Below are 115,343 nucleotides of genomic sequence, written 5' to 3'. Positions count from 1 at the left end.
TGGCCAAGAAACTGTATTTGAGTGCGGTTCATAAGATGTTTTATAGATAGTAGATCAGCTATTGTTTTTAACTTTTTAAAAAAATAATTTTTGATCGAACTTGATTATAAAAATGACTAAATAATTATTAATAAGCAACTTATGGTTGAAGGCTCAGTAGAGTACGTGCTCACATCATTTAGTTACATCAGTCCTTTTAATCCAGCCTTCAATTGTCTTTTTGCCATAAAAACGGATCCGTATCCATTCTCCTTTTTCTTCCAAGACCTCTACTTCGTTGCCTTGAATCAGGTACATTTTTGTGGGCCTAGGAGGATTTATTGAAGAGTAGATGGTTGATTTAGGAGTATATATCTTCTTCAATCCTTTAAATAATGGATTTTCTAGGATTCGCCACTTTACTTGCCATTTATCCAATGGATTATAAGTACCACCATTAATTCTTAGAATATTGCTTTTAATATTCTTTGTTGGAATCTTACAACTGTCAAAGGATACCATTTCGTTTTTTGGAGGAAATAAAATATTTGTTTTTCCATTGTTGCAATCAGAAGCAATGAAATTTTCTACATAAGCATACTTTAAATTTTTTTTAGTCGGGTCGACAAAAAGCACTTCAAGTAAACTGTTGTTTGTTTTTTTATTTGATGGAATTATAATCTTAAAATCATTGCTACCCATAATATTTGCATAGAAAAATCCACTCTTATCTTTATGCCATGTAAATGAACCAATAACTCTTTGTAGATATACATATGTATTATCATAGATTATACATATTAAATCTGATGACAATGCCAATATTGAAAACTCTATCTGAGTTTCCGAATCTAAGTACAGTGGGCATAAAACATCAATCGATAACAATTTTTGAGTCCCTAGTCTTGGATCATAATCACCATCTTCTGGATTAATCTTTATAATTTGTTTTCTATATTTTGGGTTTACAATTAAACTTGGCAGACCAACCGAAAAGGGCAGATAAAGAGAATCAGTAAAACTAACATAGTCTCCATAGCCCAATTCTCCTTGAGACTTTCGAGTCGAAAAGATACTCTTATTAATATATTCCAAAGGTTTAATGAAATTTGATCGTTCTTCCTCTGCTACATAATCTTTGTGTATAATTTTCCAAGATCCGCATAAATCAAATGAATTTACAGTTTCAGGTTGTATTATTTTTTCTCCAATTCTTATTTTGTGTTGAGAAAAACAACACTTACTAAAAAACAAAACAATTGATGCAATTATATATAGCTTAGGTATTATTTTCATCGTATTACTTTAAATATGTACAACCAAAGTATAAATCGGCTTCGTCATTTCTTCTATTGGAACCTGCTTGACCAGAACCGTCGTTAATTAAGAAATCTTTCATTTTTTCAACTTCTCTTGGGTCATCGCTATCGAAGATTCCATTCTTTAAGTATTCTTTCCATAATTTAGAACTTTTAAATCCTTTTTTATTTTCAACACCGATGCCTCGATTAAAAATAATACTAACTAGTGCATCATATTGGCATTGATTTAATTTAGCATCCGGTATATTTTTTATTGCATTTTTTAATAATTCTTCTGCTTTAACTTTAACATCTGTTTTAAGTAACTCTTCTACATCGATATCTGAAATCGGTTGGCTGTTGCACCATTTTTGTAACTCATCTTCGCCAATAATTAGGTGTCCAACCCCAATAGTTGGATAGCCTGTTTTAGTTTTCCCATCCTTAATAACCTGATGTTCAGATTCTGCACAAATAAAACTTCCTTCTTTAATTTCTTTATGTCCTTTATGCTCGTTACAATATCTTGATCTGGCACCCTTGGCATCATTGTATACATAATTCACCTTCCCCTCATGTTTAATCAACTCAGAAAGCCCTTCGCTACTTATTGATAATTGAGCTGAACTTAATTTCTGCTTTATATCAAATCGCGCCTCCTTCCCTCCAAACAACCACTCCTTCAGTTTTATTAAATTAGTAGAATAGGTAGCGCTATCTGTTTTGCCTTTGTAATAGCTCACATAAAAAATCAACTTGTCTCCATCATAAAAATCAAAACCATGTTCGTTCGCTTTGTACTTGGAAGGATCAATAAAAACAGCTTCGCCTTTATTTACAGTTGGTCCAAATCCGCAGGAAAGATTATCATAAGCTATGGAATTAATTTGCCTAACCTGGCCCGAAACTGAACAGTTATTGGAATACGTTACGCTAGCAAGTTTTTTATTGTACGAAGCAGTATGGATTTGTTGAAGTTTTTCCAGGTAATCGCATGCACCAAAGAGGTATTGGCTTAAACGATCTCTGTCATCTCTTTTTTCCAGTAATATTTTAATGAATCTATTCTCCTCAATGTCATTGAATGCTATTCCATAATATACTTCATTTGTAAAAATACCTTGTTTTAAATCTAAATACTCTTCAAATAAGGCTGGGTTATAACTATAGGATGCTTTTTTCGCATACGTTCTGAGTTTAATGTTGGGGTAAGTGTAATTTCCCAATTCAATATTGTGCTGTTCATATTCGTTTTCAACATTTAAATTGTTGGCCTTGAATAAAATGGAGTGCCCGGCAATCCGATTTGAACGTATCATTTCTAAATAAGCTTTAATGTTTTTCAATGAAATAGTCAGCATACCCTCATCATCCTCCTCGAATTCACTTACAACCATCTTCGGGTTATGTATCAAATCCCATTGGTATTTGTAAAGAGCGGCGCCCGTACTCTCTACTTTCGACATTAGATTTTCGCTGTCATTATCAAGATGCTCTAACGCAAACGCTCCGTGACCAAGTTCATGTGCGATGGTGCGACTAACATTAACAGCTATATTGGTAAATACGAACCCGTAATGTTTAGCTTGCGGCATATAACCGCCAACATCAGCGTTTGTGGAACCAGGATTGCCGATTACAAAAATGTAAAAGGAATTAGGGTCATAACCAGTGGTTGTTTTGAGTTGAGCAATCAAAGTCTTCATCTCTTCAGAGTAGCTTGTAAACAAAGCATCGCTGCCTATGTCCAAGGCATGATCTCCCCCTAAGGCCTTATTATCAGCTTTGAAATTGGTCAAGACACTAACCTTCCAATCAACTACTGCTTGTGAGTAAATATCATTCAGGTTGTTTTGCAGCTCCAGAACGTTGGGTATTGCTCCATCTACCGGCACTAACACCAGTTTTAAGCTTTTTCGTGCGTAGCTCACCACGTTCAACTTTCCGATATTGCTTCCCTTAGTGGTGTCGTTGCCATTTTCAGGGTAATACGCATAAAGTTCTTGCCCGTCGTTTGCTGAACTTCCGGCAATGGTTAACGTTTTGTTTTCGACAAAATATTCGATGCCGGTACGGGTAATGAAACGTATTTTCTTCTCATCTAGCTTTACTTTACCATTTATGACGCTAAAACTGACTTTATCACTTTGGCCTGCTTCGGTGGATTTCCAGGCGGCCAGGTAATTTTCACTTACCGTTTCATAATTACCTGCTTTTCTTCCTTCTTGGTAACTGTCAAAGCCGTATTCAAAATGGCTTGCTTTTACAAATTTTACGCTTCCTATTTCAAGATTTAATTTGTTGCCGTTTACGGCGGCTAATGCTCCGGCAGCAGTATTCCCTACTTTCTTAACGGTTCCGGTTTTGTTATCCAGCTCATAAATATCACCACTTTTATCCTGTATAGATGTTGAGGATGCATTAGGGTTTACCTGAACAATATGCGTGCTGTTATCGGTAGCAGTTATAGTTGCGGTTGTTGAACCAGGAACATACACAATGCTTTCCGGCCCAGCAATCTCTATGGGTATTGCAATGTCGAGAGTTGCATTTCCGATTTGAATGGTTCCAGTATTTGAAGCCAACCAATCGTCGGCAATTTGCCGATCCAGCGTCTGAATGCCTTTCTTGTTATTGCCGGCAGGGACATAAAAGAGGCCGCGAACCAGCTGATTGTCTTTGTTAATGTAGATGTTCTCAAAATGAACCGGTAATAATGCAGAAAGGAAAGGGATATAGGCAGTTCCTTCCCCTGAAAAAGTGCCATTTTGGCCTTGAATGCTGGTAATAGTTACATCAAAATCTCCCGATTTCACCTTTTCGCCTGACTGTAGCATGATTTTGGGATCATTGCTGTTGATCTCAATAAATGCAGCAGGATTGCCACACATAAAAGTCCCTTGCTCCGGTAAAACGGTTTTCGCGGTGATGGTTTGCCCATAATATCCGTCTTTACCCATGCAGGAAGATGAAACTGCAATGTCGTATTCTGTTCCCGCTTTTAAACCTTCCAGTACAAACTGGTGAAGAAATGTACTTTCTTCAAACCACGCTGCACCCAGTTTATTATGTTCCTTATAATGAACTTTGTAGCCGTTTATGTCGAAACTTTCCTCCCAGCTTGCTGTAATTGAATGTGAGTTTATTTCTTCAACCTTTACATTGCGAGGCGGCTCACAAGCGGAACCATAACGGAATTGTACCACCTCACTGTAACCTTTGTTCAAAAACATGTCACGGCCTTCAGCATCTAAGGCCTGCACACGAACGGCATAACTCCTGCCCGGCTCTAGTAGAGGTTCAGCTGCGCCATATACAAGAAGTGTTTGGTCGGTAATGGTTTCAAAATAAGGACGAGAAGCGTTAAAAGCATCGTTTGGATTTCTTCCCTCCGGCCATAGCTCCACCAATTGCACCTTGTAATAAATACTAAAAGCGGAGTTAAAGGAAGCTGTTGAGCGAGGTGTCCATTGGATAAGAACGTTTTGAGGCTGGATAACCTTCAGCGTTACTCCATTTTGGGGTTGATTAATAACTGGCGGCTGATTTAAAAATGCAGTAATGAGTGTTGAGCCGTTATTGGACACCAATCTTCCTTGGTAGTAATCAAGCACCTCAAAGCTGAAACGATAAACACCATCGGGCAATTTGCCATTTTGTTGCAGCTGTTGCGCTGCCCCGGAAATAGTTAGGTTGTTCAAATCAAAATATCCGGCAATGTCGGCCCCGGTTAATAGTACCGGAACTCCTCCTTCGATCTTAATCGGTTGCGGTTGATAGGTTGGCTTAGTAACTAGCTGAATAGTGTTGCTGATTCCTTGTATGGTAAGTCGCAAACGAGCATCAAAGTCAGGCTTGTTTAAATCTTTTAGTAAAATGCTTAACTGCAAACGTTCCGCGGAAACACCATAGTCAGCTAAATACAGCGAATAGGGAGGCATAATTACCGGTGTAACTTGTACAGGGTAATTCTGCGCAATGACTCCGGCAGCACTTAACAGCAAGCCCAAAATGATAGCGATGATTCTTTTAGTCACAGTTAACTTTTTAATTATTATGCTGTTATTGCACTTTCACTACTTTTTTGTCTTTGAAAATAATCCAGACATTCCCCTTTTTATCTGTAATCTTTATATCTGATTCATACATGGTTGCATTGGCCGTTATTTTCAAAACATTGCCATCTTGCTCTCTGATTATGATATCTCCTTTCTGATTTATTTTAATCGATTCGATCTCCATGTCGTCATAAGTGGCAATTGCATCATTCTCATTCCATTTGCTTTCCCGCTTATTTATTACTTGTTGAACAATCACTTTCTTCTTAATTTCTGCTACATCTGGCATGTCTAATTTTTTACTACTTAGAGCAGGAATAGGAAATAGGATTGTTTCCCGTTCATGCAAAGCTTTCTTCTTTTCCCTTAATACACTGGTCTTCAGTTTTCTTTTTTCTTCCCGGGCAGCAGCCTCAATCGCCCGCTCTTCTTCTTCCTTCTTTTTCATCATTTCATGTGCATTTACTAGTTTTTCCTTTTCTTTTTTATCCAAATTGAAATTGTAATTATAAGACAGGGTGCTGGTAAATTCAGTGATCGCGGTGCCATTCAAGGCGCGGTTAATCCGGTTTTGAGCTACTATGTTTAAGCTTAGGTTGTGCTGTTTGAGTACGGTATAACTTACCGTACCACGAAGATTTAGAATCCGGCTGACTTGACTTGAATTGGCAAATGCATAGTTAAAAGAAGAATTCAGCGCCGTTTTAAGTGTTTTTTGGAAAAATGTTTTTGAAACTGAAATCGTTGGGCCTAAAGTGGATGACTGCATGGTAGCTGTGTTATTGTAGTTTAGATTAAAAAAGGCCGAAACGTTTATGTTCTTTTTCGGAAAGCCAATGGTATAAGCAGAATTAACATTATAAAAATCGCCTCCTTGATTTATGGCGTTGTTTCCCTGCTTATCGAAAGAGGTTTGATAAACGAAGTTCAGTGATACGTTCTGAGGCTTATTTTTTTTGGTAGACAAGGCATAATTTGTATTCAATGAAGCATTTTTTGAAATCTGCCTGAAGTTTAGGGTATCAAGGTTTTCGTATGGAGTAAGCTGATTGATCCGGTCAAAATCAGACCGAACGTTGGTATACGTTTGAAAATTAGAATAAGCTGCCGTGAAATTAAGCCGATTGTTGGGATTAAAAGTCACGTTCGCTGCCCCTACTAACCGACGCATGGTACTATTTTGTGCTCCGTCCAAATTGTTTCGCTGCACACCTGCATTTGCGCTAATGTTCACTTTACTTTGGAATAATTGAGTAGTAAAACCTCCCGTTATATTTTCAAGATCATTGTTGAAATAATAGGCGCCGAGTGTTCTGTAGCCGGGATCGATACGCTCATAGCCGGCATTGACAGTGTATCTCGTGCCTGTATAGGCAAATGTGGTTTTAAAGGCCTTGTAATAAGAAGTGGTTTTTTTAGCGTGAAATACACCCAGGATTAATCCGTTATATGCAGCATTTGAATTAGCGGTAATAGCCGTCCAGCCCAACTCTCCCGAAATGTTAAATCGCCTGAAAAAACGCTTGCCAACATTGAAAGAAGCTGCAAGGTTTTCCTGAGGTTGCACTTCAAGTTGATCAGATAATACGGGTAATGACCATTTATCATCTTTTGCGGTAAATAATGAGGTCTCTATTTGCGTGCCCTCAACTTGATACCCGGCCTTTAGTCCATAACCCCAACGTTCAAATGCAGGGGTTGCAGAACTGTTAAGGTTGGTGGTATCTGGGAAAACCGCTTTCTGGAGCCGGCCGACCATTGCGCTTAATTTTAATTTCCCCGGAGGATTTAACTCTACACCTACGCCGTTAAACATATGGCCGCTCAAGGTATAGGGAGAAAAACTCATGCTCGCTACTCCCAGATGTGCAGTTACCCATTTGTAGGTGGGATGCAATGAAAATTGATTAAAGGGCTGTTGAAACTGGCGGTTTTGATTAGAAACCGAAAAAGAAAAGGGGGCAGAATACCCAAACAGCGTTAAGGTTAGATTGCCCATGAAATAATAACTAAAGGGATCCCTGCGGGCATTTAGTCCGTTTGCAAAATAGAGAATATTGCTATTCGAGATGCTTCCGGTAATTTTAAGCGGTTTAGCGTCTCCTATGCTCGTAAGATCTTGGGCTTGCCCGGAGGTAATTAATAAACACGAGTCGACACAGCCGATTATAAAAATCTGTAGAAAGCATCTCATTAAACCCATAGAGAGGTCTATAAATGTTTTTCAATAGTTGTTTTCACAGAGAGCAGGTAGAAAAGGCAGATTGTATTAAAAATATAAATACTTTTTAAATAATTAATTAAAAATAAATAATAGTTATTTAATGAAATAATTTGTTGGATTGTAGAGGTCCGATGCGAAAAATTGCATATCGTCTGCGATTTCCTTAAAAAAACTGCCTTGCATTCCGAAGCTTAGACCTCACACAAATTATCGAGATAATTTGTGTGTTTTTGTCTTAATGCTTTTTCTTAATTTTAGTACGGAAAATGCTCCAACTCATGCACACACAATCCATCTCCATAACCGTTTCCCCATCCATTGGTTCAGTATCGGCCGAGTGTATCATTCCGGAGAACAGTACCTGCTTGATGTCACTGGCACATGGAGCAGGCGCAGGTATGAATCATCCTTTTATAGCAACCTTAGCACAATTACTGGGGGAATTGGGTATTGCTACCCTGCGGTTTAATTTCCCTTTTACAGAACATAAAAAAGCAAGACCCGATGTTCCGGCGGTGGCTCACAAAACCATTGAAGCTGTTATCAACAAAGCGCAGGAGTTATTCCCCAGCCTTCCACTGTTTGTTTCAGGCAAATCCTTCGGAGGGCGTATGAGTTCACAGTATTTGGCGTTGCATCCGGAGGTAAAGGTGAAAGGAATCGTTTTTTTCGGCTTTCCGCTGCACGCCATTGGAAAGCCTTCTGTTGATCGTGCCGATCATCTGAAAGAAATTAAGATGCCGATGCTTTTTCTGCAAGGGACCCGAGATGAACTGGCAACTTGGGCATTAATCGAATCGGTTTGTGCATCGCTGCCCTTAGCCACACTCGTTAAACTGGAAGGAGCCAACCATGCTTTTAAAGCCAAAAAAGAAGATAACTTGTTGGTGCTGGCTAGAGCTACGCAAGCTTGGCTGGAGCGCATTATAAACACTTAAAATTTGCTGACGATTATCGCTACTACAAGAAACAAGAAAAGAATAAAATGTTTCTGATTTTTCGATAGGCGTATTGCAAAATAGTTGTTCGGTTATGTTTGGAAGATAACATATTATAACTTTAAAACATCAAAAAACACTATTCTTGATATCTATTTTCTTGCAATGAAAACATCGCCTACATTCCTTTTAATAAGAAATGGTAAATAATTTGACACTTTTGTTGCGTAAAAGAATGCAAAATGGCGACTGAAAGAAAAATTATCGTGTACATAGCCACCAGTTTAGATGGCTATATTGCCAAACCTAATGATGATTTGAGTTTTTTGGACATCGTTCAAAAAGAGGGAGAAGATTATGGCTACGCCGACTTTATCAATTCAGTTGATACGGTAATTCTGGGTAGAAAAACGTATGAATGGGTTTTAACTCAGGTTTCAGAGTTTCCTCACGCCGATAAAACAACATTTGTATTAACACGAACTTCCCAACCGAGCATAGGTAAAACTCATTTCTACACGGGCAGTCTTAAAGAACTTGTAGCCAAACTCAAAAGTGAGGAGGGGAAAAATATTTTTGTAGATGGAGGTGCAGAAGTTGTAAACGCACTTTTGAAAGAGCGTTTAATAGACGAATTTATTATTTCGGTTATTCCCATTTTGGTTGGGAGCGGTATAAAATTGTTCAATGACGGCAGGCCTGAACAAAAACTTAAACTCATAACAGCAAAGTCGTTTGAGAAGGGGCTTGCTCAACTTCATTATCAACTCGACAATAATTAAAACAATGGCAATTTTAACAGTGCTATAATCATGCTATGCGAAACAACTTTATTCTACTAATAGGTGCATTAATTATTCTTCTCGGAATATCCGTGTGTTTTGGCTGGATGCTAGACATTCAGTTGCTTAAAACGGTGTTGCCAGGTTTCAATACGATGAAACTTAACACTGCTCTCTGCTTTATTTTGTCAGGATGCTGTTTGTTTCTTTTAGAGTTGAATGCACAGAAGAAAATTTTTATAGCCTGCTCTACCCTGCTTTTAGTATTTGGCGCAGCCTTAAGTGCTCAAAGCATCTTCAATTTCGATTTAGGCATTGATCAGCTTATCGTTAAAGAAAATATTTCTTATTTGCCGGGGCGGCCTTCTCCGGCTACCTCATTCTTTTTTTTCCTGCTAGGTCTTTGTTTTTTTGCATACAATTTTTCTAATCCAATTTTTAAAACAATAACTCAGTATGGCATTAATTTCATTTCCATATTTTCCTTTATAGCAATTCCTGCCTACATCTACCGAGTCCCTTCCTTCTACAAACTATCGTTTATTGATTCAATGGCCGTACATACAGCCGTTGCATTTTTACTATTATCCATTACTCTTTCATTAAAATCAGAAATTGGAATGGGTAAGTTGTTTACCGGTTCTAGCTTGGGGAGCATAATGGCGCGTCGTCTATTCCCTTCTATTTATTTAGCAGTCTTAACCCTGGGTTTCTTAATAATTGCGAAAGATCATTCAAGTGTTATTTCGGTTGAATTCGCCATTGCATTGAATACCACTTTGTTCATACTCATTATATTGACGATCATTTATTCTACTTCAAAAACACTAAACAGAATAGATAAAAAAAGGAAGGACGCCGAAAACCTCGTCATTCAAACCAACCAAAACCTTGAAAAAATAATCGCCTTTCGCACCGAACAATTTAACAGTTTTGTGGAGGAGCTTAGAAAAAGCAATGCCCGTTTCTTTCAGATTTTTGACAGCAATCCTATAGGAATGGCAATAACCGATAATGAAAATGGGAAGTATATTTATGTTAATGAGTCGCTGCTTGCAAGCTTTGGCTATACAAAAGAAGAAGCCATTGGTAAAACATCAGTAGAGTTAAACTTAGTATCGGAAGAGCATCGTGAAAGAACAAAAGCACTTTACAAACAATATGGTTATGTTAAAGATGCAGAAAACATTGTTCAGCGAAAAAATGGAGAAAAGATCTGGGCGCTTACCTCCATACAACCCATTGAAATCGGCGCCGATAAATTTACGCTTACCTCTTTTCATGATATTACTCATCGTAAGGAGATGGAAAGGCAACTTGAAATTGCTAAAAAGAAGGCAGAGGAATCCAACGCACTAAAAGATGCCTTTCTGGCCAACATGAGCCATGAGATTAGAACTCCAATGAATGCAATTCTTGGATTCTCAAAATTACTTGAGGAAAAGATTGACAAGAAGAACGCGGAAGAAAGAGAATACATTCAAATTATTCGCACTGCCGGAGATAATTTACTAGGCATCATAAATGATATCTTGGACATTTCAAAATTAGAAGCGGGGCAGGTTGTAATTGAAGAGCGCCTTTTAAACATCAGGGAGGTGTTCAATTCTATAAATTCTTTACTGTCGCCAAAAGCAACGGAGAAAAAACTCTTGCTTTCTTTTGATTGTGATCCCCAAATTTCCGCGTACTTGCTTGGTGATCCTTTAAGAATTTCTCAAATTATTATTAACCTGGTTAATAATGCGATAAAATTTACGGCGAAGGGTTCCATTAAGGTGTCAGCTCATTTTTCCAGGCAGCTTAATAACCATGTTTGGGTAGAGTTTATGGTTGTTGATTCCGGAATTGGAATCAGCGAAAGTAAACAACAATTAGTTTTTGATAGATTTCAACAGGCTGAAAATTACATTTCAAGGGAATACGGCGGAACCGGACTCGGACTTAGTATTGTTAAAAAATTAGTGGAACTGATGCAGGGAACCATTGCTTTAGAAAGTGCTCCCCACACAGGATCCTCTTTTTCAATAAGAATTCCTTTTAAAGAATTTGAACGAACAACAGTTGTTTCGACTGTTCCTAAGCCCAACAAAATAAGTGATTTAAGTGCTATTCGTATACTTGTTGCAGAAGACAATGCTATTAATGCCAAATTAATTCAGTCCTTGCTCTCATCCTACAATATCGTTCCTGATTTTGCTGAAAATGGAATAGAAGTCGTTTCAAAAGTTCACAGGGGTCAATATGATATGATTTTAATGGACATTCAAATGCCTTTGATGGATGGATATGAAGCCGCTTCAGTGATTAGGAAAGAATTAAAAATGCAAATCCCAATTATTGCCTTAACTGCTCATGCCCTTGCCGGTGAATCCGAAAAATGCATGTCGTTTGGTATGAATGATTACCTGTCAAAGCCTTTCGATGCAGATGAGCTTGTTGAAAAAATAAAAAATGCTTTAAACGATACCACGCTTTTTGAGTAGATCAATAATGATTTGTGATGAGTGTAGCAATGCTTTTGATCGCCTAAATTATTCTAAAAAATTAAGCGTATTTTAAGGAGAGATTCATCCAGGAAAATCGTGATCAATAAAATCGAATTTAACCCGTTCCCCGGCCTAAGTACAGAACGTTTAGCGTTAAGGCAGCTTAGCCTTGCTGATGAGAAAGAAATACTAAAGCTAAGATCAGACGAACGTGTGAACGAATTTCTCGACCGAGCCAAAGCTGAAACCATCGAAGATGCCCGCAGTTTTATCAATAAGATCATAACAGGTACGAATGAGTGTTTCTATTGGGCAATTACCTTTAAAAACACTCCTCAGTTAATCGGGACCATCTGCTTTTGGAACCTGTCTGAAGATCGTTTTCAGGCCGAAGTAGGGTATGAGTTATTACCCGAATTTCAGGGAAAAGGTATCATGACAGAGGTGCTCCTGGCAGTTATTCAATTTGGATTTGAAACCATGAAACTTAAAACCATTGTAGCTGATCTGCGAGCTGATAATTTAAACTCCAGGAGGTTGTTGGAAAAAACAGGTTTTAAGATCGATGCTAACATGGTGAACACTGAAGACAATATGATTGTTTATTCATTGGCTAATCCCATGAACAAGTAAGCCTAAAATTCCCAAAATGACCCATTCAACTACTAAAGGAGCTGTAAACGCCTTGCTTGGTGAATATGAAAGAGCAATTTCAGAGCTTCGGCAAACAATAAGCGACATTTCTGAGGCCGAACTGAATACTATCGTTGATAACACCACATTGGATCCCAATTGCAAATCCATACAAACCATTTTGGCGCATGTGGTGAGGGCGGCATATTCATATGCCATTTATATACAAAAGCTCAAAGGATCGGACATGGAACGCCCTAGTCTGCTGTTTCGAAAAACCATCGGAGAATTCCAGCAAGACCTGAATGATGCTTTTTATTTTACAACCGAAGTATTTAAAAATATTAATGACGGCGATCTTGAAGAATTTGATGATTCTAAAAAGATACTCAGCCCCTGGGGCCAGCGCTACGACATAGAACAAATGATGGAACATGCGATTGTGCACATTTTACGCCACCGACGCCAAATCAATAAATTTAAGCAGTTGCTGCGGAAGCAATCTCATGAATAAAATTAACTTGAGATCCCTGCAATCGGAATAGTATCAAAAAATATGAAACCTCCCAGCTCTCGAAAGTCTAAAGTTATTGTTTTTTCTAGATGGGATACCTTGACTTACCCCTAAAAGAATCACTCATAGATATTCGTTAACTTAGTGTAAATAAGCAAATCAATGAGGCTTCCTTTTCACGATAAAAAATTCGTTTATCTCTTAACGGCAGTATTTGCGGTAATTCTACTGGAAATTCTTTCCATTTTAGGCATTCACATCCCAATGCCCTACTCCCCACTGGTGTTTGGCGCTTTCATTTTAGCGATTGGCCATAAAGTGCTATGGAATGGTGTAACAGCACTGTCCAAACTAAAATTCAGCAGCATTAATTTGCTTATGCTTATTGCAGTAATGGGTGCTTTTTATTTAGGCGAATATCCTGAAGCTGCTGTTGTCATCGTTTTATATGTTTTGGGAGAACGCCTGGAAGATATTGGTATCGAAAACAGTAAAACCGCTTTAGATGATCTGGTAAGAAAGTCGCCAAAAACAGCAACCTTACGATCAACAGGCGAAACCGTTTTAATTGATAAAATTGCAATCGGTACCATTATTCAGGTAAAACCCGGCGATTTAATTCCAATGGACGGCAAAATTGTTTCAGGAGAAACGATGATCGATGAAGCCGCTATTACAGGCGAGCCGATTTCACAAGACAAACATGTAGGTGATACTGTTTTTGCCGGAACCTTGAACAAAAACGGCTTCATTGAAATGGAAACCACCAAACTCTCAGCCGATACCACCTTTGCGAAAATCATCCGGCTCACGTTTGAAGCTCAGGCTAATAAATCCAATACGCAGAAATTCATTCAAAAGTTCTCAAAATACTATACGCCAGCTATCATATGCTTAGCCCTGTTGCTGTTCATTATCCCTGTTTTTGTTATGAAACAGGATTTGAACCATTGGCTGTTGCAGGCCATTTCATTGTTAGTAATTGCTTGTCCTTGCGCGCTTGTTATTTCTACTCCGGTTGCTATTTATGCGGCCATTGGGAATGCCTCGGCCAAAGGCGCACTGGTTAAAGGCGGTAAATACCTTGAAGCCTTAGCCGGCATTAAAGCAATCGCCTTGGATAAAACGCGCACCATCACCTACGGTAATCCCGTGGTTTCAGATGTGATCACCTTAAACGGAACGAGCCGCGAGGAATTACTGGCTTGTGCCGCTGGTGCCGAAGTGTTTTCAGAGCACCCTCTCGCGCAGGCCATCGTTGGAGCAAGTAAACTAGAGGGGTTTGAACCGCATAAAGCGGAAGCGTTTAAAAGCATCAGCGGGAAGGGCGCGACGGCAAAATGCCTGGTATGTCAGGATGAGATGGTGTATGTAGGCAAGCTGTCGTTTATCGAAGAACATCAGGAGGTAACCCCTGAAGCCCGGCAAATTGTTGAGCAGCTGTCTGCACAAGGTAAAACCAGCGTTGTGGTTAGTTTCGGCGATGGCGTAGCTGGAATTATTGGCCTGATGGATGAAATTAAACCCGAAAGTGCCGCCGCTTTAGCTGAAATTGAAGCTTTGGCCGTAGAACCTATTATGCTCACCGGTGATCATGAACACGCGGGTAAATATGTTGCTTCATTAGTAGGAATAACTAAAATTTATGGAGAACTACTTCCTGAAGATAAAGCAACCCGTATAAAAGATCTTTTAAAGCAATACAAAAACGTGGCTATGGTTGGCGACGGCATAAATGATGCTCCGGCTTTAGCCCAATCGACTGTTGGTATTGCAATGGGAGCCGCGGGCAGCGATACTGCTATTGAAACCGCCAATATTGCTTTAATGAATGATAACCTTACATTAATTCCTTATTTAATCCGCTTAAGTAAAGCGACCTTAAAACGAATTAAGATCAATACCATAGGCGCTATTCTTGTGAAATTGGTTTTTATACTACTGGCCTTCTTAGGTTTCAGTAATTTGGTTTTTGCAATTGCGGCAGATGTTGGGGTGACTTTAGTCGTTATTCTATTAAGTTTAAATCTGATGCGTTTTAGGTAATTCTGTAGGATATTGGTTTCCCGGTTAGTTGCTACAGCTTCTCCATGCTAAAAAAATTAAAACTAACAGCGGAAGAAATATCCACCACCAGTTGAATTTACTTGGTTCAACTACAGCGTCGGGCATTGGAACAGCAACGGGTTCGTCTTTAATGGGGCAGCTTCTTGCAATTTCCTGTTGATTGCCGGCTAAAAGGATTTTAATGCGATTGCCATTAGAGAGCTCTTTTGTAATATAGCGTTCTTTTATCTCCCGATTGGCAATGACTGATTGTATTCCATTATCCCTGCCTGCAATAGATCCATAGCCTTCGCTTCTAAGCATTACCTTTCCATTGGCATCCACCATAGCAAAATAATATTTACCATTGGCCTCAAACGTGGTAAAGTCATTAATTGCAGATCGAGAATGCCCTTCATAAGCGCTGCACGGAAGATAATCATCGATGTCTCTTTTCTTGTCCTGAGGCTTCGTTGCGGCTATTGCTGCTGCTTTTTTGCGGGCACTTGGAAGCATCGCTAAGGCTTGTGCTTCCGTATTAAAAGTAGCTGTTCGTGCAATTTCTTCACCATTGGCGGCTCTTAAAGCCAGGTAATAGCGCCCGTCATCTGTTGATAACATGTAGCGTTCATCAAGACCCCGGTTGTTAACAACAGCATTTATTCCGTTATCCCGAGATGCGATACTGGGATAGCCTTCACTAATTAAAATAACTGAACCATCAACTTCGTCAAGCATACTAAAATAGTACAATCCGTTTCCTTGATCTTGAAATGCGGAAAAACCGGCGATAAAAGAAACCGGTTGATTTTCGTAGCGGGCGAAATTGAGATAGTCCTGTGTATTCATAGCTTAGTTCTTAACTTGACTACAAGATAGCTAATATTCTGAATGACAGCAAGTTGTATGGTTGTTGGGGCAGAAATACATAAAAACCTTAAATACATTAAACAAGGTGCATCGAAGCCGGTTCGCGCAGTACAGCAAAAGGAAGATGAAATTTTACTTGTAATTATAAAGCAAATAAATTAACTTTTGAATTGTATATTGTGTTTAATGAAAAAATATATACTTAGTATTTTGTTTTTTTGTTTTTCATTCGGTGTTTTTGCCGAGGCGGCTTCCTTTTCATCTTCAGATACTACCACCACTATACTTGCAGCTAAAGTCGATTCGCTCGTTAGCAGAGCTGATTGGCTGATGGCCGTATTGCAGGAAACGAACAATTTTACAGAGAATTTAACTCCTGACAATTTAGCAAGTGTACCAATTGGTCTAAAAAGACAAATAGGGGGTAAGAATTACATTTTGGCCATAGAAAATGTTTCGTTTGATACACATGGAGGCTCTTTTACTGCTTTTATGCGATTGCCTGTGCCGGGTACCAATAAAATGGTTTATTTCATGGGACGGAATATCCGGTTCTCGAGCAATGGCGGTATTATGGGTGATGCCCGCCTGCAATTTTTGTATTGTGCACCTATCCCTTTAAGCAGCAAGGCCAGGCTGCTCACCGATCAGCAAAAATGTTTTGTTGATTTTAATTGCAATGGGTTTAAACGCCTGGGATTCGGTGGAAAAGTGGAGTTTTCTCCCGATATGCTCCTGCCTGAAAAACCAGATGGCAAGCCCGATTATAGCGGTACCCACAACGTTACAGGTACTTTTGAAACGGTGGCCAATGACTTTGATGATATGCTGGCTGTCTGCAAAATTGAACCATTCCAGACGCCAAAACTCCCCGGATTCTCATTTCATGTGAGTGATGCTGTTTTCGACTTCAGCGACCTACATAATGCCCCGTCGATGGCTTTCCCTAAAGATTATCCAAACGTTTATGAAGGAAATGATGAATTGTGGCGTGGGGTTTACATTCGTTCAGTTGTTGTAAAAATGCCGCAAGCCTTTAAAAACAAAACCGATGACGGAAAACGTATAGAACTTGGGGCCCAAAATCTGATCATTGACGATCAGGGCTTTAGTGGCTACTTCGATGCGAAAAACCTGCTTACGTTAAAGCAAGGTTCAGTAGGAAAATGGGCCTTCTCCATCAATTCATTAGGCGTGGGTATCATCGCCAATCAATTGAAATATGCTTCTTTTGGAGGAGAAATAATGATTCCAATCACTAAACAAGACGAATCTTTTAGTTATGGCTGTACCATTAGTAGTGATAATGAATATCTATTCGCAATTCAAAACCTGAAAGCAACCTCCTTTGATGTATTCAAAGCAGCAAATGTTCAATTATATCCTTCCTCTTCATTAACCATTAAGTTGGTAGATGATCAATTCAATGCTAAAGCTGTATTGAATGGGAAGATGGATATTACTCCCAGCTTAACTGAAAACCCCGATGAAACCTCTAGTGCTAATAAATTCACGCTCGCTGAAATTGAGTTTGAACACTTAACCGTGCAAACGGAAGCTCCTTTCATAACTTTTGGGGCTTTCGCGCTCACCGGAAATAAAAACGCGCCGCAACTGGCCGGTTTTCCGCTGACTGTTAAAAGTATAAAAGGAGGCTCATTGGGTGATAAATCTTTTATAGGGGTCGATTTAGGACTCAATATAGGTGGTGGAGGAGAAGCTGGTTTTAAGGCAGACACCAGGGTGAATGTATGTAGTAAAATGGTGGAGGTTGATGGCCTGCAGCGTTGGATATATGATAAAACTCAGCTCGAAAAAGTTTTGATCGATGCTGATATGGGAGCAATCGCCCTTAAGGGCTCTTTGGATTTCTTTAAGGAAGCGCCTATATATGGCAGTGGTTTTCATGGTACTATTGACGCAAGGTTTAGCAGTATCGAGGTAAAAGCCCATGCGATGTTTGGTAAAGTAGGAGCGTTGCGTTATTGGAATGCAGATGCTCTAATGACTCTAGAGGATGGTATTCCATTGGCAGGAGCTTTTAAGCTAAACGGTTTCGGAGGAGGCGCTTACAAAGGCATGCTGCAAACCGATGAACCAATAGCCGGCGGTTTGGGAAAAATGCCTTCCGGAATGTATTATGTGCCGGATGAAAAGCTGGGCCTTGGCGTTAGAGCTGCTGTTCAACTGAGTGCAGCCACTAAAGCCGTTTTCAACGGAACGGCTATGTTTGAAATGGCTTTCAATAAAAATGGAGGTTTAAATCGCGAGTTGTTTTTAGGTAATGCCAATTTTATAACCCCGCCAGCGGCTTTTGGAACAGATGAATTAACGAAGCTTGCCGGTAATGTTACTACTGTTGCTAAGCAAAAAAATGTCGGTACAGGATCCAATACAGATAATTCCATCATCAACCTGTTTCGCACAGGAGAAAGAGGGTCATTGTCAGCTGATCTTTCGATCGACGCCAATATTGAAGAAAAGAGCTTTTTTGCAGGATTAAAAACCATTGTGAACGTAGCTGATGTGTTGAAAGGAACTGGTAGGGATAATCTGGCCGGCGATGCTGCCATGTATTTCTCTCCTAGCGAATGGTTCATTAAAATTGGCACTCCGGAGGAACCCATAGGTTTAGAGCTGTTGCATCTCGCCAGGGCCAATGCCTACTTTATGGTGGGAAATAAAATCCCGGGAAGCCCGCCTCCTCCTGCAGAAGTTGCTTCTATTTTAGGCGAAAGCCGAGGGTCGTTAGACTATATGCGCGATTTTAATGCCTTGGGAACCGGGAAGGGAATCGCTTTCGGCGCTAATTTGAAGTTTGACACCGGAGACCTCTCCTTCTTGATGTTTTATGCTCGTTTTCAGGCAGGACTTGGTTTTGATATGATGTTGAAAGATTATGGAGAAGCCAGCTGTGTGGGACGAACAGGGCCGGTGGGAATAAATGGCTGGTATGCCAATGGTCAGGTGTATGGTTATTTTGAAGGAAAGATTGGTATTCGTGTAAATCTTTTCATGTACAAGGGCAATTTTGATATCGTAAATATAGGCGGCGACCTTATTGCAGGCCAAATTACCCAATCCTTTTTGGATGCGTGGAACCGTCGGAGGTCATTACAATATTCTGGGGGGATTAATACGGGGGAATTGCAAATTCAAGTTTACCTTGGGCGAAGAATGTCAATTGCAAGTAGCTAACGAATTGGCTAATGTTAAAGTTATACAAGAACTCACTCCTGCTGATAAAACTTCGGAAATGAATGTGTTTACTAAGCCGCAGGTTGTGTTTAATATACCGGTGGATAAAGAGTTCAAAGTAACCGACCTGAATGATCAAAACCGTAAACTACGCGTTAAATTAGAGTTCTTTAAAGTATACGATGGGGCTACGGAGGTTCCGGGTAGCCTTGAGTGGAACGAAGAGAACGATGTGTTGGCATTTAAATCGCTCGACATACTTCCTGGTAAAAAAGAATTAAAAGCGGCAGTAAGCGTAGCTTATGAAGAGTTTGTTAACGGATCCTGGAAGCCTGTGTTATTTAACGGTGCTCCAGGCAAAGAACAAAAAACCATCGCATTTACTACCGGAGCTGCTCCGGATTATATTCCGCATGAAAATGTAGTTTATAGTTACCCTATTCTAAATCAACTGAATTTTTATAAGGATGAATACAATCAAGGTTATATTAAGCTTGAAAGAGGACAGCCTAATTTGTTTGATCCTGCAGGATTTAAATCGATACTAAGATTCACCGCTGTTTATAACAATGAAAAAGCGGAAGCGCCGGCATCCTATAATTCCGCGGAGCGAATGGTGAACTTTAATATTCCTCCAACTCTTAAAACCGATAAAATCATTGCTTTTGAATTATACAATGTACCGGCAGCCCAAAATAAATCAATTGACCGCAACATCAGTAATGATACAACTACTATAGATCAGGGCGATGGAAATACAATTGCTGTACGAACCCGTGCGGCTGAAGGCACTATTGAAGAAACAACCGAGAAAGCCATTTTTACTGATGCTTATTTTAAAACGAGCAAGTATGCTACGCTGAGTGAGAAAATTGACAACTCAACTATCGCGGGAGGAGCAAGAAGGGTATTGACCGAATATAGGCCGGATGGATCAGCCAATTATATCTGGGGAGTTTATCAAATTGAATCGACTATTTATGGCGAAGAGCGTTTCGATAAGTATGAAATGGAGGGCGTGTTTTCTTCGGGTAGAAGCGACGCGATGATCCAGTTTGAGCCTGATTTGAATGGCAATAAATGGTATGATTACTATGTGAATACTTTAATGAAACCTGCTTATGATCAGTTTGGGCAAGGCTTGAATGCTAAATGGCAAAACCCGGAACAGTTCGCAATGTCTCCAAACAAGGGTATTTACTTATTTCAGTATCCTGAAAATCCAGTACTAAAGCAATCTGATATTGAAGCAGGCCATTTTAAATACAATTTGGCATATAGTGGCCTCGTGTATAATATGGATAAATACTTAAGCAGTGAGTACAATAATTTAAAAGGGGTTGTGGCTAACAAGCTAATTAATTATTCGGGCAGCATGAGTGAATCGATCCGCCAGTTTATACAGACGCCCTATACAGGTTTGAAATATGGTGAATATAAATTAAGGATTAATTACCTGTTGCCAGGCATTAAACTGATTCATCCATCAAAACAAATGAGCATGTGGAATCCAATAACGGATGCCTTATAGATAGGCACTTCGACTCCGCTCAGTGTGACGAATATGATGTAAAGTCTGCCTGAGCGGAGTCGAAGGCTCTAATGACCCTAAGCATGATACCTATGTTGAATTTTTGAAATTATAAGAATGAAACAACTACATGTATTAATTATTGGTTTTTTCTTGATGTTAATAAGTCTTGAAGGGCATGCTCAAACTCAAGATTCAACGCAGTATTCAAAAAAACAGATTGCATTACTTGCCAGGGCACTCCCCGACTCCATTATTTTGAGATGGGCACCTTCCAGCTACGAGGTCTGGCAGCAGGCGAACAAATATGGCTACTCCATATATCGGTACACCTTGATAAAAAATAATCAAATGCAATCAATGCCTGCTCCGGTGGTGCTAGGTTCAGCTTTCAAGCCCCTTCCGCTCCCAGCATGGGAGCCCAATTTGAAAGCCAATAACAAATACGCCGCAATCATGGCCCAGGCTATTTATGGGGAAAGTTTCGAATTAACCGGGGGGAATAGCAATAATCCAATGGTGCAATTGGCCAACGTGGCTAAAGAACAAGAAAACCGTTTTTCATTTGCCATGTTTTGTGCCGATCAATCTCCATTGGCCGCTCAAATGGCGGCGCTTCGCTGGGTTGATAGAGCAATTAAGCGGGATGAAAAATACGTTTATAAGGTGTTTGTAAAGACACCTGAGGGCTCAGCTAAAATAGATACCGGCTTTGTGTTTATAGGAACAGAAGATTATACGCCACTGCCTAAACCTATTGACCTGCGTGCTGAATTTGGAAACAGGTCGGTTTTGTTGAGCTGGAATAAATTTCTCTATGAAGATGTGTATACCTCTTATGTGGTGGAACGCTCTGAAAACGGAACCGATTTTATCGCTATCACCCCCGATCCCTTGATCAATACCTCTACTGGCGACTTGCCTCATGGGCAGTTAATGTACAAGGCCGATAGTCTTTCTGCTAACTATAAAAAGTATTACTACCGTGTCAGGGGGATTTCTCCATTTGGAGAACTTGGCCCTCCGAGTTCAGCTATTGAAGGAGAAGGTCGGGTTCCATTATCCGACAGTCCGGCCATCGAAAAAGCAGAAGAAGTGAATGGGAAAGCCTATTTAGAATGGCATTTTCCCGACACTCTGGCTAAAACGGTAAGCAATTTTGAAATATGGAGATCAGTAAAAATCGGAGGCGTTTATCAGCAAGTAGCAGCTCAACTGCCACAAACTCAGCGAAATTATACCGATGAGCACCCTCTGTCAGTAGCATATTACAAAGTTGTTGCCATTAGCCGGTTTAAGGAACGTGCAGAATCGTTTCCATTTATGGTACAACTCGTGGATAGCATTCCTCCTGATGCTCCAAAGGGATTAATCGGAAAAATAGACACCGCCGGAATCGTGACTTTACGATGGGCGGTAAATGCCGAACCTGATTTATTGGGGTATCGCGTTTTTCAAGGCAATGACATAGATCAGGAGTTTTCACAACTCACTAAATCCGCTATTCTTAAAAATCAATTTAAAGATACTCTTGATCTGCAAACATTAACAAAGAAAATATACTACCGCGTTACAGCCATTGATAAACGCTACAACAGTTCTGTATTCTCTGAAATTTTGGAACTAAAAAGGCCCGATAAAACCCCTCCGGTCCCTCCTTCTCTAAAACAATTAAAGGCCGATGAAAAAGCTGTTTACTTGTCGTGGAATCCCAGTAGTAGTGCTGATGTGGCCAAACATATCGTGTATCGTAAAGGTAAAAACAGCCCGCAATGGGAGAAATTAGCAGTTCTTCCCAAAGGTAAAAATGATTCAAGTTATGCAGACAACAGTGCTGAGGCCGGCATGGCTTATCTGTACAAACTGGCAGCAGTTGATGAAGGTGGACTTGAATCAGTCGAAAATCCGGAGTTTGAAAGTGCCAAGATAACAAGCGCGATTAAACCAACCATTGATCGGATTTATGGAGTTGCCGATCGTAACGCAAAAAAAATCGTATTGCGATGGAATTACAAGGAAAAAGGAATTGAACGCTATATTATTTTCAGGGAAGCTGAGGGAGATAAAATGAGAATATACACTACTGTTGATGCTTCAATAAACGAGTATGAGGATAAAAATCTAACCATTAATACCGCTTATAAATATGCTTTGCAAGCTCTGTTTGCAGATGGCAGGAAGAGTGAGATCGGAAAATCTTTCTCAATTTCTTATTGATAAACTATAAAACTCAAAAGACTGTTCATACCCTCAATCCCTATTTAACATGCAACCAGTAAAGAGGAACCTGAGAATTTGTAAATGGGTTATAGTGATAATTCTATTGCTGGATTTTGCAGAAGGATATTCACAAGTTAACACGTATTATACAGCACCTTGCGCTGACGGCTGTTCATATACAGAGAAATTTCGTCGCAGGCGTTATATTCCGGTTTACAATAATAAGGTATTTGTGAATTATGAAAATAAAGCGGGGGCTTCCTTTACTTTTAAGGATCTTGGGAAATATGATGATCCTGATAATTGTCCCTATTATAGTGTTAATCCCTACTATCTTTATAAGGGAAACATAAGAGACGAAGCTTTTACTTATCCTATTGATGCAGGTGTTTTTGTAAATGGATACGATCGGGTTGATATAGCATTTGATGACAATGGCCGTGAATGTAATGATCATACAACAAGTACAAGCGGCAATCGTTTATATATCATTTGGATAGCGGTTCAAATTCCAAAATGGGTGAATACTGGTGAACTGTTAACGAAAGGTATTTGTAAAAACATAGGGTGTGTTGATCTGTATAAATACCTTCAGGTGAATAATGTGATGGCTAGTCCCTCAGATGCTTTCAGTTTTTATTTACGGGAAGAAGGGAGTCCTTATTTTAACCAAATCGATAATCCTTCCGCATTCAACCCCCAAGCTTTTTCATCAGGAAACTATGATTTATTCGTTAGAAAAAGATATGATAATGAACCCAATTACGAATCAGATCATGTAAAAATTAAAATCACCGATTTTGAAATAGCGCCATTAAATGATAAGTATAGTTATTGCGAAGATGAAGCGGTTCAATTAGGATTTTCTTGTGTTGTCGGGGATTATCTTATGGATAGTGAAGTTTATTGGTACTACAGGATAAACGGTGGAGTCGAAAAATTAATCAGTAATCAAAATGGTTCAACGGTGACCATTCTTAAATCGGATTTGGATGATGAAGTAAGGGAAGGTGATAATATTCAGTTTGCTGCCAAAATTCTAAAAAACAACGAATATTATACGCCGGTTTACCTTATAGATCCCGATACCGGACAACCTGCTATAGATCCGGATACTGGTGAAGAAATTGTGGATTATTATGAATATCATAATGATTCGAAGATGTATAGCAGTAATTTTTCGAATCCGTTTATTTTTTTTCCTCGTCCCAAAATTCCTCAGCCCGAATTTGCACCTCCCCTTTGTGCCGGTGAGCAGGGAGATATCATCCTAAATGATTTGAATGGTGTTTTTACACTTCAACTTACAAATCAGTTGTTCGGGAAGACATATAATTTGGATAACCTCTCAGGGACAGGGATTCATTTAGCTGGTATGCAGGCTGTAAACGGTGAGTACATTGCTATTGTTTCAGGAAAATGGGAGCTGCTTCTTTTTAATAAAATCTTAGGCAACGGCGTTTGTGCGGCGGCCTATGAAGTAACGGTGCCTGAAGTTCCAATCCTAAATAATCTTAACGCCGAATCCATTACAACAACGGATGAAATCTGTCAAACAGATGGAACCATTAATGTTAATGCTTCATTCAACATCATACCTTTTGATAATCGAAAAATTGAATATCGTTATAAACCAGAGAATGGAAATTATTCTGCCTGGTCCGGAAATAATCAATTCACTGGCTTAGGGTCGGGTAAGTATTATGTTGAAGCCAGGGATCAAAACTGTCCTGCGGAAGTGAACGCATTTGGTCCAATACTAGTTGGTGATCAAAGTTTCAGCATTTCACCACCGGTTGTATTAGCGCCCCAATGCTCATCTGAATTGGCAAGTGCCACAGTTTCTGCTTCCGGTACGGGTTCATTTCAATATAAAGTGGACAATGAAGGTTATCAATCAAGCAATCAATTTAATTTTATATCAGGAGGAGAGCATACCTTTTATGTGAAAAACACGGAGAATAACTGTGAGAAGTCGGTAAGGATTGACATTCCTTCGGCGCCCTTACAGCTTCTGTTAACTGCTTCAGCATCTGATGTTAACTGCTACGGACAGAATTCAGGTTCGGTAAGCTTATCTGGTGCAGGCGGAACTGGCCCGTATAGCTACTCTCAGGATAATTTGACATACGGTTCGGCTGATACATTTTCTGCTCTCGCTGCAGGCGCTCATCGTTTTTATGTTCGTGATGCTAACCAATGCACCGCCTTTTTAGATGTAGAAATTTCTCAACCTGCAGCCCCCTTGCAGTTTACCCGCACCGATTTAAATAATCCGGTTTGTTTCGGCACAAGCACGGGGTCAATCACTGTATCGGCATCAGGAGGGAGATCGCCTTATACTTTTTATTGCGATGGAGCAGAACAACAAACAAATCTCCTATCTGCTACTTATACCGGGAAAGCCGCAGGTACTTACACATTGAAAGTGGTCGATAGTAATGGCTGTGAAATGAACTTGAATGAGGTAGTTGTTGAATCTTACCCGCAGATCATTACCCAAATAAGTGCTAAAACAGATGTTTCCTGTTGGGGCGGTAATGATGGTTCTTTTACGGCAACCGTTGAAAGTGGAGGGTCTGCCCCATTTGAATATTCAATTGATAATGTACACTTCTACCCAAATAATCGATTTACAAATCTTTCACCTCAAGAATACAAAGTATTCGTCCGTGATGCGCATGGGTGTACGGACTCTTCATTGATTGTAACCGTAAACGATGGCCAACAACTCCTGGTAAAATCGATTCAAGTAGATTCCGTTAAATGTTCGGGAGAAGACAACGGAAGGGTAATGCTGCAAGTCACAGGCTCCGGGCCGAATAATTTGCGTTACTCTACAGGGGTCGTCGCTCCGCAGGCAAGCCCGCTGTTAACCGGCCTTTCGGCGGGGAATCATACCATTCATATTCAGGATATAAGTACCGGTTGTTCCATTGACACGCTTGTAACGATTTATCAACCCAATCCTCTTCAGTTAAAAAAGGAAAATCAAAAAGATTATGGCTGTTACAATGATCCGGCAAAAGGTTCAATAACAGTATCAGCATCCGGTGGAACTATCCCCTATCGCTTTTCATTGGATAAAGGAGTCTTTTCGAGTTCGCCCCGATTTGATGACCTTGCATCCGGCAAGCATATTATTGAGGTTGTTGACGATAATAATTGCTACGATTCAATTCATGTGGAGATTTTTCAACCTCAGCAATTGGTTTTATCAGCTCCTTTGGTTGTCGGGGATAAGTGTTTCAACGCCAACGAGGCTCAGGTACGTGTAGCAGCTACCGGGGGAACACCTCCTTACACTTTTTTAAAGGACTCGGAGGCTGCATTTGGTTCATCGAATCTGTTTAATAACCTAACGGCCGGAAAATATATTTTTTGGGTGAAAGATGCCAACGATTGCATGGATTCTATTGAGTTGATCCTGCAGCCGGGCTTTAAGTTGAAATCTACAATCTCTACCACTACTGCCGAATGCAGCGGGTATCCGGAAGGAACAATAACGGCCAATGTGCTCAATAGTCAGGGCCCCTTTCGTTACAGCTTAATCAAAGAAGGCATGCAATTGGATCAAAATAACAACGGTGTATTTGCCGGATTAATTTCTGGTTCTTATCAGTTGCAAATAATGGATGAATCTACAGGGTGTTCGATTGTTGATACGGTTTTGGTTCAAGATAAATATCCGCTACTGAGCTTTGATGTTGTTAAAATCCAGCCTTCTTCTTGCAATGCATCAGACGGGCAAGTTTCGCTTAGCAATATACAAGGAGGTGTTCCTCCTTATCAATTCAGTTTTGCTGATCAAAAAAACTTCAGTCAGAATACTCAATTTACTGGCTTGCAAAATGGTATGTATACATTATTTATTAAAGATGGCATGGGCTGTATCAGTGAACACGAAATCAGTTTAGGATCGCCGTTCAGCGTTCATTATATGGTTGAACCGATTAATTGCATCGATAATAAAGCAAAAATTACGGTTGATAAAGTAGAAGGAAGCCCAGGCCTTAACTATGAATATGCTCTAGATAACGCCCCTTTTGGACCTGAAAAAGTATTTAGTCAGCTGGATGTCGGGAATTATGTTTTGAAAATCCGAGATATTCCTTTCACCTGTCAGGCGAAGTATACAATAAATATTACGAATCCTATTCAGTTAACATTGTCAGATGCTTATGTTGAAAACATGTCTTGCAAGGGCAATGAGGATGGTAAAATAGCCTTACGGGTGAAAGGAGGCAAATGGCCCTATCTCTATTCGCTTAATGGTTCCGTTTTTAGAGCCGATAGTGTATTTACAGGTCTTTCTAAAGGCAGTTATTCCTTTATTGTAAAAGATCAAATGGGCTGCGAATTAAAACAAACGGTTTCTGTTGCCGAGCCCGATGCGCTTAGTTTAGTAGCAGATACTATAATAAATCTAAATTGTTATCAGTCGGGAGATGGTTTTGTTAAGCTAAATGCGCAGGGAGGCAATGGACATTATGTATTTGTTCTTGATGGCGGCAATGAGCAAAACGATCCTGTTTTTTCAGGGTTGTCGGCAGGAAATCATACCGCAGTAGTGAGGGATAGTAAAGGCTGTTTTGCTATGCTACAGTTTACACTTATTCAGCCCGATTCTTTGAAAATAATGCTTTCCTCCTCTCAAGCGCCCTTATGTGCCCGGGATCATACGGGTTTAATCACGCTCAGCTCCGAAGGAGGAACAGGACGCAAGCAATACGCGTTGGATGGTATTCACTTTCAGTCAAGTGCTACCTTTGATGGCTTAGCTGCCGGCCAGTATGTGGTAACGGTTAAAGATGAGCGCCGCTGTACCAAAACGCTCGGGATTGATATTACTGCGCCTTTACCATTGGTAGCGCAGCATCAGGTTATTCAGGAGCCGATTTGCCACAATCAATGTGATGGATTGGTTAACGTAATTTGCACTGGAGGGGTTCAACCCTATTCGATTGAATGGGAAAACAGGCCTGATTTACTGAATAACTTTGCTCCGCAGAACCTATGTTCGGGGAGTATCGCTTTCAAGGTAACCGACAAAAATGGTTGTCAGTTCTTCGGGGCCGTGACCCTTAAGAATCCCGATTCCATACTTGTTAATCTTGGTCCGTCGGTTACTTTATGCACGGGGCAAATTCATGAGTTGGATGCCGGTTATCCGGGCAGCAATTACACCTGGTCTTCTGATAATGGTTTTAACAGTCAGGAACGAACGGTACGAATTACAAAGGCTGGGGTTTATCATCTAAAAGTGGTGACTCGAAATGGTTGTGAAGGACAAGCAACATTTTTGCTGAAAACCAATCAGGATCTTTTAAAATCCGACTTCGTGTCGAGCAGTGAAGTGGTGATGGGCGATACGGTTATTGTAGTGGATATCAGTAATCCAAAACCTTCAGGACTTCGTTGGGAAATGGATGGAGATACTTCCGCTATCAAACAATTCAATTCTCCTACTGATCCTGTTCAAAAGTTGGTTTTTGTGAAGCCAGGCTTCTATGGAATTACCCTGTATAGTGCCTTAGGTGAATGCAAATCATCTCTTTCAAAAAGTATAAAAGTGGTAAACCGTAGCGAGGAGATTACAGAACAATTGAAAGCCAGTGACTTGCTTATTGATTCGTATGTGATCTACCCCAATCCCAGTGACGGACTGTTTCAAGCCCAGGTTAAACTAAAACGGAGTGCTGATATTACCCTGCAGCTGATCAATATTGACACAGGTAGCGTGATTGAACAAAAGAATTTGACCGGATCAGCTACCTACTCGGTGCGTTTTGAAAAAAGCGAACTCAAGCAAGGCCTGTACCTATTGTTGTTGAAGGCGGGCAAAGAAAGGAAGAACCTGAGGTTAGTAAGGATTTAGGAATGGATAAAAACTAAAAAGCCCCTGAAAATTGTGTATTCAATGCTCAGGGCTTCTTTTAAGGAGGGTTGTGTAACAGTTATGCGCTGCTAGTCTTTTAGCAATGCGACACCGTTATAGTCTTTTGGTTGAGAATAAATTGTGGCACCCCGCTCTTTTAAGTCTTCCTACAATGACTTAAAAGTTCAAATGATTCCGAAGACTCTGTCTGGCCGAAAGATCAGAGCCTAGGCTATTCAAGCAGTGTTAAGCCTAGTTCTAGGAATTGATAGACTTGGCAAACATAGTTTTTGCATTCAATTAGGATATGTCCAAAAAATCAAATTTAAGCCATCGGCCAGACTCCCACTCTTTTAAGTCTTCCTATATCAAGGAGCTGTTAAGTGTAGCCCTTCATATCCACTACCATTAGTATTGGCATATGATCACTAATTCCTAACCATTTATTTGCAGTGCCAATTTCAAATTGTAATATTCTTGTATGAAATTCTGAACTCGCAAAAAAGTAGTCTATGTGATAGGGTTTAGAAAGGTTTCTTTGAAGGAAAAAAGTTGGATTTTGCTCGCAACCTGGTTGTTCATTGTATTTACTATGATAAACACTACTAATATTTAATTCTTCTAACTCACGAACAACGTCACTGTGATTCCACCATCTGTCCCATTTATCCCAAATCACATTACTATTAAAATCTCCTGCAATTATTGACTTTTCAAGGTTAAATTTATTCAGTTGTAAATATTTCCAAAGTTGACCTATATATCCAAATGTTGGCGAATTGGCTCCATGGCACCATGCCGCCAATAAATTAAACTCATTATTTATTCTGCATGGAATGAAATATTTTGTGTTCCCATTTTCCCAATTTAGTGGTTCAATGTGTATGTTTTGTTTGGCAAAAATACCTAGGCCTTTGTTTTTATTTTCGCCTACCCATAAGTAATTTTTTGCCCAGCTCTTATATTTAATTTCTTTAGCTTCACTTGGATTTTCGCATTCTTGTATTACAATTATATCCGCATCGAATTCTTGAAGAAAATCGAGTTTCTTTCTAAATGCTCCATTGCAATTCCAAGTAACTATTCTCAAGTCTGATTTCAATTCACAAATTTTGAGGTTGTTCCTTAAGATTTACTCTTAACGAGTCGCTAAGTCTAAAGTAGCTATTCTTTTTAAATATCCAGCTGACCCAGAGGGCTGGCTTTTGAGGTCCTTCTTAGGTTGGAGATTCTTCGTTACTCAGCATGACAAACAGAAAGGATGATGCTGGGAAGCGTCCAGCTTTTTGATTTTGGAGGGAAGAAATTCAGCTCAACTCTTAACTTCAAAAGAAGTAAGTACAGGTTTTTTTGTAAGCTACCTTGAAAATGGTTACTCTTACTCCTATAAATATACTAATGCTAATGGCCTATCCTTAGCTCATTTGTTACAAGCATGTCAACCTTAACGGATCACCACTATTCCATTTTTGCGATCAGCGATGCGGCATTAACCATTGATTTTGGAAATGAAATCCATTCAAGCCTCAATCAAAAAGTGATCGCATTAAACCATTGTATATATAGCCATCCTTTTGCCGGATTCATTGAAACGGTGCCGGCTTATTCTTCGCTCACTGTTTTTTATGATGTGTATCTGGTGAAGCAATCCATTAGTACTGAATATACTGCCTTTGAAATTGTAAAAACGTATTTAGAAAAGGCATTGTCGGGAATACAAACTTCAGCAAAGGCCGAATCCCGCCTGGTAAAGATACCTGTTTGTTATGGTGGATCTTTTGGTCCTGATCTTGACTGGCTATGCAATTTTACGGGCTTAAATGCAGCCTCCATTATTGAACTTCATACTTCAGTTACTTATCAGGTTTACATGACAGGATTTTTGCCCGGCTTTCCTTACATGGGTATCGTGAATGAAAACATTGCGGCTCCCCGTAAAAACGAACCCAGTTTGAAAGTTGCGGCTGGAAGTGTGGGCATTGCAGGAAAGCAAACTGGAATTTATCCACTGGACTCTCCCGGTGGCTGGCAGATTTTAGGACGTACTCCATTACGATTGTTCGACCCCGAGCGAAATGAGCCGGTGTTGATCAAAGCCGGAGATCAGGTGCGGTTTTATTCGATTGATGAACATGCTTTCAATAACTGGGAGGGTTAACCATGAGCATTCGAATAATTAAACCCGGACTGTTAAGCACGATACAAGACCTGGGGCGTTTGGGGTTTCGAAATACGGGGATCAATGTGAATGGGGTGATGGATGTTTTTGCAGCTAAATCAGCCAACCTCCTGATCTGCAATGAAGAAAATGAAGCGGTAATTGAAATGCATGCACCGGGTTCAACCTTAAAATTTGAAGAGGACGCACTCATTGCATTGGCCGGAGCTGATTTTGCAGTTACCATTAATGACATACAAATAGATACATGGAGACCCATTTGGGTGAAAAAAGAATCCATTTTAAGGTGCAATGGTGCAATGGTTGGCAAGCGCCTATACCTGGCTGTGCATGGGGGTTTCGATATAAAACAATGGTTGCACAGCAGTAGCACTAATCTGAAGGCCGGCTGTGGAGGTTGGCAAGGCAGGGCATTACAGAAAGAGGATGTTTTACCCTTCAGGAAATCCTGCCGTTTTTATTTCCAAACTGAATCTTCGGTCCATGTATTTCCCTGGAAGGTAAGCGAGAGCGAATTGCCCTTTTATTCCAAACATCCAACGATTCGCTTTATCCCCGGTCATGAATGGGAGGAATTAGCTCCGACTTCAAAATCACTTTTTTTAAACAAAGGTTTTACTGTAAAAAAAGAATCAGATCGTATGGGCTATCGACTGCTGGGGCCTCCTCTGGAAAGACAAAAATCCAGAGAACTCCTTTCTTCAGCAGTGAGTTTTGGCACCGTGCAACTCCTTTCTGACGGGCAGCTTATTGTGCTGATGGCCGATCATCAAACTACAGGCGGTTATCCTCGGGTGGCTCATGTGATTTCCGTTGATCTACCTTTACTGGCTCAACTAAAACCAGGTGATGAATTGAGATTTCTGCCGATCGATCTAAAAACTGCGGAGGAAGCCTTACTTTCACAAGTCAAATTCTTCAGGCAGTTAAAATTGGCCTGTCAATTAAAATTAGAACCGATATTATTATGCTAACGATAGATTTAAATTGTGACATGGGCGAGAGCTTCGGCTCGTACAAAATAGGCAACGATGAACTGATCATGGATTACATTAGTTCCGTAAACATTGCCTGTGGCTATCATGCCGGAGATCCGGCGATTATGCGTGAAACGGTGCAGCTGGCAAAGGCTAAAGCAGTAGCGATTGGAGCGCATCCCGGTTTCCCGGATTTGCAGGGCTTTGGACGAAGAAACATGAACCTTTCCTATCAGGACGTTTACGACATCATGGTCTATCAAATCGGTGCGCTGCTTGGCTTTGTGCAAGCGGCAGGAGCCCAACTGAATCACGTAAAACCGCATGGAGCTTTATATAACATGGCTGCAAAGCAACCACTATTGGCCAAAGCGATAGCTCAGGCTGTATTTGACGTGGATAAAAGCCTGGTTTTGTTTGGACTATCAGGAAGTCATTCAATACTGGAGGCTGAGCATCTCGGTTTAAAAACGGCCAGTGAAGTGTTTGCCGACCGCACCTATCAGGATGACGGTTCATTAACTCCCAGAACCGAACCCAATTCAATGATTCATGACGCTGACCAATGTATACAACACGTGCTTCAAATGGTAAAAGAAGGAACGGTAACAACAGTAACGAAAAAAAACATTCCTATTAAGGCAGACACCATCTGTATTCATGGCGATGGCGAACATGGGCTTTCCTTTGCCCAACTGCTGTGTCAACAGCTAAAAGAAAATCAGATCCAACTTAAACCAATCACTTCTTAATCTTAATGGAGAAAAAAGTTCAATCATCAGCGCTGTTAGGTGCCGCTTTTTTAATGGCAACTTCTGCTATTGGTCCCGGATTCCTTACCCAAACTACTGTTTTCACTCAGCAGATGCTGGCGAGTTTCGGCTTTGTGATTTTAATATCCATCTTACTTGATATTGGGGCCCAGCTAAACATTTGGCGCGTTATTGTAGCCAGCGAACTACGTGCTCAAGACCTGGCGAATATGTTATTGCCCGGTTTGGGTTACCTGTTAACCATACTCATCTTAATTGGAGGGTTAGCTTTTAATATTGGAAACATAGCCGGATGTGGTTTGGGTTTGCAGGTTTTAACAGGATTAGACGTAGCAACAGGAGCCGCAATCAGCTGTGTGGTGGCACTGGCCATTTTTTGGGTGAAAGAAGCCGGTAAATTGATGGACAACTTTGCAAAGTTTCTGGGCTTCATCATGATCGGACTTACTATTTACGTAGTAGTAAGCTCGCACCCTCCTTATGGTGAAGCGCTTGTTAAAACATTCATTCCGGAGAAAATCAATGCCATGTCCATTATTACGCTGGTGGGTGGTACCGTGGGAGGATACATTAGCTTTGCGGGTGCTCATCGTTTAATTGACGCCAATGTTAAAGGAGTGGCCGCTGTGCCTCAGGCGTCCAGAAGCTCTGTTACTGCTATCTTGTTGGCTTCTACAATGCGTATTCTCTTGTTTCTTGCGGCCCTGGGAGTAGTTGTAAAAGGAGTTTCGATTGATCCTTCAAATCCGCCGGCTTCGATATTCAGAATCGCCGCGGGGGATTTGGGATACCGCATCTTTGGAGTAATTATGTGGAGCGCCGCCATCACTTCGGTTGTGGGCTCTGCTTATACCTCTGTATCCTTTCTGAGAACCCTGCATTCCACAATGGAAAAGAATTATCGTTTCCTCATCACGGGTTTTATAGTATTCTCGACCTGTTTTTTTCTGTTCATAGGTAAGCCGGTAAAAGTACTAATCATGGTAGGCACATTAAACGGTTTTATCCTTCCTATAGCATTGACCGTAATTCTGATCGCCGCTACAAAACATAAGTTGGTCAATCATTATAAGCATCCTAAGTGGATGAGTGTGATTGGATGGATGGTGGTTGCTGCAATGCTGTTTGTAGGCGTTAAGAGTTTCTTGTAGGAGACAGTCTTTCTTCGTTTAAAAACAATAAAGTTGACTTCTATCAACCAAACAGCCATTGAAAATTTTCATTCAATGCTCAGTGGCTGTTTGGGTAATGTAACAGTTGACTGCTTTATTTTATTGCTGCGGGTCAGCATTCCAAATGTCAGCAATGCATTTCCAGCTTCCGTCTGCTTGTTTCTTCCAGACTTCATTGTACTTGCCTGTTTCATGGTAATCTTGCCCTTTCGCATCCTTTGAACTCCACTGATACACCCCGGTAGCGTAGCCAAGATCACCGGACTTGGAAACTTCAGCTTTTGTGCTTTGAAACCTGAGCGACATTCCCGGGATGGCAAACATGTTCTTTATGAAAGCTTCCCTGGATGCTTTGTCCATGCACACTTTTGCACCCGGAGGCATCATAATGGCATCATCGGTATAATAGCTTAACCAGCCTTCAGCAGATTTCGCTTCCGAAGCTTTGTCCCAGGCACTATCGGCTTTCATAATTGCAGAGGCCTCAGCAGAATGATCTTCAGTTATTACAGCGTTAAGGCTGTCAACGGTCTTTTGAAGATCAATTGTTTGTTTGGGATTGGAACATGCAGTGAATGAAATTATCGCTGCAACTAATGGGAAGAAATACTTTTTCATAATGTGATATTAAGTCGTATTGCCTACTCTTTTGGGTTTTCGGCATCCCCGGTTTTTGTGCTGCTTTACACTTCTTCTTTGTCAAGTTCGGGCGTTGCTATAACTCTTGACATGAATTGAACAGTCCCTTCCTTTTTCCATGTTTTAGTCGCCCAAATTATTCCTAAAACAAGCGCAATAAGAACAATTGATATTGCTATTATTAGGCCGGATGTGTCATGTTTGTAATGATAAACGATAAAGCTGATTAAAAGTCCGGCAGTTAAAGGAGATGCAACAATTTGCAACCAAGCTATGGCTTCTGGTATAAACTTTAAAAATTTCATTTGATTTTATATTGTTTATGAAACTTTAAAATTACCAATAATTAACATATTGGTAATTTTAAGATGCGATAATTGTATTGTCAACGGAACATTTGTAAACTTTTCTTCATAGATTGGATTGTCTAGCCGGCCGCTGTGAAGCGTACCGGCTTTTTTGCTTAAAATAAACGCTATTCGCTTTCCAGTTCAATTTTGGCCTTTTTCAAAAGTTCTTTTTGCTCATCGGTAACTTTAGGATAGCTAAGATCCATGGCTTCCATCGTTTCAAGCAAAATTTTGCTTACAACCAGTTGCATTAACCATTTTTGGTCAGCAGGTATAACAAACCAGGGAGCGTGTTCACTCGCCGTTTCCGTTATCATCTCGTCATAGGCTTGCTGGTATTGATCCCAACACTTTCTTTCCTGCAAATCAGCATAGCTAAATTTCCAATGTTTCTCAGGATCATCGATGCGTTCGAGAAAACGTTTTTTCTGTTCAGTTTTTGAAACGTTCAGGAAAAATTTTAGCACTACATAACCATTATCAGAAAGGTGTTTTTCATGATTACGTATTGATTCGTATCGATTCTTCCAGAATTTTGCATCAATTTTTTTCAGGGAAGTAACATCAGGTAGTTTTTGATTGAGTATAATTTCCGGATGAACCTTTGTTACGATCACCTCTTCATAGTAAGAACGGTTAAAAATGCCGATTCTTCCACGTTCAGGCAAATGCAGGTTTGTTCTCCACAAAAAATCATGGTCCAGTTCATTTGAACTGGGCACTTTAAAGCTCACCACCTGGCAGCCGGTTGGATTTACGCCGCTCATTACATGTTTAATGGTGCTGTCTTTTCCGGCGGCATCACGAGCCTGAAAAATCATCAATATTGAATGATTATCGCTGGCATACATTTTTTCTTGTAACACCTCTATGCGATCAAGAAAGTCTTGCCGCAGCGTAACCGCTTCTTCTTTATTGATTTTAGCATTGTATTCGCAATCGAAATCGTTAAGATGAAATCCTTTGCCTGAGGTGACCGTTATCTGCTTGTCGATGGTAAGTTTTGACATAAGAAGAAGATTTAGATTAAGTTAACGTTTTTCAAAAAAATAAACCCAATCTTCGGCTCCTTTAATTTGAAATTAATTTACCTGAATTAATTTCCGATGACATGAAAATGAGTACTTTCGTTTGCATAATACAAGTGAAACAGCTTGTTAATAAACAAATGAATGGAAATGCAAAAGGAAGATAATCAGTTTTTAATGCTGATGCACTTAAGTCAATTGGCTAATTATGTTTTTCCGTTTGGAGGAATAATCGTTCCTGCAGTATTATGGCAATGGAAGAAAGATGAAATAATTGGTGTTGAAGACCATGCCAAGGAGATTTTAAATTTTCAAATCAGCTTTTTGATTTATGCGATTATTAGCGGGGTGTTAATTGTTCTTTTGATTGGCATTCCGGCCCTGCTCGTATTGTTATTGATGGCCATCATTTTTCCGGTTATCGCTGCCGTAAATGTGTCGAATGGCAAGGCGTATAAATACCCTTTTACCATCAAATTTTTTAGGTAGCAGCAGAAAAGTAAGGTTTTTACAAAATTGCCGAATACAGGCTTACCTCTTTGATTCCATTTAATTTATACCCCTCCGCTTCTCGAGTAACGGTGTCGTAAATCACATAGGTGGGATCGACGTCTTTTTTCTCCCGGGGAAGATAGCCCATTACACTGCCAGGATTAATGAGTGTTGTTTTGTTATCACTTGAAATATGGAACTGGTGGTTGTGACCGTGGCACACCACATCAAACTTGTTGGAATGGGCTATTTCAAGCGCGATTTCAGGATAATGATTTACACAGAAGAGATTACCGTTAAAGGTTTCTTTCATAATTTCTCCGTGTAAATGAACATGGCTGTAATTTTTTGAAAGACGGGTGATATGAGCCCTGTCTCCATCGTTATTCCCAAATACGGTATGGATCGGTTTGTTGTATCCTTCGCCTATTTTTACCAATACAAAAGGGGAGCACAGGTCACCACAAAAAAGCATTGTGTGGGTATGCTGAATATGCTTGAGTATGACATCCAGGTTCCAAATGTTATCATGAATGTCGGAAAGAATCGCAATTTTCATGGTCGTCCGTATTTGTCAAAGTCGACCCTTACTCCGCTCAGGGTGACCCGGTTCTAGATCTTAAATCAAATTATAATGAGCTGTAGTTTCTGAATGTTCGCTACTCATTAATTGTAGTAAAGTTAAGGGTTCATCGGCTACTTTCATCAATCCGCTTTCATTAAAAAACTGTTCCTCTTCGGCGTGTTTCATGAATGTTAACAAATGATCATAATAACTGTTTATGTTGAGCAAGCCGATTGGTTTTTTATGGAGAGAAAGCTGCTTCCAGGTAAGCACTTCAAAAAGTTCTTCAAACGTTCCTATTCCGCCCGGTAACGCTATAAATCCATCGGAAAGTTCGGCCATTTTTGCTTTGCGCTGATGCATGTTTTTTACAACATGCAATTCGCAGCCATCAACTAAGCCCACTTCTTTCGACATTAAAAAATCAGGAATAATGCCTATTACTTTTCCGCCTAAATCACGAACGGTTCGTGCAAGTTCGCCCATTAAGCCAATAGCGCCTCCTCCATAAACCAGGGTAATATCTTGTTCAACCAATAATTTGGCAAGCTCAATGGCTTTTTCTTTATAAATAGGTTTGGCTCCTGGTTTTGAGCCACAGAATACACAAATGCTCTTCATGATATGTAGGTTTTCTAATCGTAAGAACCTTTTTACTCGAACTTTAAATAGCCCCATTGTTCCGGAACGTGCATATTAATTACTCCTTGTGGTGACCATACCCAATTATATTCGGGTAAAGGCCGGCCGGTTTCAGGGTTAATGCGTTGGTTGTATTTTTTGTTTATTACATCCAACTGCCACTGAACGCGCGAAAAATTTATTCTCCATGTACTGCCCATTTGGGGAGCCTGGTCGTACGTAAAATCTTTCCAGGGAATAGCAATTTCTACAATCCAGCTCGTATCGCGATCTGTTGGATTGTTTAACGTTCCATGTAAGGCAACAGCGGTTTTCATTCCTCTTGCGTTCCAATTGTTATTGGGTTTGCCGCCTTTACTGTATGGCTTATTGAGCATCAAGTCCCAAACGGCATTCAGCGCATTTATTTCTATTTCATAGTAGTTTTTGGTGTCGCCGTCAGGGTCAATAAATACTTCAAAATCATTATTGTGAAAAATAACAGTATCGCGTTGAGTCAACGTTGCCCAGAGGTCGGTTTCTTTCAGTTCAGCGGCAATGTATAGACTTTGGTTGTTCCATAACATTTTGCAACGGGTTTGCTGAAGAGGCAACGGTTTTTTGTTTCCCTCAATGTCGACAAAATTAGTGGTCCAAGGTGCATTTGCCCATTCTTTTTCATCTAGATTGCCATCAATGGTTATTGCGTTTTTAATATGAAGGGCTGTGTATTGTAAAGGTGCCGCTGTTTTTTCTTGAGCCAACATATTTCCGGTCGAAAACAGAACAATGGCAAATGCTAATCGGTGTTTCATGTTTTAAAATTATTCGACGCCCTTAGCAAAAGTTTTATCAAGAGTAAGTAGCTGAAGGTTGGCTTTTACCTGATCGAGCGTAAGCCCTGATTTTAATGCTATGGTTCTCTGTTGCCCGGGAAGCAGGTCAAAGTAATTGTCGCTGAAAAAAGAATCTTTGTCTGTTGGCAATAACAAATAAACGTTCTTTGCCAATACATCTGTACTGATTTTTAACACATAACCCTTCTCTTTCGTTTCAATATTCACTTTAAGAGTTGGTTTAGGGAGTTCGATGTTCTTAATTTTATCGAGGAAAAGAAGGTTGCTTGAAACCAGTTGGCCATCAACATTTAGTTGTGCTGCCAGTACATGCTTTTTCGCATCAAACTTAGATGAAATCGACTTTAGGTCTTCTGAATAATAGACTTTACTTTTATTAGCCTCAACAAGTATGGGCAACTTTTTAGACCATACCGTATTTCCTGAAAAATCTATCAGCCTTAAGCTTAATTCCGCTTTTCTGTCTTTTAACTCATCCGAAATTAGGTAAACTTTTAGATTGCCATTTTCGATGTACGGATTAATAAGCAATGGCGAATAGGCCTTTTTCGCAAAGTATTGCAATGCTTTCCAGCGACCAAAATAGTCAATACTGCTCCATGAGGCTACGGGCCAGCAGTCATTTAATTGCCAGTACAAAGTACCCATGCAATACGGTTTGTTGCGTCGATGCGCTTCTATTGCGGTTTTTATTCCTTCAGCCTGTAATACTTGCCCCAGGTATAAAAATGATTCAAAATCTTTCGGTTCCCTGTAATACATTTCCATGTATTTTTTAATGAGACCGTTGCCTTTATAGCTTTTTTGGTGGGTTTTCATTACCTCAGAACTGATGTTGTAATCCTCTGGTTGAGCAAATTGCTTTACGGTTATAATATCAGGAAAAGACTGGAATCCGTATTCACTCATGAAACGCGGGATATGGGTATTGTATTCTTCAAAAGGCATTTCAGCATGCCAAACTCCCCAAAAATGATTATCACCCTTTTTAAAATCTGCTTTAGAGCCCCAGTTGCTAATTGGTGAAGATGGAAAGTAAAAACGATTGATATCTAAATTTTTAACAGCCTGCGGCAATAGTTCATTAAATACTTTTTTGTAGCCATTAATCAGCTCAAGGCTATCCGTTTGTGAATAATTGTATGATTTTTGCCAACCCCAATTTTTCCAGGCCACTGCTATTTCATTATTTCCGCACCAAAGCGCTAAGCTTGCATGATTGCGTAAACGTTTAATATTGTACTCTGCTTCGCCTTTTACATTCTTTAGAAATGCTTCATTGGATGGGTACATGGTACAGGCAAACATAAAGTCTTGCCAAATCAGAATGCCTTTTTCGTCTGCCAGGTTATAAAAATCATCACTTTCATATACGCCTCCGCCCCATATACGAAGCATATTCATATTCGATGCTTTTACGTCGTTGAGAAGATTTTCTAATTTTTCTTTATTAACCCGCGGTAAAAAGCTGTCGGCAGGAACATAGTTTGCACCTTTCATGAAAACAGGTATGCCATTTACCTTTACATAAAAACTTTCACCAATAGAATCAGGCTCATTTACTACCTGAATGGTTCTCAGGCCAATTCTCTCTTCTTTTTTAGCTGAGCCCTTTGATCCAATTGCTTCCAGTTGTACTGTGTATAATTTTTGATCACCCAAGCCATAAGGCCACCATTTTTTTGGATTTTTTATCGAGAAAGCAACCCGGGCATGCTGGGTTCCGGGTGTTACACGTTGATTAACGTACACATCGGCAAATGCACCTTCGGGGCTTGAAACCTTTATTTTTACGGATTCAGTCCGATCGGCATTGAGTTCAAGATCGGCGTTTAGCTGGGCAACAGCATTCGTTAACCGGAGTTGTTGGATGTATGCGTTTTCGATCTTTACACCATTCCAACCGTGCAATTTTACCGGCTTCCAAATGCCGGAAGTGACCAGCCGCGGGCCCCAGTCCCAGCCAAATGAATAAGGCGCTTTTCTTGTAAAAATGCTCAGTTTAATGTCTGACTGGTCATTATCAGCAGGGTATTTTATTCGTGATGCGTTATAGGTAGGCATCACATAATTAATGGGCGAATGAAATACAATACGCAGTTTGTTATCGCCGGGCTTCAAAAAATGTTTTACCTCCAGAGTATGTCCGACAAACATATTGTCTGAACGAAGAATTAGAGAATCGTTTAAGAAAACATCTGCATAGGTGTCAAGCCCGTCAAAAGAAAGATCAATGTTGTCATAGCGAGCCATCAGGTTATCAGCCTTGAAGGAGGTTTCATAAACCCAGTCTTTTTTCTCTACCCATTGAACTTCTTTTTCATTATTCCTAAAGAAAGGATCAGGTATTTGTTTGTTGGCTAAAAGGTCGGTATGCACCGTGCCGGGCACTGTTGCCGGCAACCATTCTTGTTTATCGACTTGCTTGAATTTCCAAGCGGTGTTAAGGTTAATATCTGCTTGACCTTGCTGAGCAAAAGTATTTAGGCTGAGCAAAGCCAAGGGCGCAATGAGTTTAAGTTTAGGTGATTTCATTCTAATGTCGTGTGGGTTAGAATACAGTTAAGAGAGGTTTATTCGCTTTGAAGCAATTCGTCAATTTTTCTTCTCATTCCGCGGACTTTGTCTATATCAACTATTGTTTTCTCGAACTCAGAACCTTGCCCTTCTTTACCCATTTTGATTTTAGGGTTTTGGAAGTTCATTTCGGTTGAAACAAATGTCATGGCTGATGAGTGAAATTCACGGATGCCAATTTTATACAACGCCTCTATGTTTGACTCATTTACGCCACTTCCCGCCATAATAGTTACACGACCAGAAGAGTGCTTAACTAATTTCTGAAGCAGATCCAGTCCCTCAATAGCGGTATTGAATGTCCCTGATGATAAGATGCGTTTAATGCCTAAGTCGGCTATTTCATCCAGCGCCGCAAAAGGATCGACGGTCATGTCAAAGGCGCGGTGAAATGTTATGTCTAATGGTGCCGCAAGATCAAGCAGCTCTTTCATTCGATCTTTGTCGACGTGTCCATCGGGTAGCAGAATTCCCAGTACCACTCCATCGACGCCAAGCTCTTTAGCTCTTTTAATGTCGTATTTCATTACTTCAAATTCTGTTGCCGAATAACAAAAATCGCCGCCACGGGGACGAATGATCACGTATACCTGAATGCCTGGGATTGCTTTTGCAAGTTCAATGGTTCCTGAACTGGGAGTTGTGCCTCCTTCTTGCACATTGTCGCAAAGTTCTACTCGGCTGGCGCCTCCTTTGGCGGCCTCGGCTACGGATTCAACGCTATAGCAACATATTTCTAAAGCAGCCTCATCGACACCTGGTAAATGAATTGGATGAGTGGTGATAGCGGGTGTTTGCATAGATATCTGAAACTTAAATATTAATTTGTGAAAGTACAGGTTTTAGTTGAACCGTTTTGCAAATCTATTGTTCAAATGAATGTCATTTTGATAAAATATTACCAATTCAATTTTGTAATATTTTGCCTTTCAGTCTATTAATATAACTAATATAAAATGAGTAAACCTAAGATTTATTATGTATCTGAACTCGATTTGTGGTTGGTGGAATGGTTTCAGTCCGGAGGTTACCTACTTGAAAGGAAGTTTAATGAGTGCTTTGATCTTATTTGTTGATAGTATCTAGCCCCGATGCTATTCCAAGTATAATGCAAAACCTAATACTTATTATTTCGAACTTCCATCCATCTTTTTCGTTGCCAATTTTTTTGTTCTGTCTTGTTTAAGAAGGTCCAGGCTACGATTCGGCTCACTTTCTGGCCTTGAGCCATATCAACCGTTTTAACTGCTACTGCTTTAACTTTTTTTAATGTTTTATAAATGCCTGCAAGGTTGTCTTTTTTTGAAACCAATGTTGTAAACCAAAACACGTTTGTTGGCATTAAAGCGCTTTGCTCAATCATTTTACGCACAAATCCTTCTTCTCCTCCCTCGCACCATAATTCAGCATTTTGTCCGCCGAAATTCAGCACTGGTTTAGTTATTTTCTTAGCCCCTAAATTATTCAGTTTTCTCAATGTTCCTTTTTGCGCCTCAGCCAAAGAAGCATGAAAAGGCGGGTTACACATTGAAAAATCGAATTGTTCGCCGGGTTTAATAACTCCTTTAAAAATATCCGACCGAGATGTTTGCAGCCGGCATTCAATGCCATTCCTCAGCGAATCATTTGATTTAATTATTTGTGTCGCCGAGTTGATAGCGACAAGATCTATGTCAGAACCCACAAAACGCCAGTTGTATTCATATGCACCAATAATGGGATAAATGCAATTTGCGCCTACCCCAATATCAAGGCCCTGAATGTTCTTTCCGGTTGGAATAACATTGCCATTGCAGGAGCCGAGCAAATCAGCCAAATAATGAATATAGTCGGCTCTGCCTGGAATAGGCGGGCAAAGGTAGTTTTTAGGAATATCCCAATTTGCTATGCCATAAAAATGGATCAACAAGGCTTTGTTTAGGGCTTTTACTGCACTAGGATCGGCAAAATCGATGGATTCATTATTATATTTATTAAGCTTTACAAATGACTTCAACGCCGGATAGGACTGAATCAGCTGTTTAAAATTGTATTGAAAGCGGTGCGGGTTGCGTGGATGTAAGCCTTCTTTTTCTGCAGGACTATCTTTGGGGTTTTGAGTCATTGGTCGCAATATGAAAATTCAAGAATCTGACTAGGCAAAACTATTAATTAATTTCCCCATAGTTATGGGCAGCTGCTTAATTAAATAGCGCGCAGGAACTGTAAACATCTTTCTTTCTTGCACCAGCTCATCGGCTGCTTTTCCATGGATATAAACACCGGCAATAGTAGTCTGTAATGCTGAATAACCTTGTGCCAGCAAAGCAGTTAAAATGCCGGTTAATACATCTCCTGATCCGCCGCTAGCCATGGCCGGATTGCCTGTAGGATTAAAATAAATGACGCCACTAGGAGCAGTAATAATACTGTATCGATTTTTTAAAATGATGATCAACCCACGTTCAGTGCTTTCTCGTTCCATGGTTTCAATGCGTTGCTGCCAGTTTTTGTGGGCTCCAAACAGCCGGTCGAACTCTTTTACATGTGGACAGACAATGGAATTTTCAGGCAGAAGGTTAAATAGTTCTTTGTTTGCAGCCAGCATATTCAAAGCATCGGCATCGTAAACCGCGGGACCACGGTAATGCGTTAAACATTTCCTTAATACCTCCAATGATGATACTTGGACGCCAAATCCGGGACCAATTCCTAGGGCATCAAACTTATTCCATTCAATTTTCTGAAGATCACCAAGAATAGCCATTACCTCAGGAGAGCGTGCGTTTAATGCTGAGAGTCCGGGCTCAGGAATAAATGCAGTTGTTAATCCGGCTCCGGCGTGTAAACAAGCCTCAGAAGAAAGCAAGGCTGCGCCCATTGTTTCCGTCTGACCTGCAATTATTAAAGCATGTCCAAAAGTGCCTTTATGACTAAAGCTTGCTCTTGGCTTTAAGATGGCTTTAATGTCGTTTTCTTCTACCCAAACCTTATTTGAATCCTGCGCTTGAATAAAATGTTCATCCAAACCGATATCAACAACATGGAACTCTTTTATAAACTGAGCTGATTCGGGCAATAAAAAATTAAGCTTGGGGCGCTGAAATGAAATCACATGATCGGCATGAAAAACAATTGCATTTTTATCAAGAGGTGCATCACAAAAAAAACCGGTAGGAACATCCACTGCGATTACTTTTTTACTTAAATTATTTAAATGCGTTATCCATCGGGCATACCCCCCTTCAAGCGGCTTGTTTAATCCTGATCCCAAAATAGCATCTATCAGTATCGGAGAATGTTCTTCAGGAAATTCACTTTCCTCATTAAAGATTTCTGCAGAAATATTGGTTTTAGCTAACCTTCGCAGGTTTTCGTCAAAATCGGAAGTGGTTTTGAACGAAAAGTGAAGAATTTTAACAGACACATTTTTATAGCCGTTCTTGAACAAGATTCTCGCGATTGCTAAGCCATCTCCTCCATTGTTACCCGTTCCGCAATAAATGGAAATATTGGTTTGTCGGTCTAATGCAAATGCAACAAACTTTTGCACAAATGCATTGCTCGCCCGCTCCATCAAATCAAGAGATCCGATGGACTCATGTTGAATGGTATGCGCATCAGCCGACCGGATTTGTGAGGCGGAGAGTAATTTCAGCATAAAGTAAAGCTAATGATGCCTGGGTTTTCTTATTCATGAAAAAAAACGGCCTTTGTTCTCTTCCAGCCAAGTTTTGAAAGATTTGATTTGAGGATACAGCGACCTGCTGAGTTCTAAATCTGCCTGCCTGTTTTTAATGTAATTACGGGTAAACTCAAACATATTTGCAATGTCCAATGCTCCGTGAAAGTCGGTGCCTGCAAAAACCTCCTTTAAAATATGAGAGTACTTTACATGTTTATCGAAACCGGCCGACATCACCTCTGCATATTCGTCTGGCGTAATATCATCACCCACAATGCCCACGACTTTGCCTTTAAATTCATCAGGTCGATTAAAAATGACATTTATTACTCCACCGGCATCTTCAACAGATACGCCTGATAATTTGGTATCGCCTTGTGGAAATCCAAAGTGATAATTACCGTCTTCTCCTTTTTTCGGATGAAAGAAATTTAAAAAATTTTCATAATAAAAGGCTACATGAACGAAGGTAGTATTGGGCATTAGTTCACGCGCATACTCTTCCAATTGAGCTTTGGTGTCAAAATGAGGTACCGCATATTGTTCATTACTCAGTTTTTTTGCATAAGGCAATGCACTGAACACAAAATGCTGAATATGACTTTGAAAAACGGCATCAATAAGGTTTTTTCCTTGCTGATATTCGTTATCGAAATGTTCATCAAACTTCGTAATTGTAAGTCCGAATACCCCGTAGCAATCTTTCATAGCTTTGAATAAGCTTTCTTTATCATCCAGATCGCCAACTGCAAGTTCGGCTCCTGCGGCCTTTAATGCCAATGCTTTTTCTGAATGCTCATTTCTGGTGAAACACCGAACCTTAAATCGGTTATCTTTTAATAAATGACGAGCTACACTGCCTCCCTGAGCGCCGGTTGCTCCTATTACAAGGATGGTTTGATCAGACATAAGAGAGCGTTTTATATATGGAAAGTTAAGAAATTTGGATGATTTTTCGAGACTAATAGTGCTAATTGGGATTGTCTAAAACATGGGTGTTAACAGGGTGGGAAATAAATAAGCCCGATGCAGGAGGGCAAGTTAGTGCAAACCCTGAAGCTACGCAAGACTGCCCTACATTTAGTCGTGCTGACTTGGGAGCGGACTTAGAAAAAAGGATACAAAAAGTCATTGACAATTCCCAATGATTTTTTGTCTTTTATTCCAATAATTCTTTTAATCCAGCTAATGCCGGAGGAAAATATCCGGAGGCAATGATTGGCATCTAGTAGAAGCCAGATGAATATGATGCAAAATATATAAGGGCCGAAACCCATATATTAATTCCTCATTTCTTTCTTCAAGAATATGCCTGTAAAGCTGTTTTTACATTTGGAAAGCTCTTCAGGTGTTCCTTCGAAAACAATGGTTCCACCTCCTTTTCCTCCTTCAGGGCCTAGATCAATTACATGATCGGCAACTTTCACCACATCAAGATTGTGCTCAATAACAAGCACGGTATTGCCTTTGCCAACCAATTTATTCAGTACGCCAAGCAATACACTAATATCTTCAAAGTGGAGACCCGTGGTTGGTTCATCAAGAATATAAAAGGTTTTTCCAGTATCTTTTTTAGAAAGTTCTGTTGCGAGTTTTACGCGTTGAGCTTCTCCCCCTGAAAGTGTTACAGATGATTGCCCTAAGGTGATATAACCTAAGCCAACATCTTGCAAGGTTTTTATTTTACGATGAATAGCAGGAATGTTTTCAAAGAAAGGAACTGCGTCTTCGATGCTCATATCCAACACGTCGCTGATTGACTTTCCACGATAACGCACTTCCAAGGTTTCCCGGTTAAAGCGTTTGCCATTACATTCTTCACAACGTACCTGAACATCCGGCAAGAAATTCATTTCAATCACTTTCATTCCCGCTCCTTGGCAAGTCTCACAGCGGCCGCCTTTAACGTTAAATGAAAAACGTCCTGGTTTATATCCGCGGATTTTGGATTCGGGCAGTTGAGTAAAAAGATTGCGAATGTCAGAAAACACACCTGTATAGGTAGAAGGGTTGGATCGGGGCGTCCGTCCAATTGGAGCCTGATCGATCTCAATTACTTTATCAATATGCTCAAGGCCTTCAATGCTTTTATAAGGAAGTGGTTTTTTCTTGGCGTTGAAGAAATGCTGATTCAGAATTGGGTATAGTGTTTCAGTGATCAAAGTTGATTTGCCACTACCCGAAACGCCGGTTATGCCTATGAATTTACCTAAAGGAAACTCAACAGACACATTTTTAAGGTTGTTGCCGGTCACGCCCGAAAGTTTGAGCAGATTCCCGTTTCCTTCGCGTCGTGTCTTTGGCGTTTCTATTTCTTTTAACCCATTGATATAATCCATGGTGATGGTATGCAGATCGCTAAGGTCATGCGGTTTGCCTTGTGCCACCACTTCGCCGCCGTGTAAACCAGCAGCAGGACCCATGTCGATTACATAATCAGCTTCCATAATCATATCCTTATCATGCTCCACTACAAGCACCGTATTGCCCACATCACGTAAACTCTTTAAGGCATCAATCAAACGGGCATTGTCGCGCTGATGAAGGCCGATACTCGGTTCATCCAATATATAAAGCACATTGACAAGTTGTGAACCGATTTGAGTGGCTAGTCGAATACGCTGAGCTTCGCCTCCAGAAAGTGTACGCGCTGTGCGGTCGAGTGTCAGGTAATCCAAGCCTACATCGAGCAAAAAGCCAATACGTGCACGAATCTCTTTTAAGATTTCTTTGGCAATGGTGTTTTGGCGTTCCGAAATTCGTTCTTCAATATTATTAAACCAAGCACTGAGCGTCTTCACGTCCATGCAGCTTAGTTCGAATATATTTTTTTGATCGACTTTAAAGTGCAATGCTTCTTTTTTTAGCCTTGCTCCGTGGCATTCGGGGCAGGTTTTTAAGGTCCGGAAACTTTCCAAATCAGCATCAATCTCGTCATCTTTTTTATTATTCTGCTGCTCCTCCAGCATCTTCATAATACCATCAAAAGTGATCTGGTAATTTTGAACATTATAGCGATTGTAGGTTACCGGAACAGTGATAAGATCTTCAGAGCCATTCAATAAAATAGCCTTTATCTCCTTGCTCAGTTTTTCAATCGGTGTAGAAAGTGAGAACTCGTATTTCTTAGCTAAAGCTTTTAAAATTTGAAACATCCAGGTTTCGCGGTATTCACCAAGCGGAACAATGCCACCTTCAAGGATGCTTTTCTTTGGATTTGGAATAATGGAGTGTTCGTCGATCTCAAAAATATAACCCAAACCATTGCATTTTGGGCAAGCACCATATGGCGAGTTAAAGGAGAAGGTATTGGGTTGAGGTTCATCGTATGAAATACCTGAAGTTGGGCACATCAAAAACTTACTAAAATGAGAAGTATTTCCTTCCTTGTCAGCAATTTTAATAATGCCTTTGGCTTGCTTCATTGCCGCAGCAACTGAATCGACAATGCGTTTGCGGGCATCGGCTTTCACTTCAACTCGGTCGATCACAATTTCGATATCATGTATTTTATAACGATCGAGCTGCATTTTAGGTGTCACATCCTGAATTTCACCATCCACCCTGACTTTGGTATACCCCTGCTTTCGAATCTGCTCAAAAAGTTCACGATAGTGGCCTTTTCTACCTTTAATTACAGGTGCTAAAATATTGATCGGCTTACCATCAAAGCGCTCCATAATGGTATTGATGATTTGCTCTTCCGACATTTTCTGCATGAGTTCACCTGTATTGTACGAATAAGCATTGCCAACACGTGCATACAGCAAACGCAAAAAATCGTAGATTTCGGTAATAGTGCCTACTGTTGAGCGAGGATTTTTAGAAGTGGTTTTTTGTTCAATGGCAATAACCGGACTCAATCCCGACACTTTATCAACATCCGGACGCTCCATTCCTCCCATAAACTGGCGAGAATAGGCGCTGAAAGTTTCCATATAGCGACGCTGACCTTCAGCATAAATGGTGTCAAATGCCAAAGATGATTTACCGCTGCCACTCAACCCGGTGATTACCACCAATTGATTACGTGGAAAGGAAACATCAATGTTTTTAAGATTGTGAACTCGGGCCCCGTAAACTTCCACATTTGCCTGTTCGCCCAGGTCGGTAAAGTTGTCGCTCATTGTTGAAACTCAAAAAATAAAGAGCAAAGATAGCCGAAATGCTTCAGAACCATAATATTCCAACAACTCTTATCCACTATATTTTGTTTGCTCCTATTTGACGGTACAGCAGTGTAACGACATTGTTGCACGGGTCAAATAAACCATGCTAGTTCAATTGCATCCTATCTTCGCAAATGCAAAAACATTTACCTTGAATAAGAATATGTATAAATCTACACAAGCTTTTTTTCTGGCTATCTCACTTATCTTCACAAGCTTACAGCTCAGCGCACAGGTAAGTACTTCCAAAAAGTACACCACTGGTAAAATCGGTGGTAAAATAATTGATGCCCAAAGTCAGCAGCCCTTTGATTTTGCATCGGTGGCTCTTGTTAAAGCAGGCGACTCATCAGCATCAACAAAAGGTACTTATACAAATGAAAATGGAGAGTTCTATTTTCAAAAACTAGCCTTTGGTAAGTATAAAATCGTGGTTACTTTTTTGGGTTATGAAACGTTAACCGTGAATACCGAGATTTCGGCTTTGCATCCAGAAGTTTATCTTGATGATTTGAAGATGAAGCAGGCGGCTAACAAACTAAAAGAAGTTACCGTAACTGCTCAACGCAGCCCCTTTCAGGTTGGAGCAAACGGTGTAACGTATAATGTAGAAGAAAGTCTGCAGAATACAGGAGCAACGGCTGTTGAAGCACTCCAACGAATCCCATCGGTTCAGGTTGACCCGGATGGGAATATAAGTGTTCGTGGGAGCAGTGACATTAAAGTTCTAATTGATGGTGAGCCAACGGAGCTATCTAAAGTATTGGACATGATTCCGGCAAGCGCCTTGCAAAAAATTGAAGTAATTACCAATCCTTCTGCTAAATATAGTGCTGAAGGCTCAGGAGGAATCATCAACATTGTTACCAAAAACAGAGCCGGAATCCGTGGATTTAACACCTCACTTGGATTAAACGCCAATACTCGTAATCGATACAGTGGAAAGGCCTCCGTTAACTATAGTACACGTAAGTTCAGCATAGTTACCAACTATACCTTTAGCCCATCAAGCAATACTACGTCGAGTGAATTGTTCAGACAAAGCACTATTGGTAATTCCGTTAATTATTTAAACCAGTTAAGTCATGGGAATAGTCAAACGAATGCTCATTCATTTTTCTCAACCAGCACATACAGATTCAATACCACAAATAGCCTAGCTTTAAATTTATCGGCAACATCTTCTTCTAGTACCAATTTTAATTCAACGCTCAATTCAAATAGTAATTCAGAGAGAATTGAATATCAAAACTTCACCAGAAATTCAAGCAGCTTACGCAATAACGACACTTATCGTGTAGGCTTAACTTACAGAAAGACGTTCCCAACTAAATCAGTTAAAGAGATGATGGAACGCGGAAGTAAAACCATGGACTCCATTCGTAATTTAGCGAAAGAAAACCCGAAACTTGTTGACTCTTTACGAAATCAATGGATGCAAGGTCAACGTGGCGGATCTGCAGGTAATGGACCGCAAATAATGGGATTTTCAGGAGGAGGTTTCGGAGGAGGCGGTGGCGGGCGAGCAGGCGGCGGACGAGGATTTGATTTTCAAAATCGACGTGAGCTAAAAACCGAAATTAATTACTCAAGCAATAACAATCATTACAACAGCTTTTTTAATCAATTTTATGTTTTGCCAGCGCCAGATTCATTACAACAACAAACCTTCACCAATGGCAACAGCGGCACTATTAGCTTTAAGTCAGATTTAACTTATCCCTTTAATCATAATAACTCCAGACTTGAAACAGGTATAAGCTCGAATGCAAATCTTAATAAAAGTCGCTACCGTTTGTTACAACTTGACCCGAATGGCAATTTTATTGAAAATGTAAATCGCACTAATAATTTCAACAAAACCGATGTGGTTAATGCCGGTTATGTTTCGCTTACTAATAATTTTGGAAAACTATCTGTTAATGCAGGTTTAAGGCTAGAGCAGTCAACGCTTAATGCTGATTTAATATCAGAACTAACTGATCTTAAAAAACAATTCCTTACACTCCATCCTAGCTTTAGTTTATTTTACAAGGTGGACGAGTTGCAAAGTTTACGTTTTGCTTACAGCAACCGTATTAATCGTCCGGGCATGGATCAGTTAAATCCCTACAAAAATGAAACAGACACATTAAACATTCGTTTCGGGAATATAAATCTGGATCCTTCTCGCGGACATACATTTGAATTAGGCTACAATCGATTTACAGGCTTGGGCAGCATTTCTTCTTCTCTTTTTTATAGAAGAACCAACAACATGATCAACAGTTACTCATTTATTGATGAATTGGGCGTTTCATATACCACTTATGCTAATCTAGGTGAAAACATATCATATGGAATGGATTTAAGTGGCAATATAATGTTGTTTTCTGGCAAACTTAACGTTAATATGGAAACGACTTTATTGCATAACAGTTACATTAATAAGTTCAATGCCGACTTTAGCCGTGAGCAATATAGTTTTAATGCCAACATGGACGCCCGTTTAACATTAACATCCGATTGGAATATCGGATCAAATCTTCGCTATACCGGCCCGCAAGCCTTTTTACAAGGACGCACTGAAGGCTTTTTTACAGCGGGAATGGATTTGAAAAAGAACTTTATGAAGCGAAAATTTAATATTACCCTAAGTGCAGATGATCTGTTTAATACTCGAAATGCTGCTCGTATTATTAGCAGTTCATTTACGCAAAACAGCTTAAATAAAACAACTACACGAGTAATCAGATTAGGTTTTAACTATCGTTTCGGCCAATTTAGTGCGGGCGGCGGCAGAGGAATGCAGCGATAAGCTATATTTAATACATTTATAATGCTGAGTGGAGGCAACAAGCTAATCCGCTCAGCATTACATTTACCCAAATCGACCCCTCTTCAGCATAAGCTTTAAATTCCATATAAGTTCATTTCGACCTAAAAAGCATCCATTGACAAGAAAATTGCAGAGATCCTGTTTGCTCTTACTAATAAGGATGTCAAATCATTAAAAGATACTTCTTTAGCCTAAGCATAACACCGGAGTATTTTTTATCTTTGCCCTGATTTTTGATACATTAGTGAATGTTAACCCCGAACACTTGCTCAATCCTAAATCATTTTCCACTAGGGGATTTCCTTACATCAGATGAATATTTTACTTCTCGGATCAGGTGGACGTGAACACGCCTTCGCCTGGAAAATTTCTCAAAGCAAACACTGCGAAACGTTGTTTATAGCTCCTGGTAATGCCGGTACCTTACATCATGGACAAAATGTGGCGATCAAGGCCACCGATTTTGAGGCTATTAAAAAGTTTGTTTTAGAGAATGAAGTAAAAATGGTGATTGTTGGTCCTGAAGAGCCTTTGGTGAAAGGTATTCATGATTTTTTTCTGGCCGATAATCAAATTAAACACATTCCGGTAATTGGTCCGCAGCAGCTAGGTGCCACATTAGAAGGCAGTAAAGACTTCTCGAAGCAATTCATGATGCGTCATAACATCCCTACAGCTGCTTATGCGAGCTTTACCGCTGATCAGTTGCAAGAAGGATTGAATTATTTAGAAAACCATTCCTTACCAATTGTATTAAAAGCGGATGGTTTGGCTGCAGGCAAAGGTGTTTTGATATGCCAATCACGTGAAGAAGCCAAAGCAGAGTTAAAAGCGATGTTGGCTGATGCTAAATTTGGCGAAGCCAGTAAAACTGTTGTTATTGAAGCTTTTTTAAAAGGTATTGAACTTTCGGTATTTGTTTTAACCGATGGCCATAGTTATAAATTGCTTCCTTCAGCCAAAGATTATAAACGTATAGGCGAAGCGGATGCCGGATTGAACACAGGTGGTATGGGTTCTATTTCGCCGGTACCTTTTGCTCAAGGCGATTTTATGAAAAAAGTCGAAGAACGTATTGTGATTCCTACGGTTGAAGGTTTAAAAAAGGACAATATTCCTTACAAAGGCTTCATTTTTATTGGATTAATGAACGACAATGGCGATCCTTTTGTTGTTGAATATAATGTTCGCATGGGCGATCCGGAAACAGAAAGCGTATTACCTCGTATTAAATCAGATTTAGTTGATCTCTTATTAGGTGTTGCCAATGAAAAACTGCATGAGAAATCATATGAGGTAGACGAACGTACTGCAACAACGGTAATGCTGGTTTCAGGTGGTTACCCGGGCGATTATGAGAAAGGCAAAGAAATAACAGGATTGGAAAACATTGAAAACAGTTTAGTTTTCCATGCAGGCACCGAACTAAAAGATGGCAAGGTGGTTACTGCCGGCGGTCGGGTAATTGCTGTAACAACTCTTGGTAAGGACATGGAAAGTGCATTGGCATTTTCTAATTCGAATGCTGCAAAAATACAATACGAAGGCAAATACTACAGAAAAGACATTGGTTTTGACCTAAAATAGAATCAACATCTTTACCTGAAACGGGCAGCTTTTAATGTTAAAAAGATGCTCGTTTTTTTTTGAGCATATTGTACCGTAGAGTGAAATATTGATTTCGATATATCGATCATCTTCAGTAAATTATGGCCACTTTAAGCCTATGAACATGAAACCTTACTTCTATTTGATATTACTGAGCGTTTTTTGTGTTTCATGCCTTAATGAACTTAAGCTCATTAAGGTAAATGGCCATGACCCTATTCCATATGAATTTAGTTCCTCCTCTTTTAGAACTCCAGATAATAACCACCTTTCTCTAATTGTTGATGAAAATTCAATTGGAAGTCAACCTCTAACATCTGATAAGAGCGAAGTAGGATTGCCTGAAAAAAATAATTCAATTAAAATTCTTTCCCAGGTATTCCATCAGAACAATAGTCATAAAGTTATTAGCAAAGCGCAGCCAAAACCTATGGAAAAAATCTCAACAAAGAAAGCTGAGCGAATAGTTAAAAAAGCTGCTGCTCCACCAGCAAGCAAAACAAATGTTATTGTTGGATCAATCTTAAGCGTTGTAGGGGTTATTTTCATTATTGGAGGGGTTGCATCTTTATTTAGCGGAACAGCAGGAATTGCACTTGTGGTATTAGGCGTAATCTTTTCCCTAATAGGAGCCGTTCTAGTTTTCAAAGGAGCTTCGTCCAGAAAAAAATAATTTCAAGCAGATACTTTGCTATTTAACTAATATCTTGAAGCTCAAATTAAATCATCTAAAAAACAATTATGAAATCATTTTTACGAGCCTTACCCAAAAAATGGATATGTGCATTGGTGGCTATTACAATGCTGAGTTCTTGCGCTAATGAACTTAAACTGGTAAAAATTAACAACGAAGATCCTGTTTATGTAAAAAAACACGATCTGAAAAAAAGTACTGAAAATGTAGTGGCAGCGGTTTCAGATGCCAAACTAACCAATGAGGTGACTTTGGCCAATATGACTACCGAGCTTACAAATAAAGCGCAATTAACCGAAACGCCTGATGCCTCAAGTGCAGTATTCGTTTCAACCCAAACAACACCCTCTGTGTCATCTGAAACGAAAACAATGTGTCAGTTGGTAAAAGAAAAAATGGCTGAAAACGCTGTAATTTCTGCCTTGCCGGCTAAGGCACAACAAAAAATGGAAAATTTTGTAGTGAAAAGAGTAGCGAAGATTGAAGCCAAACACAAAGCTAAAGCAGCAGCTGCAGCCCCTGCAATTATCAATCGGGAATTTACGATCGGTTTAATTATACTTCTGGCCGGTATTTTACTAACAGCAGTTGTTGACGGGACCTTGGGAGGAATTGTATCGGTGGTTGGTGTCGTACTAATGGTTATCGGATTAATCCATGGGGTTTAATCCAGTTTAAGCTTTCATAAAAAATGCGAAGCTCAATTTTGTAAGCTTCGCATTTTTTATAATTCTATCACTAAAGCAGTTTCTGATATGTTCTCCACCATCGATCCGGCACTTCGCCATTACTTGCCATCTGATAATCATTATAACTACAAGGGACCAAGTAATAACGTTCATTTTTAGACCGTAAATTAGGATAGGGCACCTGCATCCACCATCGATCTGTCTTAGGGCTCTTATAAAAAACCACCTCGTGACCATTATCGCGTAAAAATGCCCTGTACTTGGTCATTTCTTCAGTAGGATTAAATGGATAATCTTTCTTACGATTATAAAACCCATCAATAAAACACCAAATCATTTGAGCCAATAAATGAGCGGTTTGTCCATGACGGTCATATTGCGGGTTCATTTCATAAAACCCAATCGAAAGCAACTTATCGCTCATGCCTGCATATCGGCACAGCTGACAGGCTTCCTCCCCATAAAGCCCGTTCGGACCGGCGTTGGCATTGCCTGGTGCATTCGATTGACGAATGGCTGAACAATCGAAACTCAGCATATTGGCATTGCGAATAACGGGCTCCATTTCCTGAACCTGTTGCGTAACCTCGCCCAAGCGATGTGTGTCGAAATACATTTTATCCATCAACTTCAGGCTGTTTTGACTGGCAAAATAGGTTTGATAGCCAATGTTGCTAAAATTGAATAAGTTGTTCGGTTGATGAAGGATTATTTTATTGAGATAAGAAGTTGAGGTAAGATCTGAATCTTCATCCTCTTCATTCAGATCGAAATGATCATCGATTACAACAAGGTCGACGCGCTGTTCCAGATCTTCATACGCCAGATATTGAGGAAATGTAAGATCTTGTCCGCCGCCAATAATAATAGGAAGAATGTCGGCTTTCATCAACTCTGAGCAAACTATTCGTAAAGCGATATAGGTATCGCGAGCACTTTCTCCGGCACGGATATTTCCTAAATCGACCATTTTACTCTGAAAACTACCTTCACATAATTTATAAAGATATTCACGAACAGCATCAGGTGCTTGTGCACAACCTTCATTATTGATGGCATTTCTATCATCTTCCACACCAACAATTGCAAGGTTAATTCCTTCCATTTCAGGGAATTTATCTTCCTCTTTAAACGTCGTAATAATGGCCCCTAATTGATGTTCAGAATAACCTTTATCAGGTTTAATTTTAGTTAGGTTTACGGGAGAAAGAAAATCAGAAAGGTTCATCACAGGTTTGGTTTTACAGCACCAAAATAACAAAGGAAATGTGAAAAGAAGAAAAACTATTTATCTCTACATCGGTAGCAGGCTGATTAACTGTAAAATACGAAAAGAACCTTAATGCCTTGCAGTCTTCGACCATTGAAATGGACAACATTTACTATTTTGCAAAAGATTTCATCTAAACGGTTAATTATGATTCTTGTTACCGGAGCAACCGGGTTTTTAGGTTCCCAATTGGTGTTCGATCTTGTCAGTTCGGGCAAAATGGTTCGAGCGCTGAAGCGAAGTTCTTCAAAAATTCCTCAATGTTTAGCTAACCTATCAGGCATTGAATGGGTTAATGGTGACGTGCTTGATTATTATTCATTGGAAGATGCATTAAAAGGCATCAGGCAAGTATATCATTGTGCTGCCAAAGTAACATTAAATTCAAAATTTAAAGGGGAGTTGTACCGAACAAACATTGAAGGTACGGCTAATTTGGTAAATGCATGTTTGGCGGCTTCCGTTGAAAAGCTAGTACATGCCAGTTCAATTGCGGCTATCGGCATTGGCAAACCTGGGGAATTGATCACCGAAAATCATAAATTCGAATACTCTCCAGTAAATTCGGCTTACGCCATAAGCAAATATGAATCAGAAAATGAGGTTTGGCGTGGTATGGCCGAAGGACTGAATGCTGTGATCGTTAATCCTACCATTATTATTGGGAAAGAGAATTGGACTGAAGGAAGTGGGCGGCTTTTTGGGAAAGTACGTGATGGATTGAACGTTTATCCTTTAGGAGGTTGTGGCTTTGTGGATGTTCGTGATGTGAGTAAAAGCATGATCATGCTGATGGAAAGCACTATTGCAAACGAGCGATTTATAGTGAATAGCGAGAATCTGCCTTATAAACAGTTATTCGATTTAATTGCAGATGAGTTGGGTAAAACTAAACCCAAAATCGCTATAAGGAAATGGCACTTGGAATTGGGTTGGCGAATTGCAAAATTGTTCTCATTCTTAAATGGCAAAGACCCTGCGCTAACTCGCGATACGGCTTCATCGGCCCCGGTATTGCAATATTACGATGCAAATAAATTGAGTGCAGTTATTCCATTCAATCCCATTTCAATTGATAAAAGCATTAAAGAGATTTGTGCCAGGAAGAACAGAAGCTGAAAGAATAAGCTAAAATTATTCATCAAACTATTCTCCATTAACTAATAACTACTCGTAAAATTGTAGATTTGTAAAAAAAGACAGCGATATTTGACAACTTAATAATAGATCCATTAAATCTTTGAAAATTGCTTCGCAACCGCTACATAATTGACTTCGACAGTACCTTTACCCAGGTAGAAGCTCTGGATGAGCTTGTTAAAATTTCGTTAAAGAATAATCCTGATCGCGATATAGTTTTAAAGCAGATTGAAGATTATACTGCAGCTGCAATGGATGGCAGAATGAGTTTTACCGACAGCCTGCGCGAACGTGTAAAACTGTTGAATGCCGATAAAAAGCACCTTTCCGAACTGGTTAAAGTGCTGCGCAAAAAAATATCCGATTCATTTTCCCGCAATAAAAAGTTCTTCGAAAAAAATGCCGATGATGTTTTCATCGTTTCCGGCGGTTTCAAAGAATTTATTACTCCGGTAGTTTCGACTTATAAAATCAAACCTGAAAACGTTTACGCGAACACGTTTGAATACGATGAAAACGGAAGCATCATCGGTTATGATACAACTAATCCGCTTTCAAGTGAAGGTGGTAAAGTAAAATTACTTCGTGAACTAAACTGGGAAGGCGACTTATACGGCATCGGCGATGGTTATTCAGATTTCCAGTTAAAAGAATCAGGCTTGATAAAGAAGTTTTTTGCTTTTACAGAGAACATTGAACGTGCCAGCGTTGTAAAAAATGCTGATCACATTTTGCCAAGTTTTGATGAGTTCTTATACCTGAACAATCTGCCTATGGCAATTTCATATCCGAAAAACCGGATACTTTGTCTGGCCGTAGGAGATGTGAGCGATACAACATTAAAACTGTTGAAAAAAGACGGGCTTTCTATTCGTCATAAATCTTCTTTTGAAGATAAGTACATTAAAGATGTGGGTATGCTTGTTTTAGGAGTAGGAGAAAAAATTTCAGCTTCGAAACTAAAAGGAGCAATACGTTTAAAAACCATTGGTTACTTTGGCGACAGTTCTCATCATCTTGATCTGGATTTATGTACCGACATGGGAATCGTCGTGTTTGATGATCCTAAGCACAAGGTTGATAATGTGCTGTTCATTGCTAACCGTATGATGGATTTTATTAACCGTGGTTCAACCAAAAACAGCGTTAACTTTCCGGGTTTAAAGCTGAATACGGAAGCAAACGCTCACCGGTTGATCCATATTCATAAAAATGTACCAGGTATTTTAGCCAAAATTAATAACGTAATGGCAGAGCACGGCATCAATATATTGGGTCAATACCTTAAAACCAATAAAAAAATAGGCTACTCAATAACTGATGTCGACACTGAATACGACAAAGCGGTAATCAAAAAGCTCAAGGAAATTGAGCATACCATTAAGTTCAGGTTGCTGTATTGATTAGATAAAAGAATTAAGACAAATGAAAAAAGACCGATGATTTTTAGATCATTGGTCTTTTTTCATTTTACTCAGCCATAAATAAACCGACCAAATCATCGTGATCAAAAAAACGATGAGAATAGGAGTATAATACTGACTGAAAAAATTATGGAAATAACTGCCAATAAAAATATAAGCCATGGCTATGCAAAGTTTCAACACAATGAATTCAGCATTGGACCAGCTTGTTTTGATTTTGAAAAAGTTCATCTGCTTAAGTGTAAACTGTGTCGATTATTGTATAGCGACATCGGTATTCTTTATTAATTTATAGCTATTGCTCTCAATTTCGTTTATAAACCTTTCTTGTTTAATTTTTACGTGCGGTTCCGATCATCTCCAACACAAATTTCTTTGATTTTTCGATTTCAGGGTGCATTTCGCGGTCTTCTGTGATAAAGGCTACCTGTTTACGGTAATCGGTTAATAGTTTATCTATGAACGTAGATGAACGCAACGGTTTACGTAATTCTAGGGCTTGCGTAGCGTTTAACCATTCGATGCCTAATATGGAGGTTAAATTTTGTACCACTTTCAATGCTTTTACAGCTCCGTTGGCACCCATGCTCACATGGTCTTCTTGTCCGTTTGATGAAACAATAGAATCAACAGAAGCTGGCGTACACAATTGTTTATTTTGGCTTGCAATTGAAGCAGCTGTATACTGCGGAATCATTAAACCTGAATTCAAACCGGGCTTTGCCACTAAAAACGCTGGCAACTTACGCTGACCTGAAATTAACTGATAGGTTCTTCGTTCTGAAATGCTGCCTAATTCAGCTAAGGCGATACACAAAAAATCAAGTGCTAAGGCCAATGGTTGTCCGTGGAAGTTGCCCCCTGAAAGAATCAGATCCTGATCAGGAAATACGTTCGGATTATCAGTTACCGCGTTGATTTCTGTTAGGAAAACCCATTCTACGTAATTCATCGCATCTTTTGAAGCGCCGTGCACTTGCGGCACACAACGGAATGAATAAGGATCCTGAGTTTGCTTTCCAGGCTGATTAATGAGCTCGCTGCCTTCAAGCAATTCGGAAATGAATTTAGCCGTTTGAATTTGTCCGTTATGCGGACGGATAAGGTGGATTAATTCGTTGAAAGGATCAATACGGCAATCAAAGGCATCAATGGATGCTGCAGCAATAACATCAGCTGCGATGGAGAGCTTTTTAGCGTTTAATAAACAATAAACACCGTAAGCACTCATGAACTGTGTACCGTTAATTAAGGCCAGGCCTTCCTTAGCCTTCATGTGCAAGGGTTGCCAAGCTTTTTTCTCAAGTAAAGCTGCTGCACTTTGCTTTCTTCCTTCAAAATACACTTCTCCCAAGCCTAAAAGCGGCAATGAAAGATGCGCCAAAGGAGCTAAGTCGCCTGAAGCGCCTAATGAGCCTTGCGTATATACGACAGGTAAAATATCGTTGTTATAGAATTCAATTAGCCGGTTAAGGGTTGATAAACGAATGGCTGAATGCCCATAACTCAACGATTGAATTTTAAGGAACAACATCAGTTTCACGATTTCCTGAGGAACTTCTTCGCCGGTTCCACAAGCATGTGATTTTAAAAGATTATGTTGTAAGGTTTCCAGATCGGCATCGTCAATTTTCACATTCTGCAATGAACCAAATCCGGTATTGATTCCATAAACAGGATCGCCGCCTTTTTTGAGTTTGCCATCCAAATACTCACAGCATTTGTTTACGGCGACAATCGATTCCTCAGAAAGTTCAAGCGTATAATTGTTAACGATAAGTTCGTTGATAATTTCAAGTGTTAGCGGTTTTGCGCTAATTAAATGAATGCTCATAAGGTGGTTATAATAAAATTGGTGCGACAAAAATAACCTTTTTGTCATGAAAATGAGTCGCGATCATGAAAACAAAAAAGCCCGATTTAAACCGGGCCTATTCTATTTGCTAAAGCTATTTCAGTTTCGCAATGATCTCATCAATGTCCAATTGCTCCTGATCTCCGGAGTGCATATTTTTGAGTGTTAGTTTGCCGCTTTTCATCTCTTCATCGCCTATTAATACTACAAACGGAATGTTCTTCGCATCGGCGTATTTCATTTGCTTTTGAAGTTTTGCAGAAGCCGGATACAATTCTGAACTGATGCCTTCTTTACGGAGTTTAGCAACCACTGGCAATGCGTACTTTTCGGCAAGCTTGTCAAAATTGGTAATCAACACTTGAGTGGATACCGTTGCGCTATCAGGAAATAAATTCAATTCGAGCATTACGTCATAAATACGATCAGCTCCAAAAGAAATACCCGCTCCTGTAACGCCTTTCAGTCCAAACATGCCGGTAAGGTCATCGTAACGACCGCCGCCACCGATTGAACCCATTTGCACTTCATTTGATTTTACTTCGAAAATGGCTCCTGTATAATAGTTCAATCCACGAGCAAGCGTAATATCCAATTCTACCTTGGCATTATTAAGCTCAAAAGAAGACAAGTACTCAAAAATAGTTTCAATTTCTTCAATACCTTTTTTACCAATTTCAGAAGCGGCAAGTGCTTGTTTCATCACATCGAGCTTATCCGTATTGGTGCCGCTCAATTCAATAAAGGGACGAAGTTTTTCTATGTCTGTAGCAGTAAATCCTTTCTCAGCAAGTTCTTTGGTTACGCCATCATAACCGATTTTATCCAGTTTATCGATGGCTACCGTCATGTCAACAATCAGTTCAGGCTTGCCGATAATATCAGCAATACCGCTTAAAATTTTGCGGTTATTGATTTTGATGGTGAAATCTTTCAGGCCAAGATTCGAAAGCGCTTCATCATAAATGCAGATAAATTCAGCTTCATTCAATAAAGACTCTGAACCCACTACATCCACATCGCACTGATAAAACTCACGGTAACGGCCCTTCTGCGGACGATCCGCGCGCCAAACCGGCTGCACCTGGTAACGCTTAAATGGCATGGCAATATCGTTTTGATGCATCACCACGTAACGTGCAAACGGAACGGTGAGGTCATAACGCAAGGCTTTTTCAGAGATTTGAAACGTTACGAGTTTCGAGTTCCGTGCTGAAAGTTTTTGTTCATCAGCCTTTGCCAGGTAATCGCCCGAGTTTAATATTTTAAAGATCAACTGATCACCTTCTTCACCATACTTTCCGGTAAGAGTTGATAGGTTTTCCATCGTTGGGGTTTCAATAGGCTGATAGCCGAACTTGCGGAAAACAGTTTTAATGGTATCAAAAATATAAGTACGTCTTGCTACTTCAACAGGAGAAAAATCACGGGTTCCTTTAGGGATGCCTGGCTTCATTTGCGAATTAAAAAGGGTGAATGTTAAATAAATTGCGGGGCAAATTTACAATTTATTCTTTAGCAGCATCTTCATTCACAATTCCTAATTCAGTAGTGACAAATTGCTGGCAGGCTTGCTCCAATTGTTTGTATACGGCATCAAACATCGTGTTGTCAAACCAAGGGTCGGCTACCTCACAGTTGCGGCCAGGTAATGTTAAATTCAGAATCAGATCCACCTTTTCGCGGTCCTTTTCTGAACGCGCCTGAACCATAACATCGGCATAATTGGATTGATCCATCACCAATATCTTATCAAACGCATCAAAATCACCTGGATGGAATTGACGAGCGCGTAAATCCGAAATATCAGTTCCAAATTTTTTGGCAGTTAGCTGAGCAACTTTATGAGGAGGCTCTCCAATATGCCAGCTTCCGGTACCGCAAGAGTCGACTTGCCAGTCCAAATTACTTTTCTTTACCAAGTCTCTCATAATGCCTTCGGCCATTGGCGAACGGCAAATATTGCCCAAGCAAACCATCAATATCTTCATTCTTCAGGAAAAATTAAGTTTTACAAAAATAGCGTAAATGTATTCTCTCTCAGTTTTTTTCAACATATAATAACAACCTAACGTTGTTTCAGTTTAGTTTGATATCAAATTTTAAAATCAATTTCGACTTTGAGTTGCGTCACCATTATTCCACCGCTCGTTGCGGGCTTTTCATTACAATCGGGTTTAGCTTAGATAAGCCGGCGCAATTAATTATTTTTAACCTGAGTTCGGTGGTTGAAATATATGGCGCTGCTTCTACCGATATTAAAGCTCCGAAGAAGTGACAGGTATCAAATATGAATTAATGGTCGAGCTCAGGTTCTGATTCTTGTATCTTTTTACTACTTAAAACAATGAAAGCCATTATTATAACCCAGTCAGGGGCTCCTGAGGTTTTAAAAATTCAGGAACATGAAATTCCCTGGATAAAACCCAATGAGGTGTTGGTAAAAGTTAAAGCCGCCGGCGTGAACAGGCCCGATGCGGCTCAGCGTGCCGGACGTTATCCGGCGCCTGCAGGAGCTCCCTCCAACATTCCCGGCCTGGAGCTGGCAGGAGTAATTGAGGCAATTGGGAGCGAAGTGAATAATGTAAAAACAGGAGACTCTGTTTGCGCGCTGGTAGCAGGTGGTGCCTATGCCGAATATTGTGCTGTTCCGGCTGAATTATGCCTGCCGCTTCCTAAAGGATTAACTTATGTAGACGCAGCATCCTTACCCGAAACCTATTTTACGGTTTGGAGCAATGTATTTGATCGGGGTGGTTTAAAATCCGGCGAAACCTTGCTTGTGCATGGCGGAAGCAGTGGCATCGGCACCACTGCCATTCAACTGGCCAACGCATTCGGTAATCCGGTTTATGCAACAGCGGGCAGCAAAGAGAAATGTGATTTTTGTGAACAACTAGGTGCTGCGAAATGCATCAACTATAAGGATGAAGATTTTGTAGCTGTATTAAAAAGCTTGACAAACAACAAAGGCATCGACGTTATACTTGACATGGTGGGTGGCGAGTACATCAATAAAAACATCGATTTATTAGCCGAAGATGGCCGTTTAGTGTTTATCAACGCCATGAACGGCTTTAAAGCAGAAATAGATTTTTTAAAGGTAATGCAACGCCGTTTAATCATTACCGGGAGCACGCTAAGAGCAAGGCCGAATAGTTTTAAAGCTGAGATTGCCAAAAATCTTATTAAGCATGTTTGGCCATTATTTGAGTCAGGAAAACTAAAACCGGTGATTTATAAAACCTTTCCATTGGACCAAGCTGCAGAAGCTCATAGACTCATGGAAAGCAGCGAACATATGGGGAAAATTATGCTGGAGGTGTAATGTTTATTCATCTATTCCCAAAATAATTGGGGCTGTAAAAGTAAACTGTGTCAACTTTAAGATTAGTACTTCTATCTCCTACTTATAAATCTCATTTAACACATTAGCCAAATGGATACCTCCCATTAACAAACGCGAGTTTAATGCATCTACAAAATCATAATTGTAACGATAGCCATACTTTTTATCCTTTTCAGCGTATTTATAAATTTTGTTGCTCAAGTCATATGATTCCCAAATCCATTGAGCCGGATTGGTGCTGTTCCATGCTTGTAATTGTTCTCTGGTAGGGTGATCAATTGCGCTTGCATATTCGTTATAACTTAGCTTTTGAAATTCCACCAAATCGCTATCCCAAACACTATGGAGGTTGGTCGATTTGCCAAACCATTTTACTTTTATTTTATTTCCGCCTTCATCATCCGCATGGCCGCAATGCATAGGCTGGTGCACATCGGCAATAAGGTGAACTAAAAAACGCATAGCAAATACTTTTTTATCTTTTGAAAGATTCGGATTCTTTAAATCTGCAATCATCTTGTTAATCACACTGTAGGCGTTAGCCGTAGCGTCATTACGCATAATGCTACGTGCCTGCTCAAAGGTCGAAATGTTTTCGGGCAAATCGAAATAGTGCCAAACACTCGCGTATTTATAGCTGGGATCTGATTTAATAAAATCGGCCCAATTGCTACACATCGCCAGACTTTCTTTCCCTAGTATTTTTTGCACCGCTTTTTGGGCTTTCTTCGTCAAATGTCGGCTTGCAATTTCAGCAACAATGCGATGTCCGGTTGGGCCCCACGCGAAAGTGATTACAGGCTGAAGGATTAAGGTGAAAAGGCAGAAAGCTGAAAGCAATACAGTTTTTTTGGCAGATTTATGTTTCATACAAAATCAAAGAGAGGGGTAATATAAATAAAGCCTTCCATTTTTATGGAAGGCTTTAAAAAATTGAGGCTTTCAGCTTTTTACTAAATTTTTCCAACCATTGTTAATGGATCAACCCAAGCGTCGAATTCTTCAGGAGTAACATATCCTAATTCAACAGCCATTGCTTTAAGGGTTTTACCTTGCTTATGTGCCTTTTGAGCAATCTCTGCTGATTTATAGTAACCAATTTTGGTGTTCAATGAAGTTACCAGCATCAACGAGTTGTTCAAGTGCTGATCAATATTTTCTTTAATTGGCTCAATGCCCACTGCGCATTTATCGTTAAATGAAACACAAACATCACCAATTAAACGAGCTGAATGTAAGAAGTTGTAAATCATCATGGGTTTGAACACGTTCAGCTCAAAATGACCGTTAGCGCCGCCGATATTGATGGCAACATCATTGCCTAAAACCTGAGCAGCAACCATGGTCATTGCTTCACACTGAGTAGGGTTTACCTTACCCGGCATGATGGATGAACCTGGCTCGTTATCAGGAATGTGGATTTCTCCGATTCCGCAACGTGGACCAGATGACAGCATGCGAATGTCGTTACCTATTTTCATCAGGCTAACCGCAACAGTTTTCAAGGCGCCATGAGCTTCAACAATTGCATCGTGAGCAGCCAATGATTCAAATTTATTTTCAGCAGTAATGAACGGCAGTCCGGTAAGTGTTGCAATGTGTTTTGCTACATTTTCAGAATAGCCTTCCGGTGTGTTAATGCCGGTTCCAACGGCAGTTCCACCAAGCGCCAGCTCAGAAAGGTGAGCCAGAGTATTGTTGATCGCTTTTAAGCCATGGTTCAATTGTGATACATAACCCGAAAACTCCTGGCCTAAGGTTAATGGAGTAGCGTCCATAAAGTGAGTGCGGCCAATTTTTACGATGTGCTTAAACTCTTCTGATTTCTTGGCTAAAGTATCTCTTAATTTTTCAATGCCCGGAATGGTGGTTTCCAACAACATTTTGTAAGCAGCAATGTGCATCGCTGTTGGAAAGGTGTCGTTAGATGATTGTGATTTGTTCACATCATCATTCGGATTCAAGAATTTATCTTTATCGGTCAATGCTCCGCCTTGTAATACATGCCCGCGGTAAGCAATTACCTCGTTCATGTTCATGTTGCTTTGCGTACCCGAACCCGTTTGCCATACTACCAACGGGAATTGGTCGTCAAGTTTGCCTGTTAAAATTTCATCGCAAACGTTGCCTATTAATTCAGCTTTTTCTTTTGGTAAAACACCGGCATCGAAATTGGTTAGGGCAGCTGCTTTTTTCAAATAAGCAAATGCTTTAACGATCTCTTTAGGCATCTTGTTGATGTCTTGTGCGATCTGGAAATTTTCGATTGAACGCTGGGTTTGGGCGCCCCAAAATTTTTCGGCAGGAACCTGCACTTCGCCCATGGTGTCTTTTTCTATTCTGTATTCCATAATTATTGAAGTATTCGATGAGTTCAAAAAAATTATGCAAAGGTAAAGAAAGTTATAAGAATAAGTTTATTATGTAATGGTAACTGTGCAGGAACACTCGTTAAATTAGCCTTTAGTATTTATTCAATTAGTTAAGTGATTTTTTAATATTAAAATTCAGATTGAACTACAATAGATTGCGCCTATTCTTCAATAGTTACGTGCGCCCCTTGGGGAAGCACCTCCGAAGTTCCATACTTTTGAATAGATTCTCCAGCTGCAGGTGCCTGATCAGGATTGTTGGCTCATTTAACACTGGTATTTGCTTCGATTTTCCTTCTTGGAAAATTCTCAGTTACGAACTTAAAACCTCGCCATCAAAAAGTTTTTTATATTACAAATAGTTTATCCAATTCTTCAATCTTTCCAACCAGTCGTTGCCTGATGTTTTGTCTTTCAGAGCAAAACCATGCCCACCTCTTGGATACAAATGCATTTCAGCCGGCACTTTATTTTTAATACAGGCTTGGTAAAAACGAATACTGTTTTCTACTGGCACAACGGTATCATCACCAGCATGAACCAAAAACAGTGGCGGTGTTTTTTCCGATACCTGCAATTCATTTGAGAAGTAATTAATCCTCTCAGCGGTAGCCCTTGTACCTACCAAACGGTTCCTTGATGCCATGTGTGTTATGGTGCTGTCAAAACTTATAACCGGATACACTAATATGACAAAATCGGGACGAACAGAAGTGGTGTCCTTATTTGTTGAATCTGCATTTCGTTGAAAATGTGTGGCAGCCGTGGATGCCAAATGCCCTCCTGCCGAAAAGCCCATTATACCAATTCTATTTTTCCGTACACCCCATTGTTGCGCATTGGAACGTACCCATCTTATAGCTTGCTGTGCGTCCTGCAAAGGAGCCAAACTCTTATCAATATTGGTGCTATCATCAGGTAATCGATATTTTAATACAAATGCAGTAATCCCCCATCTGTTTAATTCTTCCGCAACTGTTGTCCCTTCCTTTTCAAACATTAAATTCCCATATCCACCACCTGGACAAATAATGATAGCTTTCCCATTTGGTTGTGCTGCTTTATAGACAGTAATGGATGGCACACTCACTTTTTTAATCTGAAAAGTATTATTCGTGAATGCAATTTCTTTGTTAGGGGCTGAAATTGAATTAGGCACTTCGTTTTCATACAAAAGCGTTTCTTTCAATCTTTGTGCACTGTTCTTTTGCTTCAGGCTGATATCTCCATTGGCGATATACTGCTTGATGATACTATCAGGTAAAACTTTACGCCACTCTTTATCAGTTGTTGGGAATGGGTGCCACTCACCAGGTGAAACCAATGCTTCACGGATATATTCTGTTGTAAAGGGTTTAAATAAATTCCGCTGCGCTAACTGTGCATGACCATAATTTGAACCGAACATGAGCACCAGTAGAATTCTAACTTTTGAAATCACTTTCATAAACTAATTATATTTATTTAAGAAGCTTTCCTTCTACAAGTATTTTTCCTATGTATAAGTTGTTAGGCTTATAGTCTTCAGGTGTCTTTGCTATTTTTTCTTTGTTTGACAAGATTGCGGTTTTATCAAAAGGTTCACATAAAGACCTGAACACTACCGTGTGCTTTTTATCTTCAAGACCATCAATAATAGTATAACCCATTCTTCGGTAGGTACAATATGAATCAAAGCGATAAATAGTATCTTTCACCACGCCGTCAATTTCCACTATTATACGTCCTAAATCAGGCCCCATAATATCAAAGAAGCCGAAAGCATGTCCCTTGAAACGAATAGCGATTGTTTCTCCTGATTTTCCAGCCTTTCCAACGAATGGAAGAAAATTGCCCAACTCAGAAAAAGAAGAATTTTCCTTTAAATCCATCAACTCCCAATTTGGGCTTAATGTTACATCCTTTATGTCAACCATTTGAGTGTGAACATAACAATCTGATACCATTGGCTTTGGAAGTTTGCTTTTGATTAAGGCATTTGCTTTGGTGGGAATCATTTTCTCAAATGATCTTTGCAAAACATTTTGATAAATAATATGCCCTGTTTCAGGATAAGGATGAACGCCATCAGGACTGAATACTTTTACACCATTCTGTTCCTTTACGTCAGCGGTCATAATGAGCCGTTGATTGTTTACCATCCTTGCTATTTCAAAACCAAAGTTGATACTTGGAATTCCATAATGATCGGCTACCTTTTCCATCTGTAATGCCGAATTAGGCAACAGTCCTTTTTGCTCAGTTTTCAGGAAATCGGCTTTGATCGTATAAACAAAACAAATAGCTGTATAGGGGTTAGCCTGCCTTATTTGTCGTACAATGCTCTCTATAGAACGGATGATTTTAGTCGAATCGGTTTTACTATCATTTACAGCGAACTCAATAAATACCAGATCTGGTTTATACTTTAATACATGTTCCTTGAGCCGAAATGCGCCAAAGTCAGAACCTGTTCCGTTAATGGCAGCGTTCACCTCCGAAAATTTGGCCTGTGGAAAACGCTCCTTGAACCAATTTCTAGAATAGACACGCCAACCTTCCTGTTTCGTGATGCTTCCTCCTAAATAAGCTACTTTCACAGAATCACCAAGCATTGCTTTTGAAAAAAAGTTTGGTAAGCCATTTCGAACAGAAAACTCTTTACATTCTTTATTCTCCTCTGCGATCTGTGCTACAACAAATTGGTTCATATGGATTAAACATAGGAACGTAAGAACAATGGTCCTTATCATTTTTTTTATTTTATATGTGCTTATTAATAATTAACCCTTGTATCCTCTTTAAAGATTGACTGTTCCATGTTTTTTAGAAGTCCAGTCAACAGGTGTAGCGGTCCAGAAGGGATCATTGGCTGGTAAGTAAAGATAAAATGCCTGTTTCTGTAAAGAACAGGCATTTTATTTAATGTCAATACTAGCAATGAAAAAGATTAATAACCAGGATTATTTGCCCATTTAACACCGGTATTTGCTTCAATTTCCCTTCTTGGAATAGGAAGTTTATTTACGAAAGCAGGAGCAGTTTGGCCGTTATCTTTCAGATAACCGTTGTATTTGTTCAAATACTCCACCAACTTACCAGTTCTCATCAATGTATTTAATCTGAATTCTTCACCATAAAGTTCTCTTGCTCGTTCAGCCAGGATCAAATCCATATCTACATCACCAGGTGTAACAAGCGTAGCCTGTGCTCTACCACGAATCACATTAATATCAGCAGCAGCTGATGCTAAGTCATTTTTCAGCATATAGGCTTCTGCACGCAACAAATAGGTTTCAGCCACACGCATAATGTACCAGTCTTTCCAGTTTCTTCCATTATCATTTTTACGTTTACTGGTTGCATCAGTAGCCATTCCCACTGGAACCGCTCTAACAAATTTCATGAAATGCGGAGATAAACGTGGCTCCCAAAGAGTATTCGTTGAAACATCAGCATTGGCTGGAGTAATTTGTTGTCCATAAAATGCGCTTGTTGGGTTGGTGTAATAATAATTACGTTGGATGTTGTATTGCGAATTACGAATATCCGTGTTAAAGCTACCTTTATAATTCCAGATGGCATTTGATGCATAATCTGTTACGATCAAGCCGGCAACCGGTCTTCCGCTTAAGGTATCCATCAGCCAGTTGGCTTTACCATCTTTATCTTTAGCTTGCCAAGGAATAGGGCCCCACCATCTGTCCATCACAAAGAATCCACCTTGGGCATGAACATCTGTATTGTCCCCCCCTTTTATAGTTGGATCCTGAGAGATGTTCCAAATAGCCTCTTTATTTCCTTCTTTCCAATTCATATTTCCTTCCTGGAACAAGTCCCAATACACATCGCCCCATGGCTTAGCTGCACCCTTGTAGGTGTAACCAGAGAAAGTAAAGCTCTTGTTAACACCAAAACGGGCATTCATCAAGTTACATTTGCCTCCATTGATAATCGCTGTAGCAGCAGCAATGGCGCCGTCATAATCTTTTAAACAAATATTGATTTCTGATAATAAATGATATGCTGCTTCACGCGGCGCTCTACCGCCCTTTAGCTGATCAATGGTTGGCATGTTTTGCGTAGCAAAATCCAGGTCGGCTTTACATTGCAGGTAAACATCTTTTTGGGGAGCTCTTACATAATCAAATTTTGGTGTTTTAGTTTCGTTCAATACCAAAGGTACATCGCCCCACATATTGGCCAGAAAATGGTAAGCAAATGCTCTTAGGAATTTGGCTTCACCTATAATGGCATTCTTATCAGCAGGCGATGTCCAAACGGCCTTTGGAGCTTCGGCTCTATCAATTATTATATTGGCTTGAGAAATAATGCCATAAAGTCGTCCCCACCATTTGCTGGCGAATGCGTTATCCGCGTTCATGGTAGCCCAGTTAAAATAGGGTTGTTTTTGGGCAGCTCCATTGCTTTCAATATTCGCTAAGTCCAGATCCGGCCCCAGCATATCATAATTCTCTTTTGCATCGGCGTTTGCATAGAAATTAGACCTGACAGTCAAATAAACATTTGCTAAGGCCGATTCAAACTGAGCCTTATTGGTATAAGAATTTTCAGGAGTATAAAAATCTTGTGGCACTTCCTCCAAAGGCTTATCGCAGGAGCTTACTACAAACGCTGCTGAAGCTATAAGGTAAAAAAATATCTTTTTCATTGAAATAGGTCTTAGAAGTTAAGGTTAAGGTTCATGGTTAAGGTACGTAACGATGGAATAGACGAAGTAGTTAAACCACTAGCGGTTGCTGCATCTAATCCAATCCAGTGCGGAGCATAGGTGCCTAAGTTATCAGCACTAACTGAAAGATTTACACCATTAACTCCATACTTTTTAAAGTATTTGGAAGCATCATAGCCGAAGGCAATTTTTTGCAGTTGAACAAAGCTTCTGTCATAATATTTAGGTGCAGTGGCTGCTGCTTTAGTCGCAAAACTTGGACGAGGGAACTCCGCATTAGGATTAGCAGGCGTCCAGTAATCATACACCGGGTGGTTCATAGCTCCGTTAGCAGCGTAAGGATCACTCTGCGGGGTATTGCTGCCGTTAATGAAATAGCCATTACCTCCCCAGTTGGAATTTAAATATACCAATAAGCTGAAATTGCTATAGCTGAAGGTGTTGGTTAAACTCCAACGGAAATTAGGATTGGAATCTCCTAAAAACACACGGTCTGCATCCGAAGTAATTTTACCGTCGCCATTTACATCCAACAATTTATAGGTACCAGGCTGAAAACCGGCCATAATGGTTCCATTGTCTTTGTCAGCCTGTTGCCACATCCCAATTACTTTGTAACCATACACGGTACTCATTGATTTTCCGATAAACTGGTTTGATGAAACAATATCATCTTCCACGCCATCACCGTTTCTGTCGCCCAGTAAATGCTGAAATTTGTTCCTGTTTAATGAAAATGCAACATTACTTGTCCAGTTGAACTTGTCTTTTTGGATATTTACTGTATTTAAATTCAATTCAATACCCTTATTTCTGATCTCACCGGCATTGGCAGTGATCTGAGAGAAACCGGATGACTGAGGGAGGATTAACGGAAAAGCAAGATTATGCGTTTTGGTTAAATAAGCATCTACTGAGCCGGAAATCCTGTTGTTTAACACCGAGAAATCAATACCGCCATTAAATCCCACTGTTGATTCCCATAGCAAATCATCATTACCTAAATTATTAATACCCTGGGTGTAGGTATAACCCGCATCGCCCTGGTAGTAGTAATAATTGTTTCCGATTTTAGGTAAAGTCTGATAAGGAGTTATCGTTTGATTACCATTGGAACCGTAAGAGCCACGCAATGCTAAGGAGTTAATAAATGAAACATTTTTCATGAAATTTTCATTCGAAATGGTCCAATTAGCTCCAACCGAACCGAAGTTGCCGTATTTGTGATTAGCCGCAAAAGCAGAATAACCATCACGACGGAAGGTACCGGTTACCGAATACTTTTGATTATAGTTATAAGTTAAACGTGCCATTTGGCCTAGCTGCTCTGATTGAGATGCCGAAGTGGATACACTTTGGGTAGCTCCTGCCTGTAAACGGTTGTACCCTAATTGATCATTATCAAAACCCTGCGCCGCAAGAGATTGTCCAATACTTGTGTTTTTCTGATCCGAATACAACAAGGTCAGGTCAATATTATGTAAACCGGCAATGGTTCTGTTGTACTTAACCATATGATCTAACAAGGTGGCATTTCCTCTTGAATAACTGTCTGAACCCTTGCCGTTTACGGCCATGCCATCATTGGTTAACTTGTTATAGAATGATCCACTTTCACCTGTGTTATTCGTTTTTGAATACGTAGCAGTATAAGTCAATCCTTCAACCCATGGAACTTTAACAGTGCCATATAAAATGGCATTTAAGTTATTACTCCGGCTATACGCTTGAGTTGGAATCATTAAGAAAGGATTAACAAAAGAAGTGGTGGTTTGAGGATTCAAGTTGTAGCTTCCATCAGCATTATACACATTGGCATAAGGACTGATTAAATAAGAACTGCTTCCGTTGTTGCCGGCATTGCCATAAACCCGGGCATCAGGATAATCACGGTAGCTGTAATATGATTTTATTCCTGTAGTTAGCCAATCAGTAACTTTTGATTCCAAATTTAAACGCAATGAGTATTGTTTAAACTTGTCGTTAACAATTACCCCTTTTTGGTCTGTCATGGTACCCGATAAGTAGTAACTCATCTTATCCGTTTTCTGCGACACGCTTAAGGAGGTTTTAGCGTTGCTACCAGCCTGGCGGAACAAACTATAAGGGTCGGCTAAAGTAGGCTGATGATCAGGAGTGGCATTATAATTAGCCTTTTCAATTGTCTGTAAATAATTTGAAGTTAGCTCCGTCGGCACTACTGTACCAGCGTCATTAAGAATGTCATTTAATCGCTGCATGTATCCTTGAGCATCGTACACCTTTAATCGATTCAGCTCACCAACGGTACCATAACTGGTGCTGAAATTAAACGAAGGCTTACCATTTACACTACTGCCTTTTTTAGATTCAATCAGGATAACCCCGTTTCCTGAACGTGAACCGTAAACCGCCGCTGCACTGGCATCTTTCAACACCGTAACACTTTCAATGTCAGCAGGTGCAAGATCAGCTATTGACCCGTTGAAAATAGTACCGTCTAATACTAGTAAAGGTGCGCCATTGCCGAATGTGCTGGTCCCCCTGATTGAAAAACCCGGAGCAGAACCGGCTTTATTGGCTTCGCCAACGTTCAACCCGGCAACCGTGCCCTTCAACGTTTCCATGATGTTATTCACGGGAACCTTGTCATAGGTTTTTAAATCGGCCGTTACAACTGCTCCTGTAATAGCCTGTTTCTTTTGGGTACCGTAACCCACAACCACTACATCAGCCAACTGATGTACATCTTCTTTCATTGTCACCATCAGCACTTTTCTTGTATCTGGGGTGATTTCGCGGGAAATAAACCCAATGCTCTTAAACACAAGGGTGGCATTTGGTTTTACCTTAATGGTAAATGCTCCCTGCTCATTGGTGGCCGTGCTATTGCTCGTCCCTTTTTCGATAATTGTAATCCCCGGTAAAGGAATACCCTTTTCATCTTGAACCGTTCCGGACATGGTCCTGACCGTGTTCTCCTGACCGTAGGCTACTACTGAAAAGAATAGCACAACGATTGTTGTTACTAATTGTAATGTTCTAGTCATACTTAAATTAATTGTTTTTAGGATATCGTAAATTAGGAAGAAAAACGAATAATGCAATCCTTTGCATAGGCTATTTATTAATTTCCGGGCCTGAAAACCAACCCTTTGATTTTTCTTTAATTATTTCTAACTATTAATTATAAAATCTTCATAATAATGTAGATTGTATTAAAAAACGCAAAAAAGATATTTTCTTTTTTAAAATAAGACAGGCCTGATTCCATTATTTTTTTGCAAAAAAGCAAACGAATGCGCAACAGTTTAAGCCACAGAAAAAGCTAAAACTTTTTTTGGGGGGGATAGTAGCCCATATGGACTAAATAAGGAAATAGAAACCTGTGTATGCCAAAAGAACATCGGTCTCACTATTAAAGGGCAAAGCCCACCATAACAGTGCAAACATTTGAGCAAAAAATTAAAATTAAAGAGGTTCTCATATGCTATTTTTAGGCAAACATTTGCACTTGCTGATAAGTCCTAATAGGTATTTATCAGCAAGAAGTGTTTGTACCATATACAAAGGTCTCTTTTAAAATTGAAGATGTATCTTTGTCTTCACACACACTACTAGTTATCATATAATTAATGAGCAAAAACAGAACTATTATTGATATAGCTACAGCCTTAGGGATTTCACCATCAACTGTTTCAAGGGCATTGAATGACCATCCAAGGATTAGTAATGAAACAAAAGAGAAGGTTAAAAAACTAGTTTTCGAGTTAGATTTTACATTAAATCCAATGGCTTCAAGTTTGAGAAGCAACAAAACTCAAACCATAGGAATGATAGTGCCTGGAATTTCCTATTATTTTCATGCAACTGTTTTAACAGTAGTTCAAAATTTACTTTGGAAGGAAGGATATCAGGTTATTATTTGCCAATCTAATGACTCACCAGAGGTGGAAAAAGAATTGGTCAATACATTGTACGCCTCCAGAGTGGTTGGTGTAATAGCTGCTACTACTTTACGCACTACTGATTTTTCACACTATGACATACTAACTCGAAACCAAATACCATTGGTGTTCTATGATCGGGTACCAGTTAACTATTATCCGGCTCAAATTGTTAAAGGGGATGATTATAAAGGCGGCTTCGAGGCAACTGAACATCTTATCCAATTAGGCTGTAAAAGTATAGCTCATATTTCCGGCCCTTTAACATGTAATCTTTACAAAGATCGTTATGCTGGATACATAGACGCTTTAAAAAAATACAAAATACCATATAGGCAAGACATAGTTTTCTTTCATGAATTATCGATGGACAATGCTGTAGAATCAATAAAGAAAATATTCAAAATGGAAACAAAGCCAGATGGAATTTTTACCGCAAATGATACCTCTGCAATTGGGGCGCTAATGGTGGCTCGTGAACTAGGAATTGAAGTTCCCAAAGAATTTAAGATTGTAGGTTATTCTAATGATCCCAGATCGTCCATCATATCACCCGGAATTACTACGATTGATCAACATCCTGATCTTATTGGTCAACAACTAGCTATTACTATACTTGATTTAATTAGAGGAGCTGAAACTAACCTTATAACTGAACCAATTATAACTCCAATTACATTAACAATAAGGGAATCATCAAAAGCGTAAATCAGATCCGATTGCTAGTAGACGTATCAATCTGTACGATAACGATTATCCAAATGAAAGTTTTTTAAGCCAGGCCTTATTCAAGAGCTTATGAAGCTTTTGAGATAAGAATTTGATAAAAAATTTCATTATCCGAACCAAAATGTTTTTTGCGCCATTTTATTAATCTGTAGCTGCGTATAAAACCGCACCATTTTCACTGGTGAAATAAAGCACACCTTTAGCTAAACAATAAATAAAGACTTTTTTACCCCATAAAAAAACCGTTGTGTGATAAAGCATTTATCACACAACGGTTTTTTTATTTTATCCTCAAATACGTTTTATCCAAATGGCTTGTCCTCCGGAAGCAATCAATTTTGTATCCAGCACGGTAGAAGCATCTACTTTTATTCTTTTGATGGAAACCTTTGTCCGAACTTTTGAATTGGAATCATCGTAATAAATACTTGCCTCATATTTTTTCCCTGGAGTTAAAAAGTTCAGAGGGACTTTCAACTCACGGGCATCATTGTTGGTGATGGTGCCAACAAACCATTCCTCACCCTTGCGACGGGCGACAGTTATATATTTTGCAATTTCTCCATTTAACACCTTTGTATCGTCCCATACAGTTGAGATTTTATCGAAGTACTCAAGTTCAGGTTCATCCTGCGAGTTTGAAGGAGCATCATACCAATACATAAACTGCAACGGGCTATAAAAAATGGTTGACAATGCCATTTGATGGCCGGATGTGGTCTTAAGGCTTCGTGGCGCCTGTGTGTTTTGCAAACTGGCTTTTAGTTCAGGTCGATGATAATAGCATATTGTATAATCTGCAGCACCAGCAATAAAACGTGTAAAGGGCAATGTTGCATTATGGGTAGCATCCGGCATTTCCTCGTTACCACGTATACCTTCCTGCGTCAGTAAATTAGGGTAGGTTCGGCTAAAACCAGTCGGCCTATATTCATCATGGATATCAACCATCAAATGATATTTTGCACATTTTTTTACTGCATCATGTAGCCAGGTGGTCCATTTGTGTGAACCTACTTCCACAAAACCGAACTTAACACCACGTACTCCCCATTTTTCAAATAGTGGAAGCAGTTCATCTAATTGCTGGTACAAGGCACGTTGGTTCACATAAAGAAATACACCGATGCCTCTATCATTGGCATAACGGATAACTTCCTGCAAGTCCAGGTCGCTTTTAGGATTACGGCGAGGGTCAACATTTACTTTTGTTGCATTGGAAGCTGTAACGTATTCATAGCCGTACCAGCCTGCATCAAAATGGATGTATTGCAAGTGGCGCTTTACTGCAAAATCTACCAATTCTTTTGACCCTTTCATGGAAAGAGTCATTTCACGCATTACTTTTCCTGGTTGTATCCACGAAGTATTATTGATTTCACAAGGAGGATTCAGGTTTAGCAACAAGTCATTATTTGCCAGTAATTCTCCGGCATGTTCTGCGGCCATAACTACCCTCCACGGTGTGGCAAATGGTGTAAAGAAATCTACAGGGTCATAAATAGCGCAACTGATGGTATTGGCTTTGTTGGGATTGAGTGTGAATTTTGTACGCGAGTAATTAACCATTGCTGCTTCGGATAGGCAGGCATACCTGCCATCTGCAAGTTGTAATACTAAAGGTCTTTCACTTTCATCGGGCCAGTTATTCAGTGGCAACAAACTATATGTACCCTGCGCCCTGTTGGTAAACCATGCCTTTACGCCTTCAGGCATAGTAAATTCTGTTAGCTCTTTTTTAATACTTATATCCATCCCACCCTGCGGATGTTCAGGAAATAAGTAACGGAAAGCTATACCTTCATTATAGGCTCTTACCTGTATTTGCAATTTTGATCTTTCGTTGTTGTTAAGCAATAGGGTGATGGTCATTTGTGCATAATGGTCTCGCACCATGCTTCGCTCTCCGTACGCAGGTTTCCATAGGGTATCTTGGTTTATAAGAGCTACGTCAGACAAGACCAACCCTTTTTCCCAGCCATTAACACCAAGTGCAGAGGAAAGTACTAAAGGTTTTTGCTGGTAATTAATTGCATAAGTGGGTTCACCTTCTTTTGATAAATTGAATGAAAAAACAAGTTTTCCATCCGGAGAACTAAGTTCTTTTGATTGCTGTGCAAATGTTGATACTGAGTATACAATAAAACAAAGTAGAAATGATATAATTTTTGACATATTTATAATTATTACAATGTGCTATTACCTGGAAGTGTTATTTTACTAATCATCTTATCAAAAAAATCAAAGGCTGTCGGATTATATTTTATGCGGTCAGTCAATTGCACTTCGCAAATTCTGAAAACACCTTTACCATATTTTAATTCACCCGCTGCCATTGCCGTACCTTTATCTCCTAACCAATTGGAGTTACCACTTGATAAAATGGGTTTCCATTCTGGAGCGGACATTGTATAGCTAAGTATTGGTGCTATATAACCTTCCTTACCATTGTACCATAAATTAAAATCAAAGGGCTGATTGTTTTTTACGATTGTGTGACCAGTGGAAGGTGAAACAAAATAATAATCACCCATACTGTTTTTTTCTATAGAAACTGAGGTATTCGCAATTGAGTACTGCTGCGCAGGAAGTTCCATAAACACCACTGTTTTACCGGCGTTGACCCATTCGTTTATTTGTGTTTCTTGTGTTTTATATTTTGCAAAATCATCAATCAATATTGCATCTGCTGTTTCACCAGAAGAAGCAATATTATAACCAGCCTGCTGGGTCAATGTTGCTGCCTTACCATTTCTTTCGCCTACAATATAAATCGTTCTTTTTGAAGGGGTAGTTTCCGGAAACGCTTCGAATGCAAAATCACTTTGGTTAACGCTCTCACCTTTTTCATTCACTAAAGACATTCGCAACGTGTATGCGGTCCGACTTCGAATGCCAGGCACTTTAAATTTAAGAAAGCCCTGAAACTGCGAACTGTTTACCGGAATGTTGGCAGCTATCTGGTTAGCCATTATAACCTTTCCTTCTTTTTCTATCTGATATTTCAGCTGGTAGCCTGCAGGAGCTATATTCAAGTCGTTGCAAATCCAGGCTTCAAAAGCCGTTTCTTCACCAGCAAAAAACTTGCTACGGTCGCTTCGCAAGGAGATCATCAAAGGCTCCAATGCATTGCGGTAAGTAAAGAAAGCTTTCTTTGGCTGACGGTCAACATCCATGATTGCTTTCATCCATCCCGCAGGCCATGCATCAATAAACAAATGAACTGCAAAAGACGTCATACGTGAATCGCGGCGGAAAGTTTCGGCTACAAATTTCATTGCCCACGCCTGGTAATCCTGACTAGCATTAATCCAGTCGCTTACACTATGCTGTGGATTGTACCACATTGAATGAAAACGATGGGTTTGTGACATGGCAATACGATTGGCAGTCCATGAGGCCTCTTCTTCCTTGGTTTTAGGTAACCAGGCTGCAGGATAATACTTCTGCATTACATTAAGCGGATCAAGACCTTCAGCGCCAAATTCGCCACAGGCATACATCCATCCAGGTTTTACGGGCTGCCAGTATCCTTTATACATTTTTCCAAGTCCAAGTCCATGTCCGTTATACCAAGTGTTGTAGCAATGATTATCAGGAAGGCCAGGAGAAGGTGGATCATAATCACCATCACCGGCTTTAATTACACGGTCAGGATTACTCAACAGTACGGCTTGGTCTAATGCTGTAAATAATCGATAGTATTCATCGGCAGTATTTAGGCTACGCTGAGGATTGCCTTCTGCATTAGGGAAACGCTCGTTAATATAAGTAACCACTATGGTTGAAGGATGGCTACGAACCAGACGCTCCATTTCTTCTACTTGTTTTATAGCTTCCGAAAATTGGTTACGGCGGATACTTCCAAACAAGGGGAGATCCGTTTGATTTAGTAAGCCCAGTTTGTCGCAATAATCATATACTTCAGGTTGAACCGGACGCTGGGTAAATCGCAAATAGTTAAGGTTACACAGTTTGGCCAGCAACAAATCTTCGGTTAACTGATTCCATTTTTTACCTTTTACCGATTGTTGCTCAAAGCCCATGCTATTGGCTCCACGTAAACGGATCATTTTTCCATTGAGATACATTTTCCCTTTAGGCGTATTTACAGTATCCATCATGAAGCTGCGCATACCAAATTGTTGCACCCGGGAATCGGTCAGATTCCCTTTTGCGTCATATATTTTTACCTGCAGCTGATAGAGCCATGGATGTTCAGGTTCCCAAAACCTAAACGATTTCATATCAATAGGAATGCGCAGGTAATTGGCCCCATAGCCCATTTTCAATTTCTTTTGTTCCCAATCTGATGGTTTTGCAAGATCACCTACACCAGGAATATAAGTAGTAGAAGGAATGTACTCCATATTCTCCACTATCTTTTCTGCAAAGTTTTGACCATATACAGAAATACGTAAGGAGGCATCGGCAGGATAAGGTTCGAAATTATTTACTTCTATCCAGGCTTCTGCTTTTGATGATTCCACCTGAGGACGAACAAAAATGTCGTTAATGTGCAGAGGAGCTCTCGATTCAATATAGCAATCTTGGGGAATACCCATTCCCGCAGGGCATATGTGCCAACCATTCCCCGGATCATCGTATCCAAAGCCAGTCATGCCATAGATCTTATCGCCAATAACAGCGTTGCCTTTATCGTCTTTACCGCCGGTTGTGGTAAAATCATTTTCCACTTTTACGAGTAAAGTGTTTTTTCCAGGATGAGCAATTTTTGAGATCTCAAATTCAAATGGTGCAAAAAAACCTTCGTGTGAACCGCAAAGCCTGCCGTTTATAAATACAGAAGCTTTATAATCCACCGCTTTGAAACAGATGAACAGGCTGCCTTTGGCAAAATCTTCTTGCGTTAATTCTACTTCTTTAAAATAGTAGGTAACTGCACGACCCAATGGCGGACCAAAATGAGGAATGTTAACTTTTTCCCATTTTCCTTCACCTTTAAGCGTCGCAGGAAAATTGCTGAGATCTTCGGGTGTTTCTACGCGCCAGTTAAATGTCGTTAATGGAATCTGTTTCCTTGTCTCCGCAGGTACTGGAGCCAGGTTTTGCATAAAAGGCTCGTACTGTTTTTTTAGTTTAGCCAGCTCTGCGTATAGCTCTTCTTTTGTAGAAATAGGTTTAACTGTTTTAAAAGCAGAAGCAGGGTTGTTTGAAACTGGTAAGTTGATGGCAGGCAATGCCGGAGGTTGCGGCTCTGTTAATAAGTGCATCCGTGTATTATACTTTCGGGCACCAATCTCAGCCAATTTATCTTGAGAATAAACGTGCTGAGATGCTAAGAAAAGTAAAGTAAAAAATGAAATAGTTTTTTTCATAACAATGATGTTTTTAACCTCATTTAGAGCTGTTAGGATTAGGTTTAAATTATTTTGTATAACTCTGATTTTATTACTTGGAGACGTTTTTAACTTAATGGGTTTAAGCAACCAATTAAGTTCATCCTGCTGTTAAATTTTAATTACAGTTTTACTTAAATGAGTCATTGAATGTTTTGATTCCAATAATAAATACCTACCTCCTGGAATTCTGTTAGTAATTGTTCTTTAGTTGTGAGACAAAATACTTCAATTCAACCTTTGAAAACGTTACTATTTTTCAACATTTTGTAATTTATGAGTTTTGTATCCAAGCTGTTATTTGGTCAACAGTATAATCTTGGCCAATTCAGAAATGCCTTCAGGATTTGCGTTGCATATCGTCATTTGATGTTCAATTTAATAAAAAAGGGAAGCATCCTGGCCTCCCTTCGTATAGTTTCAATAATACATTTCTATTTATTCGCTTCAGCAGTAAGCGCATACACGGCAAAAGAAGCCAGCCAGTGCTCACCGGCATAATCACCGCTTGCAACATGAGGCAATGCCTCTTCCATGTGTTTATTGGCCAATTGAATAAGAGACTCTTTGTTCTTTCCGGCATGACGAGCAATTCCATACAAGCACCATGCACGGCTCAAGTTCAAACCATCCAAATGAACCAATTTGCCATCTGTTCTGTCGAGTACTTTTCCAGGTTCTAAAACAATATTTCGTTGAAATAAAACTGGAAGAAATCCTTTTAACCATTTCTGGTATTCAGCTTTAGGCAATATACGCCACATTAAATCGGCTTCCTCCAAACAAGGGCTTAAAAAATCAGAGCCATTTGGTTCCCAAGTCATCGGACAGCCTTTATCGTTAAAATAAAAGCGCATAGCAGTTTCCTTTATAGAAGCCTGCAAAGGAGCATCATTATTAGCAACTGCATAGTCCCATGCTAGTGATAATCCGAAAGCAAGATTGGTATGTTCTCCAACACGGATTGGATACACTAACTTTTGGAGATAATTTATATAACTTGATGAAAAATGAGCGGTCAATGGTTTTACGTTTGCTGCAAGTTCCTTCCCAAGTGGATCATTCCAACTCTGTAACTCAGCATAAAGCTGTAACAGCCAACTCCAACCGTATGTGCGTTCAAAAGCTTTGTTGTCATTGTTTTTGAACAACTGAACTTCTTTTTCAATATTAGCTGCAGTAAGATTTAGCTTCAACTTAGAACGAATTTCAGCAGCTTGAGGCAGATTAGGATACATTTTCAAGAGCTTCACCAACATCCAATGGCCGTGAACACTCGAGTGCCAATCGAAGCATCCATAAAAGGCGGGATGATAATTTTTGGGTGCCGTTACCAACGACGAATCAAAAAACACGATGCCCGTTTTATATGGATATTCCTGCTGCATACATTTCAGTGGTAATGCTGCAAAGTGGGAAGCTCCTGCCTCAGTAAGTTTAAAAATGCCATTTTCCTTCTTATACAACTCGGTTTGAGCGAACATTTTTAAGGTTGAAAGAATTAACAGTGTGGTAATTAATAGTTTTCTGCGCATGGTTTACTTAATTGATTTTTTGGTGCCACAAACTTATTATTTTCTCTTTAACTCATTCCACAGTTTTAAAAATACGCCGTTTGTCCAGCCGAAACCATCTTGCAATTTATATTCTCCACCTCCACCAATACGGTTTAGATCCACCACATCGTATTTTTCCATCATTCTATTTGTATCAAAAAACACCTTGACGTTCAAATTGATCCAACGCTGAGCAATTGTGGTCGCCAAGGCGTCTTCCTTGTAGTTTTTTAAGCCTTTATAAGCAATCCACTGCAAGGGAGCCCATCCATTGGGTGCATCCCATTGTTCGCCCGTATGAATTTTCGTGGTCACCAGGCCACCGTCCTTTAAAAAATCAGTCTTAATTCTTTCTGCAAGCCGACTAGCTTGTTTTTCATCAGCCAGGTTAAAAAACAAGGGAAATACACCAGCCAAGGTGTAATTGTCATTCTGTTGGCCTGTTTTAAAGTTATAGTCGACAAAATAGCCGTCCTTTTCATTCCACAGGTATTTTTGAAGGGCTGCTTTACGGAGTGCGGCTTTATCGGAATAGTTTTTAGCATCATTTCGTTGAGCCAAACGGCAGGCTTTAGCCAAGGTTGTTTCCAGCTGATATAGCAAGCAATTTAAATCGACCGGAATGATTTGAGTGGTGAAGATGGTTTTGATGGAGGCTTTATCCTCAAACCAACGGCTGCTAAAATCCCAACCGGATTCGGCTGCAGCGCGAATATCTCTGTAAATAGATGAATCTGTATTCGTTTTACTTTTTGCATCAACATCCATTAAATAGGATTCAGGCCGGGGCTCGGCTAAATCATCCCAATAACGGTTTAATATTGAATTCTTGTCCAGCCGCACCACTCTGCCTTGTGCATGTTTTTTTGCGGATAATTGTTCTGCTCCTTTCATCCAGAATTGATATTCCTTTTCGAGAGAGGGAAGATATTTTATGTAGATGGAGTCGCCTTTACTTTCGGCCAATAAATCAACCATCAGGGAAAAGAAGGGCGGTTGTGAGCGCGACAAGTAATAAGTTCGGTTTCCGTTGGGTATATGACCGTATTGCTCAATGAGGTAGGCAAAATTATCAATCATGTTTTCAATCAGCTCAACTCTTCCGGCTTCCTGCAAACCGAGCATGGTAAAATAACTGTCCCAGTAATACACTTCTCTGAACCTTCCTCCTGGAACGATATACGGTTTGGGAAGTGGGATTAAAGAGGAGGTTTGAGCATTGGGATTATCACTTCGACTTAAATCAGACCAGAGGTTGTCAATGTGCCTTAATACATCGGCAGTATCAAGAAATAGGGTGTCGAAGTTTTGACCAACAAACTGTTTTAAGTTAAAGTTGGATGTTCCCCGTTGGTCCAGGTATTTTTTACGAATAACTTCCGGTGAAAACTTCGGCTTACAATCCACAAATTTCTTTTGATCAGAAAAAATCTGACCTTGCTGAACGGCTTTAAAAAGTTCCTCGTATTCAACAACAGGATTAATTTGAGCGGATGTTTTACCTCCCCAAAACAGACTTAATGTTGCGATGAAAACCAGAAGTAGTTTTTTCATGCGAAGATTCTTTTACCAGTATCAAAATACCAATAAAAGGTCATTTCCAAAGACTTGAAAGTAGAAATATAATACAAAGCCCGAATTGAAGTTCTTATGTGTGTTGTAAATTCACCAAGTATTTGTCTCCATACAAGTAGCTATTCTTTTAAATATTCAGCTTGTCTAACGGACTTTTATCTGGTCAAAACCTTTGGTGGAAATGTGCGTGTATATTTCAGTGGTTTTGTTGCTGCCATGTCCTAATAAACTTTGAGAGCGGGGCAACCTGGTTAGGCTCGGAGTGTAACCGGCTTAGGTTCGAAGGGTAACCAGGTTAGGCCTGGAGGGTAACCAGCTTAGGTTCGGAGGGTAACCTTGTTAGGCCTGGGGGAAATCAGCTTAGGTTCGGAGGGTAACCAGGTTGATCTGGAAGGGTAACCAGATTAGGTCCGGAGGGTAACCAGGTTAGGTCTGGAGGGTAACCTTGTTAGGTTGGAAGGGTAACCCGGTTAGGATACGAAGTTAACCTGCTTAGAAACTGCCGACCATGGAATTAAGCAAAAAAGGGCAAAAGGTGAAAACGGCCATTCAACTGCTTTTCTACGCGTTCAGTATGAAAAAAACTGAAAATCGTTCATTCAATTCTCAGGGGCTTAACTCTTCTAACTTTGTTAAATGGTCCTGCTTGCCCAATGGACTTCATCTAATTAGGTTCTCAGGACCGTTTGGGTTTTTTCAACAAAAAAGAAGCCCTTGCCAATTTGGCAAGGGTGCTTAGCATTTTCATTATACAGTGCACAGTTTGAGAACAACGCAGGTTGTTTCAAAAAATCCTTCAGGCTATTTCTTAATGCGCTTCTAACCAATTCTGCCCAATACCGCTTTCAACCAAAATAGGCACTTCCATTTTAATGGCCGATTTCATTTGTTCTTCAATGATTGGGCGCACTTGCTCTATTTCTGATTTTGGCACATCGAACACCAACTCATCATGCACCTGCAAAATCATTTTGGTTTCCACTTTTTGCGCTTTCAGTTCACGGTGAATATTGATCATGGCTACTTTAATCATGTCAGCTGCTGACCCTTGAATCGGAGCATTGATGGCATTTCGTTCGGCAAAGCCACGCACGGTAGCATTGGCCGATGTGATGTCTCTCAAATACCTTCTGCGGCCCAAAATGGTTTCAACAAAACCTTGTTCACGTGCAAAATTGATCGTATCATGCATGTACTGCTTAATTCGCGGATACTGAATAAAATAATTATCGATGATCTCAGCCGCTTCTTTACGTGGAATGCCCAGGTTTTGCGAAAGTCCAAAAGCCGATTGTCCGTAGATGATTCCGAAGTTTACCGCTTTCGCATTTCTACGTTGCTCGCTGGTTACTTCATCCAAAGAAAGTCCATACACTTTGGCGGCTGTCGCGCGGTGAATGTCCAAACCTTGTATGAAGGCATCCATCATCCCTTCATCTTTGCTGATCTCGGCGATGATGCGCAATTCGATTTGCGAATAATCGGCAGATAACAATACATGATCATTATCCTTAGCGATAAACGCCCTGCGCACCTCACGACCTTTTTCGGTACGGATCGGAATATTCTGAAGGTTCGGATTATTAGAACTCAACCTTCCTGTAGCCGCGACAGCCTGGTTAAACGAACTGTGAACACGTCCCGTACGCGGATTGATCATCAATGGCAAAGCATCAACATAAGTCGATTTTAGCTTTTGCAACTGACGGAAATCAAGAACATCCTGTACCATTTCGTGTTTTGGCGCTAATGCGGTCAGCACATCTTCTCCGGTCTGGTATTGGCCGGTTTTGGTTTTCTTCGCTTTCGGATCGAGTTGCAATTTATCAAACAGCACTTCACCCAATTGCTTTGGCGAAGCGATATTGAACTTTAAGCCTGCCTTTTCATAGATCTGTTTTTCTAGTCTATGGATATCATGTTTCAGTTCTTTTGAATACTCGGCTAAGCCTGCTTCATCAATCCGGATGCCTTCTTTTTCGATATCAGCCAATACATACACCAATGGATTTTCCACCTCTTCGGCCAGTTTAATCGCATTTAGATTGGAAAGAATCGGAGTAAAGGCATCTCTTAGTTGCAAGGTAACATCGGCATCTTCAGCAGCATATTCCCCTGCTTTTTCAACTTCGACAGTACGCATATTCTCCTGATCTTTCCCTTTTTTGCCGATAAGCTCGGTAATGGAAATGGGTTTATAATTCAGGTAAGATTCCGAAAGAAAATCCATGTTATGACGTGTGTCGGCATCAATCAGATAATGAGCCAGCATGGTATCAAAAAGTTTTCCTTGCACCTCTATACCGTACCATTTCAATATTAAAACATCATACTTAATGTTTTGGCCGATCTTTTCAATAGCCGGACTTTCAAATACTGCCTTGAACTCATGAACGATACGTTGCGCTTCTTCCTGATTTTCTGGAATGGGAACATAAAAAGCCTCTCCTTTTTTCCAGGAGAATGAAAGGCCTACCAACTCCGCATTATTAGCATCTGTTCCGGTGGTTTCCGTATCAAAACTGATAGCTGCTTGTAATGCCAAATCAGTGATCAGTTGTTTACGCTGTTCAGCTGTATGAAGTATCAGGTAATTATGTTCTGTACTATGGATGGTTTTAAAATCGGAGGTTTTCTCATTTATTTCTTCTACCAAAACTTCTTCAGCTTTGCGAATAGAGGAAACCGCTGCACCGCTAACCGGATTACCAAAAAGATCGGTTTGCTGATTAGGGTTCTGCAAGGCTCCTCCTCCGGTAACCGTAAAGGTTTCGCCAAACACACGGCGGCCAATGGTACGAAACTCGAGTTCTGCAAAAACAGGTTCCAGTAATTCCTTGCTCGGACTCTTAATTCTTAGATGCTCCTCATCCAGTTCAATTGGTGCATTTAACAGGATGGTAGCCAGTTTTTTTGATAGCAGGCCCTGATCTTTAAAATTCTCTACATTCTCCTTCTGCTTTCCTTTAAGTTCATGTGTATTTTCAAAAATGCGCTCCATTGAGCCATATTTCTGAATTAAGAGCTTGGCTGTTTTCTCTCCAATTCCTGGGATGCCTGGGATGTTATCAACGGCATCGCCCCAAAGCCCTAAAATATCGACCACTTGCTCCACGCGTTCAACTTCCCATTTCGAAAGCACTTCTTGAACGCCCATAATTTCTATACCATTCCCCATACGCGCTGGTTTATAGATATAGATGTTGTCGGTTACCAATTGTGCGAAGTCTTTGTCAGGAGTCATCATGTAGGTAATGAATCCGGCTTGCTCAGCTTTTTTGGCCAGCGTTCCGATAATATCATCGGCTTCATAACCATCAGAAGTAATTACCGGAATATTAAAGCCTTCGATAATACGTTTCACGTAAGGCATGGCTGCGGCCAAATCTTCTGGCATAGCCTCACGATGCGCTTTATAATGTTCAAAGTCAGAATGGCGTTCGGTTGGGGCAGAAGTGTCGAATACCACCGCCATATGCGTAGGATTTTCTTTTTTTAATACTTCTAAAAGGGTATTGGTAAAACCCATCATCGCCGAGGTGTTTATACCAGAAGCTGTAAAACGAGGGTTTTTACTCAATGCAAAATGGGCACGGTAAATCAAGGCCATGCCGTCAAGTAGGAATAACTTCTTAGTCACAGATTGTTATTTTGTGGTTTTAGCAAATGTAAGTATAAGTTCAAAAGTTGTATGCGGAAAGTTTTTGGCCTCAACCTACCTACATAGCCAATTATAGCTCACTTCACATTAAATGTTTCGCAATGTAAAACAGTTGGCTCAAATTCAAGCAGAAAGTTATTATCTTCAGGATAATACTTGGCTTTTTCAACATCTTCTCCAGCAAATGCTTTAATACTTTCGTAATTGTCCCAGGTTGAAACCGTCCAAAAATGAGCAATATTTGCTTTAATTTTTCTCCAGACTTTTACTTCAATGTTGCCTGGGGTAGCTCTATAATCTTTAGTGCCGGTTTTAAGTAAAAAATCAAGATAAGCATCAGCATCAGAGGCCTTAGTTTTTCCATGCCATATTCTTGTGATCATTTTGCTATTTATAAAGTCTTGTACTTAGGAAGATTGACAAACAATACTCCGATTAAAATGACACCTAATGCTAGTATTTGTTTTAATGTGAAAGGTTCATTGGCAAATAACCCACCCAGCACCACAGCAATAACCGGGTTTACATAGGCATAGGTTCCCACTTGTACCGGCGGACAAACTGTTATTAACCAAACATAGGAAATATAGGCTACCAGCGATCCCATTATGGCCAAGTATAACAGAGCCAGCCATGCATCATGTGTAACTGATTTAAAAGAAAATATGCTCAATTCTCCTGCAATTAAACTGGCCAGTAAACTAAATACCCCTGAAACTAATAACTGGATACTTACATTTATCATTGTTGAATCAGTAGTGGGCTTGTATTTAGCATACAATGAACCAAACACCCATGCTATTCCTGCTCCTACCAAAACGAATACGCTAATTATCTGCATCATTTCTCGTTCGGATATATGCTGTTTGGTCGCACCGATTCCTCCGAATAATAAAATCACCCCGCCAAAACCAAGTAACACCCCTAGAATAATTAGTTTATCAGAGAAATAATTCGCCCATTGCTTTTTATCAAGCAGTATGAACCAAAAGGGTAAGGTTGCTACGATTATGGCTGTGGTGCCCGACGGTAAGTATTGTTCGGCCCAGATAACCGACCCAGAGCCTATAGACAACATTAAAACACCACTAATCGCGTTCTTTTGTATGGATTTTATAGAGGGGGCCTTTTCTTTTTTTAATATACACCATGCTGATAAAAACACACCTGCAATAAAAAATCGCATACATGCCATTAAAAACGGAGTAATGCTTTTCAACGCAATTAGGATAGCCAAATAGGTAGAGCCCCAAATAAGGTAGATAGCGGCAAATGCTAAAGCAATAAGCCATTTATTGGGGGCTGCTCCTTCGTTCATTTATCCGTGTATTTACTATTCAATAAAATTAAGGATTCAATTAGTGCTTTCGTATAAAGCAATCAATAATATGATCATTTATCATGCCGGTGGCCTGCATATGAGCATAACAAATTGTGGTTCCGAAAAACGTAAAGCCTCTCTTCTTCATGTCTTTGGAAATAGCATCCGAAACTTCCGTTCTTGCAGGAATTTCTTTCATGCTTTTCCAATTGTTCACAATTGGCTGTTGATTGGGCAAAAAGCCCCACATATACTTGCTGAACGAGCCATACTCTTTTTGAATTTCGATGAAGAGCTTGGCATTGTTGATGGCTGATAAAATCTTCAAGCGATTACGAATAATTCCTTCATCATTTAGTAACCGTTCTACATCTGTATGGTCAAACTTCGCTACTTTTTCAACATCAAAATCGGCGAAGGCCTTACGGTAGTTTTCCCGCCGGCGTAAAATGGTAATCCAACTCAAACCCGCCTGCGCTCCTTCTAACAATAAAAACTCAAACAATGTTTTATCATCACGCACCTCTTTTCCCCATTCTTCATCGTGGTATTTTATGTAAAGTTCGTCAGTGCCAGCCCAGGTGCATCGAGTTAGTCCCTGGTCTTGAGTTATAGTGTCTTGAGTCATATCTGAAAATTATCGAGATTAGATAAAAGTTCCACGTTTTCATTCAAGTCATTATAAACAGCAGCGCAAAATCAAGCCACACTTGTGTTTGAGACTACTTCATGACTGTTCCTGCAATTCATCCCAGTACTCCACAGCTCTGCGATAGTGTGGAATAACGATGGACCCTCCAACAAGGTTAGCGATCATGAAAATTTCATTCATTTCTTCAGTATTTACTCCTGCTTCGTGGCATTTGCCTAAATGATACTTGATACAATCATCGCAACGCAGCACCATTGAAGCAACTAAGCCCAGCATTTCTTTAGTTTTAACATCCAATGCACCATCGGCATACGAAGTTGTGTCTAAGGCAAAGAAACGTTTGATATTAGTATTGGCCGTTTCCATGATACGATCGTTCATTTTAGTACGATAGTCATTAAACTCGTCGATAAGGTTTCCCATCTGATTAAAAAATTATGAATGTTGAATTGTGAATGTTGAAATAATTAAAAATTTTAGAATTCATCATTTTAAAATTTCCGTCGCAGGATCCCAGTACCGTTTTTTAAAGTCGACTATTTTATCATCTTCCACCTTAATGCCTTCGCTTTCGAGTAATTCCTGCATTAAATTGGGGCTGCCAAAATGCAATTTACCGGTTAGCAAACCTAAGCGATTGACTACGCGATGAGCAGGAACGGGCGGGAAAGTAGTATTGGCATTATTCATTGCCCAACCTACCATTCTGGAACTGCCGCCGGTTCCCAAAAAATTGGCAATTGCACCATAAGAGGTTACCCTTCCCGATGGAATTTGACGAGCTACTTCATAAACACGTTCGTAAAAACTTTGATTTTTGTCCACCTGCAGTTTTAGGTTATATTGAATTTAAAATTAAAAATTTCGCAAACAACAAACTAAAAAACGCCTCCCCTAAATTCGGAAGGCGTTGTTCTAGTGTCTCAGCTTTAACTTGATGTAATTAATATTTTTTCCCTGTGCCAGGTACTTTTCTTCGTAATAAGTTTTGATCTCCAAAATATCATCCAACAGTTCCGATTTATAAAGGTCATTGGTATGTACGATCAATTCTTCCTGCTCACGGGCGACTCCTAATGTGTATTCATATAAGCTGTCGCTATCTGTTTTGAGATGGAGAAATCCTTCCGGTTTTAAAATCTTTTTATAATTGCTAAGAAATCGGGGAGAGGTTAAACGTTTTTTTTCACGGCTAACCTGAGGTTGTGGATCTGGGAAGGTGATCCAGATTTCTGAAACTTCATCTTTCTCAAAATAGTCTTCAATATGATCAATCTGAATTCTCAGAAAGGCTACATTTTGAATGCCTTCTTCCGTAGCCGTTTTAGCCCCTCGCCACAAGCGATTGCCTTTTATATCGATACCAATATAGTTTTTGCCATGTGTGTGCTTAGCCTGATTTACTGAATACTCACCCTTGCCACAACCTAGCTCCAGCACAATTGGGTGATCATTTTTAAAATAATCACTCGCCCACTTCCCCTTTAATGTATTGTCTTTCTGAAAAACGTTGGGGAACGTTTTCAACTCTTCGAATTGTCTTATCTTATATTTTCCCACAGGGCAAAGATAAAAAGATGAAGAATATTGAACGAGTTGCTCTTTGTTTTAAAATTGCTCCATTTAAAATGCTTCATTGAAATTGAAATAAAAACCACTGCTGCCCCGGCCAAGTCCGTAATCCAAACGCAAATTCATTCGGGGCTGCACTTCATAACGAAAACCGAGACCGCCGTTAGGCAACCAATTTTTAAATTCAGCAGGATCCTGACCAATAGATCCCGTACCCAGCCAGCCAACCATACCGCATTTGCCCGGTTTATTTGTCTTGTTATAAAACGTGTGCCTGTATTCAGCAATCCCAAATAACATGCATTTATCTCGATATTGCCCCCAACGATAGCCCCGCAGGTCAAAAGGTGTTCCCAATTGTGACATTTCACCATAGGGGACATCTCCTACAGCAAACCGTCCACGGAGCTGCAAGGCTAGAGTATGAGCCTCTTTTGAGATGGCGTAATATTTACGAGCATCAAAAGAATAAACCTGATAAACATTGTCTCCACCCAGAACACCTGTATAAAAAGCAACCTGAGCCTCCAGAAAAATTCCCTTCCAGGCATTTACGGCAACATCACGGGTGTCATGCTGAAACATAATACCCAGACCGCTGTTGAAAGGTCTATTGTTATACTGCTGATAAGTTGGATCGGCAGCGACTCCAACACTTTCCTCATCGCCTTTGGTATAATTTAAATCCAGTATTCCTCCTGCAAAAAAACCTTTCTTAAACTGCCATAACAAGCGCGGATAGAGCTGAAACCACAGTCGCCGGTATTGCGTGGTACTATCCGATTTGGGAGTGTTTAATCCGGCATCGTAACCAATGCCATAATAATTATCCTCCATGTCTTTGTACCAGAGATCGCTGTATAATCGATATTTATCATGCTTAAAAAAAATGGTTGCACGTGAAGCTAGGAAATATGAGCCGGTTGAACCCCATCCGATATTAAACGGAGCGGATGAGCGCTGCAGTAAAGTATCAGATTTATCCATTCTCCAGGATGTCAACACACTGCCTGCTATGGTGAATCCCAATTCGGGTGTGTAGGCTGGTCCGGCAAGCGGAGTGATTAAAAACTTTCCTTCCTGAATTTTACGGGCCCGCACCTGTTGACGCTTTTCCTTCTTTGATAAAGTATCTTGCCCCTGAGCATCCCTGGCAGTCATAAGGCTCAATACAAAAAGAAGGTAGATTAACAAAGATGCTCTCATGGTTAAAAAAATCGACTTACCACAGGAATCGGTAGTTTGCTGATATCAAAAATTGCGTTCGTTTTCCGAAAGTGCCGAGTTCTGTACGAATCTGTAATCGTTTGTTGTGTTGATATTGGGCGCCAAAAACCATGTTCCAGGGTTCCGCTACTCTCTTATTGAGTTTATAGTGAATATTGCTGTCGCCGGGATCGTTTCCTTCAAAATAATCAATTAGACGCTGGTAAAGTGGCTGAAGAGCTGCTTGCCGGGGAGGAGGTAAATTATTGTACCAATTGTTAAGATCTTCTATGAATTCATCCTCCTTCCCAGGAGTTAAGTCGGGAAATATACTGCTGATAGGAACATTGCCTTCTGTGTCAGATTTTATCTTTTGTCGGAAAGGACCGAACCAGACAGCAACATTCCGGTCGGGTTTGCTCTTATCTTGAAAGGTATGCCCCACTCGTATACAAAGAATGCTGGCGGGAACCGGATCGGTAAGCACGCTTACGTTTGCCCAGTTGTAATTATTATCAACGGCTACCCAAACCGGGCCGAAGCCGCCGGCAGCCGTAAAACCAACACCCAGGCTGTTAGCGGTAAATCGTTGGCTGGTAGAAAAATTGATAGGATCTACTAATGAAACATCCGTAACGGTATGGCCCGTTCCTATAATGGAATAAACGTTTAGAAATGGAAATACCCAGATGTCCGGCCTAATAGTAAAAGCATGGGTTTCTCCGATTATAGCACCAAACTTAATCAGGTCACTTACGTCAGTTAAGGGATTGTCATTTAATCCTATTTCAATCGTTGAAATGTTAATATCCTGCCTTTGAGCGAAATAATTTGCACCAATACCGAGCGGAAAAGGCACATCAAACCCCTTTTTATAGGCTTTTTTTGCCAAAATAGGGAATTTGTACTTATAGTCCATCGTTTTCAGGCTATCGTAGTAACGTTTATAAGCCGGGTTATTGGTCTTGATAGTATATTGTGCCTTAACGGTCAAACAAGGAATAAGAATGACTATCAGAAATAGAATTTTTTTCATGTCATTTATGGTAGAGTGTAAAATAGGCAGTGTATGTTCAAATTCGTACAATTCTTGCGCCATATTTATAAGACATGAGGTTAAGGAGTGCTCTTAATATGCTGGTAAAGAGCAAGTTGTTCTCTTGTTGTGGTTTTAAATTCAGTGAACAGACAACTTCAAATCAGTCTTCTTTTTGCCCGTCCAAGTAATATTCTAAAAAAGGCCTAAATTTGGCCCGGATAAAGCAGTAATTTCAAGACCTAATGAATAAGGACGCAAAAATTTTTATAGCAGGACATCGAGGTATGGTTGGTTCGGCCATTAAACGTAAACTGGAAAAAGAGGGATATGCCAATATTATTGTTCGTACTTCGAAAGAGCTCGATTTACGCAATCAGCAACAGGTAGCTGATTTTTTTGCTTCTGAAAAACCTGAGTATGTGTTTCTGGCAGCGGCAAAAGTAGGCGGAATTGTTGCTAATAACACCTATAGAGCCGATTTTATTTATGAAAACCTAGCAATACAAAATAACGTCATTCATCAATCACATGTCAATGGGGTGAAGAAATTAATGTTTTTAGGTTCATCGTGCATTTATCCTAAAATGGCTCCTCAGCCTTTAAAGGAAGAATACTTACTAACAGGTCAGCTGGAGCCTACCAACGAACCATATGCAATTGCTAAAATTGCAGGGATTAAAATGTGTGAGGCTTACCGCGCTCAATATGGTTGTAATTTCATTTCGGTGATGCCAACCAATTTGTACGGGCCAAACGACAACTACGACCTCGAAAAATCGCATGTTCTGCCGGCTTTGATTCGGAAGTTTCACGAAGCCAAAGTGGACAACAAAGCATTCGTTGAAATATGGGGAACTGGTTCGCCGATGCGTGAGTTTTTATATGCCGATGATTTGGCAGAGGCATGTTTCTATTTAATGGAGCATTACAATGAAGCCGGACTGATTAATGTGGGAACAGGAGAAGATCTTTCAATCAAAGATCTTGCTTTAACCGTAAAAGAAGCAGTAGGCTTTACCGGAGAATTGGTGTTTGATAGCAGCAAGCCTGACGGAACACCTCGTAAACTTATGGATGTTAGCAAACTGCATTCATACGGCTGGAAACATAAAATAGAACTTCATGAAGGTATTAAACTCGCCTATCAGGATTTTTTGAATAGATATTGCGATAAGGTTGCTAGTTAATTGTCGTTATACTAAAAGTAAAAGGGAATGTTTCGAGTACGGAACATTCCCTTTTTGATTATATCGTTTGTTGACGGATAACCAGCCATTAATCATTAATCATCGTTATAAATTTCACTTTCCCAATCAACCGAATCCTGACCAAAATCAAAGCCATCTTTGGGTTTGTCTTTGCCAAAAGCAAGTACTTTCAAAAAGCGACCAATTTTATGCATGTCTACATTTTTAGCGTTTTTAGTAACTGTCTCAGCGGCCAATCCGGCCAAAGCACCAACAAATGGATTGGTTTTAGTTCCTTTAGCGATTAATGTGCTGATTAGCATAGGTATTAGGCCGGATAAGCCTGTTTTTAATAAGGAGCCCATCGGGCTTTCTTCACTCGTAGTATTGGCTTCTCCTTCTTTTTTTCCGGATGGAGAAAGCAGACGCAGTATTTTAAATACCGGTTTTAGCCTATCATTAAAATCGCTGACTTGAGTCGTAATTAGAGCTTCTTTTTGATCTTGCAAAATCAATAAACGTGCTTTTTCAGCTCGCAACTGTTCAAGATTTTCAATTTTGTTTAAACTTATCATCATCGGCCTCCTTAAGGAAATTCTGGATGAATTTATTCACTAATGGCTTTTCAATATACTCTTCTTTGCTTACCATAATAATAATGGCAAATAACAAGTATATCCCCGCTACCATTAAAAAACCTAATGCAAAGCTATGCACAAGTGTGGAGAGGTAAAAGCCTAATGCAATGCTTCCAAACAGGAAGAATAGAAGCAAAAATAAAACAACTGACCCTTGTGTAATTAAATTTGCTAATAATGTGGCAATATTTTCGACCATGGTTAATTTGACAATATTGAACTTTATGTTCATATATTCTTTCACGTCATTAACCATATCGGTGAGTTTTTTTCTATCGTCGATCATTGTAGGTAGTATCTGAAAAATAAAAAGTGGTGCAGCGTATGCACCACTGATCTACAATTTAGATTCCAAGTTCTTCACTTGCCTGATTTACTCTGGATGCAAGTTTACTTTTGGCTGTTTCAATTGTGCTATTCAATTTACCGAGCAAATCGTCGCCAGTTTTTTTCAGATTATCTCCCAGTTTTTCGCGAAGATCTGTGCCTTTTTCCGGAGCCAACAATATACCTAAGGCGGCTCCCACTGCTACCCCTGCTAAAAGGGCAAGCATTGTTTTTGAGTTATCATTCATAAGCGTTTTTATTTAAATAAAAAAATAGAAATATTAATGCCAACTATGTTATTAATCTACTCATAATCATTGAATTGAGATTCAGGGTCGTTTAATTTGAGTCGATTTAATTCATAAATTTTCACGAGTAAAATAAAAAACGACATTAACAGTGGACCAAAAACCAAGCCCAACATGCCGAACATTGGTATTCCGATAATAACACCAATGATAGTTATAATTGGGTGAGTATCAGCTACTTTTTTAGATATAAAGTATCTCAAAACGTTATCGATATTGGTAACTAATATGAAACCCCATAGCAACAGTCCAACTCCTTGGCCGGTATGTCCATTTGAGATTTGAATAATTGCAACAGGAACAAAAACCAAAGGCGCTCCTATCAAGGGTACAAATGCTAAAAACACGGTAATTACACCCCAAAACAGTGCATCTTCTGCCCCAAATATCAAGAATCCGATAGCAAGCAGCCCTCCTTGCACCACTGCAATTAATGCCTGACCCAATACATTTGAGTAGGTCATGTTTCTTACTTCGTTTCCAAACCGGAGGTTATCAGCAGTAGTAAGTGGAGAATATTTCATTAGCGCAGTTTCCATTGCCTTATAGTCGCTAAACATGAAATACAACAGAAAATACATGATAGAAAGAGTAAACAAGGTGCTTGCAACACCGCTTACCGCCGAAGAAATAATACTAACACCTACTGACTGTAATTTACTAAAAACATCTTGAATTAGGTGAGGTTGATGAAATTTTTCATTAGCAAATTTGTCGATATTACTGAATAGAGCCTGTATATCTGATGGATTGCTAGCAACCTCATGAATTTTACTCGCTACCATACTCACCATGGTTGAAACAGGCAGAATTACCACGAAAAAAGAAATAAGAAGAATAATTATGGCTGCCAATGCTCTATGGAAATGTTTTTTTTCAGTAAGCCAAATATTTAATGACCTGAAAATAGTATAAAACACAATCGCGCCCAAAACCGCACTAAGGAGCCCTCGGGCGGCATATCCTAATAAAAGGCCTAATGCTACTATAATGGCCAGAATAATGTAATTACGCTGCTTAAAGTTTAAAACCGCCATATGATTGTATTTGCGGTAAGTTAAAAAAAACAGGAGCAATAAAAAAGGGACTTGGCGCCCCCTTTTTAGTTTTTGTCTTAATTAATTATTGCATTTTAAACTCAACACGACGGTTTTTCTGGCGACCTTCTTCTGTATCATTAGAAGCAATAGGACGAGTTTCGCCATATCCAACTGTTGATATATTAGAAGATTTAACACCTGCTTTTACAAGCGCTTTTTTAGCACTGTTGGCACGACGTTTAGAAAGATTCATGTTGTACGCTTCGGTACCTTCGATTGAGGCATGACCTTCAATAATTAATTTGGCATTTTGGGCAATCAATTCAGAGGCGAGAGTTTTGATAGCAGGCAGAGATTCAGAGCGTAATTTATCAGAGTTAAAATCGAATTGGATGATGTTTTTGTTGGTTGGGTCCACGGTAACGGTATCCTTAGGGAATACAATAGTGCGTCCGGCGCCGTCAACTATATTACCGGCAGGAGTAGCGGGTTCTTTGTCAAAAGCATCAGAAACACCATCTCCATCAGTATCTTTCTTCATGTTTGAAATTTCACCTTCCGATGCAGTAACACGAGTTTTAATTGCCGCAACTTCTTTACGAAGTTCATCGTCTTTCAACTCATCATACATTAAGGCAACAGGGTTGGCCCAATCAAGATTTTGTTTTGATGTTTTGCCAAGGCTAAATTCTAATCCTCCGTAACCGTAAGAGTACTTATCTTTTGAAGTTGCGTTTGCAAAAGATCCATCTAAATTATCAGCATCAACGAAGTTCATGGTATAACCCAGGTTTGCTGCTATACGCTCGCTTAATTTAAATTTCAATCCCGCACCAGCCGGAATAAACTGTTCGGTTCTGCTGCCCGCACCAGCATCAAAACCCATTATGCCGTAACCAGCTTCAAAGAAAAGAGCGACCTTGTTTTCACGCTTAAGGAACATATTAGTCAGGTCGACATGAGCTTTCAATGAAGTTGCGTAGTTAACATCTGTAGAAAATGATGTGGGAGCTGCAGATTCAGTTGAACCTGATAATTTACCTCCGTTAAAGTCGGCCTTCAGGGCAAAAGCTGGAGAAATTTGCTTTTTAATGAATGCGCCGTAACCAAAATTTGCATCCCAATTATTGTAATCGTTAGTTCCACCTATTAATGCTACAGGCGCCATAACTCCCGCATTAATACCAATAGACCAAGTACGGAACTGACTAGCGCCACCAAATGTCTTGGGCTTGCCGTCAGCTGATTGTGATTCTTGTGCAAAAGCAGGGACTGTTACCGTTGCTGCCAGTGCAAAACTTAAAAGTGTTGATTTGTTCATAAATTAATTCTCATGTGCTGTTGGCTTAAAGGCAAGGAGTTTGCCATAATGGCGGCTTAAGATTTAGATGAAATTAAGTTACAGTATAAGGAGCTGAACGTTAGGTTATTTAATGATGTAGTAAATATTTACCTTTCTTATTCAACCGGAGATAATGAAAAAGTAACTGTGAATTTTGTTCCCAAACCTTCCTCACTTTCCACATCGACATTCCCGTTATGATTCAAAATAATGTTTTGTGTACTGGTGAGCCCTAATCCGGTTCCGTTTTCTTTATCTGAATAAAATGGTTCGAACAACTTTCCTATATTTTCTTCACTTATACCCGAACCATTGTCTTCTATTTCAATAATGGCCTTAGCATTTTTGCAGAGGGTGCGAAGGGTAAGTACTCCTTTTTGCGGGGGCATTGCTTCAATAGCATTGATGATGATATTTAAGAGCGCTATTTTTATTTTTTCAGCATCAGCAGCCACATAACAATCATCACTGGTATATTCTTTTATCACAACAATTTCATTGAGCTTTATTCGGTCAATGGCGAGTTCCAAACTGGCATCAAGTAACTCATTAACCGAAAGACGTTCCAATTGTAAATATTCTGCTCTGGTACTGTTGAGAAGCTGGGTAATTAAAACGTTAATACGCGTGCAGTTTCGTTGAATGATATCAAAGTAAAAATTATAATCTTCATTATCCTCGATGCTGATTTCCTGTTTGAGTTGTTCCAAAGCTAGATTAACATTGGTTAGCGGATTTCTAACCTCATGAGCTATGGTGCGCGCCACACGTCCTGTGGCATCCAACTTTTGTGACATGATACGTTCCTGAACATTTCTTTTTAGTTCAGTAATATCATGAATTATACCTTGATAAAACATTGTACGCCCTTCGGCATCATACTGAGCGGATGCGGTAATCAATACGTAAATTCGTTCGCGCTGCGCGTTAATCAATGTTACCTCAAAATCGGTTACAGAACCTCGCTGTGAAATTTGTTTAAGAAACTCTTTCCACTCATTTTCATTTAAGAAAAACTCAGGCAAGACCGACAAACGCAATTCTTTCATATCAGTACCCAAAAGAGTCACTGCTGATTCGTTAATGTCAAGTACATCGCCATCTCGGTTTATAATGAAGATCACATCTTTTGATTGCTCAAACAGGCTTCTGAATTTGCGCTCACTCTTAAGCAATTTATCCTGATCAATTTTACGTTCTGTAACATCCTGAAGCACACTCAGCACCTGAGTCGCATTGCCAAATTCATCAGACCGGAAAGCTACCTGCCTGCTGTACAACCAGCGTAAGCTGCCATTTTTATGCTTGAATCGATATTCATTTTCAAGCACTGAGCCTTCTTTTAGATTTCTCATATTGGCAACAAAAGCATCAAAATTGCCTATGTCTTCTCCCTTAACAATATCCAGCATCGTATTCATAGTAAATTGACTCATTTCATCAATGCTGTATCCAACGATTGCGGGCAATTGTTTGTTGATATAAAGAGGTTTGAGGGTAGGAACGTCAATAACCAGAATTCCTGTAGGTGTATTGTTGGCAATTTTTTCGATGAAGTTTTTACTTTCTTCGAGTTCAATCGCATTTCTCTTGATTTCGGTTATATCATCAAATACTAACACGAACCCATCCAGGTAACGTACCGCATTTATATAAAACCACCTGTTTAAATGCTCTGAATAATATTCATCCTGCACCTTTTTATCAGACTCAACAACCTTTACATATTCCTCATACAAGCCATTTTTTTTTACATATGGGAAAAGCTCTGTAATGGTATGCCCCTTTAGATCGTCGGCAAAAGAATACCTATACAACTTCCGCAGCATGTTGTTTGCACTCGGATTGGAAAGCAGGGTTTTAAAATCGACGATTTGGCCTTCTTCATTTCTAATACTTTCAAAGGCAAGAATAACATAGCTTGAGCTGTTCAATACCCCAGTAATGAGTTTCTCAGCTTTTTGGCGCTCGCGATATTGCTCATTAAGCGTTTGCACGGCATCTTTCTCATTGCGCAAAGTTTCAAGGTAGTTCAAACATAAACCCACAAAAGGAATTCCGTAGGTAATTAATTTCATAAAATGGGCAATCATGAAATTATTATCGAACATTACTCCAGCGCTGAAAGCCATATGCAACTGAGTGAAAATGGCCGGAAACAAACTAAGGACTAATGTTTGTGAAAATATGGAAGGATATTTTTCATAAAACTTAGGAAAGACAAATACTCCTGCAATAAAATAAAGGATTAATGGAACTCCATCATAAGGATGTGTATAAAACGGTCCAGTAAGTATTGATTCCGGTAAAGTGGGTAAATTCATAAGCACGTTGATGGTTAGCAACGTGAGTAGAATAAAGATTAAGCTAATGGAAGTAATGAAACTTGTATGCCCAAGCTGATCCGATTGGTTTTTTCCTGGTCTTTGAACCAGAAACATGCCTGTGCCAATTATAAGAATAAGCGCATGATAACCACTGCTCAATAACCACGTGAACGCCGAAATGTCAACATTATCATTCGTTATATTGATTAGGCGGGTGGCGGTAAGAATATGAAAAACATCAAAAAGCCCTGCACAAAATAAGGCCACCCCTACAATTGGGGTTGTAATATCTCGCTTTATACTATAATCAACAAAGGCTAAAATTACAGTTAAAAAGGCAATGGCAATGGCCATTCCTACCAGCATAACATGCACAAAACGCCCAGCCAATGCTTCGTAAATCAGGTTTTGCTGACTTTCGTAAGTTAAATCATTGAGTTGTGAGATGTCAAGAATTTCATTCTTAAAGCCAAAATCAACTCCAAGAAGATTAAGTACACTCGGCAGTATACAAATAATAAGAGTAGTCCATATGAACTGTCGAGGTAGTTTATAGGTGGCCGATAGCCTGTTAAATTTATTTAACACAATTATTCCCAACAATTAGTTAAGCTTCATTCCCTTCATTTTGTTATAAAGTGTTTTTCTATCGATATTCAAAATGGCAGCGGCTTTGGTTTTATTGAAGTTAACCTGACGCAATACTTTTAATATGGCATCCTGTTCTGCTTCCTGAGCCGCTGCTTTGAGATCGTTTGCTGAAACTGCCGGCTTTTCTATCGTTTCATCCTCACTCAATGGCACAACTGAACGTTGGAAAATGGTGCTTAATCCTGCTTCTGAAAGCTCTAATGGCAATGATTTAACTTCCACCATACGTTCGTCTTCGGTTAATAACGCAGCACGGCGCACCACATTTTTCAATTCACGAATATTTCCAGGCCAACTGTAATTCATAAAATAACTTACCACTTCAGGAGAAAAACCTGTTATGTGTTTATTCAGCTCTTTACTGCTAATTGCTAAGAAATGCTCCGCAAACAACATTAAATCAGAACCTCGTTGTCTTAAGGGAGGTATTACAATGCTAAACTCGTTAAAACGATGATATAGATCTTCTCTGAACCTCCCTTTTTGAACAGCTTCCCATAGGTTTTCATTGGATGCAACCAATATTCTTACATCCAAATCAATTTCTTTGATACCGCCAATTCTTTTCACCCGGCGCTCCTGAATAACACGGAGTAATGAAACCTGTGTTTCATAAGAAAGATTGGCCACTTCATCCAAAAAAATAGTTCCCCCGTTGGCCATTTCAAAATGCCCGATTTTTTGAGCAAAAGCACCTGTAAATGAACCTTTTTCATGGCCAAACAATTCACTGCCTGCCAATTCTTTTGAGAGCGATCCACAATCAAGTGGAATAAATGGTTTGTCCTTACGAGAACTGTTCATGTGAATCATATTCGCTACTGATTCTTTGCCGGTACCACTTTCTCCAAATAAAATTACACTGTAATTAGTTGGAGCCACTAAGCTGATTTGGCGGTAAAGCTCTTTGGCGGCTGTACACTCGCCCATGATGTAGGAGCTGGTATATAAAGCAGGTTTTCCCCTAGCAGGCTTTGCGGTTTTAGCAACTACCACGTCATTCGTATCCGCTGCGTCACTATCCACAGCAACAGCAGTGTTAGCCTGTGTATCGTTTCTAACTTCGGCGATTTCTAATGCCTTGTTAATGGTGCTTAAAATCTCATCGGGATATAATGGTTTTGATATGTAATCGTATGCTCCGTTTTTAACCATTTCTACAGCAATTTTAACATCGGAATAACCGGTGATAATAATAACCATGGTAGTAGGATGAAGCTCCAGAATATTCGTAAGCATCTGACGACCATCGGTATCTTCCAAACGGTAATCACAAAGCACAAGGTCGTAATAGTTATTCTTTAGCAATTCCATTGCTTTGGATCCACTGTTTGCCGTATTTACGCCAAAGCCATGTTTACTTAAAAACCGGGTTAAGAGAACACCTATGTTTACCTCGTCGTCAATGATTAAAATATTTTTCATTAATGTTTTTTATAATTTGGTTTGGTTAAGATTGACACTATTATATAAACACACAAAAACTAAATTGTGTGGAATTTTTTACACAAATTTTGATTTTCTTTCATTAACTGGCAATACGATGAACGATCGAATGAATTTCCTTGCCGGAAAAAGGTTTATCGACAAAATAACTGGCTCCGCTATCAAGAGATTTACCGCGCTCGTTATTTCCATTACACACACTGCTGCTAATTACATGTGCCCCGGGATGAATTGACTTTATAATCTCAATCAGCCTTAAAGCCTCTAAACCAGCACCATCTGCTAAGTTTATGTCAATAATGATTATACCCGGACTGCTTGATACTATGACGTCATACCCTTCACGAAGAGACTGAACGCATTGTACTTCAAAACCATCTTTCATCAATGAGAACTGCAGTAATCTGCATGTATCCTTATCACTATCGATGATTAATATTTTATTGTTACTTACCATTTCATCCATAGTAAGGCAAAGGATGAACCAAAATTAGTAATTGGTTAGTGGTAAGAAGTTATTAGCCTTACTTTTGGGTATTGTTTCTATTGCTTTTGATTTGATTGACTTTTGTGTTCTTGAAAAGCTACTACTAATCCTCAAAACGTAAATGCTTAATTGTATTTCCTTTGTTGATTAGTTGATATAACGAGTCAATGCCAATATGGAGGTGTTGTTCAACGAATTTCTCCGTTACTTTTTTATCACTTTCTACAGTTTTAACACCTGCAGCAATCATCGGCTGATCAGATACTAAAAGAAGCGCTCCAACCGGAATTTTGTTATAAAACCCTGTGCTGAAAATAGTAGCCGTTTCCATATCAATAGCCATGCATCTTATCAAACGTAAATACTCCTTAAACTCTTCATCATGCTCCCAAACCCGTCGATTAGTTGTATACACCGTTCCTGTCCAATAATCGCGTTGGTGATCACGTATAGTGGTCGAAACGGCCTTCTGCAGGTTAAACGCCGGTAAAGCGGGTACTTCTGCAGGAAAATAGTCATTTGAGGTGCCTTCGCCTCGTATTGCAGCAATAGGTAAAATTAAATCGCCCAATTCATTTTTCTTTTTTAAGCCTCCGCATTTGCCTAAAAATAATACCGCTTTAGGCTGAATAGCTGATAAGAGATCCATAATAATTGCAGCATTAGGGCTACCCATTCCAAAATTAATGATCGTTACGTCGCCTGAAGTGGCATTCATCATAGGCTTATCAGTCCCTCGCATTTCGACCCCCATCCATTCAGCAAAAAGTTTTACGTAGTTATTAAAGTTGGTCAGTAAAATATGGCTTCCAAATTCTTCGAGGGGCACACCAGTGTAACGAGGCAGCCAGTTAGTTACAATTTCTTCTCTGCTCTTCATAAAAATGCATTCTAATTAACAAGATAGAAAAAGCTAACGACTTCAAAAAATGCAATACGTTTCTCTATGAGGATTGTCTCTTTTTTATTTTCCCAAAGTATAGCTTTAATACGAGCCCAATAGCATCTACCGCTGAAATATCCTAATTCCCAAATTGATAAAGGTAATATCCTTCAAAATTTACATGTCGGGCAACTTTAAGTTCTGAACCTAAACAGAGCCGAAACCGGGTTAAATGTATTACGATTTAAAAAGCCCGGGTTGAATCCATGCCTTTTGATTTATTTCTAAAAAAAGGCGGTCAAAGTAATCGAGATAAATTGCCAAGGCTCCATCAGAATAATCGGAGATGCTACTTAGCTTTGTAGCAGAAAGCATGGCCATTAAACGAAATTTATGATTGAGCTGAGACATTTAATTCGGGCCAAATTGATCGTTTTTTGAGTGGTGCTATCGGCTTGGGCTGCACTTAGAAAAGGGATCAATAAAATAAAGAAATCAAAGGAAGGACGGACAATTGGATGCCTTTAGCGGCCTTTGCAATCAACCAGCAAACAGAAAAAAGCCGATCAAAATTGACCGGCCTCTCATTAAAAAATTGTTCTTAATTTATATTAGAAGGCAAAACCTAAACGCAAACCAATAAATGAATTAGTTTCTCCGTTTACAGACTGACCTTCATATCTTAAACCAAGGTCAACAAACTTCTCATCAGCAACCGGGAACGCATACCCAATACCTGGAGAATAAATAAATGAAGTGGAAGAATTGTCGCCCGTTCCAAAACCGGCGCCTAATTCACCCGAGCCATAAAAGTTGCTGCTGAAATAATATTTAGCTCCTGCTTTTACCGGAATAACGCCAAAAGCATCTGTCACGTCTTTAAAGTCTTCTTTGGGAATGAAAGAAGTATATCCAGCCGATAGCATCCCTGAAAGTTTAGCACCAAATGGCATTTCATAACGTAGAGATCCGCCAAACAATGTTCCATAAACATCATTTAAATTGCCCACGGTTAAGCCCGTTTCAAAGCCAACATTAAAGAGTTTTTTACCAGGCGCTTCTTGAGCAGAAACAGTGTTTAAACCTAAGAAAACGACAAGAGCCGTTGCTAGGAATAATTTTAGATTTTTCATGTTATATGTAATTTTAAAAGTCTTTTTCGTCTACATGAAGTTTGTGTAAGAAACGATGAATTACCGGGGCCAATAGAACAGCGCTGGTGGTAAGGAAGGCTACGCCACTGAAAATAGCATAGAAAGAAGCAAATAGTTTACCTGCGTCTGACTCCATTCTGTCAACCGGCCCCATGCCTGTTAATATCATTGAGGCATTCAGTAAAGCATCTACCCAATTTAAATTTGCAAAACTATGGTAGCCAAACATTCCTAAACCTAAAGAAGCGCTGAGCATTAGCAAGGCATAAAAACCATATCGCAGCAATCGTTTATGGTACACTTTTACCGGGGCAAGCGGCTTATGCTGAGGTTCGAACATAAAGCAAGCTTATTTACCTTGAAAATTGGCTTTTCGTTTTTCCAGAAATGCCTGGGTTCCTTCTTTAAAATCTTCAGTTCCGAAACACGTAGCAAACTCATCAATCTCCACAGAATAGCCGCCCTCTGAAGCTTTAAAATGAGCATTTATGGCACGAATGGCGCTTGCTATCGCTAGTGGTGCTTTTACAAGAATCTTATTCATGATTTCCTCGCATTTGGCCATTAAATCATCTTGTGTCGTTACATGATTTACCAAACCTAAGGTTTTAGCTTCTTCGGCTGTTACCATATCGGCAGTCATGATTAGTTCCAATGCTTTTGCTTTTCCAACCAGTTGTGTTAAACGCTGAGTTCCGCCGTAACCAGGGATCAGGCCCAGGCCCACTTCAGGCAAGCCAAGTTTTGCATTCTCGCTTGCTACGCGTATATGACAAGCCATGGCAAGTTCTAATCCTCCTCCAAGAGCGAAACCGTTTACCGCTGCAATTACCGGTTTAGGGCTGTTTTCTATTAAATTAAATACGGTGTTGTGCCCATCTTTTGCCAATAATTTACCTTGCTCAATATCAAAATCAGCAAATTCTGAAATGTCTGCGCCAGCAACAAAAGCTTTAGGCCCATCGCCAGTGATGATGGCTCCTCCTGCTTGGGAATTGTTATGCAGCTCATGAATTGCAGAGTTAAGTTCCAGCAAGGTATATTTATTTAAAGCATTTAGCTTGGCTGCTCGATTAATGGTAATATAAAGGATGCGGTTTTGTATCTCAACTTTAATGTTTTCGTATTGCATTACACGGATTATTGAAGGTGATTAAAAATCTCTGTTTGCTTTCGTCCAATTGGTGATGTATTCCACAATATCAGTTGTTGTGGTTCCCGGAGGAAATAATTTACCCACGCCAATATCATTTAACTGTTTCATGTCCTCTTCCGGAATAATTCCACCGCCGGTGAGCAATACATCATCCAGGTGTTTTTCCTTCATCAAATTCATGATCTTAGGAAATACCGTCATATGGGCTCCCGAAAGAATACTAACACCTATAGCATCTACGTCTTCCTGTAAGGCAGTATTTACAATCATCTCAGGCGTTTGGCGAAGGCCGGTGTATATTACTTCCATACCTGCATCACGCAATGATGTGGCTATAATTTTTGCACCACGATCGTGCCCGTCAAGGCCGCATTTGGCCACTAAAACTCGTATTGGTCGATTCATCTGATTGGTTTCAAATTTCAAGAAGTAATGAATTTATACTTCCCATATGCTAAGGTACAAAAGTAATTTTTCTTTAATCAATAGGGAGAAGAAAGACAAGTGACATAAGCGACAAGATACAGATGATATTGTTACTCATTTTCACAAGCAAAGAAACCCCATTGGGTTATTAACCGTTAACGATTAGCCATTAACTTAATTCAGTTGCTATATTTGTGCTTTAAATTCAATTATATGAGTGAAGAAAGATCCCTGAATTTCCTGGAAGAGATCATAGAAAATGATATTGCCAATGGTGTTAATAACGGAAGAGTGCTTACGCGTTTCCCTCCTGAGCCTAATGGCTATTTACATATTGGCCACGCCAAATCAATTTGTTTAAATTTTGGTATTGCTCAGAAGTATAATGGAAAAACCAATCTTCGCTTTGACGATACCAACCCTGTTACTGAAGATACTGAATATGTAGAAAGTATAAAAGAAGATATTAAATGGCTTGGTTTTGAATGGGCCGAGGAACTTTATTCTTCCGATTACTTTGACCAATTATATGAATTTGCGGTAACGCTTATCAAAAAAGGATTGGCTTATGTAGATGATTCATCTGCAGAAGAAATTGCAGCTCAAAAAGGGACGCCAACTGAACCGGGTACTCCTAACCAATACCGCAGTCGTAGCATAGAAGAAAATCTTCAATTATTTGCCGATATGAAAGCCGGTAAATACAAGGATGGAGAACGAGTGCTTAGAGCGAAACTGGATCTTGCATCTCCGAACATGCACATGCGCGATCCACTTATGTACCGCATTAAACATGCTCACCACCACCGTACCGGAGATGCCTGGTGCATTTACCCTATGTATGATTTTGCACACGGACAAAGTGATGCCATTGAAAAAATCACGCATTCAATCTGTACGTTGGAATTCATTCCACATCGACCGCTATACGATTGGTTCATTGAAAACCTGGAGATTTTTCCTTCAAAACAGTATGAATTCGCCAGAGGTAATATCAACTATACCGTAATGAGCAAGCGCAAGTTGCTTCAATTGGTAAATGAAAATTTGGTTAATGGCTGGGATGACCCACGTATGCCAACTATCAGCGGATTACGTCGCCGTGGTTACACGCCATTGAGTATTCGTAATTTCTGCGAACGCATTGGAATTGCCCGTCGTGAAAATCTGATTGACTATAGCTTGCTGGAATTCTGTATTCGTGAAGATTTGAACAAAACCGCCTGGAGACGTATGGCTGTTTTGGATCCGATCAAAATGGTAATAACCAATTATCCAGAAGGTCATGTTGAAATGCTGGAAGGCGAAAACAATCCGGAAGTGGAAGGCGGCGACGGTTCACGTCAATTACCATTTAGCCGCGAGCTTTGGATCGAACGTGAAGATTTTATGGAGAATCCTCCGAAAAAATTCTTCCGTTTAGGACCAGGTTTGATGACCCGCTTGAAAAATGCTTATATCGTTAGATGCGATGATTTCGTAAAAGATGCGGAAGGAAATGTAACCGAAATTCACTGTTCGTATTTCCCGGAATCCAAATCAGGAAGCGACACCAGCGGAATTAACGTAAAGGGAACCATTCACTGGGTAAGCATTCCACACGCAAAAACCGCTGAAATTCGCTTGTACGATCGTTTGTTTAAGGTAGAAGATCCAAGCAATGAGGATGGCGATTTCAAAGAGTACATTAATCATGAGAGTTTACAAGTGCAAACTGCTTATATTGAACCTGATTTAGCAAAAGCAGAAACCGGACGAGGTTATCAGTTTATTCGTAAAGGATATTTCTGTGTAGATAAAGATTCAAGTTCTGAAAACTTGATTTTCAACCGCACCGTAACGTTGAAAGATGCATGGGCGAAGGAAGTGAAAAAAATGTAAGCTAGAGCAGAAAGCTGAAAGTAAAAGCTGAAAGTAAAAAGATAAGTCGCAACTTAAACTTTTTGCTTTCAGCTTTCTGCTTTTTAATACTTTTTGTACAAATTATATAAAATGGCTTTATCACTTTCGGTAACAATCGGGCGAAGGTCGTTTTGTATGAAATGACGCTTGAAAGCTACTAAAGCAGCATTTATGTCGCTGGTATCGTAGCCAATAACATGCAATGCTTCAAAAGGATTAAATTCGGCCGGAGGTGTTTCCAATACTTTATCATACCATAGCCCATATCCCTTTTCGGCTAGTGTTTTCCAAGGGAAAAATTCATTTGGATCAGGTTTGCGTTTGGGGGCTATATCAGCGTGGCCGATAAAATTACTTGTTGGAATATTATAGGTTTTTTTTAATGTCTTTAGCAATAACAACAAGCTGTTAATTTGAGCGTCGGTAAAAGGCTGCGCTCCGTTATTATCCAGCTCAATACCTATCGACATAGAGTTGATGTCCGTATTGTTTCCCCATTTGGCAACACCTGCATGCCATGCACGCAAATAATCATTTAACATATGATAAACCTTACCATCTTTTGCAACCACATAATGGGCACTTACCTGTGATTTTTGCAGTGTAAAGGTTTTTAAGGTTTGAGCAACTGAATCCTGAGCCGTATGGTGTAAAATAACGTAATTAGGTTTGCGGAGATTGAAATTTGTAGTGGGCACCCATAACGATGATGCAGGATCAGAGTCTATCGGAGTGGGCTTCATTTGTTTCAATGTTTTAATATAGGCTTTCAGCTGTTGCTTGTACAGCTTTTCACTTGCAGCATAAGGTTTAGGAGAGCAAGCAGACAAAAAAAACATCGGACCAAGTAGAAGGAATAGTATTGTAGACTTTGAATTCATTGTTAGTGTTAAAAATTGAACGGCAAGGTAACGAATACAATTATCAGAAAAAATGAAAGCCCCGCTTAATCGAGCGAGGCTTCTAAAAATATAAATTGATTTATTTTCTATTCGTTCACTAATGTTAAGAATTTGTTTACGCGTTCAGCGGTTTCTTCTTTGCCAATTAGAGCCGCGATATCAAAAACTGCAGGACCAAATTTGCCGCCAACCAGCATAATGCGGAATGGCAACATCAGTTCTCCCACTTTAATTGCTTTTTCTTCTGCCAAAACCTTGAAATCATTTTCAAGATCGGTTGCGTTCCAGTTTGGCGAAGCAGCGATTTTAGTTAATAAATGTTCAAAAAAAGTTGTTTTATCGTCATTCCATTTAGGTTTTACAGCAGAAATATCCAACTCAGCCGGACGACGGAAAAAGAAAGAAGCTTGAGGCCAGAAATCGGTAAGCAAAACGCAACGATCTTTAACCAAAGCAATCACTTTATCCAGATAATCTTGATCAGTAACCGTAATGCTGTTCTTTTCCAAAACTTCTTCAACCATTAGTCTTAAACCTTCAACCTCTGATCTTTTTATCCACTCCGCATTAAACCATTTTGCTTTTTCGAAATCGAACTTCGCTCCGGCTTTGCTTACACGCTCCATCGAGAACTTTTCGATCAGCTCATCCATCGTAAAGATTTCCTGTTCGGTTCCGTCATTCCAACCAAGCATGGCAAGCATGTTTACAAACGCTTGCGGCAGAAACCCTAATTCACGGAAACCGCGCGTTAAATCACCTGTTTTAGGGTCAGTCCAGTTCATTGCGTAAACCGGGAACCCTAAACGATCACCATCGCGTTTGCTTAATTTACCATTGCCTTCTGGTTTTAAAATCAAAGGTAAATGCGCCCATTCAGGCATTTCAGCTTCCCATCCTAAATACTTCCAAAGCAATAAATGCACAGGGGCAGACGGCAACCACTCTTCACCGCGGAAAGCATGTGATATTTTCATCAAGTAATCATCTACCACAACAGCCAAATGGTAGGTTGGCATTCCGTCCGCTTTTAATAATACTTTATCATCAACCAAAGTTGTGTCAAAGCTTACTTCGCCACGAATCATATCTGTAAAAGAAATGGTTTCATTGGCAGGCATTTTTATACGGATAACATGCGGAACGCCGCGTTCCAAGTATTCTTTTACTTCAACATCCGTTAAGGTAAGGGAATTAACCATTTCATTTCTGAATGCTTGTCCGTATTGGAAATTAGGAATCTCCTTACGTTTGGCGTCCAATTGTTCAGGAGTATCGAAAGCATAATAAGCATGACCTGCGCTCAATAATTTCTCGGCATATTCCAAATACATCGGTTTACGCTCACTTTGACGGTAAGGAACAAATGGCCCGCCCGCAACAGGGCTTTCATCGGGCTTTAAACCACACCAGTCCAAACATTCCATAATGTATTCTTCGGCTCCTTCTACATAACGTGTTTGATCGGTATCTTCAATACGCAACACAAACTCGCCACCATGATGTTTGGCAAACAGATAATTAAACAATACTGTGCGAACACCTCCAAGGTGCAAACCTCCGGTAGGGCTTGGTGCAAAACGAACTCTTACTTTTTTCATTGTTGGATAAAAGATATAAGAACAAAGATCAAAGACCAAGTTGGCCTATTTTTAGATCCTTTCTCAATTAAAAAATGATGCAAATATAGGTTTTTGGAATTTCTCTTTTATTGAGCCCCAGCTTACTTTTCGGCCTTGTGTTTTTCTCAATGTGTTTGTGGTTGTTTTTTATGAACTTCAGCTTTTTTGTTCATTGGGCGCTCCGCTTTGTTCTTTTGACCCATAAACTGTAATTTGCCTTTAATGAGAATGGATGTTTATACACAAAAACGCGGCTGGAAGCTTTTTTTAATCTTTTTTGCATTGGCCATTGGAGCCATTTCGACGGTTTACACCAATTATTTGGCAAGCATGGTCGCTGCGGTTGAGCGTCGTAATGCAGAATTATGGGCGATCAGCACCAAAATGAAAATTGAGGTAGAGGATGAACATTTCCTTGATTTCCTTACGGAGGTTCAAAAAAGATACACAGACATTCCTGCCATCATTGTCGATTCTCATGATGAAATTCTGCAATACACTAAACTGGATTCAACGAAAACCAATAATAAAAATGAAAAGGATAAAAAATATGATCACAAATACTTTATGAACGAATTAGCGGCCATGAAAAAGCAACATCCGCCCATTGCTATTGAAATGATTACCGGCGAGAAGCTTTATGTCTATTATAAAGATTCTAGCTTGCTTACTTCCTTGAAATATTTTCCTTACCGACAATTAACCAGTATATCAGTATTTCTTATTATGTCATACCTGGCCTTTAGTTCATCACGGCGTTCGGAACAAAATCAGGTCTGGGTGGGTATGGCGAAAGAAACGGCCCATCAGCTGGGCACTCCTATTTCTTCCATGATGGCATGGCTTGAAATTCTAAAAGAAAAATACGGCCATAAAGATCAGGAACTGTTGGGTGAAATGGAGCATGACATTGTAAGGCTTCAGGTTATCGTCGAGCGTTTTTCAAAAATTGGGTCCGTGCCGGTTTTGGAAAAACACAATGTTTTGCAGGTTGTCAGCAGTTATATGGAATACCTTGGAAAACGTCTTTCGCGCAAAATCAAAATAGAAATTACAGGAGAACCTTTGGATGCCGAATTAAGCATCCCTTTGTTTGAATGGGTCCTTGAAAATTTATGTAAGAATGCAGCCAATGCGATTGGAACTAACGAAGGGAAGATTGTTATTGCGGTTAGTAAAGGCAAAAAAAATCATGTTTATGTGGATGTAATGGATACGGGGGGAGGAATTCCTAAATCGAAATTTGAAACCGTTTTTCAACCTGGATATACTACCCGCAAAAGAGGCTGGGGGCTGGGATTGACGCTTACCCGCCGAATTGTGGAAAACTATCATAAAGGACAAATTGTTGTGAAGGAATCAGAAATAGGGAAGGGCACAACATTTAGAGTGACGCTGAACGGTTAAAACAGTTTCCAGTTCATAGTCAACAGTCCACAGAAAATTGGGATCTCGCTAAACCTGAATGTTGAAGCAGAAGGGACCAATGGAATCGATAAAATCTAATCCAAAACAATGTGTAATTACAAAAAAATAAATAAAAATGATTTGGCATCAAGCATTTACCATCGATGATATTAATAACAGATATAATGACAAGAATCATATTGGTGCACTCATCGGTATTGAATTCACCGAAATCGGCCCCGATTTCCTAAAAGCTACCATGCCTGTTGATGAGCGCACACATCAACCTTACGGGCTGTTACATGGAGGGGCTTCCGTAGTATTAGCAGAAACGCTGGGCAGTGTTGCGTCTGCTTTATGTGTCGATCATGAAAAATTCAATTGCGTTGGTTTGGAGGTGAATGCCAACCATATTCGGGCGGTGCGCAACGGACAGATTACGGGTATTTGCACACCCTTACAAATCGGATCAACCATTCATGTATGGGAAATTAAAATGTATACCGATTCCGGAAAGCTAAATTGCAGCAGCAGGTTAACGGTAATGGTTATTCCGAAGGGAAGAGTTTAAAAGTAAAAAGTCTGCAGTAGTGAGTCCAAAGATGAAGGAGCTCAATACTACAGACTCAAGACTCGTGGCTAGACTATTAATCTAGTTGTCGTTCTTCTTGTAATGTTTTCTCTTTTTGCGCTTTTTCTGCTTTTTCCTTTTCTTCTTCAGCTTTCATTACCCGATAAGAACCCAACAGCCCAATACCTCCACAAATAAATATCATTGAGAAATAAACAGCGGTCTGTTTTTCTTCTTCCATTTCGATAAATACATAGTTGGTAAGTATAAAGGCTAATATTAAACCTACGCCTACGCCAATAAACAAGAGACCCCATTTTAATACACCACTTGGCGAGCGGCGCTTACGAGCTCCAGGAACCATACCACGTTCAATCATGGCCATTCGTTCTTTATTATCTAGGTATCGTAAGCCGAATACCATTAAAAAAGCTCCCAGAGAAATTAAGATCGGAACTAATATACCTTCCATTTTTATAGTTTTTAATTGTTTACGTTTTTGTTAATTATCGATTCGCAAGCGATTTGTAACTATGACTACCATTTATTCTCCAAGGTTACAGTAGAAAAAAGAAAAAATCAGCGCTTAATGCAGTAGCTTTAAAAATCTTCGCTTTTTGTAACTTTATATCATCGAGATACATTGGTCTTTAACCTTACATCTTTTTATCTTGTGTCTAAAAAAGTGTAACCAAAAACAATTTGATGGCGTCATAGTTTAAAATGTCGGTAAAGCTTTCAGATATAGAACTCATTGATCTTGCTTTAGAGGGGAACCAGGGCGCCTATGTCGACTTGATCAACCGTCATCAGCGCTATGTATTTACATTGGCTTTACGTTTCACTAAAAATCGTGAAGATGCAGAAGAAGTCGCCCAAGACAGCTTTTTAAAAGCATTTCGCTCATTGACGGCATTTCAACGCAATTCAAAATTTACCACTTGGCTGTATTCCATCGTTTACACAACGGCCATGAGTAAATTACGTAAGTCAAGGCTTGATACCGACTCGCTGGATGATGTACTTCATCCTGTTTATGTTGAGAATTATAGCACAGAGGATACCAGCCGAGGTTTGGAAAACAAAGTGCAAAAAGAATATATTAATAAAGCTATTGAACGTTTATTGCCTGATGATGGAATGATTATTTCATTGTTTTATCTTGCAGAACAATCATTAGAGGAAATTGCTCAAGTAATGAACATGCCGGCCAACACGGTAAAGGTTAAACTGCACCGAGCCCGACAACGATTAAAGATACAGTTAGAGCAATTGCTCAAACACGAAATAAACGAATTGTTATAGGCCTTCTTAAAAATAAGCAGGGATATGAAACGGATTACAGAAGAACAACTTTGGGATTATGCAGATGGCTTACTTTCAGCCGATGAAGCTAAAGAAATACACAGCCTGATAGCTGCCGACCCCTCGTTGCAAAAGAAATTGGAAGAAATAAAAGCCATAAGCAAGTCATTAGCCGAAATGACTTTGGAAACCCCATCCGTTGATTTTACCTCAAAAGTAATATCGGCATGGAAAACTGAATTAGCCAGCCCCAAACCCGCTGCTTTAAAAACAATCGTAAATAAAAAAATAATATACGGGGTAGCTGGTTTATTTGTGGTTAGCATTCTTGCCTTATTGGCTTATACAGTGGCGGCAACAGTCAATGTACCAGCAAGCGGAATTTATGATTTGAGTAAATATAGCTCCAGCCTTCCGAAAGTAAATGCCGACGTTATTTTCAGCAATAAATTATTTTATCAACTATTTTTCTTACTAGATGTTGTTTTGTTGCTGATATTTGTCGACAAGTATTTAAGAGTAAAGAAATTAAAAAAACAATACGCGTAATGAATTTTAAAAGGTGGGCTGAATTATTAATTGTTGTTCTTTGTATTTCAATTGGAGTTAGTGGTTGTGTTGACAGTGGTAATAATAACCGTTATAATCTCATAGCAGGCAGGTGGCTTGAAAAAGAACGGTTATTAGACGGAACTTCTCAAGGAATTACAGGCCGTCAGCATATATTTTATTCAAATGCCGAATACGCTTTAATCTGCGGCCCTTCTGAACTTTGCATTCAGACTCCTCCGGGTGAATGGTCATTGCTTAGTGAAAAAACATTGCAGGTTGTATATGCGTCAGCCATAAATATCTATACTATTACTAAAATCGATGCATCGAATTTATGGCTGGAATACAGAGAGGGCGGTAAAACAGTTACCCTCAAGCTCGTTAAATTGTAATTGTAAAAAAATGAATCGTCCTGAAATAGGTTGACAGAATTTTATACTAATCCCGGTTATGCAAGTGACCGGGATTTTTGTTGGTAAACACTTTCTGGTGTTTTCA

General features: G+C 39.7%; 89 protein-coding genes (1 of these 89 running past the window's edge). 31 read left to right on the top strand and 58 right to left on the bottom strand.

What is annotated here, in order from left to right:
* The 4 genes from FN756_RS05960 to FN756_RS05945 form a co-directional block, all read right to left on the bottom strand.
* Window positions 1-32, bottom strand: partial view of a metal-dependent hydrolase gene (locus FN756_RS05960; RefSeq protein ID WP_142602363.1) — the start only. The gene continues 697 nt to the left of window position 1, outside the view; 32 of the gene's 729 nt are visible here — the first part of the coding sequence; the start codon lies at window positions 30-32; the stop codon falls past the left edge of the window.
* 142 nt (window positions 33-174) lie between these two features.
* Window positions 175-1,275, bottom strand: a complete 1,101-nt coding sequence (locus tag FN756_RS05955; RefSeq protein ID WP_142602361.1) for an SH3 domain-containing protein — start codon at window positions 1,273-1,275, stop codon at window positions 175-177.
* 4 nt (window positions 1,276-1,279) lie between these two features.
* Window positions 1,280-5,317, bottom strand: coding sequence for a fibronectin type III domain-containing protein (locus FN756_RS05950; RefSeq protein ID WP_142602359.1), 4,038 nt, complete (start codon window positions 5,315-5,317; stop codon window positions 1,280-1,282).
* A gap of 25 nt (window positions 5,318-5,342) precedes the next feature.
* Window positions 5,343-7,532 (bottom strand): TonB-dependent receptor, encoded by a 2,190-nt coding sequence (locus FN756_RS05945; protein WP_142602357.1) that lies wholly within the window; start codon window positions 7,530-7,532, stop codon window positions 5,343-5,345.
* Window positions 7,533-7,840: 308 nt separating this feature from the next.
* On the opposite strand from FN756_RS05945, the gene FN756_RS05940 reads away from it, so the two are divergent.
* The 6 genes from FN756_RS05940 to FN756_RS05915 all read left to right on the top strand — a co-directional run bounded on the left by FN756_RS05940 (window position 7,841) and on the right by FN756_RS05915 (window position 14,964).
* Window positions 7,841-8,500 (top strand): alpha/beta hydrolase family protein, encoded by a 660-nt coding sequence (locus FN756_RS05940; RefSeq protein ID WP_142602355.1) that lies wholly within the window; start codon window positions 7,841-7,843, stop codon window positions 8,498-8,500.
* Window positions 8,501-8,742: 242 nt separating this feature from the next.
* Entirely contained in the window at window positions 8,743-9,282 is a 540-nt protein-coding gene (locus FN756_RS05935; RefSeq protein ID WP_142602354.1) for a dihydrofolate reductase family protein, read from the top strand.
* Between the two features lie 35 nt (window positions 9,283-9,317).
* Complete coding sequence (locus FN756_RS05930; RefSeq protein ID WP_142602352.1) at window positions 9,318-11,768, top strand: hybrid sensor histidine kinase/response regulator; 2,451 nt, start codon at window positions 9,318-9,320, stop codon at window positions 11,766-11,768.
* A 99-nt stretch (window positions 11,769-11,867) separates the two neighbouring features.
* Window positions 11,868-12,404, top strand: coding sequence for a GNAT family N-acetyltransferase (locus tag FN756_RS05925; protein WP_185955197.1), 537 nt, complete (start codon window positions 11,868-11,870; stop codon window positions 12,402-12,404).
* A gap of 16 nt (window positions 12,405-12,420) precedes the next feature.
* Window positions 12,421-12,918 carry a DinB family protein gene (locus FN756_RS05920; protein ID WP_142602348.1) on the top strand — a complete coding sequence of 166 codons (498 nt, stop codon included), beginning with the start codon at window positions 12,421-12,423 and terminating at the stop codon, window positions 12,916-12,918.
* A gap of 162 nt (window positions 12,919-13,080) precedes the next feature.
* Window positions 13,081-14,964, top strand: a complete 1,884-nt coding sequence (locus FN756_RS05915) for a heavy metal translocating P-type ATPase (RefSeq protein WP_142602346.1) — start codon at window positions 13,081-13,083, stop codon at window positions 14,962-14,964.
* Between the two features lie 24 nt (window positions 14,965-14,988).
* Here the strand turns inward: FN756_RS05915 and FN756_RS05910 are convergent, their stop codons facing one another.
* Window positions 14,989-15,813, bottom strand: a complete 825-nt coding sequence (locus FN756_RS05910; protein ID WP_142602344.1) for a DUF1508 domain-containing protein — start codon at window positions 15,811-15,813, stop codon at window positions 14,989-14,991.
* 42 nt (window positions 15,814-15,855) lie between these two features.
* Between FN756_RS05910 and FN756_RS14435 the strand changes: the two genes are divergently transcribed.
* The 5 genes from FN756_RS14435 (at window position 15,856) to FN756_RS05890 (ending at window position 28,661) form a co-directional block, all read left to right on the top strand.
* On the top strand, window positions 15,856-15,996 hold the full coding sequence (locus tag FN756_RS14435) for a hypothetical protein (protein ID WP_185955196.1): 141 nt from the start codon (window positions 15,856-15,858) through the stop codon (window positions 15,994-15,996).
* A 24-nt stretch (window positions 15,997-16,020) separates the two neighbouring features.
* Window positions 16,021-19,032 (top strand): hypothetical protein, encoded by a 3,012-nt coding sequence (locus FN756_RS05905; protein WP_142602342.1) that lies wholly within the window; start codon window positions 16,021-16,023, stop codon window positions 19,030-19,032.
* Entirely contained in the window at window positions 18,926-20,563 is a 1,638-nt protein-coding gene (locus FN756_RS05900; protein WP_142602340.1) for a hypothetical protein, read from the top strand. Before FN756_RS05905 ends, FN756_RS05900 begins: the two co-directional genes overlap by 107 nt.
* A 117-nt stretch (window positions 20,564-20,680) precedes the next feature.
* A complete protein-coding gene (locus tag FN756_RS05895; protein WP_142602338.1) occupies window positions 20,681-22,780 on the top strand; it encodes a fibronectin type III domain-containing protein in 2,100 nt (699 codons plus the stop codon).
* 94 nt (window positions 22,781-22,874) lie between these two features.
* Entirely contained in the window at window positions 22,875-28,661 is a 5,787-nt protein-coding gene (locus tag FN756_RS05890; protein ID WP_185955195.1) for a SprB repeat-containing protein, read from the top strand.
* 379 nt (window positions 28,662-29,040) lie between these two features.
* Here FN756_RS05890 and FN756_RS05885 read toward each other — a convergent pair whose 3' ends face one another.
* The gene (locus FN756_RS05885) at window positions 29,041-29,763 is read right to left on the bottom strand and encodes an endonuclease/exonuclease/phosphatase family protein (RefSeq protein WP_221929028.1); all 723 of its coding nucleotides are present in this window, start codon (window positions 29,761-29,763) and stop codon (window positions 29,041-29,043) included.
* A gap of 333 nt (window positions 29,764-30,096) precedes the next feature.
* Between FN756_RS05885 and pxpB the strand changes: the two genes are divergently transcribed.
* Genes pxpB through FN756_RS05865 form a run of 4 tightly spaced genes read left to right on the top strand, consistent with a single transcriptional unit; the run spans window position 30,097 to window position 33,741 of the window.
* Window positions 30,097-30,819: a 5-oxoprolinase subunit PxpB gene (pxpB, locus tag FN756_RS05880; protein ID WP_142602334.1), complete on the top strand. Its 723-nt coding sequence runs from the start codon at window positions 30,097-30,099 to the stop codon at window positions 30,817-30,819.
* A gap of 2 nt (window positions 30,820-30,821) precedes the next feature.
* A complete protein-coding gene (locus FN756_RS05875; RefSeq protein ID WP_142602332.1) occupies window positions 30,822-31,814 on the top strand; it encodes a 5-oxoprolinase subunit C family protein in 993 nt (330 codons plus the stop codon).
* Window positions 31,808-32,569: a LamB/YcsF family protein gene (locus tag FN756_RS05870; RefSeq protein WP_142602329.1), complete on the top strand. Its 762-nt coding sequence runs from the start codon at window positions 31,808-31,810 to the stop codon at window positions 32,567-32,569. Before FN756_RS05875 ends, FN756_RS05870 begins: the two co-directional genes overlap by 7 nt.
* Before the next feature lie 5 nt (window positions 32,570-32,574).
* Window positions 32,575-33,741, top strand: coding sequence for an NRAMP family divalent metal transporter (locus tag FN756_RS05865; protein ID WP_142602327.1), 1,167 nt, complete (start codon window positions 32,575-32,577; stop codon window positions 33,739-33,741).
* A 120-nt stretch (window positions 33,742-33,861) separates the two neighbouring features.
* Here the strand turns inward: FN756_RS05865 and FN756_RS05860 are convergent, their stop codons facing one another.
* The 3 genes from FN756_RS05860 to FN756_RS05850 form a co-directional block, all read right to left on the bottom strand.
* The gene (locus FN756_RS05860) at window positions 33,862-34,380 is read right to left on the bottom strand and encodes a DUF4440 domain-containing protein (RefSeq protein ID WP_142602325.1); all 519 of its coding nucleotides are present in this window, start codon (window positions 34,378-34,380) and stop codon (window positions 33,862-33,864) included.
* Window positions 34,381-34,445: 65 nt separating this feature from the next.
* On the bottom strand, window positions 34,446-34,706 hold the full coding sequence (locus FN756_RS05855; protein WP_142602323.1) for a hypothetical protein: 261 nt from the start codon (window positions 34,704-34,706) through the stop codon (window positions 34,446-34,448).
* A 170-nt stretch (window positions 34,707-34,876) separates the two neighbouring features.
* Complete coding sequence (locus FN756_RS05850) at window positions 34,877-35,761, bottom strand: polyphosphate kinase 2 family protein (protein ID WP_142602321.1); 885 nt, start codon at window positions 35,759-35,761, stop codon at window positions 34,877-34,879.
* Window positions 35,762-35,923: 162 nt separating this feature from the next.
* Here FN756_RS05850 and FN756_RS05845 point away from each other — a divergent pair, with 162 nt between their 5' ends.
* Window positions 35,924-36,268 carry a DUF4870 domain-containing protein gene (locus FN756_RS05845; RefSeq protein WP_246085435.1) on the top strand — a complete coding sequence of 115 codons (345 nt, stop codon included), beginning with the start codon at window positions 35,924-35,926 and terminating at the stop codon, window positions 36,266-36,268.
* A gap of 19 nt (window positions 36,269-36,287) precedes the next feature.
* On the opposite strand, the gene FN756_RS05840 is transcribed toward FN756_RS05845, so the two are convergent.
* The 9 genes from FN756_RS05840 to uvrA form a co-directional block, all read right to left on the bottom strand.
* Entirely contained in the window at window positions 36,288-36,830 is a 543-nt protein-coding gene (locus tag FN756_RS05840) for a metallophosphoesterase family protein (RefSeq protein ID WP_142602318.1), read from the bottom strand.
* Window positions 36,831-36,890: 60 nt separating this feature from the next.
* The gene (locus FN756_RS05835; protein WP_142602316.1) at window positions 36,891-37,457 is read right to left on the bottom strand and encodes an LOG family protein; all 567 of its coding nucleotides are present in this window, start codon (window positions 37,455-37,457) and stop codon (window positions 36,891-36,893) included.
* 32 nt (window positions 37,458-37,489) lie between these two features.
* Window positions 37,490-38,272 carry a carbohydrate-binding family 9-like protein gene (locus FN756_RS05830; RefSeq protein ID WP_142602314.1) on the bottom strand — a complete coding sequence of 261 codons (783 nt, stop codon included), beginning with the start codon at window positions 38,270-38,272 and terminating at the stop codon, window positions 37,490-37,492.
* A gap of 9 nt (window positions 38,273-38,281) precedes the next feature.
* Entirely contained in the window at window positions 38,282-40,849 is a 2,568-nt protein-coding gene (locus FN756_RS05825) for a beta-mannosidase (RefSeq protein ID WP_142602312.1), read from the bottom strand.
* A gap of 38 nt (window positions 40,850-40,887) precedes the next feature.
* The gene (locus FN756_RS05820; RefSeq protein WP_142602310.1) at window positions 40,888-41,691 is read right to left on the bottom strand and encodes a copper homeostasis protein CutC; all 804 of its coding nucleotides are present in this window, start codon (window positions 41,689-41,691) and stop codon (window positions 40,888-40,890) included.
* 317 nt (window positions 41,692-42,008) lie between these two features.
* Window positions 42,009-42,995 (bottom strand): 23S rRNA (adenine(1618)-N(6))-methyltransferase RlmF, encoded by a 987-nt coding sequence (gene rlmF / locus FN756_RS05815; protein WP_142602309.1) that lies wholly within the window; start codon window positions 42,993-42,995, stop codon window positions 42,009-42,011.
* Window positions 42,996-43,025: 30 nt separating this feature from the next.
* Window positions 43,026-44,531 carry an NAD(P)H-hydrate dehydratase gene (locus tag FN756_RS05810; protein WP_142602307.1) on the bottom strand — a complete coding sequence of 502 codons (1,506 nt, stop codon included), beginning with the start codon at window positions 44,529-44,531 and terminating at the stop codon, window positions 43,026-43,028.
* Between the two features lie 33 nt (window positions 44,532-44,564).
* Window positions 44,565-45,464, bottom strand: a complete 900-nt coding sequence (locus FN756_RS05805; RefSeq protein WP_142602305.1) for an NmrA/HSCARG family protein — start codon at window positions 45,462-45,464, stop codon at window positions 44,565-44,567.
* Window positions 45,465-45,835: 371 nt separating this feature from the next.
* Entirely contained in the window at window positions 45,836-48,682 is a 2,847-nt protein-coding gene (gene uvrA / locus FN756_RS05800) for an excinuclease ABC subunit UvrA (protein ID WP_142602303.1), read from the bottom strand.
* A 145-nt stretch (window positions 48,683-48,827) separates the two neighbouring features.
* Here uvrA and FN756_RS05795 point away from each other — a divergent pair, with 145 nt between their 5' ends.
* The 4 genes from FN756_RS05795 to FN756_RS05780 all read left to right on the top strand — a co-directional run bounded on the left by FN756_RS05795 (window position 48,828) and on the right by FN756_RS05780 (window position 54,512).
* A complete protein-coding gene (locus FN756_RS05795; protein ID WP_142602301.1) occupies window positions 48,828-51,521 on the top strand; it encodes a TonB-dependent receptor domain-containing protein in 2,694 nt (897 codons plus the stop codon).
* 333 nt (window positions 51,522-51,854) lie between these two features.
* The gene (gene purD, locus FN756_RS05790; RefSeq protein ID WP_142602299.1) at window positions 51,855-53,129 is read left to right on the top strand and encodes a phosphoribosylamine--glycine ligase; all 1,275 of its coding nucleotides are present in this window, start codon (window positions 51,855-51,857) and stop codon (window positions 53,127-53,129) included.
* A 145-nt stretch (window positions 53,130-53,274) separates the two neighbouring features.
* Window positions 53,275-53,823: a phage holin family protein gene (locus FN756_RS05785; protein ID WP_142602297.1), complete on the top strand. Its 549-nt coding sequence runs from the start codon at window positions 53,275-53,277 to the stop codon at window positions 53,821-53,823.
* 68 nt (window positions 53,824-53,891) lie between these two features.
* A complete protein-coding gene (locus FN756_RS05780; protein ID WP_142602295.1) occupies window positions 53,892-54,512 on the top strand; it encodes a hypothetical protein in 621 nt (206 codons plus the stop codon).
* Between the two features lie 70 nt (window positions 54,513-54,582).
* On the opposite strand, the gene FN756_RS05775 is transcribed toward FN756_RS05780, so the two are convergent.
* Entirely contained in the window at window positions 54,583-55,761 is a 1,179-nt protein-coding gene (locus FN756_RS05775) for a formimidoylglutamase (RefSeq protein ID WP_142602293.1), read from the bottom strand.
* A 114-nt stretch (window positions 55,762-55,875) separates the two neighbouring features.
* Here FN756_RS05775 and FN756_RS05770 point away from each other — a divergent pair, with 114 nt between their 5' ends.
* Together FN756_RS05770 and FN756_RS05765 are read left to right on the top strand one after the other, a co-directional pair.
* Window positions 55,876-56,922, top strand: a complete 1,047-nt coding sequence (locus tag FN756_RS05770; protein ID WP_246085434.1) for an NAD-dependent epimerase/dehydratase family protein — start codon at window positions 55,876-55,878, stop codon at window positions 56,920-56,922.
* Between the two features lie 128 nt (window positions 56,923-57,050).
* On the top strand, window positions 57,051-58,346 hold the full coding sequence (locus FN756_RS05765) for an HAD-IB family phosphatase (RefSeq protein WP_142602291.1): 1,296 nt from the start codon (window positions 57,051-57,053) through the stop codon (window positions 58,344-58,346).
* 48 nt (window positions 58,347-58,394) lie between these two features.
* On the opposite strand, the gene FN756_RS05760 is transcribed toward FN756_RS05765, so the two are convergent.
* From FN756_RS05760 to FN756_RS05745, 4 genes are all read right to left on the bottom strand, one after another.
* Window positions 58,395-58,598, bottom strand: a complete 204-nt coding sequence (locus tag FN756_RS05760) for a hypothetical protein (protein WP_142602289.1) — start codon at window positions 58,596-58,598, stop codon at window positions 58,395-58,397.
* Window positions 58,599-58,698: 100 nt separating this feature from the next.
* Window positions 58,699-60,201 carry a histidine ammonia-lyase gene (hutH, locus tag FN756_RS05755; protein WP_142602287.1) on the bottom strand — a complete coding sequence of 501 codons (1,503 nt, stop codon included), beginning with the start codon at window positions 60,199-60,201 and terminating at the stop codon, window positions 58,699-58,701.
* 115 nt (window positions 60,202-60,316) lie between these two features.
* The gene (gene hisS, locus FN756_RS05750) at window positions 60,317-61,678 is read right to left on the bottom strand and encodes a histidine--tRNA ligase (protein WP_142602285.1); all 1,362 of its coding nucleotides are present in this window, start codon (window positions 61,676-61,678) and stop codon (window positions 60,317-60,319) included.
* A gap of 52 nt (window positions 61,679-61,730) precedes the next feature.
* Window positions 61,731-62,213 carry a low molecular weight protein-tyrosine-phosphatase gene (locus FN756_RS05745; RefSeq protein ID WP_142602284.1) on the bottom strand — a complete coding sequence of 161 codons (483 nt, stop codon included), beginning with the start codon at window positions 62,211-62,213 and terminating at the stop codon, window positions 61,731-61,733.
* 356 nt (window positions 62,214-62,569) lie between these two features.
* On the opposite strand from FN756_RS05745, the gene FN756_RS05740 reads away from it, so the two are divergent.
* On the top strand, window positions 62,570-63,550 hold the full coding sequence (locus FN756_RS05740; RefSeq protein ID WP_142602282.1) for an NAD(P)H-quinone oxidoreductase: 981 nt from the start codon (window positions 62,570-62,572) through the stop codon (window positions 63,548-63,550).
* 78 nt (window positions 63,551-63,628) lie between these two features.
* Here FN756_RS05740 and FN756_RS05735 read toward each other — a convergent pair whose 3' ends face one another.
* The 6 genes from FN756_RS05735 to FN756_RS05710 all read right to left on the bottom strand — a co-directional run bounded on the left by FN756_RS05735 (window position 63,629) and on the right by FN756_RS05710 (window position 73,644).
* Complete coding sequence (locus FN756_RS05735) at window positions 63,629-64,441, bottom strand: S1/P1 nuclease (RefSeq protein WP_142602280.1); 813 nt, start codon at window positions 64,439-64,441, stop codon at window positions 63,629-63,631.
* An 83-nt stretch (window positions 64,442-64,524) separates the two neighbouring features.
* A complete protein-coding gene (fumC, locus tag FN756_RS05730) occupies window positions 64,525-65,922 on the bottom strand; it encodes a class II fumarate hydratase (protein ID WP_142602279.1) in 1,398 nt (465 codons plus the stop codon).
* Window positions 65,923-66,295: 373 nt separating this feature from the next.
* Entirely contained in the window at window positions 66,296-67,390 is a 1,095-nt protein-coding gene (locus tag FN756_RS05725; RefSeq protein WP_221929027.1) for an alpha/beta hydrolase, read from the bottom strand.
* Between the two features lie 13 nt (window positions 67,391-67,403).
* Window positions 67,404-68,633 carry an SGNH/GDSL hydrolase family protein gene (locus FN756_RS05720; RefSeq protein WP_185955194.1) on the bottom strand — a complete coding sequence of 410 codons (1,230 nt, stop codon included), beginning with the start codon at window positions 68,631-68,633 and terminating at the stop codon, window positions 67,404-67,406.
* 239 nt (window positions 68,634-68,872) lie between these two features.
* Complete coding sequence (locus FN756_RS05715) at window positions 68,873-70,594, bottom strand: RagB/SusD family nutrient uptake outer membrane protein (RefSeq protein WP_142602276.1); 1,722 nt, start codon at window positions 70,592-70,594, stop codon at window positions 68,873-68,875.
* A gap of 11 nt (window positions 70,595-70,605) precedes the next feature.
* The gene (locus FN756_RS05710; RefSeq protein ID WP_142602274.1) at window positions 70,606-73,644 is read right to left on the bottom strand and encodes a SusC/RagA family TonB-linked outer membrane protein; all 3,039 of its coding nucleotides are present in this window, start codon (window positions 73,642-73,644) and stop codon (window positions 70,606-70,608) included.
* Window positions 73,645-74,229: 585 nt separating this feature from the next.
* Between FN756_RS05710 and FN756_RS05705 the strand changes: the two genes are divergently transcribed.
* Window positions 74,230-75,249: a LacI family DNA-binding transcriptional regulator gene (locus tag FN756_RS05705; protein ID WP_142602272.1), complete on the top strand. Its 1,020-nt coding sequence runs from the start codon at window positions 74,230-74,232 to the stop codon at window positions 75,247-75,249.
* Between the two features lie 312 nt (window positions 75,250-75,561).
* Here the strand turns inward: FN756_RS05705 and FN756_RS05700 are convergent, their stop codons facing one another.
* From FN756_RS05700 to FN756_RS05635, 13 genes are all read right to left on the bottom strand, one after another.
* Window positions 75,562-77,445, bottom strand: a complete 1,884-nt coding sequence (locus tag FN756_RS05700; protein WP_142602270.1) for a glycoside hydrolase family 97 protein — start codon at window positions 77,443-77,445, stop codon at window positions 75,562-75,564.
* Window positions 77,446-77,456: 11 nt separating this feature from the next.
* Window positions 77,457-80,609: a glycoside hydrolase family 2 TIM barrel-domain containing protein gene (locus tag FN756_RS05695; protein ID WP_142602268.1), complete on the bottom strand. Its 3,153-nt coding sequence runs from the start codon at window positions 80,607-80,609 to the stop codon at window positions 77,457-77,459.
* Between the two features lie 455 nt (window positions 80,610-81,064).
* Window positions 81,065-82,165, bottom strand: coding sequence for a DUF2891 domain-containing protein (locus FN756_RS05690; RefSeq protein WP_221929026.1), 1,101 nt, complete (start codon window positions 82,163-82,165; stop codon window positions 81,065-81,067).
* A 36-nt stretch (window positions 82,166-82,201) separates the two neighbouring features.
* Window positions 82,202-83,740 (bottom strand): alpha,alpha-trehalase TreF, encoded by a 1,539-nt coding sequence (gene treF / locus FN756_RS05685; protein WP_142602266.1) that lies wholly within the window; start codon window positions 83,738-83,740, stop codon window positions 82,202-82,204.
* Window positions 83,741-84,569: 829 nt separating this feature from the next.
* A complete protein-coding gene (gene polA, locus FN756_RS05675; protein WP_246085443.1) occupies window positions 84,570-87,371 on the bottom strand; it encodes a DNA polymerase I in 2,802 nt (933 codons plus the stop codon).
* A gap of 128 nt (window positions 87,372-87,499) precedes the next feature.
* Window positions 87,500-87,805, bottom strand: a complete 306-nt coding sequence (locus FN756_RS05670; protein ID WP_142602262.1) for an antibiotic biosynthesis monooxygenase — start codon at window positions 87,803-87,805, stop codon at window positions 87,500-87,502.
* A gap of 8 nt (window positions 87,806-87,813) precedes the next feature.
* Window positions 87,814-88,740, bottom strand: a complete 927-nt coding sequence (locus FN756_RS05665; protein ID WP_142602260.1) for an EamA family transporter — start codon at window positions 88,738-88,740, stop codon at window positions 87,814-87,816.
* 40 nt (window positions 88,741-88,780) lie between these two features.
* Window positions 88,781-89,371 (bottom strand): DNA-3-methyladenine glycosylase I, encoded by a 591-nt coding sequence (locus FN756_RS05660; protein WP_142602258.1) that lies wholly within the window; start codon window positions 89,369-89,371, stop codon window positions 88,781-88,783.
* 99 nt (window positions 89,372-89,470) lie between these two features.
* Entirely contained in the window at window positions 89,471-89,818 is a 348-nt protein-coding gene (locus FN756_RS05655; RefSeq protein ID WP_142602256.1) for a carboxymuconolactone decarboxylase family protein, read from the bottom strand.
* Between the two features lie 63 nt (window positions 89,819-89,881).
* Window positions 89,882-90,220: an MGMT family protein gene (locus FN756_RS05650; protein ID WP_142602254.1), complete on the bottom strand. Its 339-nt coding sequence runs from the start codon at window positions 90,218-90,220 to the stop codon at window positions 89,882-89,884.
* A gap of 90 nt (window positions 90,221-90,310) precedes the next feature.
* Window positions 90,311-90,955 (bottom strand): tRNA (guanosine(46)-N7)-methyltransferase TrmB, encoded by a 645-nt coding sequence (trmB, locus tag FN756_RS05645; RefSeq protein ID WP_142602252.1) that lies wholly within the window; start codon window positions 90,953-90,955, stop codon window positions 90,311-90,313.
* Window positions 90,956-91,018: 63 nt separating this feature from the next.
* Window positions 91,019-92,173 (bottom strand): BamA/TamA family outer membrane protein, encoded by a 1,155-nt coding sequence (locus tag FN756_RS05640; protein WP_142602250.1) that lies wholly within the window; start codon window positions 92,171-92,173, stop codon window positions 91,019-91,021.
* 16 nt (window positions 92,174-92,189) lie between these two features.
* Window positions 92,190-93,272 (bottom strand): hypothetical protein, encoded by a 1,083-nt coding sequence (locus tag FN756_RS05635; RefSeq protein ID WP_221929025.1) that lies wholly within the window; start codon window positions 93,270-93,272, stop codon window positions 92,190-92,192.
* 182 nt (window positions 93,273-93,454) lie between these two features.
* On the opposite strand from FN756_RS05635, the gene fcl reads away from it, so the two are divergent.
* Entirely contained in the window at window positions 93,455-94,399 is a 945-nt protein-coding gene (fcl, locus tag FN756_RS05630; protein WP_142602248.1) for a GDP-L-fucose synthase, read from the top strand.
* Between the two features lie 95 nt (window positions 94,400-94,494).
* On the opposite strand, the gene FN756_RS05625 is transcribed toward fcl, so the two are convergent.
* The 13 genes from FN756_RS05625 to FN756_RS05565 form a co-directional block, all read right to left on the bottom strand.
* On the bottom strand, window positions 94,495-94,977 hold the full coding sequence (locus FN756_RS05625; RefSeq protein ID WP_185955193.1) for a hypothetical protein: 483 nt from the start codon (window positions 94,975-94,977) through the stop codon (window positions 94,495-94,497).
* Window positions 94,952-95,323 carry a hypothetical protein gene (locus tag FN756_RS05620; RefSeq protein WP_142602244.1) on the bottom strand — a complete coding sequence of 124 codons (372 nt, stop codon included), beginning with the start codon at window positions 95,321-95,323 and terminating at the stop codon, window positions 94,952-94,954. Before FN756_RS05620 ends, FN756_RS05625 begins: the two co-directional genes overlap by 26 nt.
* 58 nt (window positions 95,324-95,381) lie before the next feature.
* Window positions 95,382-95,612 carry a YtxH domain-containing protein gene (locus tag FN756_RS05615; protein WP_142602243.1) on the bottom strand — a complete coding sequence of 77 codons (231 nt, stop codon included), beginning with the start codon at window positions 95,610-95,612 and terminating at the stop codon, window positions 95,382-95,384.
* A 56-nt stretch (window positions 95,613-95,668) separates the two neighbouring features.
* Window positions 95,669-96,709: an AI-2E family transporter gene (locus FN756_RS05610; RefSeq protein WP_142602241.1), complete on the bottom strand. Its 1,041-nt coding sequence runs from the start codon at window positions 96,707-96,709 to the stop codon at window positions 95,669-95,671.
* A gap of 85 nt (window positions 96,710-96,794) precedes the next feature.
* On the bottom strand, window positions 96,795-98,033 hold the full coding sequence (locus FN756_RS05605) for an OmpA family protein (protein WP_142602239.1): 1,239 nt from the start codon (window positions 98,031-98,033) through the stop codon (window positions 96,795-96,797).
* A 137-nt stretch (window positions 98,034-98,170) separates the two neighbouring features.
* Window positions 98,171-100,969: a PAS domain S-box protein gene (locus FN756_RS05600; RefSeq protein ID WP_142602237.1), complete on the bottom strand. Its 2,799-nt coding sequence runs from the start codon at window positions 100,967-100,969 to the stop codon at window positions 98,171-98,173.
* 15 nt (window positions 100,970-100,984) lie between these two features.
* Window positions 100,985-102,457: a sigma-54-dependent transcriptional regulator gene (locus tag FN756_RS05595; protein ID WP_142602235.1), complete on the bottom strand. Its 1,473-nt coding sequence runs from the start codon at window positions 102,455-102,457 to the stop codon at window positions 100,985-100,987.
* Window positions 102,458-102,560: 103 nt separating this feature from the next.
* Window positions 102,561-102,935, bottom strand: a complete 375-nt coding sequence (locus FN756_RS05590; protein ID WP_246085433.1) for a response regulator — start codon at window positions 102,933-102,935, stop codon at window positions 102,561-102,563.
* A 133-nt stretch (window positions 102,936-103,068) separates the two neighbouring features.
* On the bottom strand, window positions 103,069-103,845 hold the full coding sequence (locus FN756_RS05585) for an AMP nucleosidase (RefSeq protein WP_142602231.1): 777 nt from the start codon (window positions 103,843-103,845) through the stop codon (window positions 103,069-103,071).
* A 614-nt stretch (window positions 103,846-104,459) separates the two neighbouring features.
* Entirely contained in the window at window positions 104,460-104,981 is a 522-nt protein-coding gene (locus FN756_RS05580) for a hypothetical protein (RefSeq protein WP_142602229.1), read from the bottom strand.
* A 13-nt stretch (window positions 104,982-104,994) separates the two neighbouring features.
* Complete coding sequence (locus FN756_RS05575) at window positions 104,995-105,342, bottom strand: hypothetical protein (RefSeq protein ID WP_142602227.1); 348 nt, start codon at window positions 105,340-105,342, stop codon at window positions 104,995-104,997.
* Between the two features lie 9 nt (window positions 105,343-105,351).
* Complete coding sequence (locus FN756_RS05570; RefSeq protein WP_142602226.1) at window positions 105,352-106,134, bottom strand: enoyl-CoA hydratase/isomerase family protein; 783 nt, start codon at window positions 106,132-106,134, stop codon at window positions 105,352-105,354.
* Window positions 106,135-106,155: 21 nt separating this feature from the next.
* The gene (locus tag FN756_RS05565; RefSeq protein ID WP_142602224.1) at window positions 106,156-106,563 is read right to left on the bottom strand and encodes a cobalamin B12-binding domain-containing protein; all 408 of its coding nucleotides are present in this window, start codon (window positions 106,561-106,563) and stop codon (window positions 106,156-106,158) included.
* Between the two features lie 234 nt (window positions 106,564-106,797).
* Between FN756_RS05565 and FN756_RS05560 the strand changes: the two genes are divergently transcribed.
* Window positions 106,798-108,465 carry a glutamine--tRNA ligase/YqeY domain fusion protein gene (locus FN756_RS05560; protein WP_142602222.1) on the top strand — a complete coding sequence of 556 codons (1,668 nt, stop codon included), beginning with the start codon at window positions 106,798-106,800 and terminating at the stop codon, window positions 108,463-108,465.
* A gap of 83 nt (window positions 108,466-108,548) precedes the next feature.
* On the opposite strand, the gene FN756_RS05555 is transcribed toward FN756_RS05560, so the two are convergent.
* Together FN756_RS05555 and gltX are read right to left on the bottom strand one after the other, a co-directional pair.
* On the bottom strand, window positions 108,549-109,367 hold the full coding sequence (locus FN756_RS05555) for an N-acetylmuramoyl-L-alanine amidase (protein WP_142602220.1): 819 nt from the start codon (window positions 109,365-109,367) through the stop codon (window positions 108,549-108,551).
* 107 nt (window positions 109,368-109,474) lie between these two features.
* Entirely contained in the window at window positions 109,475-110,989 is a 1,515-nt protein-coding gene (gene gltX, locus FN756_RS05550) for a glutamate--tRNA ligase (protein WP_142602218.1), read from the bottom strand.
* Window positions 110,990-111,238: 249 nt separating this feature from the next.
* On the opposite strand from gltX, the gene FN756_RS05545 reads away from it, so the two are divergent.
* Together FN756_RS05545 and FN756_RS05540 are read left to right on the top strand one after the other, a co-directional pair.
* On the top strand, window positions 111,239-112,417 hold the full coding sequence (locus FN756_RS05545) for a sensor histidine kinase (protein WP_142602217.1): 1,179 nt from the start codon (window positions 111,239-111,241) through the stop codon (window positions 112,415-112,417).
* A gap of 136 nt (window positions 112,418-112,553) precedes the next feature.
* Entirely contained in the window at window positions 112,554-112,988 is a 435-nt protein-coding gene (locus FN756_RS05540; RefSeq protein ID WP_142602215.1) for a hotdog fold thioesterase, read from the top strand.
* 76 nt (window positions 112,989-113,064) lie between these two features.
* Here the strand turns inward: FN756_RS05540 and FN756_RS05535 are convergent, their stop codons facing one another.
* On the bottom strand, window positions 113,065-113,460 hold the full coding sequence (locus FN756_RS05535; protein ID WP_142602213.1) for a DUF6249 domain-containing protein: 396 nt from the start codon (window positions 113,458-113,460) through the stop codon (window positions 113,065-113,067).
* Between the two features lie 251 nt (window positions 113,461-113,711).
* Here FN756_RS05535 and FN756_RS05530 point away from each other — a divergent pair, with 251 nt between their 5' ends.
* The 3 genes from FN756_RS05530 to FN756_RS05520 are packed head-to-tail and all read left to right on the top strand — an operon-like array spanning window position 113,712 to window position 115,237.
* A complete protein-coding gene (locus FN756_RS05530; RefSeq protein ID WP_142602211.1) occupies window positions 113,712-114,293 on the top strand; it encodes an RNA polymerase sigma factor in 582 nt (193 codons plus the stop codon).
* Between the two features lie 24 nt (window positions 114,294-114,317).
* Window positions 114,318-114,842 (top strand): anti-sigma factor family protein, encoded by a 525-nt coding sequence (locus FN756_RS05525; protein WP_142602209.1) that lies wholly within the window; start codon window positions 114,318-114,320, stop codon window positions 114,840-114,842.
* Window positions 114,842-115,237: a hypothetical protein gene (locus FN756_RS05520; protein ID WP_142602208.1), complete on the top strand. Its 396-nt coding sequence runs from the start codon at window positions 114,842-114,844 to the stop codon at window positions 115,235-115,237. The genes FN756_RS05525 and FN756_RS05520 overlap by 1 nt, the downstream gene beginning before the upstream one ends.
* Window positions 115,238-115,343: the final 106 nt, after the last annotated feature.

It is taken from the genome of Solitalea koreensis, from assembly GCF_900182575.1.
Taxonomy (GTDB): Bacteria; Bacteroidota; Bacteroidia; order Sphingobacteriales; family Sphingobacteriaceae; genus Solitalea; species Solitalea koreensis.
Note: the sequence above shows the minus strand (reverse complement) of the source record. Positions and strands in the feature narration are given on the sequence as shown.

Bases quoted from the DNA above. Each gene is read 5' to 3' on its own strand.
- FN756_RS05780 (WP_142602295.1), top strand. From the start codon at position 53,892: ATGAAATCATTTTTACGAGCCTTACCCAAAAAATGGATATGTGCATTG.
- FN756_RS05720 (WP_185955194.1), bottom strand. From the start codon at position 68,633: ATGAACCAATTTGTTGTAGCACAGATCGCAGAGGAGAATAAAGAATGT.
- FN756_RS05585 (WP_142602231.1), bottom strand. From the start codon at position 103,845: ATGAAGAGCAGAGAAGAAATTGTAACTAACTGGCTGCCTCGTTACACT.
- FN756_RS05860 (WP_142602325.1), bottom strand. From the start codon at position 34,380: ATGAAAAAGTATTTCTTCCCATTAGTTGCAGCGATAATTTCATTCACT.
- FN756_RS05810 (WP_142602307.1), bottom strand. From the start codon at position 44,531: ATGCTGAAATTACTCTCCGCCTCACAAATCCGGTCGGCTGATGCGCAT.
- FN756_RS05565 (WP_142602224.1), bottom strand. From the start codon at position 106,563: ATGAATCGACCAATACGAGTTTTAGTGGCCAAATGCGGCCTTGACGGG.
- FN756_RS05920 (WP_142602348.1), top strand. From the start codon at position 12,421: ATGACCCATTCAACTACTAAAGGAGCTGTAAACGCCTTGCTTGGTGAA.
- FN756_RS05725 (WP_221929027.1), bottom strand. From the start codon at position 67,390: ATGAAAGTGATTTCAAAAGTTAGAATTCTACTGGTGCTCATGTTCGGT.
- FN756_RS05590 (WP_246085433.1), bottom strand. From the start codon at position 102,935: ATGGTAAGTAACAATAAAATATTAATCATCGATAGTGATAAGGATACA.
- FN756_RS05935 (WP_142602354.1), top strand. From the start codon at position 8,743: ATGGCGACTGAAAGAAAAATTATCGTGTACATAGCCACCAGTTTAGAT.
- FN756_RS05745 (WP_142602284.1), bottom strand. From the start codon at position 62,213: ATGAAGATATTGATGGTTTGCTTGGGCAATATTTGCCGTTCGCCAATG.
- FN756_RS05545 (WP_142602217.1), top strand. From the start codon at position 111,239: ATGGATGTTTATACACAAAAACGCGGCTGGAAGCTTTTTTTAATCTTT.
- FN756_RS05930 (WP_142602352.1), top strand. From the start codon at position 9,318: ATGCGAAACAACTTTATTCTACTAATAGGTGCATTAATTATTCTTCTC.
- FN756_RS05605 (WP_142602239.1), bottom strand. From the start codon at position 98,033: ATGAACAAATCAACACTTTTAAGTTTTGCACTGGCAGCAACGGTAACA.
- treF (WP_142602266.1), bottom strand. From the start codon at position 83,740: ATGAAAAAACTACTTCTGGTTTTCATCGCAACATTAAGTCTGTTTTGG.
- FN756_RS05910 (WP_142602344.1), bottom strand. From the start codon at position 15,813: ATGAATACACAGGACTATCTCAATTTCGCCCGCTACGAAAATCAACCG.
- FN756_RS05570 (WP_142602226.1), bottom strand. From the start codon at position 106,134: ATGCAATACGAAAACATTAAAGTTGAGATACAAAACCGCATCCTTTAT.
- FN756_RS05700 (WP_142602270.1), bottom strand. From the start codon at position 77,445: ATGTCAAAAATTATATCATTTCTACTTTGTTTTATTGTATACTCAGTA.
- FN756_RS05540 (WP_142602215.1), top strand. From the start codon at position 112,554: ATGATTTGGCATCAAGCATTTACCATCGATGATATTAATAACAGATAT.
- FN756_RS05525 (WP_142602209.1), top strand. From the start codon at position 114,318: ATGAAACGGATTACAGAAGAACAACTTTGGGATTATGCAGATGGCTTA.
- FN756_RS05575 (WP_142602227.1), bottom strand. From the start codon at position 105,342: ATGTTCGAACCTCAGCATAAGCCGCTTGCCCCGGTAAAAGTGTACCAT.
- FN756_RS05830 (WP_142602314.1), bottom strand. From the start codon at position 38,272: ATGAAACACCGATTAGCATTTGCCATTGTTCTGTTTTCGACCGGAAAT.
- FN756_RS05705 (WP_142602272.1), top strand. From the start codon at position 74,230: ATGAGCAAAAACAGAACTATTATTGATATAGCTACAGCCTTAGGGATT.
- FN756_RS05620 (WP_142602244.1), bottom strand. From the start codon at position 95,323: ATGATCGACGATAGAAAAAAACTCACCGATATGGTTAATGACGTGAAA.
- FN756_RS05535 (WP_142602213.1), bottom strand. From the start codon at position 113,460: ATGGAAGGTATATTAGTTCCGATCTTAATTTCTCTGGGAGCTTTTTTA.
- FN756_RS05855 (WP_142602323.1), bottom strand. From the start codon at position 34,706: ATGAAATTTTTAAAGTTTATACCAGAAGCCATAGCTTGGTTGCAAATT.
- FN756_RS05915 (WP_142602346.1), top strand. From the start codon at position 13,081: ATGAGGCTTCCTTTTCACGATAAAAAATTCGTTTATCTCTTAACGGCA.
- polA (WP_246085443.1), bottom strand. From the start codon at position 87,371: ATGGCCTTGATTTACCGTGCCCATTTTGCATTGAGTAAAAACCCTCGT.
- FN756_RS05760 (WP_142602289.1), bottom strand. From the start codon at position 58,598: ATGAACTTTTTCAAAATCAAAACAAGCTGGTCCAATGCTGAATTCATT.
- uvrA (WP_142602303.1), bottom strand. From the start codon at position 48,682: ATGAGCGACAACTTTACCGACCTGGGCGAACAGGCAAATGTGGAAGTT.
- rlmF (WP_142602309.1), bottom strand. From the start codon at position 42,995: ATGACTCAAAACCCCAAAGATAGTCCTGCAGAAAAAGAAGGCTTACAT.
- FN756_RS05905 (WP_142602342.1), top strand. From the start codon at position 16,021: ATGAAAAAATATATACTTAGTATTTTGTTTTTTTGTTTTTCATTCGGT.
- FN756_RS05825 (WP_142602312.1), bottom strand. From the start codon at position 40,849: ATGAAATCACCTAAACTTAAACTCATTGCGCCCTTGGCTTTGCTCAGC.
- fcl (WP_142602248.1), top strand. From the start codon at position 93,455: ATGAATAAGGACGCAAAAATTTTTATAGCAGGACATCGAGGTATGGTT.
- FN756_RS05850 (WP_142602321.1), bottom strand. From the start codon at position 35,761: ATGTCAAAACTTACCATCGACAAGCAGATAACGGTCACCTCAGGCAAA.
- FN756_RS05670 (WP_142602262.1), bottom strand. From the start codon at position 87,805: ATGATCACAAGAATATGGCATGGAAAAACTAAGGCCTCTGATGCTGAT.
- FN756_RS05690 (WP_221929026.1), bottom strand. From the start codon at position 82,165: ATGCGCAGAAAACTATTAATTACCACACTGTTAATTCTTTCAACCTTA.
- FN756_RS05655 (WP_142602256.1), bottom strand. From the start codon at position 89,818: ATGGGAAACCTTATCGACGAGTTTAATGACTATCGTACTAAAATGAAC.
- FN756_RS05795 (WP_142602301.1), top strand. From the start codon at position 48,828: ATGCTAGTTCAATTGCATCCTATCTTCGCAAATGCAAAAACATTTACC.
- FN756_RS05635 (WP_221929025.1), bottom strand. From the start codon at position 93,272: ATGGCGCAAGAATTGTACGAATTTGAACATACACTGCCTATTTTACAC.
- FN756_RS05710 (WP_142602274.1), bottom strand. From the start codon at position 73,644: ATGACTAGAACATTACAATTAGTAACAACAATCGTTGTGCTATTCTTT.
- FN756_RS05955 (WP_142602361.1), bottom strand. From the start codon at position 1,275: ATGAAAATAATACCTAAGCTATATATAATTGCATCAATTGTTTTGTTT.
- FN756_RS05640 (WP_142602250.1), bottom strand. From the start codon at position 92,173: ATGAGAGCATCTTTGTTAATCTACCTTCTTTTTGTATTGAGCCTTATG.
- FN756_RS05660 (WP_142602258.1), bottom strand. From the start codon at position 89,371: ATGACTCAAGACACTATAACTCAAGACCAGGGACTAACTCGATGCACC.
- FN756_RS14435 (WP_185955196.1), top strand. From the start codon at position 15,856: ATGACAGCAAGTTGTATGGTTGTTGGGGCAGAAATACATAAAAACCTT.
- FN756_RS05785 (WP_142602297.1), top strand. From the start codon at position 53,275: ATGAAACCTTACTTCTATTTGATATTACTGAGCGTTTTTTGTGTTTCA.
- FN756_RS05840 (WP_142602318.1), bottom strand. From the start codon at position 36,830: ATGAAAATTGCGATTCTTTCCGACATTCATGATAACATTTGGAACCTG.
- FN756_RS05715 (WP_142602276.1), bottom strand. From the start codon at position 70,594: ATGAAAAAGATATTTTTTTACCTTATAGCTTCAGCAGCGTTTGTAGTA.
- FN756_RS05735 (WP_142602280.1), bottom strand. From the start codon at position 64,441: ATGAAACATAAATCTGCCAAAAAAACTGTATTGCTTTCAGCTTTCTGC.
- FN756_RS05555 (WP_142602220.1), bottom strand. From the start codon at position 109,367: ATGAATTCAAAGTCTACAATACTATTCCTTCTACTTGGTCCGATGTTT.
- pxpB (WP_142602334.1), top strand. From the start codon at position 30,097: ATGTCAACCTTAACGGATCACCACTATTCCATTTTTGCGATCAGCGAT.
- FN756_RS05845 (WP_246085435.1), top strand. From the start codon at position 35,924: ATGGAAATGCAAAAGGAAGATAATCAGTTTTTAATGCTGATGCACTTA.
- hisS (WP_142602285.1), bottom strand. From the start codon at position 61,678: ATGAAGCCAGGCATCCCTAAAGGAACCCGTGATTTTTCTCCTGTTGAA.
- FN756_RS05595 (WP_142602235.1), bottom strand. From the start codon at position 102,457: ATGAAAAATATTTTAATCATTGACGACGAGGTAAACATAGGTGTTCTC.
- FN756_RS05835 (WP_142602316.1), bottom strand. From the start codon at position 37,457: ATGAAGAGCATTTGTGTATTCTGTGGCTCAAAACCAGGAGCCAAACCT.
- FN756_RS05665 (WP_142602260.1), bottom strand. From the start codon at position 88,740: ATGAACGAAGGAGCAGCCCCCAATAAATGGCTTATTGCTTTAGCATTT.
- FN756_RS05580 (WP_142602229.1), bottom strand. From the start codon at position 104,981: ATGAAAAATCTAAAATTATTCCTAGCAACGGCTCTTGTCGTTTTCTTA.
- FN756_RS05610 (WP_142602241.1), bottom strand. From the start codon at position 96,709: ATGGCGGTTTTAAACTTTAAGCAGCGTAATTACATTATTCTGGCCATT.
- FN756_RS05820 (WP_142602310.1), bottom strand. From the start codon at position 41,691: ATGCAAACACCCGCTATCACCACTCATCCAATTCATTTACCAGGTGTC.
- FN756_RS05895 (WP_142602338.1), top strand. From the start codon at position 20,681: ATGAAACAACTACATGTATTAATTATTGGTTTTTTCTTGATGTTAATA.
- FN756_RS05775 (WP_142602293.1), bottom strand. From the start codon at position 55,761: ATGAACCTTTCTGATTTTCTTTCTCCCGTAAACCTAACTAAAATTAAA.
- fumC (WP_142602279.1), bottom strand. From the start codon at position 65,922: ATGGAATACAGAATAGAAAAAGACACCATGGGCGAAGTGCAGGTTCCT.
- gltX (WP_142602218.1), bottom strand. From the start codon at position 110,989: ATGAAAAAAGTAAGAGTTCGTTTTGCACCAAGCCCTACCGGAGGTTTG.
- FN756_RS05615 (WP_142602243.1), bottom strand. From the start codon at position 95,612: ATGAATGATAACTCAAAAACAATGCTTGCCCTTTTAGCAGGGGTAGCA.
- FN756_RS05900 (WP_142602340.1), top strand. From the start codon at position 18,926: ATGCGTGGAACCGTCGGAGGTCATTACAATATTCTGGGGGGATTAATA.
- FN756_RS05805 (WP_142602305.1), bottom strand. From the start codon at position 45,464: ATGTCTGATCAAACCATCCTTGTAATAGGAGCAACCGGCGCTCAGGGA.
- hutH (WP_142602287.1), bottom strand. From the start codon at position 60,201: ATGAGCATTCATTTAATTAGCGCAAAACCGCTAACACTTGAAATTATC.
- FN756_RS05520 (WP_142602208.1), top strand. From the start codon at position 114,842: ATGAATTTTAAAAGGTGGGCTGAATTATTAATTGTTGTTCTTTGTATT.
- FN756_RS05940 (WP_142602355.1), top strand. From the start codon at position 7,841: ATGCACACACAATCCATCTCCATAACCGTTTCCCCATCCATTGGTTCA.
- FN756_RS05770 (WP_246085434.1), top strand. From the start codon at position 55,876: ATGCCTTGCAGTCTTCGACCATTGAAATGGACAACATTTACTATTTTG.
- FN756_RS05870 (WP_142602329.1), top strand. From the start codon at position 31,808: ATGCTAACGATAGATTTAAATTGTGACATGGGCGAGAGCTTCGGCTCG.
- FN756_RS05530 (WP_142602211.1), top strand. From the start codon at position 113,712: ATGTCGGTAAAGCTTTCAGATATAGAACTCATTGATCTTGCTTTAGAG.
- FN756_RS05875 (WP_142602332.1), top strand. From the start codon at position 30,822: ATGAGCATTCGAATAATTAAACCCGGACTGTTAAGCACGATACAAGAC.
- FN756_RS05560 (WP_142602222.1), top strand. From the start codon at position 106,798: ATGAGTGAAGAAAGATCCCTGAATTTCCTGGAAGAGATCATAGAAAAT.
- FN756_RS05695 (WP_142602268.1), bottom strand. From the start codon at position 80,609: ATGAAAAAAACTATTTCATTTTTTACTTTACTTTTCTTAGCATCTCAG.
- purD (WP_142602299.1), top strand. From the start codon at position 51,855: ATGAATATTTTACTTCTCGGATCAGGTGGACGTGAACACGCCTTCGCC.
- FN756_RS05945 (WP_142602357.1), bottom strand. From the start codon at position 7,532: ATGAGATGCTTTCTACAGATTTTTATAATCGGCTGTGTCGACTCGTGT.
- FN756_RS05740 (WP_142602282.1), top strand. From the start codon at position 62,570: ATGAAAGCCATTATTATAACCCAGTCAGGGGCTCCTGAGGTTTTAAAA.
- FN756_RS05865 (WP_142602327.1), top strand. From the start codon at position 32,575: ATGGAGAAAAAAGTTCAATCATCAGCGCTGTTAGGTGCCGCTTTTTTA.
- FN756_RS05625 (WP_185955193.1), bottom strand. From the start codon at position 94,977: ATGATGATAAGTTTAAACAAAATTGAAAATCTTGAACAGTTGCGAGCT.